Raw genomic sequence first — 115,343 nt, 5'->3', positions numbered from 1 at the left:
AACGGGCTGCGCCGCGTCACGTACGCGCACCGCACGGTCGACGGGGTCCGGCAGAAGCCGCGCCGCGTGGCCGAGGAGGTGCTGCGCGAGCCCGTGCGGCAGGTCGTGCGCGTCGGCACCAAGCCGCTCCCCGACAGCGTCGAGGGCGCCGATCACCTCAACTGGAAGGCCCTCGGCCAGTGCGAGGCGGGCGGCCGGCCGAACGCGGTGGACGCCTCCGGCACCTACGGCGGCCTCTACCAGTTCGACAAGCGCACCTGGCGCAACCTGGGCGGCCACGGCCGCCCCCAGGACGCCTCGGCCAAGGAGCAGACGTACCGCGCCAAGCGCCTGTACATCCAGCGCGGCGCCGGCCCCTGGCCGGTGTGCGGCCGCAAGCTCTACTCCTAGCCCGCCTCGTCGTGGCCGGTCCGGGGCGCCCCCGATCGCGGGGGTGCCCCCGGGCACGGAGGTGCCCGGGCGCGTACGTCCCGCGGGGCCGCGGCCATGGGCCTGGGCGAGCAGGGGCCGACGGGTACGGCGCCGGGTCGTCCGGGTCGGTGACCGCCCGGCGGCCGGGGACGCGAGGATCCCGGTGACGGCGCACGGCGAGGCCACCGTGCCGGAGCGGGGACGGCACCGACACGCGTCGACCCGTCCCAAGGCTCGCGAGGCACCGCCCCGGCCTTCCCCGCGTCAGCCGGGGGAAGTCGCTCCGGGGGCGAGGGCCGGTACGGGGGAGGGCCCGCCGGGCACGGATACCCTTGAGCGGTGAGCACCACCGACCACTCCGGTCCCGCCGACGACGCCCTGCTCGGCCCCGCCGACATCCGTGAGCTGGCCGCCGCGCTGGGCGTCCGCCCCACCAAGCAGCGCGGCCAGAACTTCGTCATCGACGCGAACACGGTGCGCCGCATCGTGCGCACCGCGGACGTCCGGCCCGACGACGTGGTCGTCGAGGTCGGCCCGGGGCTCGGTTCGCTCACGCTGGCGCTGCTGGAGGTGGCCGAGCGCGTCACCGCCGTCGAGATCGACGACGTCCTCGCGGCCGCTCTCCCCTCGACCGTCGCCGCCCGCCTGCCCGGCCGGGCCGGCCGCTTCGCGCTCGTGCACAGCGACGCGCTGCGCGTCGAGGAGCTGCCCGGGCCGCCGCCCACTGCGCTGGTGGCCAACCTGCCGTACAACGTGGCCGTCCCGGTGCTGCTGCACATGCTCGCGACCTTCCCGAGCATCGAGCGCACCCTGGTGATGGTGCAGTCCGAGGTGGCCGACCGGCTGGCCGCCGGTCCCGGCTCCAAGGTGTACGGGGTGCCCTCGGTGAAGGCGGCCTGGTACGCGGAGGTGAAGCGGGCCGGGGCCATCGGCCGCAGCGTCTTCTGGCCCGCCCCGAACGTCGACTCCGGGCTGGTCTCGCTGGTCCGCCGCAAGGAGCCGCTGGTCACCACCGCCTCCCGCGAGCAGGTCTTCGCCGTCGTGGACGCCGCCTTCGCGCAGCGCCGCAAGACGCTGCGCGCCGCGCTGTCCGGCTGGGCGGGCTCGGCCGCCGCGGCCGAGGAGGCGCTGGTCGCCGCCGGGGTCTCGCCGCAGGCCCGCGGGGAGTCGCTGACCGTCGAGGAGTTCGCGGCGATCGCCGAGCACGGCGGGCCCCCCGTTCCCCGGCGGTAGCAGGGGGCACAATGGGGGCGCCGCCGTGCCCCCGGACCGCGACGTCCCGTTCCCGCACGCGCCGCGCACCGCACGACCCACGCACCGAGGAGAACCGCGCCAGTGACCCGCCGCCCCGCGTCCGCGACCGTCCGCGTCCCCGCCAAGGTCAACGTCCAGCTCGCGGTGGGCGGGCCCCGCCCCGACGGCTTCCACGACCTGGCGAACGTCTTCCTCGCCGTCGGCCTGTACGACGAGGTCACCGTCGCCCACGCCGAGGAGCTGCGGATCACCGTCGCGGGCCCGGACGCCGACCAGGTCCCGGTGGACGGGAGCAACCTCGCCGCCCGCGCCGCCGTCGCGCTCGCCGCACGGCACGGCCTGGAGCCGCGCGTCCACATCCACATCGACAAGGACATCCCCGTCGCGGGCGGCATGGCCGGCGGCAGCGCCGACGCCGCGGGCGCCCTCGTCGCCTGCGACGCGCTGTGGGGCACCGGCGCGAGCCGTGAGGAGCTGCTGGAGATCTGCGCGGAGCTCGGCAGCGACGTCCCCTTCAGCCTGGTCGGCGGCGCAGCACTCGGCCGTGGCCGGGGAGAGCTGCTGGAGCCGCTGGAGACCGGCGGCACCTTCCACTGGGTCTTCGCCGTCGCCGACGGCGGCCTGTCCACCCCCGAGGTCTACCGCGAGTGCGACCGGCTGCGAGGCGACGCCGCGGTGCCCGAGCCGGAGGCGTCCGCCGCCCTGCTGGACGCCCTGCGCGGCGGTGACGCCGTCGCCCTCGCCGCCTCCCTGGCGAACGACCTGCAGCCGGCCGCGCTGTCCCTGCGGCCCTCGCTGGCCGCCACCCTCGCCGCGGGCACCGAGGCCGGTGCCCTGGCCGCCCTCGTCTCCGGCTCCGGTCCCACCACCGCCTTCCTCACCAAGGACGCCGAGACCGCGCACGCCGTCGCCGGCGCCCTCGCCGCCTCCGGCACCTGCCGCGCCGTCCGGGTCACCACCGGCCCCGCGCAGGGCGCCACCCTGCTCTGAGTACCCGTACTCACCTGTCCCCGGGGCGAGTTGAGTAGGACGGGCCTGACGCCGCGGCGCCCCGGCGCGGGATCGTGCCGCCATGGGGATGACAGCCGGAGAGACGGCCGCGGCCACGCCCGCGGCTCGGGACCGCTACGTCGACTTCCTGCGGGTGGCGTCGCTGCCACGGTCGTGCTGGGGCACTGGCTGATGGCGTCGGTGACCACCGGGGCCGGCGGGGGAGTCGAGGTCGGCAACCTGCTGGCGGTGCGCCCGGCGCTGCAACCGCTGACCTGGGTGCTCCAGGTCATGCCGGTGTTCTTCTTCGTCGGCGGCTTCTCGCACGCGCTCTCGTACCGCTCCGTCGCGCGATCCGGCGGCGGCTACGCGGACTTCCTGCGGGCCCGGCTGCGCCGGCTGCTGCGGCCGACGATGCTGTTCGTCGCGGTGTGGGGCGCGGGCGCGCCGCTGCTCCCGGTGCCGGACGTGGCGGCGCGGCTGGTGGCGCAACCGCTGTGGTTCATCGGGATCTACCTCGGCATGGTCGCCTTCACCCCGCCGCTGCTGCGGCTGCACGAGCGGTACGGCTGCGGGGCCTTCGCCGCGCTCGCGGCCGGGGCGGTCGTGGTGGACGTACTGCGCTTCGCCGCCGCCGTGCCCTACGTCCCGTTCCTGAACTTCGCGTTCGTGTGGCTCGCGGTGCACTCAGCTCGGCTTCCTGCGCGCGGACGGCCGGCTGCGGCGCCCCGCGGCCATGGCCGCCTGCGGGCTGGCCGGGGCGGTCGCGCTGGTCGCCCTCGGGCCGTACCCGCTGTCCATGGTGGGCATGCCGGGCGAGCGGATCTCCAACATGGCGCCGCCCACGCTCGCCCTGCTCTGCCACGGCGTGTGGCTCGTCGGCGCCGTCGAACTGCTGCGCCGCCCCGCCGCGCGCCTGCTGCGGCGGCCCCGCGTGTGGCACGGCGTGGTCGCCGCGAACGGCATCGCGATGACGGCGTTCCTCTGGCACCTCACCGCCATGCTCGCCGTGTACGGCGCGCTGATCTCGCTCGGCGGCACGCTGCCCGCCCCGGCCACCGCCGCCTGGTGGGCCCAGGCGCCCCTGCGCGTGGCGGCCGCGACCGCCCTCACCGCCGCCCTGGTCGCCGTCTTCCGCCGCGCCGAACGCCCCGCGGCCCCCTCCGCCCCGGCCGCCCGGCGGGGCACGCCCCTGTCCGGCCCCGGCGCGGCGCTCGGCGTCGCCCTCGCGCTCCTCGGCGTCCTCGGCCTGTCCGCCGTCGGCTTCGGCGGCCTCCTCGACGGCCACTCGGCCACCCTGATCGCCTTCCGCGTCACGGCCCCGGCCGCCGTCCTCATGGCCGCCGCCGGCTGGGCCCTGGTCGAACGCGCGGGCCGTGCCAGGGTCTGAGCCCGACCTCAGCCCACGCGACGTACCCCGGCCAAGTCCCGGACGGCAGCCGCGCACTCCTTGGCGCCCACCGGATCGAGGAGGCGCAGGCGACGGAATTCGTCCATGGCCTGGTGCTGCCGGACGACGGCGTGGGTCACGAGGCCGCAGCCTGACGGTCCCCGTCCTCCAAGCGGGCCATGAACTCGTCATGTGTCATCGCGGCACCGTACGGTCGCCGATCACTCGAAGGAGACGCGCGCCGGGCGCCGGGCGCGGGCCGGCCCGGCGCAGTGTGCGGGGCCTGAGCGCGAGGGGACGCCGGAAGCGGGCGGGCCCACCCGCACGGGTGCGCGCCGGGGACGGCCGGGCACGGGGGACGGGAGGGCCGCACTACCCTGGGAGGTCGTTCGTTCGTAGTGACAGGAGTCCCATGGCCGTCAACCTGGTCAACGTCGAGTCCGTCAGCAAGGTGTACGGAACGCGCACCCTGCTGGACGGGATCTCGCTCGGCGTATCGGAGGGCGACCGCATCGGTGTCGTCGGCCGCAACGGCGACGGGAAGACCACCCTGATCCGGATGCTGGCGAAGCTGGAGGGGCCGGACACCGGCCGCGTGACGCACACATCGGGCCTGCGGCTGGGCGTGCTGACGCAGCACGACAGCCTGGACCCGCAGGCCACCGTCCGGCACGAGGTGGTCGGCGACCGGGCGGACCACGAGTGGGCCGGCGACGCCAAGGTCCGGGACGTGCTCACCGGGCTCTTCGGGGGGCTGGACCTGCCCGGCTTCCCGCAGGGGCTGGACACCGTGATCGCGCCGCTGTCCGGAGGCGAGCGCCGGCGGATCGCGCTGGCGAAGCTGCTCATCGCCGAGCAGGACCTGCTCGTGCTCGACGAGCCCACCAACCACCTCGACGTCGAGGGCATCTCCTGGCTGGCGGGCCATCTGCGGGCGCGCCGCTCGGCCCTGGTGTGCGTGACCCACGACCGCTGGTTCCTGGACCAGGTCTGCACCCGCATGTGGGACGTGCAGCGCGGTGACGTCCACGAGTACGAGGGCGGCTACAGCGACTACGTCTTCGCCCGTGCCGAGCGGGAGCGCATCGCCGCGACCGAGGAGGTCAAGCGACAGAACCTGATGCGCAAGGAACTGGCCTGGCTGCGCCGCGGCGCCCCCGCCCGCACCAGCAAGCCGCGCTTCCGCATCGAGGCCGCCAACGAGCTGATCGCCGACGTGCCGCCGCCGCGCGACAACGCCGAGCTGATGAAGTTCGCCACGACCCGGCTCGGCAGGACCGTCTTCGACCTGGAGGACGTGACCGTCCAGGCCGGGCCCAAGGTGCTGCTGAAGCACCTGACCTGGCAGCTGGGCCCGGGCGACCGGATCGGCCTGGTCGGCGTCAACGGCGCCGGCAAGACCTCCCTGCTGCGGGCGCTCGCGGACGCCGCCGTCAGCGAGGGCGAGAAGCAGCCCGTGGCGGGCAAGGTGGTGGTCGGCAGGACCGTGCGGCTGGCCTACCTGTCGCAGGAGGTCGCCGAACTCGACCCGGCGCTGCGGGTGCTGCAGGCGGTGGAGTCGGTGCGCGGCCGCGTCGACCTCGGCAAGGGCCGGGAGATGACGGCCGGTCAGCTCTGCGAGAAGTTCGGCTTCACCAACGAGAAGCAGTGGACCCCGGTCGGCGACCTCTCCGGCGGTGAGCGCCGCAGGCTCCAGCTGCTGCGGCTGCTGATGGACGAGCCCAACGTGCTCTTCCTCGACGAGCCCACCAACGACCTGGACATCGAGACCTTGACCCAGCTGGAGGACCTGCTCGACGGCTGGCCCGGCTCGATGGTGGTCATCTCCCACGACCGGTACTTCCTGGAGCGCACCACCGACCGGGTCCTCGCCCTGCTCGGCGACGCGACGCTGCGCATGCTGCCGCGCGGCATCGACGAGTACCTGGAGCGCCGCCGTGCGGCCGTCGAGGCGGCCGCCCCCGCGCCCGCCCCGGCCAAGCCCAAGGGCGGCGGCGACAGCCGCGCGGCCAAGAAGGAACTGCAGCGCGTCGAGCGGCAGCTGGACAAGATCGCCGACAGGGAGTCGAAGCTGCACAACGCCATCGCCGACAACGCCACCGACTTCGAGAAGGTGGCCGAACTCGACCTGGAGCTGCGGTCGCTGGCCGCCGAGCGCGAGGAACTGGAGATGCGCTGGCTGGAGCTGGCGGACGAGGTCTGACGTCCTCCCCGGCCCGGAGGCCGGGGATCCCCGCCTGCTCCCGCACGGGCCGACACCGCCGGTCCGGCGGCCCTGGCAGCGTCCCGCCGCGTCGATGTCCCGGTCCAGGACGGCCCCGTACGCCCCGCAGGTCCACATGCGGACGTGCCGGGGCCCGGGGCCGTCGGCTCGAAGCGGCCGATCCGGATGAAGCCGGCGTCCCGGCCGCTTCGATCCGGGCTGAGGCGAACAGTTCGGCGGCCTGAGCCCGGTGCGTTGCGAACAGGTCGAGTAGCAGTGCCGTAACGGTCCTCGGGCGCGGGGCGGAACGGTGTGTGACCGGTGGTACAAAGAGGGTCACCGTCCGCCCCGAACGCCTGTGCCCGAAAGGTGCCCGCTGATGTCGCAGCCGCCGCCTCCCCCCGGCAACCAGCCCGGATTCGGGCCGCAGCCGCCTCAGTACGGTTACCCGCCGCAGCAGCCGAACCCGTACGCCCAGCCGCCGGCGCAGCCGCAGGACCGGCAGCCGCCGCCTCCGCCGCCGGGTCCGTACGGGCCCAACCCGTACGCCCAGGCGCCGACCCAGCCGCTGCCCGGGTACGGCTACCAGCCGTACCCGCAGTACCCGCAGCCGCCGAAGCGCGGCAACGGCAAGGTGGTCGGGATCGTGGCCGCGGCGATCGCGGCGGTCCTGGTCGTCGGCGCGGGTGTCTTCCTGGCGACCACGGGCGGGGACGACGACGGGCCCGCGGACACCCCGGCGAAGGGCGGCAGCAGCCGGCCGGCCGGTGACGGGCCGCTCAAGGCGCGGGCGTTGTGGGACAAGCGGGCGGTGCGGCCGCCCAAGTCCGAGATCACCGCCCCGGTGGCGGAGGCGTGGTTCACCGGCAACGCGGTCGTCAAGACGATGCCGGACGCGCTGCGTTCCTTCGACATCGACAGCGGCAAGGAGAACTGGTCGATCCCCCTGTCCGGCGACTCCTGCCCGGGTCCGGAGTCGCCGGCGAACGACCGCCTGGTGCTGCAGTACGGCACGGACTGCGACAGCGTGATCGCCGTCGACATCGCCAAGGGCCGGAAGCTGTGGGCGAAGAAGCTGCCCAGCCCGAACGGCCGGACCTCGCACAGCTACTCGGAGATCGCGCTCACGGGCGACACCGCGGCCGTCTCCTGGATCGGCGGTTCGGTCGCGTACCGGATCAGCACCGGTGCGGTGCTGTGGACGCCCAAGGCCGGTTCCGAGTGCACCGACAAGGGGTACCACGGCGGCACGGCGCTGATCGCGGTCGTCGAGTGCGGCGGCTTCGGCGGTGACGAGTACGTGCAGGGCCTCGGCGAGGGCGGCGCCAAGAAGTGGTCCTGGCAGGTGCCGAACGGCAGCGAGGTCTACAGCGTCATCTCCTCGGACCCGGTGGTCGTCGGGCTGTCGGCGGGCAGCCTGTCGCTGACCGACATCGTGTACCTGGACGGCGGCAAGATGAAGAGCCGCATCTCGCTGGGCGCGGGCGGCGCCGATGCGACGTACCGGATCCGGTGCGAGGACAACCGGTGCACCAACGTCGCCGTCGACGGCACGACCATCTACCTCCCCACCAAGACCCATTCGGGCAGCGGCGCCTCCTACTCGCAGACCAACGAGATCGCCGCGCTCGACCTCGTCACCGGCAAGCCGAAGTGGCTGGCCAAGCCCGACGAGGAGCGCGAGCTCAAGATCGTCGGCATGAGCGGCGGCAAGGTCGTGGCCTACCAGAAGAACACCTACGACAAGCCGGGCCGCCTGGTGCGGCTCGACCCGGCGACCCGTGCGTTCAGCCTGTTCATGGAACTGCCGGAGAACGGCAAGGACATGGAGAACGACTTCCTCGACAGCGACTCGGGCCGGTGGCTGTACAAGGACCACTTCTTCCTGACCTCCGACCACATCTCCGCCTCGGCCAACCTGACGGACCGCTCCATCGCCGCCTTCGGCTGACCGGGAACCCGCCGCCGGCGTGCCGCCGCCCGTCCCCGACGCGCGCCGACGCGCGCCGCCAACTCAAACACGCACAGCCGGTCGCAAGTCGGCCATGTTTGGAGATAATGCGGATTTAGGGAGGCTTCTGCCGAGTAGGGGGCGCAAAGCGTCGAACAAGCGTGTACCTTCCCGGGCATGGCCCGGGCCCGCCGCGGGGGCACAGGCGGTATGCCGGACGGGCTTCGCCACGGCATGTGAAAGGGGACCGGCTTGGACTCGGTGGGCAGGTCCGCACCAGTCCATGGGGGGATGAGGGGGACGCCCATGGGCGTACGGCTCGTCGTCGTCGACGACCATCGTCTGCTGGCCGAGGCGCTCGCCTCGGCGCTGAAGCTGCGCGGGCACCGGGTGCTCGCGGCGGCCGCGCCCGCGTCGGGCGCGGCGGATCTCGTGCTGAGCCGCTCGCCCGAGGTGTGCCTGATCGGGACGGCCGCGCCGGCCGAGCCGGGTGCCTTCGACGCGGTCGTCCGCATCAAGCGGGAGCGGCCGGGCGTCGCGGTGCTGGTCCTCGGGCCGGTGCCCAACCCGCGGGGCATAGCCGCCGCGTTCGCCGCCGGGGCCTCCGGCTACGTACGGCACGACGAGCGGATCGAGGGCGTCGAGCGGGCGATGGCCAAGGCGCGCGCCGGCGAGGTGGCCGTGGCGCCCGCGCTGCTGCAGGGTGCCTTCGCCGACCTGCTCAACCCGGTGGCCGAGCCGGACGACGAGGGCACCCGGCTGCTGCAGATGCTCACCCCGCGCGAGGTCGAGGTGCTGCTGCGGGTCGCGGAGGGCGAGGACACCCGGCTGATCGCGGCCGGCATGCGGATCGCGCCGAGCACCGCCCGTACGCACGTGCAGCGGGTGCTGATGAAGCTGGGGGTGGGCTCCCGGCTGGAGGCCGCCGCGCTGGCGGCCCGCACGGGTCTGCTGGACCGGGTCAGCCACCACCTCCCGGGCGGTGCGATCCCTGCTCAGGCGTCTCCTCAGGAGCGGGCGGGGGAGGAGGGGGGCTGAGCTTCATCCACAGGAGGAAGAGCAGCCCCAGCACCAGCATGCCGATCCCGGTCCAGAGGTTGATGTTGATGCCCTGGGCCTTGGCGATGTCCGCGTCGGAGGCCGTGATCCCGGCCACGGTCACGATCACCCCGTAGACCACGAAGAGGCCGCCGATGACACGGCGCACGTCGAACAGGCGTGCCGCCGAGGCCGACTTGTGCTCCAGGTCCTGGATGCGGTGCTGGAAGTCCGACTCGTTGCCGTACTCGCTCACGACGGGTCACCTCACAGGGAGAAGGGGATGTAGCACAGCACGGCGAGGAGGACGGCGCCCCAGCCGAGCAGTGCGGGCCTGCGGTACCAGGCGTCGTCGCCCCTGGCGGGCGGTTCGGCCATGCCGGGTGCGGTGGTCCCGTAGACCAGTCCGGCCAGCGACTCGACGGGCTTGGGCCGGGTGAACCAGGAGACGAGGACCATCACCACCGCGCCGACGACGAAGGCGGCGATGGCGGAGACGAAGTTGGCGCCCTGGTCGCTGGGGATGGAGATCAGGCCGCCCTTGTAGAACCAGAAGTAGTTGACCATCGCGGCGACCGTGCCGCTCAGCAGTCCCCAGAAGCCGGCCGCGGCGGTGGAGCGCTTCCAGAACATGCCGAGGATGAAGACGCAGAACAGCGGCACGTTGAAGAACGAGAACAGCGTCTGCAGGTAGTTCATGATGTTGCTGAAGGACGAGGCGATGAAGGCCGTGCCCATGCCGATGAGCACGCCGATCGCGGTCACCACGCGGCCGGCGGTGACGTAGTACCGGTCGGGGCGGCCGGGCCGTACGTAGGCGCTCCAGATGTCGTACGTGAAGACGGTGTTGAAGGACGAGACGTTGGCCGCCATGCCGGCCATGAAGGCGGCGAGCAGGCCGGTGATCGCGATGCCGAGGACGCCGTTGGGCAGCAGGTCGCGCATGAGCACCGGGATCGCGTCGTTGTACTGGAGCCCGCTGCCCGGCTTGCCGATGCCGGGCTCCATGACGAGCGCGATCAGCCCCGGCAGGACCACGATCAGCGGGATGAAGAGCTTGGGGTACGCGGCGATGAGCGGGGTGCGCTGGGCGGCCGAGAGGTTCTTCGCGGACAGGGCGCGCTGCACCTCGGCGAAGTTGGTCGTCCAGTAGCCGAAGCTGAGGACGAAGCCGAGACCGAGCACGATGGTCAGCCAGTTGGCGCCCAGCGGGTTGGGCGAACCGATGCCCGTGCCGTCCCAGGCGGAGAGGAAGGCCGTGCCGTGGGAGTCGGTGAGCGAGTCCGTCAGCCCGGACCAGCCGCCGACCCGCTTGAGGCCGACGACGGTGAGCGGGATCAGCGCCGCGAGGATCACGAAGAACTGCAGCACCTCGTTGTAGATGGCCGAGGAGAGGCCGCCGAGGGTGATGTAGAAGAGCACGAAGAAGCCCGAGACGACGATCGCCACCCACTGCGGCCAGCCGATCAGCGCCTCCAGCACGATCGCCATGGCGTAGAGGTTGACGCCCGCGATGAGCAGCGCGGAGACCGCGAAGATGATCGAGCTGAGCAGGTGCGAGGCCGGTCCGAAGCGGTGCAGCAGGAACTCGGGCACGGAGCGGACCTTGGAGCCGTAGTAGAACGGCATCATCACCAGGCCGAGGAAGACCATGGCCGGGATGGCGCCGATCCAGTACCAGTGCACCGTGTAGGCGCCGTACTGTGCGCCGTTGGCGGCCATGCCCAGGATCTCGGTGGCACCCAGGTTGGCGGCGATGAACGCGAGACCGGTGACCCAGGCGGGCAGCGAGCGGCCGGACAGGAAGAAGTCGAGGCTGGTCCGGACGGCGCGGCGGGCGGCGAAGCCGATGCCGAGGACGACCACGAAGTAGATCGCGAGGATCGAGTAGTCGAGCGCGTTGGTCGGGAGCCGTAGCCCTTCTGCCAGGTTTTGCATGGTTCGATCACTCCCCGCAACGGGGTCTCCGTTGACGTTGCTGTTGCGTTGTGGTTCATTGTGTTTAGTTCTGTTTGTTGGCGTGGCGTGAGGAGCCCGCAGGGTGAAGAAGACATCGACCCGGCTCGCCGACGGGCGCGAGCTGATCTACTACGACCTGCGCGACGGCGAGCCCCGCGACGCCGTCGACCGCCGCCCGCTGGACCCGGTGACCAGCGCCTCGGAGATCCGCCACGACCCGCTGCTCGGTGACTTCGTCGCCATCGCCTCCCACCGCCAGACCCGCACCTACCACCCGCCCGCCGACGAGTGCCCGCTCTGCCCGTCCCGGGAGGGGCGGTTGAGTGAGATCCCAGAAGACCACTACGACGTGGCCGTGTTCGAGAACCGCTTTCCCTCACTCACCGGAAAACATGGCCGCTGCGAGGTCGTGTGCTTCACCGACCGGCACGACAGGTCGTTCGCCGACCTGACGCCCGAGCAGGCGCGCCTGGTGCTCGACGCCTGGACCGACCGCACCGCCGAACTCTCCCGGCTGCCCGGCGTCGAGCAGGTCTACTGCTTCGAGAACCGCGGCGAGGAGATCGGCGTCACCCTCGGTCACCCGCACGGCCAGATCTACGGCTACCCGCACGCCACCCCGCGCACCGAGCTCATGCTGGGTTCGCTGGAGCGGCACCACGAGGCCACCGGCGGCCGCAACCTCTTCGACGACCTCGTCGCGCGCGAGCGCGAGGACGGCAGCCGCATCGTCCTCGAGGGCGAGCACTGGACGGCGTTCGTGCCGTACTCCGCGCACTGGCCGTACGAGGTGCACCTCTACCCCCGCCGCAGGGTGCCGGACCTGACCGGCCTGGACGAGGCGGCCCGCGCCGAGTTCCCGGGGATCTACCTCGAACTGCTGCGCCGCTTCGACCGGATCTTCGGCCCCGAGGGCCCGTACCGGCCCGAGGCCCCGGCGGAGCCGCCCACCCCGTACATCTCCGGCTGGCACCAGGCGCCGTTCGGCAGCGAGTGGCGCGAGGAGTTCGCCCTCCACCTGGAGCTGTTCACGATCCGCCGCACCAAGGGAAAGCTCAAGTACCTGGCGGGCTCGGAGTCCGGCATGAGCGTCTTCATCAACGACGTGCCGCCGGAGGCCGCCGCGAGCCGCCTCAGGGAGGTCGCCACCCCGTGAGCCCCGCCCCCGCCCCCGGCACCCCCGTCACCGGCACCCCCGCCATCGGCATCCCGGTGAGCGTCACCCCCGTGGCCGCCGCCGTGCCGTACTCCCGGCACGTGTTCATCCGGCGCCACTACCGTGGCCCCGAGTCGAACCCGAGAAAGGCAGTGACCCCGTGAGCGACCCTCGCACGAAGAAGGTTCTGGTCACCGGAGGCGCCGGCTACGTCGGCAGCGTCGTGGCGGCCCATCTGCTGGAGGCGGGGCACCGGGTCACCGTCCTGGACGACCTGTCCACCGGCTTCCGGGACGGCGTCCCCGAGGGCGCCGACTTCGTCGAGGGACGCGTCCAGGACGCGGCGAAGGTGCTCGACCCCACCTACGACGCCGTACTGCACTTCGCCGCCAGCTCCCAGGTCGGCGAGTCCGTCGTCCACCCCGAGAAGTACTGGCGCAACAACGTCGTCGGCACGCTGGACCTGCTCACCGCCATGCGGGACGCCGGAGTGCGGCGCCTGGTCTTCTCCTCCACGGCGGCCACCTACGGCGAGCCGAAGTCCGTCCCGATCACCGAGGACGACCCGACCCTGCCGACCAGCCCCTACGGCGCGTCCAAGCTCGCCGTCGACCACATGATCACCAGTGAGGCCGTCGCCCATGGCCTGGCCGCGGTCTCCCTGCGCTACTTCAACGTCGCCGGCGCCTACGGGGCGTTCGGCGAGCGGCACGCCCCCGAGTCGCACCTCATCCCGCTCGTGCTGCAGGTCGCCCAGGGCCGCCGGGAGGCCATCTCGGTCTTCGGCGACGACTACCCCACCCCCGACGGCACGTGCGTCCGCGACTACATCCACGTCGCCGACCTGGCCGAGGCGCACCTGCTGGCCGTCGACGCGCCGGCCGCCGGCGAGCACCTGATCTGCAACCTCGGCAACGGCAACGGCTTCTCGGTGCGCGAGGTCGTCGAGACCGTCCGCCGGGTCACCGGACACCCCGTCCCCGAGGTCGTCGCCGCGCGCCGCGGCGGCGACCCGGCCGTCCTGGTCGCGTCCGCCGAGCGGGCCAAGGAGCGCCTGGGCTGGCGCCCCTCGCGCACCGACCTGGACGGGATCGTCCGCGACGCCTGGACCTTCGCGCAGGACCTGCAGAACCGGGAGGGCGGCAAGTGAGCGAGGACGGCTTCCGCGCCACGTACGGCACCGGCCCCGAGGGCGTCTGGGCCGCCCCCGGCCGGGTGAACCTGATCGGCGAGCACACCGACTACAACGACGGCTTCGTGATGCCGTTCGCGCTGCCGCACGCCACCGTCGCCGCGGTCGCCCGCCGCGCCGACGGACGGCTGCGGCTGCACAGCGGCTCGCCGGACGTCCCCGCCGGCGTCGTCGAACTCCACGTCGACGAACTCGAACCCGGCGGCGGTGCCGGCTGGGCCGACTACCCCGCGGGCGTCATCTGGGCGCTGCGCGACGCCGGGCACGAGATCACCGGCGCCGACGTCCACTTCGAGAGCACCGTCCCCACCGGCGCCGGGCTGTCCTCCTCGGCCGCCCTGGAGGTCGTCACGGCCGTCGCCCTGAACGACCTCTACGGCCTCGGCCTGGAGCGCTGGCGGATCGCCCGGCTCTGCCAGCGCGCCGAGAACGTCTACGTGGGCGCCCCCACCGGGATCATGGACCAGACCGCCTCGGCGTGCTGCACCGAGGGGCACGCCCTGTGGCTCGACACCCGCGACCTGTCGCAGCGCCAGATCCCCTTCGACATGGCCGCCCAGGGCCTGCGGCTGCTCGTCGTCGACACCCGGGTCACCCACGCCCACAGCGAGGGCGAGTACGGCAAGCGGCGCGAGGGCTGCGAGGAGGCGGCGGCGCTGCTCGGCGTGGAGGCCCTGCGGGACATCCCGTACGAGGGGCTCGACGAGGCGCTCGCCCGCCTCGAGGACCCCGCCCTGCGGCCACTCGTACGGCACGTGGTCACCGAGGACCGCAGGGTCGAGCGGGTCGTGGGACTGCTGGAGGCCGGCGACGCCCGCGCCATCGGGCCGGTGCTGACCGAGGGCCACGCCTCGCTGCGCGACGACTTCAAGGTCTCCTGCCCGGAACTGGACCTGGTGGTGTCGGCCGGCGTGGAGGCGGGCGCCCTCGGCGCGCGCATGACCGGCGGCGGCTTCGGCGGTTCGGCGATCGTGCTGGTGGAGGAGTCCGCCGCGGAGAAGACCGCCGAGGCGATCGCCGGCGCCTTCGCCACCGCCGGCCACCGTGAACCGCGCGTCTTCAACGCGGTGCCGTCCGCGGGGGCCCGCCGGCTGGTGTAGGCGCGCTACCGGGCCGACAGGGTGCGGTGCGGTGCGGCTGCCGGTTCTTCGGCTGCCGCGCCGTCTCGCGCCCTTCGTGCGCAAAGATGCTGGCTGCGGGTGGGAGGGTGGCGGTCCGGGGCCGGTCGGCGGTCTGCGGCCCGGTGGTCGGCGGGGGTTCAGGCGCCGGAGCGGGGCCGGTTGTTCGTCTGGCTCGGGTCTCGTTGCCGTCCGCGGGTGCAGATGGCCGGTGACCACGCCCACTGTTGGTGGGTGGCGCGCCCGCCGTAACCGGCGTCTGCGGGTGCTTCCCCGATCCGAGATCGGGCTCTGTTTCGACGTCCATACCGTCGAAAGCGGGCCCGATCTCCTCCCGACCCCCGGTAGCACCCCGAAATATCCGCAGTCGCGGGTTACGGCGGGCGCGCCCACCCCCGGCAGTAGGCGTGGAAGCGGCCATCTATACCCGCGGACGGCAACGAGACCGACACCGCCGGAGAGGCAACCCGCTCCGGCGCCTGAACCCGCACCCCCCACCCACCCGCACACTGCACACAAGGGACGCCCCCACCCTCCCCTCCGCAGCCCGCCGCAGTGCGCCCGCAGGGCGCGAGACGAACCCGCACCCACCCATCCACCCGCCGTGCGCGGCGCCGGGCCGAAGCCCTGAGCGCCGCTATTCGTCCACCGCTGTGGAAAACCGCACCACGGGCCACACCAGGCGGGTCCCGGCGGAAGTCCGTCCCGCAAGTTTTTCCATTCGGGCGCCTTTGTCTGCTCCTGCCCCTACGCTTTTTGGCAGCGCCGGTGGGGGCCGGCGGCATCAGGGGGCGAGACACAAGGGTTCGGCACCTGGTTGGGGACGGCTGCTAGCCCGGCGGCGTGCGGCGTCCGCTCCAGGTGCCGGCCCTCCGTGCACATCGACCTCGTCCGTGGGGGGAAGTGCCGAATGCCGGGAGTGGGGCCCGTGGGACGAATCCGCGTTCTCGTCGTCGACGACCACCGCATCTTCGCCGAGTCGCTCGCGGCCGCTCTCGCGGCCGAACCCGACGTCGACGTCTCGGCGGCCGGGAGCGGCGCGGCCGCCCAGCGCTGCCTGGAACGCGCGGCCTCCGACGGCCGCCGCTACGACGTGCTGCTGGTCGACGCCGACCTCGGGGCGACGTCCGCCGCCGGGGTCCGGGTGCTGGGCGCGCCCAAGGCCGCCCCGCAGGCCGGGGCCGACAGCGGCGGGCAGGCCGGGCTCGACGGCATCGCCCTGGTGGAACGCGTACGGTCCGAGCATCCCGCCACCCGGACGGTCGTGCTGGCCGAGCGGGACGACGCGCGCCGCGCCGCCCGGGCCCTGCAGGCCGGGGCCTCCGGCTGGGTCGCCAAGGACTGCTCGCTGTCCCGGCTGCTGGCCGTGATGCGCGGCGTCCTGCGCGACGAGACGCATCTCCCGCCCGCGCTGCTCACCGGTGTGCTGCGGGAACTGACCGCCGCCCGCCGGCACCGGACGGAGAGCGAGCGCCTGGTGGAGTCACTCACCCCGCGCGAGCAGGAGGTGCTGCGCTGCATGGTGGCCGGTCTCGGCCGCAAGGCGGTCGCCGAACGGCTGTACCTGTCGCCGCACACCGTCCGCACCCACATGCAGAACGTGCTCGGCAAGCTGGGAGTGCACTCGACGCTGGCCGCCGTGGCGCTGGCCCGGCGGGCCGGGGTACCCCCGGTCGACGGCGACGGTGGCCGGGTCGGTTCAGCGGCCCCCGTCCAGCACGCCTGACGCCATCGCGCACGGCGGATCGCCCTCCCCGTTGCCGGGGAGAGCGACCCGCCGGGTCACCGCGGATACCCGCGGTCATTCACCGCCGACGCCGGTTGCCGGCGCCGGGCGGTCACCGCCGACGCCGGTGGTCGGCGCCGAGCGGCTGGTGTCACGGTCGTTGGAACGGTCACGGTGCTGACCGTTCTCCTGACCGCGGTCATTGAGGCCGTCGAACGGGTCGCGGCCGCCGTCACCACGCTGGCTGTCACCGGCCTCGTCGAACGGGTCGCGGTTGTTGTCGCCGCGGTTGCCGCCGTTGCCGCCGTTGCCGCCATGGCCGCCGTTGCCGCCGCGGCCGTTGTCGCCCCGGTTGTCACCGCGGCCGTTGCCGCCGTGGCCGCCGTTGCCACCACGGCCGTTGTCACGGCAGTTGAAGCCGCCGTTGAAGCCGGGGACGCCCACACCCACCAGGCCGGGACTGCCGATGAAGCCGGGGCCGCCGATCCCGCCGACGCCACCGACACCGCCGACGAAGCCGGGGCCGCCCACGCCGCCGATCCCACCGACACCACCGGGGCCGCCGACGAAGCCGGGGCCACCCACGCCACCGACACCGCCCACGCCACCGATCCCGCCGACCCCACCGGGGCCGCCGACGAAGCCGGGGCCGGCGATCCCGCCGACACCCCCCACGCCACCGACACCGCCCACGCCACCGATCCCACCGACGCCACCGCGGCCGCCGCCCGGGCCGTCGCTGCGCTGGGCGAGGGCGACGCTGTCCAGGGGCTCCTCGGTACGGCTGTCCTCGCGGAACGGGTCCTCCACGCCGTTGAAGCGCTGGTCGCCGCGGTTGTGCTGGCGGCCACCGTGCCCGTTGTTGCGGCAGTTGACGCCGCCGATCCCGCCGATGACGCCGGGGACGGCGATCCCGCCGACGCCACCGATGCCGCCGACACCGCCGACGCCACCGATGCCGCCGACGCCACCGATGCCGCCGACGCCACCGACACCGCCGACGCCACCGACACCGCCGAAGCCGGGACCGCCGACCCCGCCCACGCCGCCGACTCCGCCGGCACCCGGGGGGCACCAGGCCGGCGCCGGGCCGACGTTGGCGACGAAGCGCGCCGAGGACCAGGCCCAGTAGTTGCCGCTGAGCTGGTACCAGCGCGAGTTGCCGGCGATGGGGCTGCCCACGGACTTGCAGACGATGGCCACCAGGGCGTTGAAGGGGATGACGCCGACGCTGGAGAACTGGACGCCCGGTCCGCTGCGGACGCGCAGACCCGTACGGGCGACGACGCGGCCCTGGAACAGGGCCGCGTTGGGGGAGCGTGCGGACTTCACCGCCACTTCACGGGACAGGTCCCGGAGACGCTCCGAAGGGGAAACGAGTTCACTTTGGCCGTCCGGTCCAGGAGCGGCAGGCACCCCTGCGGCAGGCCGGCCGTCGGTGGCGAAGGCGGTGCCCATGGTGCCGATGGCGAGGGTGCCGGCCAAGGCGCCGGTCACCGCGGTTGCGGCTATCTTGCTTGCGCGGGTGTGCAGAGTCATCTGCATCTCCAAGGTGGAGCGGGACCCGGCGGGGTCCAGGGAAAATGGAAGCCGGACGCGCCCCGACCGCCTTCCACTTGACGTTGTCGGAATGTGGTGCGCCGGCAGCCGCAAAAGTGGCCATTTGAGCCTTTAAGCGGCGTTCACGGACATCACGCTAAGTGCGCCACTATGTGTGCGCAACCGGTGGCGGAGCGTGGTCGTTTGTGATCATTCCCTGGCGGTTGTGCCGGGCAATCGGCGTCAACCGGGGATGTTGTCGAAGGGTGCGGTCAACTGTCGGAGCAGGTTCGCGAGTTCCCCGCGCTGGCGGTCGGAGAGCTCTCCGAGGATGGCCCTCTCCTGGGCCAGCAGGCCCGCCAGGGCCTGGTCCGCCCGGTCCCGCCCCTCCGGGGTGAGCCGTACGAGGACGCCGCGCCGGTCCGAGGGGTCGGGCAGCCGCTCGACGAGCCCCTTCTTGGTGAGCCGGTCGATCCGGTTGGTCATCGTCCCGGAGGTGACGAGCGTCTGGGTCAGCAGTTGCCCGGGGGAGAGCTGGTAGGGCGCCCCCGCGCGGCGCAGGGAGGTGAGCACGTCGAACTCCCAGGGCTCGAGTCCGTGCTCGGAGAACGCCAGCCGGCGGGCCCGGTCCAGGTGCCTGGCGAGCCTGCTGACCCGGCTGAGCACCTCGAGCGGTTCGACGTCGAGGTCAGGGCGCTCCCTGCGCCACGCAGCGACCAGCCGATCGACCTCGTCCTCCATGGAGATCAGTGTAGTGGTTGTGTCGACATGAAGTCTCTTGACATCAAGAGATTAGCTCTGGAACCTTGTGGGCAATGTCGGCGGCAGGAAGAGATCCATCTCTCGCCAGGGAGTTCGAAACATGCCCGCAGCAGCCTGGGATCCCCAGCAGTATCTCCGCCATTCCACCCACCGCACCCGCCCCTTCCACGACCTGCTGGCCCGGATACCCGAGCTGCCCGGTGCCAGCCCGCGGATCGCCGACGTGGGCTGCGGCCCCGGCAACGTGACCGCGCTGCTCGCGCAGCGCTGGCCCGGCGCCCGGATCACCGGCTTCGACAGCTCCGCCGAGATGCTGGAGGCCGCCCGGGCCTATGAGGGACCCACCCCCGGGGGCGGCAGCCTCACCTTCCGCGCCGCCGACGCCGCCCACTGGGTGCCCGACGGCACCTACGACCTGATCGTCTCCAACGCCGCCCTGCAGTGGGTCGAGGGCCACGCCGACCGCTTCCCGCTCTGGGTCGAGCACCTCGCCCCCGGCGGCGTCCTCGCCTTCCAGGTCCCCGGCAACTTCACCTCGCCCAGCCACGCCCTGCTCGGCGACCTCTGCGACTCCCCGGCCTGGCGGGACCGCCTCGGCGACGGACACGGCCGCCGCTACGTCCACATCCTCCAGCCCCCCGGCTACCTGGAGCGGCTCATCGAGATCCCCGAGGTCGAGGTGGACGTCGACGTCTGGGAGACCACCTACGTGCAGCTCCTGCAGGGCGAGGACGCGGTGCTCGAATGGACCAAGGGGACGGCGCTGCGCCCGGTGCTGACCGCGCTGGAGGACGACCCCGAGGCCGCCAGGGAGTTCCTCGGCCAGTACCGCGACCTGCTGCGCAAGGCGTACCCGGCCGGGCCGCACGGCACTGTCTTCCCCTTCCGGCGGATCTTCGCCGTGGCGAGGAAAGCGGGGTGACCCCGGTGATCACCGGCCTCGACCACGTCCAGCTCGCCGCCCCGCCGGGCTCCGAGGAGATCCTGCGCGCCTTCTACTCGGGCGTCCTGGGGATGAGCGAGGTCCCCAAGCCGCCGGTGCTCGCCGCCCGGGGCGGCTGCTGGTTCGCCGCCGGCCAGGTCGAGCTGCACATCGGCGTCGAGGAGGACTTCCGCCCCGCCCGCAAGGCCCATCCGGGCTTACGGGTCAGCGGCATCGAGGCCTTCGCGGAACGGCTGGAGTCCCGCGGCACCGCGGTCGTCTGGGACGGTGACCTCCCGGGCCACCGCCGCTTCCACACCGCCGACCCGTTCGGCAACCGTCTGGAGTTCCTGGAATCCGTGGACGCCGCGTGACACCCCGGCGGCGCCGGCCCCCTTCTTGCGGGGGGCCGGCGCCGCCGGTCGGTGCCGGCCCCCGGTCAGTGCTGTCCGGCGCCCTTGCGGCGGCGCGTCACCAGCACGGCACCTGCGCCCACCAGCAGCAGCGCGCCCAGGGCGATGCCGCCGACCTGCGCGCCGGTCTCGGCGAGCCCGCCGCTGTCCGAGCCGGAGGAGCCGCCGGAGCCCGTGGCGGACGGGGCCGCGGTCGCGGAGGCCGAGCCGCCCGGCTGCTCACCGCTCCCGGGGGTGGAGGCGGAGGCGGACGGTGACGCGGAGCCGGAGGGGGACTGCGAGGCGGACGGGGAACCGGAGCCGGGCGTCTGCGTCCCCGTGCCGCCGTTCCCGCCGCCGCTGTCCGCGCAGTCGACCCAGAAGACCTTGTGCTTGGCCCGGCCGTGCTCCTCGTCGAAGTTCCAGAAGAGCTTGTAGTGGCCGTCCGGGAGCGCGAGGTCCTCCGTGCGCTCGTGGCCGGAACCGTCGAGCGTCAGCGAGCCGGACTTCACCGTCTCGCCCTTTTCGCCGTCGGTCGGGGACCACCGTTCGATGTGCCAGTCGGCCTTCTGGGCACCGTCGAAGCGGAAGCCGTCGAGGTAGAAGGTGCAGACGTGCGGCTCGTTCCTGTGGAGCTCCTCGCCGGTCTTCGCGTCGTGGATCTTCACATTGCCGTTGTCGCCGGGGGCGTTGTGCGCGAGGGCGGCGGGGGCGAACAGCACGGACGCTGCCAGGGCCACCGTCGCCGCGCACGCCGGAATGTTGGCGCGCATGGGCATACCACCTGAGGGTGTGAAAGACGGAATGCGGGGGGAGGTGGCCAGATTCCACCGGTGCTTCACCCGGCGTCAAGCAAACTCCGGCCCCGTTGGTCCCGCGACATCACGAATGCCCCATAGATCCGGGGTAACGATCGAGCCACGCACCTTCAAAGGGTGAGGAAGGCCGCCCCCAGGAGTGCGGCGCCGGCTGCGGCGGCGGTCCAGGCGGTGCGCGGCCAGCGCAGGCCCCCGGCGAGGACCAGGGCGGAGAGGAGGAGGGCGCCGCCCAGCGGGACCCAGGCGTGCAGCACGCCGGCGAGCCCGCTGCGCACCACGTCGTCGGTGCCGGGCTTCACCGCGACCGGAATCCGCTCACCGGTACGGCGGGTGACCGCCTTGTCGATCGTCACCTTGCCGCGGACGGAGCCGAGGCCGGTGGGCACGAAGGGCCCGGTGCAGGTGTCGGCGCCGCAGCGGGAGACCGTCATCGTGCCCTGCTCGCGGCCCTTGGTGAGCATGACGTGCTGGGCCGTCTTCCACGAGGTCCACACCCCTGCCGCCAGCATGAACAGGACCAGTGCGCTCAGCAGGACGATGCGGCCGACCAGCACCAGCCCCCAGGCGCTCTCGGCGGTGCGGCGGGTGAGACTCCGTTTGACCATGCGGGCGATCCTTGGCCATGGCGTGGCACTCGGTCAACCTTTCGATGGTCAACCGTTGTAGGTGCCCTGCGCCCTCTCCAGCCCGTCACAGATGAGGGACTCGACCGCGTCGGCCGCCCGGTCCACGAACCACTCGAGCTCCTTGCGCTCGGCCGAGGAGAAGTCCTTGAGGACGAAGTCCGCGACCTGCATCCGCCCCGGCGGGCGGCCGATGCCGCAGCGGACGCGCAGGTAGTCCGGGCCGAGGGACTTGGTGATCGACTTCAGGCCGTTGTGGCCGTTGTCGCCGCCGCCCTGCTTCAGGCGCAGGGTGGCGTAGTCGATGTCCAACTCGTCGTGCACCGCGACGAGGTTGCCGAGCGGCACCTTGTAGAAGTCGCGCAGCGCCGTCACCGGGCCGCCGGAGAGGTTCATGTACGTCATCGGCTTCGCCAGCACGACACGGCGCCCGGCGACACGCCCCTCGACGACCTGGGACCGGCTCTTGTGGGTCTTGAAGCGCCCGCCGATCCGCTCGGCGAGCAGGTCCGCGACCATGAAGCCGATGTTGTGCCGGTTGCCGGCGTACTCCGGACCGGGGTTGCCGAGGCCGGCCACCAGCCAGGGCCCCTCGGGGGCGCTTTCCGCTGCGCTCATGCTCATGACGTCCATTCAACAGGACCGCCGCCCCGCTCCTGACGGAGCGGGGCGGCGGACGGGAAGAGCGTGCTGCCGTGACTACTCGGCAGCGGCCTCGGCGCCCTCGCCCTCGGCCGCCTCGCCCTCGCCCTCGGCGGGAGCCTCGGCCTGGGCGGCGACGACCTGGAGCACGACGGCGTCCTCGTCGACGGCCAGCGTGGTGCCCTTGGGCAGGACGATGTCCTTGGCGAGCACGGAGGCGCCGGCCTCCAGGCCCTCGACGGAGACGGTGACGCCCTCGGGGATGTGGGTCGCCTCGGCCTCGACCGGCAGCGCGTTGAGCACGTGCTCCAGCAGGTTGCCGCCCGGGGCGAGCTCGCCCTCGGTGACGACCGGGACCTCTACGGTGATCTTCTCGCCGCGCTTGACCGAGAGCAGGTCGACGTGCTCCAGGAAGCCCTTCAGCGGGTCGCGCTGCACGGCCTTGGGGATGACCAGCTCGGTGCCGTCACCGTCGATGGCCAGGCTGATCAGCACGTTGGGGGTGCGCAGCGCGAGCAGCAGGTCGTGACCCGGCAGGGTGACGTGCTTGGGGTCCTGGCCGTGGCCGTAGATGACGCCGGGGACCAGGTGGGCGCGGCGGACGCGACGGGCGGCGCCCTTGCCGAACTCGGTGCGCAGCTGCGCGGTGATCTTGACCTCGGACATGGGGATCACACTCCTCGTGGAGAGACGACGGGACTTCTGTCGGTCGCCCAGCCCACGACGGGCCGTTCCACTTACGAGGAGCGCGTCGATAACGGAGTGGCCCGCGTGAACGCGGACGGCCTCCCTCGCCGAGCAACTCGCAGAGTCTACCCGGCGGGGAGGCCGCCCCGGAAATCGATCAGTGCGCGGAGCGCGTGATCAGTGCGCGTCCTCGAAGAGGCTCGTCACGGAGCCGTCCTCGAAGACCTCGCGGACCGCGTTGGCGAGCGTCGGCGCGATGGAGAGCACCGTGATCTTGTCGAGGTCCAGCTCACCCGGCGTCGGCAGGGTGTCGGTGAACACGAACTCGCTCACCTGGGAGTTCTTCAGCCGGTCCGCGGCCGGGCCGGACAGGACGCCGTGGGTGGCGGTCACGATGACGTCCTCGGCGCCGTTGGCGAACAGGGCGTCCGCCGCGGCGCAGATGGTGCCACCGGTGTCGATCATGTCGTCCACCAGGACGCAGATGCGGCCGCGCACGTCACCGACGACCTCGTGAACGGTGACCTGGTTGGCGACGTCCGGGTCGCGGCGCTTGTGGACGATGGCCAGCGGCGCGCCCAGGCGGTCGCACCAGCGGTCGGCCACGCGGACCCGGCCGGCGTCAGGGGAGACGACGGTCAGCTTCGAGCGGTCGACCTTGGCGCCCACGTAGTCCGCCAGCAGCGGCAGCGCGAACAGGTGGTCCACCGGGCCGTCGAAGAAGCCCTGGATCTGGTCGGTGTGCAGGTCGACCGTGAGGATGCGGTCGGCGCCCGCGGTCTTCAGCAGGTCCGCGACGAGGCGGGCCGAGATCGGCTCGCGGCCGCGGTGCTTCTTGTCCTGGCGGGCGTACCCGTAGAACGGCACGACCACGGTGATGCGCTTGGCGGAAGCCCGCTTCAGCGCGTCGATCATGATCAGCTGCTCCATGATCCACTTGTTGATGGGAGCGGTGTGGCTCTGGATGACGAATGCGTCCGAGCCGCGCGCCGACTCCTCGAAACGGACGTAGATCTCACCGTTCGCGAAGTCGAAGGCCTTCGTCGGCACAAGGTTGACGCCCAGCTCACGTGCCACCTCCTCCGCGAGCTCGGGGTGTGCGCGGCCGGAGAAGAGCATCAGCTTCTTCTCACCGGTCGTCTTGATCCCGGTCACTGCACCGTCTCCTTGGTGTTCAACGCAGCTTCGCCTTCGGTCAGGGGAGCTGGCGGAATTGTGTGCACCTCACACGGTACGCGTTGCCCGGCGCGACCGCGCACGTGGGGAAGGCCACTGCATCCGCGGCTCCCCCGGCGGCGTCCCGCCGGTCAGGCCTCCGGGGCGGTCTGCTGGGCCTGTTCGGCGGCGTGGGCCGCGGCGCTGCCGGGACGCTTCCTGGCCACCCAGCCTTCGATGTTGCGCTGCTGGCCGCGGGCGACGGCGAGCGAACCGGCCGGTACGTCCTTGGTGATCACGGAGCCCGCGGCGGTGTAGGCGCCGTCCCCGACTGTGACGGGCGCCACGAACATGTTGTCCGAGCCGGTGCGGCAGTGGGAGCCGATCGTGGTGTGGTGCTTGGCCTGCCCGTCGTAGTTGACGAAGACGCTGGCGGCGCCGATGTTCGTGTACTCGCCGATCGTCGCGTCGCCGACGTACGACAGGTGCGGCACCTTGGTGCCCTCGCCGACGGTGGCGTTCTTCATCTCGACGTAGGTGCCCGCCTTCGACTTCGGGCCGAGCCGGGTGCCCGGACGCAGGTAGGCGTACGGGCCCACCGTGGCCGCCTCGCCGATCTCCGCGCCCTGCGCCACGGTGTTGCTCACCGTGGCCCCGGCACCGACCAGGGTGTCGGTCAGCGTGCAGTTGGGGCCGACCTCGGCGCCCGAGGCGAGCCGGGTCGCGCCGTACAGCTGGGTGTTCGGCAGCACGAGGGTGTCGGGCTCGAACTCGACCGTGACGTCCAGCCAGGTCGACGTCGGGTCCATGATCGTCGCGCCCTCCAGCATCGCCCGGTGCAGCAGCCGGTCGTTGAGGATGCGGCGGGCCTCGGCGAGCTGCACGCGGTTGTTGATGCCGGCGATCTCGCGGTGGTCCTCGGCGACCGAGGCGCCGACGCGGTGGCCGGCCTCGCGCAGGATGCCGAGGGTGTCGGTGAGGTACTCCTCGCCCTGGGCGTTGTCGGTGGTCACCTTGGCCAGCGCCTCGGCCAGCAACCGGGCGTCGAAGGCGAACACCCCGGAGTTGATCTCGCGCAGCGCCCGCTGCTCGTCGGTGGCGTCCTTCTGCTCGACGATCGCGAGCACCGAGCCGTCGGCGCCGCGCACGATGCGGCCGTAGCCGGTGGGGTCGGGCACCTCGGCGGTCAGCACGGTGACGGCGTTGCCGTCGGCGGCGTGCGCCGCGACCAGCGCGCGCAGGGTGTCCGGGGTGAGCAGCGGGGTGTCGCCGGCGGTGATCACCACCGTGCCGGTCAGCTCCGGGAGTTCCGCGAGGCCGGCCCGGACCGCGTGGCCGGTGCCGTTCTGCTCGTACTGGACGGCGGTGCGCACCGCGGCGTCGGTCCCGGCCAGGTGGGCGGTCACCTGCTCACGGGCGTGACCGACGACGACCAGCAGGTGCTCCGGCTCCAGGGCGCGGGCCGCGGCCACGACGTGCCCGACCAGGGACCGGCCACTGATGGCGTGCAGGACTTTGGGGGTTGCCGACTTCATGCGGGTGCCCTCACCCGCGGCGAGAACGATGACGGCAGCCGGGCGGTGGGCGCTCACGGAACGGGCTCCTCGGCGTGGGGTGAAGGTCACCCGAAGGATACCGGGGCGTTTCGGGCGGTGAACGCGGAAGGGTCGCGACGGTTGCCGCGACCCTGCGTTCCGCGCTCCGCTGCCAGGATTCGAACCCGGACTTAAGGGACCAAAACCCTCAGTGCTGCCGTTACACCACAGCGGATGGAAACACCGGCCGAACAGGACATCCCGTCAGGGTGCCCGGCGGGCCCCCACCACTATGCCGCACCGACCGCCTCCAATGCGACGAGAAAGATCGGTACTTCCCCTCCCCGTGGAGTGGGTACATGTGCCAAGAGCCGTATTCCGGCCGACACGCGTGCTCTGTTCGGCCTTCACTCGGCGCTGCCATACTTACGAAGCCGTAAGTTACGGTGGCGTAGCCCCCCGACCTTCATTGAGGGACCACCATGACCACACAGACCGACGTGATCACCGAGTCCCCGGAACCCGGGGCCGGCGACGGGGACCGGACGCCCCGTGCCACCCTCGGTGCTGACAGGAAGCAGTCGCTCGAGCAGATCACCCTCGGACTCTTCATCGGCATCCCCTTCCTCGCCCTCGTCGCGGCGATCCCGTTCGCGTGGGGATGGGGCCTGAGCTGGCTCGACCTCGGCCTGATGGTGGGGATGTACTTCCTCGGCTGTCACGGCATCACCATCGGCTTCCACCGCCACTTCACCCACGGCTCGTTCAAGGCCAAGCGCCCGCTGAAGATCGCCCTGGCCGTCGCCGGGTCGATGGCCGTCGAGGGACCGGTCGTGCGCTGGGTCGCCGACCACCGCAAGCACCACAAGTTCTCCGACGCCGACGGCGACCCGCACAGCCCCTGGCGGTACGGCGAGAGCGTCCCCGCCCTGCTCAAGGGCCTGTGGTGGGCCCACATGGGGTGGCTGTTCGACGAGGAGCAGACCCCCCAGCACAAGTACGCCCCCGACCTGATCAAGGACCCCGCGATCCGCCGGATCAGCCGTGACTTCTGGCTGTGGACGACGGTCTCCCTGCTGCTCCCGCCGCTGGTCGGCGGCCTGGCGACGATGTCCTGGACCGGCGCCGCCACCGCGTTCTTCTGGGGCTCCCTGGTCCGCGTGGCCCTGCTGCACCACGTCACCTGGTCGATCAACTCGATCTGCCACGCGATCGGCAAGCGCCCCTTCCGCTCCCGCGACAAGTCCGGCAACGTCTGGTGGCTGGCCGTGCTGTCCTGCGGCGAGTCCTGGCACAACCTGCACCACGCCGACCCCACCTCCGCCCGGCACGGCGTCCTGCGCGGCCAGATCGACTCCAGCGCCCGCATCATCCGCTGGTTCGAACTCCTGGGCTGGGCCAGTGACGTACGGTGGCCGACCGCTGACCGGATCGCGGCCCGCCGTAAGGAGAGCGTCAGCGAAGCGGCATGATTGACGGGTGAGCGACGGCAGAAGCAGCAGCAGGGGCAGCGAGGGTACGACGTCGCGGCGCACCCGGCGGGTCCGCATGACGGGCAAGGAGCGCCGCGAGCAGCTCCTCGACGTGGGGCGCACGCTCTTCGCCGAACGCGGTTTCGAGGGCACCTCCGTCGAGGAGATCGCGCACAAGGCGGGCGTGTCCAAGCCCGTGGTGTACGAGCACTTCGGCGGCAAGGAAGGGCTCTACGCCGTCGTCGTGGACCGCGAGATGCGCCAGCTGCTGGACATGGTCACCGGTGCCCTCACCGGTGGCCACCCCCGCGAACTGCTGGAACAGGCGGCCTTCGCACTGCTGGACTACATCGAGCAGTACACCGACGGCTTCCGGATCCTCGTCCGGGACTCGCCCGTCGCCCAGTCGACCGGCACCTTCGCCTCGCTGATCAGCGACATCGCCACCCAGGTGGAGGACATCCTGGGCATGGAGTTCAAGCAGCGCGGCTTCGACGCCAAGCTCGCCCCGCTCTACGCGCAGGCGCTGGTCGGGATGGTCGCGCTCACCGGGCAGTGGTGGCTGGACGCCCAGAAGCCCAAGAAGGCGGAGGTCGCCGCCCACCTGGTGAACCTCTCCTGGAACGGGCTGTCCGGGCTGGAGCCCAGGCCCCGGCTGATCGGCCACCGCAAGAACTGACACCGGCCACCCGCTCCGCGCACACATGACGAGGGCGGTGCACCCCGCTTCCGGGGTGCACCGCCCTCGTCATGTCGTGCGACGGGCGCGTCAGCCGGTGTTGCGCAGGCCGGCCGCCACACCGTTGACCGTCAGCAGCAACGCGCGGGCGAGCAGCGGGTCGGGCTCCTCCCCGCGGGCCGCGGCCTCGCGCTGCCGGTGCAGCAGCGCCACCTGCAGGTACGAGATCGGGTCCAGGTAGGCGTCCCGGATCCGGAAGGTCTGCTGGAGCACCGGCTGCGCGTCCAGCAGCCCCGCCTCACCGGTGATCCGCAGCACCTCGGCGACCGTCAGCTCGTGCTCGGTCTTGATGAGGTCGAAGACGTGCTTGAGCTCGTCGGGCACCAGGGTGCCGACGTAGTGCCCGGCGATCCGCAGGTCCGTCTTGGCCAGCGTCATCTCGACGTTGGACAGGAAGTTGCGGAAGAAGTGCCACTGCTCGTACGCCTCGGCGATGTCCGCCTCCCGGCCCGCCTCCCGGGCCGCCTTCAGGCCGGAGCCCACACCGAACCAGCCGGGCACGATCTGCCGCGACTGCGTCCAGCCGAACACCCACGGGATGGCCCGCAGCCCGTCCAGGCCCGCCCCGCTGTCCGGGCGGCGCGAGGGGCGCGAGCCCAGGTGCAGCTCGGCCAGCTGGTCCACCGGCGTGGAGGCGAAGAAGTACGCCGGCAGGTCCGGGTCCTCCACCAGCCGCCGGTACGCGGAGTGCGCGGCCTCGGACACCACGTCCATGGCCGCGTCCCAGCGGGACAGCGCCTCCTCCGACTGGCGGGGCGCGGTGTGCAGGGCCGAGGCCTGCAGCGTGGCCGCGACCGTCAGCTCCAGGTTCTCCCTCGCCAGGGACGGGATCAGGTACTTGTCGGAGATGACCTCGCCCTGCTCGGTCACCTTGATCTCGCCCTCCAGCGTGCCCCACGGCTGCGCCAGGATCGCGTCGTGCGTCGGGCCGCCGCCCCGGCCGACGGTGCCGCCGCGGCCGTGGAAGAGCCGCAGCCGCACCCCGTGACGGTGGGCCACGTCGCGCAGGCTCCGCTGCGCCCGGTGGATCTCCCACTGCGAGGTGGTGATGCCGCCGAACTTGGAGCTGTCGCTGTAGCCGAGCATGACCTCCTGCACGTCCCCGCGGAGCGAGACGAGCTTGCGGTAGGAGGGGTCGGAGAGCATCTCGTCGAGCAGCTTGTCGGCGACCCTCAGCTCGTCGGTGGTCTCCAGCAGCGGCACGATGCCGATCCTGGCGATCCCCGCGTGCAGGTCGACCAGCCCGGCCTCACGGGCCAGCACCGCCGCGGCGAAGACGTCGTCGGAGCCCAGGCACATCGAGATGATGTACGACTCGACGACCTCCGGCCCGAACCGCTCGAACGCCTCCCGCACCGTGTGGAAGACGCCCAGCGTCTTCGCCCCGGCCTCGTCCAGCGGCGCCGGGGACGGCGCCAGCGGACGCCGCGAGCGCAGCTCCTTGGCGAGCAGCCTGCGCCGGTAGTCCCGCGGCATGTCCGCGTACCGCCAGGACTCCTCGCCCAGCCGGTCGAAGAGCTGGCCGAGCGCGTGGTGGTGGGCGTCGGCGTGCTCGCGGACGTCCATCGTGGCGAGCTGCAGGCCGAAGGCGGCCAGTGTGCGGATGGTGCGGTCCAGCCGGCCGTCGGCGATCAGCTCGCCGCGGTTGGCGCGCAGCGAGTCCTGCAGCAGACGCAGGTCGGCCAGGAGGCCCCCGGTGCCCAGGTAGTCCCGGCCGGGCGCGTGCGGCGTGCCGCCAGCCAGCCGGTCCCGGGTGTTGAGCAGCTTCTGCCGGATGCAGGTGGCCTTGAGGCGGTACGGCTCCTCCGCGTTCAGCCGCTTGTAGCGGGGGCTGATCTCCGGGAGGCGCTTCAGGTCCTGCTCCAGGTCGGCCAGCAGCTCGGGCGAGGCACCTGAGTTGCGGATCGAGTTGGACAACGCCGCGCGCAGGTCGTCGACCAGCTCCAGGGCGTCGGTGATGCCGTGCTCGTGCTGCAGGATCAGGACGTCCCACGTGACCTGCGGGGTCACGTTGGGGTTGCCGTCCCGGTCACCGCCGATCCAGGTGCCGAAGGTCAGCGGCCGGGTCTCCGCGGGCAGCGGCACACCGACCCGCTCCAGCTCGACCGCCAGGTCCTCCAGCACGTCGCCGACCGCGCCGGCGTGCAGCTCGTCCAGGTAGTAGATGGCGTTGCGCGCCTCGTCGGCCGGCTCGGGGCGCACGACCCGCAGCTCGTCGGTCTGCCAGAGCAGGTCGATGTTCTCCGCCAGCCGCAGGTCGCTGCGGCGGCGGTCGCCGCCCGCCGTACCGGACTCGTCCAGCAGGGCGGCGATCACCCGCAGCTTGTTCAGCACGCTGCGGCGGGCCGCCTCGGTCGGGTGGGCGGTGAAGACCGGACGCACGTTCAGGTTGCGCACGGTCTGGCGCAGGTGCTCCGGGTCGGCGTCCTTGAGCAGGTCGGCCGTACGGGCCAGCAGCCCGCCGTCGGCCGCCCGGCGGGACCGCAGCTCACGGCCGCGGTGCACCTGCTCGGTGACGTTCGCGAGGTGGAAGTAGGTGGAGAACGCCCGTACCAGCTTGGCCGCGGTCTCCAGATCGGTCTCGCCGAGGAGGGCGGCGGCGGCCTCGCCGTCGCTGCGGGTCAGCGCCCGCACCCTCTCGACCAGGTCGAGGAGCTCCGGGCCCTCCTGCCGGACGAGCGTCCCGCCGAGGAGATCTCCCAGGCGGCGGATGTCCGCGCGGAGGGGGGCGCTGCCGGTGGTGTTGTCGGCGCTGCTCACAGGTGCGGCTCCTAGTGCAGTGGAATGGTCGGCGGCATTGTCCGGACCGCGCTGTCCGACGGCACAAGGATAGGTCGGGGCCGCCTCCCCGTACGGGGCTGACCGCCAGGCGGACACCGTCGCGTCTAGGCTGGTCCGTATGAGTACGACGGGGGAGTACGTACCGGACGGGGCCGGCGGACGAAGCCGGGGGGCCGCCGGGCCGTGGTGGTGGCCCAGGCGGCGCAGCATGGTGCTCGACGTCTCCCTGGCCTTCGTCTCGGCCGTGGAATGCCTCCTGGAGGGCGCGGCCTTCGCGGAGAAGACCGGGATCTCGCCGGTCGTCACGGGACTGTTCGGCCTGCTGGTCGGATCGGTGCTGGTGCTCCGCAGGCGCTGGCCGGTCCTGGTCGTCCTGGTCTCCATCGCCGTCACGCCCGCCCAGATGGGGATCCTGCTCAGCATCGTCGGCCTCTACACCCTGGCGGCCTCCGACGTGCCGCGGCGGATCATCGCGGTGCTGTCCGGGATGACCATGCTCGGCATGCTGATCGTCACCTTCCTGGAGATGCACGGTGACCTCGGCGCCGCCGCCTACCACGCCCCGCTGGCCGTGGTCGCCCTCACCTCCGTGCTCGCCGCCGTCGGCGTCACCGCCCCGCCGGTGCTGCTCGGCCTGTACGTCGGCGCCCGGCGCCGCCTCGTGGAGAGCCTGCGGGAGCGGGCGGACGGCCTGGAGCGGGAGCTCTCGCTGCTCGCCGAGACGGCCACGAGTTCCGCGGAGCGCGCCCGCATGGAGGAGCGCACCCGCATCGCGCGCGAGATGCACGACGTCGTCGCGCACCGGGTGAGCCTCATGGTCGTGCACGCGGCCGCGCTCCAGGCCATCGCCGTCAAGGACCCCGAGAAGGCCTCGGCCAGCGCCCAGCTCCTCGGGGACATGGGGCGCCAGGCGCTCAACGAACTGCGCGAGATGCTGGGCGTCCTGCGGACGGAGCCCACGACGGCGGCGCGGGTGGCCGCTTCGGCGGCGGCGTCCCTTTCCGCGGCGTCGGTGGTCCGTGTGGCCGCTGCGGAAACGATTGCGCCCGCGGCGCCGGTCGCGGCGGCCGAGGCGGGGGAGGACGAGCAGGGGCCGTGCCTGGCCGAGCTCAGGGGGCTGCTCGACGAGTCGCGGGCCGCCGGGATGGACGTCGAGCTCACCGTGGAGGGGGAGGAACGGCCGCTGGCGGCGCGGGTCGAGGCCACGGTCTACCGCGTCGTGCAGGAGGCGCTCACCAATGTGCACAAGCACGCGCCCGGTGCGCGGGCCCGCATCCGCCTCGCCTACCGCGAGGCCGAGGTCGCGGTCCTGGTGCAGAACGGGCCCTCCGGAGGGGCGCCCGCGCTGGTGCTTCCCAGCGGGGGCAACGGGCTGGTCGGCATGAAGGAGCGCGTCACCGCGCTGGGCGGGGGGTTCGCCGCCGGCACGACGCACGAGGGCGGGTTCCGCGTCTCCGCGATGCTTCCCGCGTGAGTGCCGCGCCGGGGGCGCATCGGGTGGGCGGCGGGTGGGGCCTGTTGTCGGGTGCGGGTTCGTCTCGCGCCCTTCGGGCGCACAGCGGCCGGCTGCGGCAGGGAGGGGGGGCCTGCCTTGTCCGCAGCGTGCGGGTGGGTGGGGGTGTGGGTTCAGGCGCCTGAGCGGGGTGCGTTTCCGGTGGCATCGGGTCTCGTTGCCGTCCGCGGGTATAGATGGCCGCTTCCACGCCACCCGTGGGTGGTGGGCGCGCCCGCCGTTACCTGCGTCTGCGGATATTTCGAGGTGCTGCCCGCGCGGTCGGCGGGAGATCGGGCCCGCTTTCAGCGGTATATCCGGCGGAACAGAGGCCGATCTTTGAGCGGACGGAGATCGGGCTCGCTTTCAGCGTCATAGACGTCGAAACAGAGCCCGATGTCGGATCGGGGAATTACCCGCAGGCGCCGGTTACGGCGGGCGCGCCACCCGCCAAGGGTGGGCGTGGTCACCGGCCATCTGTACCCGCGGACGGCGACGAGACCCGAGCCGGACGAACAACCAGCCCCGCTCCGGCGCCTGAACCCCAACCGAGCACCGGGCCGCACACTGCCGAAGAGAGCACCCCAGCCCTCCCATCCGCAGCCCGCATCTGTGCGCCCGCAGGGCGCGAGACGCCGGGGCGGCCGAAGACCGGCAGCACCCCGGCGGTCACGTCGTGAGGCGGTGGGGGCGCGCGCCCGTCGTGAGGGTGCCGAGGGCCACGTCGATGCTGGCGCCCAGGTAGTAGTCACCGGTGTGGTCGACGCAGTAGACGCGTCCCTCCGCGTCGATCGCGAGCTGCCCGTGCCCCGCGGACTCCTCCCCCAGGGGCGCGACCTCCGTCTCGAGCGCACTGCCCAGGTCGCCGAGCGTGCGCGCGAGGTGCAGCCCGTGGAGCGGGTCGATGTGGACCGCGCTGGGTGCGACGTGGCGGCCGGGGGAGCCCACGGCGGGCACGGTGAGACCGCCGAACTCGGCCCAGGCCTCGACGGCGGCGGGGAAGACGCTGTGCCGGTGGCCGCCGGGGGAGGCGTAGGCGCGGAGGGTGTCGGCCCAGACCTCGGCCTGGCGGATGTCCCAGCGGCCGGGCTGCCAGCCGGCGGAGCGCAGGGCCACGTCGACGCCGACGGGGAAGCGGGTCGAGTTCATTCGGCGCCGGCTCCCGGGTCGAAGGCGCGGACGCCGAAGTGTGCGAGCAGCGCCTGGCAGGAGCGGCAGGGCGGGACGTAGGCGCCGTGTGCGGGGTCGCCGTCCTCGCGTATGTGGCGGGCGGTGAGCTTGGCGCCCTTGAGGGCCTTGCGGGCCTCGCCGCTCGTGAGCGGCTTGCGCGCGGCGCGCTTGCTGCGGGCGCCGTCGACGGTGGTGAGGTGGCGGGAGAGCAGCACCGGCTCGGGACATCGCCCCGTGAAGCGCTCACGCTGCGCGACGGGGAGGGCGTCGAGGACGTCCTGGACGAGCGGGTGGAGCGGGGGCGGTTGGTCGGCCTTGACGCCGGTGCAGGTGAGGACCTCGTCCTTGACGGACAGCGCGGCGGCGACCGCGGGCAGGATCCCGTCGCGCCGGTGGCGCAGCACGGGTGGCGGCGGCGCTTCGTCGGCTCCCCAGTTGAGCCGCGGGTCCGCGGCGTCTCTCGTCAGCATCTTCGTACGGCCCTCCGATCCGTCCTCGCGGGGAGGACGTCCCCCTATGTGCGTAAGACTGCCAAACGGACAAGGCGTTACGGAAGTCGGTTGTGAGGTGAGAGGTTTATTTTGTGCCGGATGTCACGGCACTGTGGGGAGATGCGCAACGCAGTCCGATGTGTTACCCGCAGTACCGCTCCTTGCGTTGGCCAGTGGTTCTACGGATAGTAGCGCCGACCTGGAGGGAAAGGGCGCCAAGCCCCCTGAGAACGGCCGGGATTCGACCACCTTCCCTACGGAAGGGATGCGACGGACGTTCACCGGAACCAGCTTGCGGACGACGCCCACCACGTGTGAAAGGCGGTGCGGCGGGGGTCGCTGCGACGGGTCCGAAGCGCCCTTTCGGGCGGGCGCGCAACCCGCCCGGGCCGCCGCGCACCCGTGACCGGAACCAGCCGAAGCGCCTATTGCCACACCCCATAGGCTGTGCCCAACACCAGATCCAGCATGGGGGCATCGGCAATGACGACAGGTCGGCCCGGGCACCGGGTCGCGCCACCGAACGCGGCCTACGCCGGTCAGATCGTGCACTTCCCGGACCCGGTGCGGCGCGCCCGCCACCCGCAGGGCGTACGCGTGGACGAGCGCGGCTTCCCCGACTTCTCGCCGTACGCGCGCGCGGCGGCGGAGATCGCCGAGCCGCCGGACGGCTTCGGCATCGACGAACTCCGGCTCACCGACTACGTGTCGGCCAACGCCGCCGTGCACGCCACCGGTCACGAGCTGTGGGGCAGCCTGTCCTCCGTCGCCACGCCGCACGGGTGGACCTGGCACCACGTCGCCGGCAGCCGCCGTCTGGAACTGGTCCCCGCCGAGGTCAAGTCGCTGCTGCGGCACCACGGCGGCCTGGCCACCACCGCCTCCGCCGACCACGACAAGCGCGGCACCCGGCCGCTGCAGGAGACCCGGCCGGTCCACTTCGGCCTGCGCAAGGACGGGGTCGCCGTCACCGAACAGCAGGTGCGGGACGTCGAGGAGGAGCTCGGCTACCGGCTGCCCGGCGCCTACCGCACCTTCCTGAAGGCGGCGGGCGGCAGCGCGCCGCGCGGCGTCGCCCTGCTCCCCATGCTGGGACTCCTCGTCGACCAGCCCTTCTTCACCGTGCGGGACGAGGCGGCGGCCAACGACCTCGTCTACGTCAACAAGTGCCTGCGGGACCACCTCACCAAGGACTACCTGGCGATCTCCTACGTCCAGGGCGGTGTGCTCGCCGTGAAGTCGCGCGGTGCCGACCTCGGTTCGATGTGGCTGTGCCCGTACGACGACGTGCGGGACGCCGACGGCGCGTTCGGTTCCACCGAGGAGCGGACCGCCGGACTGCTGCTGCCCTGCGGCGAGGACTTCGACGCCTTCCTGGCCGCGCTCGCCGGTGACCCGCCGGAGCTGGAGACCGTGGCGAACCTGATGGTGGACGGCGGCTTCGCCCGCGCCGTCCCGGTGGAGGGGTGAGGCAGGACATGGTCACGTTCGCGCAGGCGCAGGAGCGCGCCGAGCGGTGGATCAACGCCGACGTCCCCGCCTACCTCGCACGCGCGGTGCAGGTGCGGGAGTTCGACCGGGGCTTCGTGGTGTGGTCCGAGCCCAGGGACGGCGGTCCGACCTCCGACGACGGGGAGACCCGCATCGTCATCGCCCGGGACAGCGGCGAGGCCACGCTCTGGCCCGCGCTGCCGGTGGGCGAGGTCATCCGCCGCTGGGAGGAGGTCTACGGCGCCTCGGCCGGCGCGGTCGCGGACGCCGTGCCGGAGCGGCCCCGGCGGGTCGACCTGGAGGCGACGTCCTTCCTGCTGAGCCCGCCGCAGTGGCTGCAGGACGCCGCCGACCGGCTCGGCATCCCCGACCGCCGCGAGGCGCCGGACGCAGCCCCGGCGCCGGTCACGGTCCAGCCGGTCACGACCCAGCCGCCCGCGCCCGCCCCGGTGACGACCCCGCCGCCCGCCCCGGCCCCCGTCACCACGCCCGGGCCGGCGACGCCCACCCAGCCGTACATCCCGACCCCGACCCCGCCGATGCCGGCCTCGTACGGCGGTGCGCCGACCCCGCCGCCCGCGGCCTGGCGGGAGGCCAACGACAGCCATGGCGCGGGGGCTTCCGTGCCGCCGCCCGCGACCGTGTACGCGCCGCCCATCAGCGACTCGGACGACGCCCACACCCCGCCGCCGATGACGAGCGCCGACGCCAGCACCGAGCGGCTGCCCGGCGTGCCCGAGACCGGGACGCCGCTGCCGCAGCCCGACGCGCGGGGCGGTTACGGCTACCCCGGCGCCGGTGCGGGCGCGCCTCCGCCGCCCCCGCCGGCCCCCGGGCCCGGTGCCTACGGCTACCCGGGCGGTTCGGCCACGCCCCCGCCGCCGGGCCCGCCGCCCTCGCCGTTCGGGGGGCCGGCCGCGGCCCGGCCCGGCCCGCCCCCGCCGCCCCCGGCGCCGGCCACGCCCGCCCGGCCGGCCTCCGGCGACGTGCACCACGCCGCGACGATGCTGTCCCGCCCGGACGGACCGCCCCCGCCGCCCCCGCCGCCGCCCGGACCGGGCCGCGGCGCCGCCGACGTGGCCGCCGCCGAGACCTCCAAGGCGGCCCCTCCCGGGCCGCCCGCGCCCCCGCCCGGACCGGGAGTGCCCGGCACCCCGGCCGCCGGGTACGTGCCCACGCAACTCGTGCAGGCGCTCCCCGCGAACGACCGGCCCGGCCCGCCCGCACCGCCCGATGCGGGGGCCGGCGACGTGCACCGGGCCGCGACGATGCTGTCCCGCCCGGACGGCGGCGCCGGGGCCGCCGCACCGCCGCCCCCTCCGCCGCCCGGACCGGTGGCGGCGGCGCCGCAGCCCGCGGCGTACGGCTACCCCCAGCCGCCGCAGCCCCACGCCCCGGCCCCGCCCACCGGGGCGCCCACGGTCGGCCCCGGCTACATGGCCGTGCTCCGCTACCGCGCGCAGGACGGCTCCGAGCAGCAGCTGATCCGCCGCTCCGCACCCGGCACCCCGCACCCGGAGTGGCAGATCCTGCACGAGCTCCGCGCCCTCGGGGTGCCGCCGCAGGCGGTGCTGGAGCTGCACACGGAACTGGAGTCCTGCGACCTGCCGGGCGGCTACTGCGCCCGCATGATCCGCGAAACCTGGCCGCAGGTGCGGATCAGCAGCACCGCCCCGTACGGCAAGGACCACACGAGCCGTCGCGCGGGCGTCCAGCACCTGCTGACCCACCTCGGCGAGCTGCACCAGGTGGCGAGCGCCCCGGCGCACGCCCACCCGCACCGGGTGCCGATGCCCGACCCGCAGCACGTCCAGCGGGTCCCCCCGATCCCGCTGGACGCGATCGGGCACGAACTGGCGCAGTCCTTCGGGCCGCAGGGCGTGTTCCGTTTCGACCAGCGGGCGGTCGCCCGCCAGGGCGTGCCGGACCTGGTCGCGCAGACGCTCACCTGGTCCGGGCTGCCGGTGGACTTCGGCCCGTTCTTCTGGGCCCAGGCCCAGCCCGGCCGGCCGGTGCCGACCCTGGCGGAGCTCGCCGCCGAGCGGGGCGTGCAGCCGGCCCCGGACGCGGGTTCGTACCTGGTGATGGGCAATGACTTCGGCCGCCAGCTGTGCGTGCAGTACGGCACGGCGCACATCGTGGCGGTGCCGCTGGAGGCCGGGCCGGGCGGGACGGCGGCGACGCCGCAGTTCGCCAACACCAGCCTGCCGGAGTTCGTCCGCTGCCTGGCGCTGCTCGGGAAGATGTGGCGCTGGCGGCTGGGCCTGACGCCGGAGCAGGCCGGCCGCTGGACGGTCGACTTCCAGAACCAGCTGGCCGCGCTCGACCCGGCGGCCGTCGCTTCGCCCGAGCACTGGTGGCCGGTCCTCATCGAGCAGATGTGGGACGGGATGCTCTAGGCCCTGCCCGTCCCAGCGGCTCCGACCGGCCGGCCACCGGTCGGAGTGTCGCGATATGGGTAAATCGGGCAAATCCCCGAGAATGGGGGTATGAGTACGGCACAGCCCCGCGGCGGCCACGGCCTCGCCACCGTCCGTGGCCGCGGGTACCGCACCGAACAGGTCGACCGCTTCCTGGAGGAGCTGTCCGAGGACCGCGACGCCGCCTGGGAGCGGGCCGCGCGGCTCACCGTCCTGGCCGGCGAGATGAGCGCGGAGTGCGCGGCGCTGCGCGACGTGGTCTCCACGCTCTCCCCGCCCACCTACGAGTCCCTCGGGAAGGGCGCGCTGGACCTGCTGCGGCTGGTCGAGGAGGAGGCCACCTCCGTCCGCGAGCAGGCCGAGGAGGAGGCCCGGCACGCGCACGACGCGGCCGAGGCCGCCCGCCGCACCCTCATGGACGAGGCCCGCGCGGCCGCCCACGCCCGGCGCGTCGGCGGGGACGAGCACGCCGAGCAGCTGCTGGAGCGCTCCCGCACCGATGCCGGGCGGGTGCTCGGCGAGGCCCGGGAAGAGGCCGGCCGGGTCCGCGACGAGGCCGCCCGCGAACTCGACGCCGCCCGGCGGGAGAGCGAACACACGCTCGCCGAACTGGAGAAGGACCACCGCGAGCGCTTCGACACCCAGGAGCACGAACTCGCCGAGGGCGAGGCCGGGGTCGACTCCCGTACGGCCGAACTCACCTCCTACGCCGAGGCCATGGTCGACGACGCCCGCCGGGCCCTGGCGGAGACCGAGGAGGCCGCCCGGCGCCGCCAGGAGGAGGCCGACGCCACCGCCGCGGAACTCCTCGCCCAGGCCCGGGTACGGGAGGAGCGCATCCGGCTCGCCGCCGAACGCGAACTGCGCGAGCACGAGGTCCGCCGGGAGGAGATCCGCGAGCACCTCGCCCACGTCCGCAGCAGCCTCGCCGCCCTGACCGGCCGGGAGGTCCCCGAAACCGGGACCGAGGACGAACCGGGGCCCACCGCCCCCGACCTGCCCGCCCCCGCACCCGGGGACGATCAGGAACCGTCGTAGGCGGGGAACTCCCCGCTGTCCACGACCCACGGCCCCACGGTGACGGCGTCCCCGAAGGCGTAGTCGTGGCGGGCCCGGTACCGGGGGCCGTCGTCGCCGGGCGACGGTCCTGGATCGAAGAGCACGGCCAGCGTCTTGTCGCGCGGGTCGATGATCAGGTACAGCGGGATCCCCATGGCGGGGTAGTCCCGGGTCTTCTCGCGGTAGTCGTTCTCCGGGTTGGACGTGGACACGACCTCGGCGACCAGGGCGACGTCGGCGGGGTCGAGGAACCCGGGGGTGTCGAGGGCCTGTTCGGCCCCGACGACGAGGTCGGGGCGGCGCATGCGCCCTATGGCGGGCGCCTCGATCTCGGGACCGCTGTGGGCCACGTGACCGGACCAGTCCGGATCGCCGGCCATCTGCCGCTCGATCTGCCGTCGCAACCGGAGGGCGATCAGCTCGTGCCGGTTGACCGGCGACATCATCAGCGTGATGACACCCTCACCGATCTCCACGGCCCAGACGTCCTCGCGCCCCATCAGCTCGCCGGCGACGGCCCGCATGCGCGCGTAGGTCTTCGCGTCCACGGCGTCACCGTACCGCCGGGTCCTCCTCCAGGACCGGGAAGCGGCGGGGGGCCACCAGGAGGACGGCGGCCAGGGACAGGACCGCCGCGACGGCCGCGCCCGCGTAGACGTGGTTGACCGCCGCCGCGACGGCGCGGCGCACGTGGTCGTCGAGGTGGGCGGCCCCGGCGATCGAGTCGAGGTCGGTGCCGGAGCCGTGCAGCCGGGAGGCGAGGGTGGCGTTGGCGACGGCGCCGAAGACGGCCGCGCCCACGCTCTGGCCGACCTGACGGCAGAAGAGGATCGACGAGGTGGCGGTGGCGCGTTCGCTCCACGGGACGGTGGACTGGACGCCGACGATCAGCGGGAGCTGGAAGAGGCCGAGGGCCGCGCCGAGGGCCAGCATCACCAGGGTGGGCTGCCAGGCCGGACCGGCGTACGGGAGCATCACCAGCACGACGAGGACGACGGTCGCGGCCGCCATGCCCAGGGCGGCGGTGTTGCGGAAGCCGATGCGCAGGTAGACGCGGTTGCTGAGGGCCGCGGACAGCGGCCAGCTGAGCGTCATCACCGACAGCACGAAGCCCGCCGCGATCGGCCCGAGTCCGAGCACGGTCTGGGCGTACGTCGGGAGGAAGACCGTCGGGGCCACCATCAGGACGCCGAGCATGCCCAGGGCCAGGTTGACGGCGACGATCACCCGGCGCCGCCAGACCCAGCCGGGGATGATCGGCTCGGCGGCCCGGCGCTCCGCCCACACGGTCAGGGCGCCCGTCACGAGGCTGCCGCCGAGCAGCCACCACCGGGCCGCCCCGCCCTGCACGAGGCCGGTGATCAGCAGTCCGCCGGAGAGGAAGAGCAGCACCGCGCCGGGCCAGTCGACCCGGTGCCGGGTCCGCTCGGCGACCCGTTCGCGCAGGTGACGGGTGATGAGCAGCAGCGCGACCGCGCCGATGGGCAGGTTGATCAGGAAGATCCAGCGCCAGCTGGCGTACCCGGCGAACAGCCCGCCGCACAGCGGTCCGAGGACGGCGGAGACCGCCCAGACCGTGGAGATCGCCGCCTGGATGCGACCGCGCTCCTTCAACGGGTACAGGTCGGCGGCGATCGTCTGCACCGTCCCCTGGATGGCGCCGCCGCCGAGCCCCTGCACGATGCGGAAGGCGATCAGGCCGGCCATGTTCCAGGCCCCGGCGCACAGCAGGGAGCCCAGCAGGAAGATCCCGATGCCGGCCAGCAGCACGGGCTTGCGCCCGAAGGTGTCGGCGAGCTTGCCGTAGACCGGGAGGGTCACCGTGACCGCGAGCAGGTAGCCGGAGAAGAGCCAGGAGAAGACGGAGAAGCCGCCCAGCTCGCCGACGATCTGCGGCACCGCGGTGGAGATGATCGTGGAGTCCATCGCCGCCAGCGCCATGGCCAGCATCAGTGCGGCGACGACGGGGCCGCGCCGCGGCGGCCCGTCGGCGGACGCCGCGGCGGCGGCGGTCGCGGTCTGCTCGGTGCGTTCCACGGGACCCCCCTGGTGTGTGTACGACACACGATTTCATGCCCGTCCCCAGCGCGGACAGGGGGTTCCCGCAGGCCGGACGGCGGGGCTTGAACCTCCCGCGACCGGAGGGTGCAGTCTCGACCCCGAGCCGGGGTCCGCCGAAAGGTGCAGACCCCCTAGGGGTCCCACCCGACTTTCTCCTACCCCCGGTTCGTACCGGCGGAGGACGAGGGGGCCCTCCTGGGCTCCCTAGCCTTCTGGTGGGGCTAACCCCCGGGCCGATACGGAGACCCGCACCATCGTTCCGGCCCCCTCCCCGAAGCCAGTCTTGGTACACGACGAAGCCCGCCCGGCGACGGCGGCGACCACCACCCGAACAGGAGCAGACCAGTGACAACGGCAGTATCGATTCCCAAGTCCGGGGGCAGCGGAGAACGTACGGCCGTGGCCGCCCGGGCCCGTCAGGTCACCAAGGCGTACGGCTCGGGCGAGACCCGGGTCGTGGCCCTCGACGCGGTCGACGTCGACATCGACCGCGGCCGCTTCACCGCGATCATGGGGCCGTCCGGTTCCGGCAAGTCGACCCTGATGCACTGCCTCGCCGGTCTCGACACGGTGACCGACGGAAGGATCTGGGTCGGTGAGACCGAGATCACCAAGCTGAAGGACAAGAAGCTCACCCAGCTGCGGCGGGACAAGATCGGCTTCATCTTCCAGGCCTTCAACCTGCTGCCGACCCTCAACGCGGCCGAGAACATCACGCTGCCCATGGACATCGCCGGCCGCAAGGCCGACCCCCAGTGGCTGCAGCGCGTCGTGGAGACCGTCGGTCTGGCCGGCCGTCTCAAGCACCGGCCCGGACAGCTCTCCGGCGGCCAGCAGCAGCGCGTCGCCGTGGCCCGCGCCCTGGCCGCCCGCCCGGAGATCATCTTCGGCGACGAGCCGACCGGCAACCTCGACTCGCGCGCCGGCGCCGAGATCCTCGGCTTCCTGCGCCGCTCGGTCGACGAACTCGGCCAGACCATCGTCATGGTGACGCACGACCCGGTCGCCGCCTCCTACGCCGACCGCGTCCTCTACCTCGCCGACGGCCGGATCGTCGACGAGATGCGGGACCCGACCGCCGACTCCGTCCTGGAGCGCATGAAGGACTTCGACGCGCGCGGGAGGACGTCGTGACCGTCGTCAAGACCTCGATGCGCAACTTCGTCGCGCACAAGGGACGTATGGCGCTGTCCGCCATCGCCGTCCTGCTGTCGGTGGGCTTCGTCTGCGGCACCCTTGTCTTCACCGACACCATGACCTCCACCTTCGACAAGCTCTTCGCCGCCACCGCGTCGGACGTCACGGTCACGCCCAAGGGCGCGCCCAGCGACGACCAGATGCAGATGACCACCAAGGCGGCCACCGTGCCCGCCGCCACGGTCGAGCGGCTGAAGGAGGTCGAGGGCGTCGAGTCCGCGACCGGAGAGGCCGGCAGCCAGACGCTCACCGTCACCGACGCCGCCGGCGACAACCTCGGCCCGACCTCCGGCGCCCCCACCATCGCCACCAACTGGGACTCCACCGAGCTGCGTTCGGTCGACGTCACCTCCGGCCACGCCCCGCGCGGCCCCACCGAGGTGATGGTCGACGCCGACACCGCCGACAAGAAGCACCTCGAACTGGGCGACGAGCTGCGGGTCATCGCCATCCCCGGCGAGTTCCACGCCCGGATCACCGGCATCGCCACCTTCAAGGTCACCAACCCCGGTGCGGCGATCTTCTACTTCGACACCGCCACCACCCAGACCAAACTGCTCGGCGCCAAGGACGTCTTCACCAGCGTCGGCGTGACCGCGAAGCCCGGCGTCACCGACGAGCAGCTGAAGAAGGTCGTCACCGCCGCCCTCGGCTCCACCGCCGGCTACAAGGTGCAGACCCAGGCCGAGTGGACCGCCGAGAACCAGAAGGACATCGCCGGCTTCCTCGACGTCATCAAGTACGCGATGCTCGGCTTCGCCGGGATCGCCGTCCTCGTCGGGATCTTCCTGATCGTCAACACCTTCTCGATGCTGGTCGCCCAGCGCACCCGCGAGATCGGCCTGATGCGGGCCATCGGCGCGAGCCGCCGCCAGGTCAACCGCTCGGTGCTGGTCGAGGCGCTGCTGCTCGGCGTGGTGGGTTCCGTCCTCGGCATCGGGGGCGGCGTCGGGCTCGCCGTCCTGCTCATGAACCTCATGGGCAGCGCGGGTATGAACCTCGACACCTCGTCCCTGACGGTCAAGGCCTCCACCCCGGTCATCGGGCTCGTCCTCGGCGTCGTGGTGACCGTCCTCGCCGCCTACCTGCCCGCCCGGCGGGCCGGCAAGGTCTCCCCGATGGCCGCGCTGCGCGACGCCGGGACCCCCGCCGACGCCCGGGCAGGGAAGGTGCGCGCCGCGATCGGCCTGGTCCTCACCCTCACCGGTGCCGCCGCCCTGCTCGCCGCCGTCCAGGCCACCAAGGCCGCGGAGGGCTCGATGTTCCTCGGTCTCGGCATCCTGCTCACCCTGGTCGGCTTCGTGGTCGTCGGCCCGCTGCTGGCCGGCGTCGTCGTCCGGATGATCAGCGCGGGCGTCCTGCGGGTCTTCGGCCCGGTCGGCCGCCTCGCCGAGCGCAACGCGCTGCGCAACCCGCGGCGCACCGGCGCCACCGCCGCCGCCCTCATGATCGGCCTCGCGCTCGTCGCCGCCCTCTCCGTGGTCGGCTCCTCCATGGTGGCCTCGGCGACCGACCAACTCGACAAGTCGGTCGGCGCGGACTTCATCATCGCCTCCGACAGCGGCCAGCCGATCACCCCGCAGATCGAGCAGGCGATCAAGGCCGCGCCGGACCTCGCCCACGTCACCGACTACAAGTCCCTCGACGTGAAGCTCACCGCCCCCGACGGGTCGGTGTCCGACACCTCCCTGTCCGCCGCGGACCCGACGTACGCCCAGGACCTCCAGGTCAAGACGGTCGCCGGCGAGCTGTCGGCCGCGTACGGGGCCAACGCGATGTCGGTCGGCGAGGGCTACGCCGACAAGCACAAGGTCAAGCTCGGCGACAAGCTCTCCGTCCGCTTCGAGCACGGCGACACCGCCACGCTGACGGTCGCCGCCATCACTTCCGCGGACACCGTCTTCGACCAGGGCGCGATGTACACCAACATCACGACCGCGGCGCGCTACGTCCCGGCCGACCGGATGCCGATCAACGACATCATGTTCGCCGCCGCCAAGGACGGGCGGCAGGACGCGGCCTACGCGGGCCTGAAGAAGGCGCTGCACGACTTCCCGCAGGTCCAGGTCCGCAACCAGGCCGACTACAAGGACATGCTCAAGGACCAGATCGGCCAGCTGCTCAACCTGATCTACGGCCTGCTGGCCCTGGCGATCATCGTCGCGATCCTCGGCGTCGTGAACACCCTCGCCCTGTCGGTGGTCGAGCGCACCCGGGAGATCGGCCTCATGCGGGCGATCGGCATGTCGCGGCGGCAGCTGCGGCGCATGATCCGCCTGGAGTCGATCGTCATCGCCCTCTTCGGCGCGGTGCTCGGCCTCGGGCTCGGCATGGGCTGGGGCGCCTCCGCCCAGCAGCTCCTGGCGCTCCAGGGGCTCGGGATCCTGGAGATCCCCTGGCCGACGATCATCACGGTCTTCATCGGCTCCGCCTTCGTCGGACTCGTCGCGGCCCTGGTGCCGGCGTTCCGGGCGGGCCGGATGAACGTGCTGGGCGCGATCGCCACGGAGTAGGCCTGACGGCCTGGCCCCGGGTCCGCCTCGCGCGTGCCCGGGGCCGCTGTCGTGTGCGGCGCCGTTGTGGTTGCTGTTGGGTTTCTCCCCCACCCTCCCGCCCGATTGCCCGGCATGGTTGGTGCGGGGCTCGCTCTGTTGGTTGGTGGGCCGGGGGCGGGGCCTCCGGGGTGGGCATTCTGTACCGCATATTTATGTGCATGGCGGGCACCACTCGTCGGTGCCGTCGCTGCCGCACATCAAATACACGTCAGCGTCCAGAACGCCCACCCTCCCCCAGCCTTCGGCCGGGGGTGCCCCCACCTCCCCCACCCCCTCCGTATCCGTGGCGACCAACGGCCGGTGGGTGGTCAGAAGGCGGTCCGGGGCAACCCGGTTGCCTCACTGACCCCCCACCGGCCGTTGTGCGCCCATACGACGGGAGGGGGTGTGTCGGGGTGCGCCCATGGGGGTCCCCCCGGCCGAAGGCTGGGGGAGACGAGCGGCGGACGCGGTGCCGAATGATGTGGACGCAAACCGCGAGCGTTCTGGGGGTCCCCCCGGCCGAAGGTTGGGGGAGTGCGCCGGCGCGGCCACGACCCCCGACGAACTTGCGCAGGCCCGCACCAATCGCGCCGGATGGGGGTCCCCCCGGCCGAAGGCTGGGGGAGGGCGGGAGGCTGGGAGACGGCCCGCCGCAGGCGCAACGGACCCGCACTGTCCGCGCCGGGCAATCGGGAGGGGGTGGGGGAACAGCCCGCCGCAGGCGCAACGGACCCCCACATGAGACTCGGGCCCCGCAAGGCGCGGCCCCCGTGGGAGGCAGGGCGGGGCAGCACGGGGCACGACCCCGGGAAGGATGCGGCACCGGGTGTCCGCGGAGCGTCGTACGCTGGGACACCCCGGCCCGTTCCACGCGTCGGGCTGTTCGCGTTGCCCCGCCTGTCTGCCTCTGGGACGGAAAGCCACATGAGCCTCAACGGTCTGCTCGACGTCGTCGTGGACGACCCCGCGCTCGCGGAGGCGGTCCGCGGCGCAGCGGACGGCAACCGCCCGCACGTCGACCTGGTGGGTCCGCCCGCCGCCCGCCCGCTGGCCCTGGCCGCGCTCGCGGCCCGCACCGGCCGCACGCTGCTGGCGGTGACGGCCACCGGCCGCGAGGCCGAGGACCTGGTCGCGGCCCTGCGGTCGCTGCTGCCCGAGGACTCCGTCGTGGAGTACCCGGCCTGGGAGACGCTGCCGCACGAGCGGCTGTCCCCGCGTTCTGACACCGTCGGCCGGCGCCTGGCCGTGCTGCGCCGGCTGGCGCACCCCAGCGCGGACGACCCGACCGCCGGCCCCGTGCGGGTTGTGGTCGCCCCGATCCGCTCGGTGCTCCAGCCGCAGGTCAAGGGCCTGGGCGAGCTGGTCCCGGTGGCACTGCGGACCGGGCAGACCGCCGATCTGAACGCGGTCGTGGACGGCCTCGCGGCGGCCGCGTACGCCCGGGTGGAGCTGGTGGAGAAGCGCGGCGAGTTCGCCGTGCGCGGCGGCATCCTGGACGTCTTCCCGCCGACCGAGGAGCACCCGCTCCGGATCGAGTTCTGGGGCGACGACGTCGAGGAGATCCGCTACTTCAAGGTGGCCGACCAGCGCTCGCTGGAGGTCGCCGAGCACGGTCTGTGGGCGCCGCCCTGCCGGGAGCTGCTGCTCACCGACGAGGTGCGGGCCCGTGCCGCGGAGCTGGCGGAGGAGCACCCGCAGCTGCGCGAGCTGCTGGACAAGATCGCCCAGGGCATCGCGGTGGAGGGCATGGAGTCGCTCGCCCCGGTGCTGGTGGACGACATGGAGCTGCTGCTGGACGTGCTGCCGGCCGGGTCGCTGACCGTGGTCTGCGACCCGGAGCGGGTGCGTACCCGGGCCGCCGACCTCGTGGCGACGAGCAGGGAGTTCCTGGAGGCGTCGTGGGCCGCCTCGGCCGGGGGCGGGGAGGCGCCGATCGACCTGGGCGCGGCCTCGCTGTGGAGCATCGCGGACGTGCGCGACCGGGCCCGTGAGCTGGGCGTGCCGTGGTGGTCGGTGAGCCCGTTCGCGGCCGATGACGAGCTGGACGCCGACACCCTCAAGCTCGGCATGCACGCCCCCGAGCTCTACCGGGGCGACACCGCCCGGGCGCTCGCGGACACCAAGGGCTGGCTGGCCGAGGGCTGGCGCGCGGTCTTCGTCACCGAGGGCCACGGCCCGGCCGCCCGCATCGTGGAGGTGCTGGGCAACGAGGGGATCGCCGCCCGCCTCGACACGGGCCTGGAGGGCCCGGTCGAGCCGTCCGTGGTCCACGTGGCGTGCGGTTCGCTGGAGAGCGGCTTCGTCGACCCGGCCCTGAGGATCGCGGTCCTCACCGAGACCGACCTGTCCGGCCAGAAGTCCTCCACCAAGGACATGGGCCGCATGCCGTCCCGGCGCCGCAAGACCATCGACCCGCTGACGCTGCAGGCGGGCGACTTCATCGTGCACGAGCAGCACGGCGTCGGACGCTACGTGGAGATGGTGCAGCGCACCGTGCAGGGCGCCACCCGCGAGTACCTGGTGGTCGAGTACGCCCCGGCGAAGAAGGGCCAGCCGGGCGACCGGCTCTTCGTGCCCACCGACCAGCTGGAGCAGATCACCAAGTACGTCGGCGGCGAGGCGCCCTCGCTGCACCGCCTCGGCGGCGCGGACTGGACGAAGACCAAGGCGCGCGCCAAGAAGGCGGTCAAGGAGATCGCCGCGGACCTGATCCGGCTGTACTCCGCCCGCATGGCGGCCCCCGGCCACACCTTCGCGCCGGACACCCCCTGGCAGCGGGAGCTGGAGGACGCGTTCCCGTACGCGGAGACCCCGGACCAGCTCACCACGATCGCCGAGGTCAAGGAGGACATGGAGAAGTCGGTCCCGATGGACCGGCTGATCTGCGGCGACGTCGGCTACGGCAAGACCGAGATCGCGGTGCGGGCGGCCTTCAAGGCGGTGCAGGACGGCAAGCAGGTGGCCGTCCTGGTGCCCACCACCCTGCTGGTGCAGCAGCACTTCGGCACCTTCTCCGAGCGCTACTCGCAGTTCCCCGTGGTGGTGAAGGCGCTCTCCCGCTTCCAGAGCGACTCCGAGGCCAAGGCCGTCCTGGAGGGCCTGCGCGAGGGCTCGGTGGACGTCGTCATCGGCACCCACCGGCTGTTCTCCTCGGAGACGAAGTTCAAGGACCTGGGCCTGGTCATCGTCGACGAGGAGCAGCGCTTCGGCGTGGAGCACAAGGAGCAGCTGAAGAAGCTCCGTGCCAACGTCGACGTGCTGACGATGTCCGCGACGCCGATCCCGCGCACCCTGGAGATGGCGGTCACCGGCATCCGCGAGATGTCGACGATCACCACCCCGCCGGAGGAGCGGCACCCGGTGCTGACCTTCGTCGGCCCGTACGAGGAGAAGCAGATCGCCGCCGCGGTCCGCCGTGAGCTGCTGCGCGAGGGCCAGGCCTTCTACATCCACAACCGGGTGGAGAGCATCGACAAGGCGGCGGCGCGGCTGCGCGACCTGGTGCCGGAGGCGCGGGTCGCCACCGCGCACGGGCAGATGGGCGAGTCGCAGCTGGAGCAGGTCGTCGTCGACTTCTGGGAGAAGAAGTTCGACGTGCTGGTCTCCACGACGATCGTCGAGTCCGGCATCGACATCTCCAACGCCAACACCCTGATCGTGGAGCGCGGCGACACCTTCGGCCTCTCCCAGCTGCACCAGCTGCGCGGCCGGGTCGGCCGCAGCCGTGAGCGCGGTTACGCGTACTTCCTGTACCCGCCGGAGAAGCCGCTCACCGAGACCGCGCACGAGCGGCTGGCGACGATCGCCCAGCACACCGAGATGGGCGCCGGCATGTACGTCGCGATGAAGGACCTGGAGATCCGCGGCGCGGGCAACCTGCTCGGCGGCGAGCAGTCCGGCCACATCGCAGGCGTGGGCTTCGACCTGTACATCCGCATGGTGGGCGAGGCCGTCGCCGACTACCGGTCGGCCCTGGAGGCGGGCGGCGGCGAGGCCGAGGAGGCCCCGCTGGAGGTCAAGATCGAGCTGCCGGTCGACGCCCACGTCCCGCACGACTACGCGCCCGGCGAGCGGCTGCGCCTGCAGGCATACCGGGCGATCGCCTCGGTCAACTCCGAAGAGGACATCAAGGCCGTCCGCGAGGAACTCACCGACCGCTACGGCAAGCTCCCGGAGCCGGTGGAGAACCTGCTGCTGGTGGCCGGGCTGCGGCTGCTGGCCCGCCGTCTCGGGGTCGGCGACATCACCCTGCAGGGCAACAACGTCCGCTTCTCGCCGGTGGAGTTGCGCGAGTCGCAGGAGCTGCGGCTCAACCGCCTCTACCCGCGCACGGTGGTGAAGCAGGCGGCCAGGCAGATCCTGGTGCCGCGCCCCACCACGGCGCGGATCGGCGGCAAGCCCGTGGTCGGCCGGGAACTGCTGGCGTGGACGGCGGAGTTGCTGACCGCGGTGCTGGACGGCTGAGGCGGCCGCCGCCTCCGGGGACGCGACAGGGCCCCGTCCGCGCGAGGTCGAGGTGCGCGGACGGGGCCCTGTCGTTCTGGGGGCGCCGCGGGGTTCAGCCCAGCAGGCGCCGGAGGTTCAGCCGGCCCCACAGCAGGCTGGTGGCGAACGACAGCACCATCACCGCCAGGACGAGTCCGACCAGCATCACACCGGCCACCGGCCCGCTCAGGTCGGGCGAGACCACGCGGTGCACCAGCTCCTCGACGAAGAGCACGTGCACCATGTACGCGCCAAGCGCCGCGCCGGCCAGCTGCTTCAGGCGCGGCCGGAACCGCTCCGGGATGTCGACCCGGCTGACCAGCAGCAGGACGCAGACGCTCATCGCGGCCACGAACGCGTGGGCGTTGGGGATCACGTAGTGGACCCGCGTGTTGTACCAGAGGCACGCGGCCATGGTGAGCGGCAGCAGCACGATCAGCCACCGGCGCCACGGGACGGCGCCGGCCGGCAGGGCGAAGAGCATGGCGCCGCCCACCGCGTACACCAGGGAGTAGGTGCCGAAGCCCCAGGCCACGGGGGGCAGGTCGGTGTGGGTCAGGTCCCCGACCAGGGAGAGGACGCTCGGCAGGACCGCGATGCCCAGCAGCGCCGCCCCCAGCCCCCAGGGCCGCTTGCCGTCCTTGATCAGCATCGCGAAGGCGAGCAGCACGATGATGGGGATGTAGTTGTACATGAACCACAGGTGGTAGGCGGGCTGCACGGAGCCGATGAGGGAGTCCCTCGCGAGCTCGGTCATGGGCCGCTCGTTGCGGTCCCGGAGCCACGCCCACACCAGGTAGATCGCCGTCCACGCGAACAGCGGCACGGTGTTGCGGACGATGCGCTTCCACATCCGGGCGCTGTCCCGCGGCGGCGCGCCGACCAGCACCGCCCAGCCGGCGATCGCGAAGTACATGGGCACCGCGAAGGGGTTGACCGCCTCGGCCACGTGTCCGGCCCAGTAGGAGCCGGCCCCGTGGGACGCGTCGTTCCCGGTCGAGCGGATGAACTGGGAGCCCACGTGGCCCAGCATGACGGTCGCGGAGCACAGCAGCCGCATCAGGTCGATGTCGTAGCGGTGTTCCCGCGCGTCGGCGGAGTGTCCGGAGGAAGCGGAACTGCGCTGCAACGGCAGGCGCACGGCTGTTTCATTCGACACCGCGTGATGATCGGGCACGCGGGTGTCGCGGAGCCCAACGGATGCCCAACTCTCCGGGTCCCGGCGGTATCGGATGGGTCTCGGTCCGGGACGGCGGGGACGGTTGTCCCCACCTGTCCGCGGTTGTCCGGGTGCCGGTGGCGCCCGGCCCGCCGGTGGGCCCGTTCACCGTCGGTTCGCCCGGACGTGACGGGCGGTTGGTCCTGGGTCATCCCGACGGCCCGTCTCTCACTCCTTCGAGTGCCGTTGCCCGGCGGCCGGGAGGTGTGTGCGGCGCCGGGTCCCCCCTGGCCGCCTGGGGTTTCCGTCCCGGCCGGGTGTTCGGGGGTGTCCCCGGCCGGTTTGCCCGGCGCGGGGCACCGGGCTAGCGTCCGGCATCGCTGGACGGATCGTCCGGCGTGAATGGACGGTGCCGGGTCCGCCGGCGCCGCGCCGCGCCGGGGTGGTCCGTCCCGCGCGCCGATGACTCCGGGCCCGGGGATCCGCCGCCCCATCCCCCTTTCCGAGGACGGATCCCCGGGACCCGGGCCCACGACCGAGCCCCGGAGGAAGACGTGCCAGGACCCCACCCGCCCGCCCGGTGCCGCGCATGACGCACGGACCCTGGGACCTGCTCGCCCGCGGGGGACTGGACGTCCTGGCCCTGCTGGCGCTGGTGGGCCCGCTCTACCGGCGCGGCTGCCCGGCCCCGCAGATGCCGCTGGTGCTGACGTCCCTCAACGTCGGCCTGTTCGCGGCGATGAGCGCGATGGGCGCGGGCGCGTTCCCGGCCGGCGTGGGCTTCGGGCTGTTCGGGATGCTCTCCCTGGTCCGGCTGCGCAGCACCGCCTTCACCGCCCGGGACGTCGCCTACACCTTCACGGCGCTGGTGATCGCCCTGTGCGGGGGCCTGCCGCAGCGGGAGATCTGGCTGGTCGTGGTGCTGGACGTGCTGGTGCTCGCGGCCGTCCTGGTCGTCGACGACCCGCACGCCCACCGGCCGACCCGGGTGGTGCGCCTCACCCTGGACCGCCTGTACGCCGACCCCGGGGCGATCCACCGGGAGGTCGTGCTGCGGTTCGGCCAGGAACCGCTGGCGGTGCTGGTGGACGAGGTCGACTTCGTGCGCGAGACGACCCGGGTGTCGGTCCGCTACCGCGACTCGCCCCTGGGCTGGGGCCTGCCGGACGACGGGACGGTGCCCTCCGCCGGGCGGAGCGGCCAGGACGGCCTGCTCGAGAGCAGGCTCGTGTGACCGGCCCGGGGCCCTTCGCCGAGGAGCTCGGGCTGGCCCGGCTGCGCGGAGCGGGCCTCGCCGAGGTCGACGCCGCCGCGGCCCTGCAGCACCGGGTCGACCGCAAGTACCTGCTGCCGGTCCTGTCGGCGCGCTGCCTGGTCGCCGCCCTGGCGCCGACGCACCACGTGCTGGACCTCGGCGGCCGGCGCACCACCGGCTACCGCAGCACCTACTTCGACACCGCCGGGCTCGGCGCCTGGCACGCCCATGTGCAGGGGCGCAGGCGCCGCTGGAAGGTCCGCACCCGGCTCTACGTCGAGGACGGGCTGTGCCGCGTCGAGGTCAAGACCAAGGACGGCCGCGGTGCCACGGTCAAGCACGCCCGCACCCTCGCCGCCCGGGAGTACGGGCTGATCGGCGCCGGCGCCGCCGCCTTCGTGGACGACGTGCTCGGCGGCGCCGGGGTCCCGGTCCGGGCCGGGCTGCTCGCCCCCGCGGGGGAGATCCGCTACGTCCGCGCGGCCCTCGCCGACCTGGCGGCCGGCAGCCGGGTCACCCTCGACGGCCGGCTGACCTGCCACCGCGGCCGGGCGACGGCCGCCCTCGACCACGGCTTCGTCCTCGTCGAGACCAAGGGCGGCCCCCGGCCGGGCACCGCCGACCGGTTGCTGATGGGCCTGGGGGTCCGGCCGCTGCCGCTCAGCAAGTACGTCGTGGGACAGGTCCTGCTCGTCCCCGGCCTCCCCGGCAACGACGTGCGCCGCCTGGTGCGGCACTGCTTCCACGCACCCGCGCGCCCCGAACCGGCCGGGCCCGCCCGGTGAGCACGGCCCGCCGCAGGGCCCCCGGCCGCCCACGGGCCTCTCGTACGGGCCGGCGCTACCCGGCCGTCACCGTCGCCGCGGCGGCGGCCGTCGTCCTCGGCCTGATCGGCACCCACGCCACCGCGCCGGCGGCCCCCGGGGCGGCCGGCGCGGTGCGGCGGATCGGGCAGGACCCGCCGCCCCCGCTGTTCCCCGACGCCGAGCTGCGCGGCTGGACCGCACGGCTGGACGGGCAGCGGAAGGCCGCCGACGCGCTCTACGCCCGGTGGCGGGCGGAACACGGCACCGCCCGCGACGACCCGGCCTTCGTCCGGTGGGCGGCGAGCCAGGTGCCCGGGCCGTCCCCGGAGGCCGTACGTGCCGCCGGGCTCGGGCAGGTCCGCGGCCTCGCCCGTACGCGGACCGCCGCCGGACGGAAGGCAGCCGGCTGGCTCGCCGCCCACGGGGAGCGCGACATCTGGCTCCTGTACCTGGAGGACCAGCGCGCACTGATGCCCCGCGCCGAGGGCGAGGCCGCCCGGGCCCGGCTCGACGCCGCGCTGCGGCTGGCGGGGACGATCAACGACCGGCTCGCCGGGCACTACCGACGGGAGCGCCCCACCGTCCTCGACCCGGCCCTGCGCCCGGACCGGACGGCCGCCCCGGCCGCCGACTGCGCCTGCGCCTACCCGGCGGCGCCCACCGCGCTCTCCGCCGCGGCCGTCGCCGTGCTCACCGCCCTCGCCCCGCGGCGCGCCGCCGAGTTCCGCTGGATGCAGGCCCAGGTGGCGCACGGCCGGCTCTACACCGCCGACCACCTCCAGGCCGACCTCCTCGCCGGTGCCCTGCTCGGCTCACTGACCGGCGACTACATCCGGGCGGCGGACAGCGCGGGGAGGAGTCGCGCCTGAGCGACGGCACCCCCTGTGACCTGCGGCGGGACCGCGTCTCCACGCCGGATTCACCTGGACGCCACCCGCCGGCAGCCGGTCTTCACCAGGTTCGCACCCCCCGCCCCCCGTGGTGTCCCATAGTCTGCCGGGGCAGGTGAAATCGGACAGCGACCGGAACGGATCCATGCACATCGCCGTCTTCGCCGAGGCGCCGGAGGCTGCGGGCCTCGCCACCACGCTGCGCGGCGCCGACCCCCGCGACGAGCACGACGCGGGCCGCCGGGCGGACACCCCCGGGGCAGCGCTCCTCCACGGCGAGGCCGGCGCCCACGAGATCCCCCGCGGCGAAATCGCGGAAACGGGGTACACGGAGGTCCAGGAACTGTTCGGCACCACCCGGTTCGGAGAGCTGATGAACCTCGCGTCGAGGCCGGCGGGCACGGACGGCCCGGCTGCCCGGCCCGCCGGTCCGCGGCTCTCCGTGCCCGCGACGGCGGACCGGACCGCGGACACACCTGCCCGCGGTGCCCGCGCACCGCACGACCATCCGACCCCCGAGCCCGGCCGGACCCCGGCCGAACTCCGCGAGCGCACCCGGGAGTGACCGCCGATCTCCGCCCAGACGACCACCGCCGCCCCCGTCCTCACCACCGGTCCCGCGACCGGGACGAGCGAGGCGTCCACCGCGCCCGCCTCCCGGCCGCGTGAGCACAGACACGACATCGACCTGCTGCGCGTCCTGTGCTCCATCGGTGTCATCGTCTGCCACGCCGCCGGCCAGCTGCTCAACGCCGTGGGCCGGGAGCCCTCCGGCGGCCGGCCCGTCTACTGGACCGGGCTCGTCGCGGACGGGCTGACCCGGTGCGCCGTGCCGCTGTTCTTCGCGATCGCCGGCTGGGTCGTCCTGGTCGGCGCGACCCCCCGGGACGGTACGCAGGTCCGCAGACGGCTGACCCGCATCGTGGTGCCGATGGGCGTGTGGACGGCCGCGTACCTCGTCTGGGACTGGATCCGGGACACCAACTCCCGGCCCACGCAACGGCTGGCCTTCGAATCGCTGTTCGGCTCGATCCAGCCCGCCTACCACCTCTGGTACCTGTACGCGTACGTGCCGGTGATCCTGCTGCTCTCGCTCGCCGCGCTGATCAAGGCGGGGAAGCGGCCCTGGGCCCTGGGCGGCCTGCTCGTGGTGCTGGCCATCGCGCCGACCTTCCTGGGCGACGTCGGCAAGCTCCTCCACGTGGGCCTGCCCGACTTCGAGTGGAACCTCTCCCCGTACCAGGTCGCCTACGCCGCCGCCGGCTCAGCGCTGCTCGCGTTGCCGCTCGCGGCCACCACCGGGCGCCGCCGGCGCCTGAAGTGGCTGGCGTGCGGGATCTGCGCGTGGGCCGCGGTCGTCGCGTACGAGCACTGGGTGCACTACCCCTCGTCCTATGCGGGTCTGGCCGTGCCGTTCCTGGCGGGCGCCCTGGTGATGGCCCTCAACCGGATCAGCATCCCCGAGCGCCTGCGGCCGCTGGTGTCCCGGCTCGGCGGCGCGGCCTTCGGCGCCTACCTGGTGCACCTGATGTTCCTGCGGGCGCTCGCCCCGCACCTGGTCTCCGCCGACGCCGGCTGGCCGGGCGCCGTCGTCATGATCACGCTGCTGGTGACCGGGACCGTGGTGCTCTCCTTCGCCGCCAGCCTGCTGTGGGCACGCCTGCGGCTCACCCGCTGGCTGGGCTGACGGCCGTACGGCGTGCCGCCCCGGGGGGCGGGTGCGAACGAAGGGGCGCCGTGTCGGTGACACGGCGCCCCTCACCGAAGGACCGGGTTCCAGCGGAGGTTCAGCCGAGGAGGGTCTTCAGCTTCGCCACGTTGTCCTGCGTCACCTTCCACAGCGCCTCCTGGCGCCCGTGGACGTCGGCGACCGCGGCCGACAGGTTGTCCAGGATGCCGATGGAGCGCTCCGCGAGGACCGCGCCGAGGTCCCGGTCGTGGACCGAGACGCCCCACTCGGGGCGCTCGATGTCGGACAGGAAGTACGCCATCTTCGGGTGCGAGATCAGGCTGATGATGGGCGTGCCGCAGCCGAACGGGATCATGCCCGCGTGGCCGCGCATGCCGATCACCAGCTTGGTGCGCGCGAAGGCGGTGCGCAGCTGGTCGGTGTCGAAGTCGTACATCGGCTCGACCGGCATCGAGATGCCGTACTCACGCCGCAGGTCGAAGACGAAGCGCTCGTCGTCCAGGGCGTGGGCGGCGTAGCGGACCTCGGCGTGCTTGCCGATGGCGCGGACCGCGGTGGCCATCTCCCGCAGGAAGTGGTCGTAGTCGTGGCCGAAGCGCAGCCCGGCGCGGTCGTAGGCGCAGTTGATCAGCACCGTGTCGTCGCGCCGCACCGGGTCCTGCCAGCCGGGCACCAGCTGGCGGGAGACGGTGGTCGGGCAGGGCTGGAAGAGCACCCGGTCCTGCAGCTCCGCGGGCAGCAGCGCGCGGACCTTCTCCACCGAGCCGTGGTTGCGCAGGCCGAAGAACGCCGACTTGGAGACCAGCAGCCGCAGGCTCTCCTCGAAGCGGCGGCGGGTGTACGACTGGCCGTCGAAGGCGTTGTAGCCGACCGCGAAGACCGCCAGCGGGACGTCGATCTTCTCCAGCAGCCGGTCCGGCACGTTCCACTGCCAGGCGCTGTTGCCGTTCGGCGAGGTGTCCGGGATGAACAGGCCGCCACCGCCGATGACCAGGCCGCGGCGGGAGTTCACCCGCTCCAGGGCCGCCTCGTCGAAGAGCTTGTGCGCGTGGATGGAGTGCCAGCTGCGGTCGCCGGTGTCCGGTCCGAAGCACAGCCGGACGGTCTCGGGCAGGATCTTGTCGCCCGCGTTGCCCTGCCGCTCCATGTAGAACGCCACGTGCGCCAGCTGCTCGGAGGGCGTGCCGGTCTCGGCCGGGCGGGCGGCGATCGCCTCCGCGCGCTCGTACGAGATCCGGCAGGCGCGGTCGCTGACGTCCGCGTTGAGGCCGGCCAGGGCGTACTCGCGGGAGGCCGCGTTGTCCCCCAGGATCCACGCCATGTTCGCCAGCCGGCCGAAGGGGCGGGCGGCGGCGGGGGCGTGGGACGTGGAGAGCAGCAGGTGGGCCGTGGCCTCCTCGTAGCGGGAGGTGGCCATCAGGGCCTGGCCGAGCAGCTCGTGGGAGCGGCTCGCGTCGGCGGGGATGGGGGAGCGGCTGAGGATCTCCACCGCGTCCTCGTACCGGCCCTTGGACAGGTAGGCCTCGGCGACCTGGCGGACGCCCTCGTGCAGGCCCTCGCTCGCGACGAGGTGGCGGCCGAAGTGGATCAGCAGGTCCGGGTGCTTCTCGTCGGGCAGGGCCAGGAAGCGCTCGACGAACTCCGCGTGCGAGAGCTCGTACTCCTGCCACGCCGCCTCGGCGCCCGAGTAGCCCTGCTCGCCGCCGTTCCACGGCTTGTGACGGCCGGTGAAGTGGAGGATGACGACGTCCTCGTCGCTGGGGGAGCGGTCCCCGGACAGCCGTCGCTTCACGAAGTTGTAGCGCGGGTCGATCTTGACGAACTTGCCGACGAGCAGGGCGTTGAGGATGCCCTGGTCGTGCTTGTCCAGCTCGTACGTGCCGGCGGTCCCGACCGCGTCGATCTGCGCGCAGAACTCGTCGGTGAGGTACTCCTTCTGGATCACCAGGAGGCCGCTGTTGAGCTTGGACCGGTCCATGAAGAACTGCGCCACCGCGCCGACGCCGTGCCGCATCCGCAGCAGTTCGCTGATGTCACCGAGGACGACCATGTCGGTGTCGAGGGTGACGATCGTGTCGTAGTCGCGGATCCGGAAGACGTCGAGGATGAAGTACGCCTTGCGGACCAGGTAGTTCTCCGGGTCGCCCTTGACGAAGTCGTCGTAGCGCTCGGGGACCACGCGGCGCATGACGACGCGCGGGTGCAGCTTGCGGATCTCGGTGATCGAGGACGGCTGCAGGTCGTCGTAGAGGACGATGAAGTCCTCGCAGAGACCGGGGTTGGTCAGTGCCAGGCTGCGCAGCAGGGTGAGGAAGCCGGGCAGGTAGTTCTCGTCGACGTACGACGCGAAGGCGACGCGGCGCTTGCCGGTCAGCGTCTCGCTCCGGGGCGCCGGAACCGGGACAGAGGCGGTCATCGGAGCGATATCCTCATTTCAGTGACGTCCTGGGCGCGGGCCATGACCCAGTCCTTCTCGTCCGAGTAGCCGTGCGCGCTGGCGATCGGGAGCTTCATCGCTTCCTGGAGGCGGTAGGCACCGGTGTCGTAGAAGTCGAACCCGATGAGGTCGATCTTCGGGTTGACGTCCAGGAAGTCCAGCAGCCACAGCATGTTGAAGCCGCTGGTGGGGATGGACGGCATCGCGTCCTCGTCGATCCTGCCGATCTCGCGCACCGGCCAGCGCAGCGTCCGGTCGCCCACGTAGCGCTGGGCGCCGGGGACGAGGCGGCGGCGGAGCGAGTTGCGCCACTGGTGGTGGATGCCACCGAAGACCAGCCGCGTCTCGACCTTCTTGTCCCAGTTGAAGTTGTGCATGTGGATCGTCGCGTGGATGTCGGTCCTGGCGCCGGTGGCCGGCGCCTCGATCCGGTAGGAGTTGAAGCGGACGACGAGGTCGTAGGCGTCGATCTCCTGGCCCATCGTGCCGTTGGCCACGCGCTGCGAGTTGGCGACCAGGCAGATCGTCTTCCCGGCGATCAGGTTGCGGAAGTCGCTGAGGCCGACCATCTCCGAACCGGTCAGCCCGGGGTCCGCGATCGGGTCCAGGTCGCGCAGCCGGCGGTCGTCGGCGTACAGCTTGAGCAGCTGGGTCGAACCGGCCAGCCGGCCGCGGTCCCGCTCCAGACGCAGACTCACGTAGTCCGTCAGCGCCGCGCGCACGGAGGGCGCGGGACGCTCCTGCTCGGCCATCGCGACCAGCGCGGCCACGAGCCGGGGCTCGGCGCGCTCCCAGTCACCCGCGTCCTTGAGGGCCAGGCCCTCCGCCCACAGGTCCGTGTCCGGGACGCCCGTGAACTCGCCGGCGCCGGGGGTCTCCTGCTGGAGCAGGTCCAGCGTCTCCGCCAGGCGCTCACCGCTCTCCCGGAGCTTGGTGATGCGGCCCGCGATGTTGAGGTCGTCCTTGGGGGTGAGCGCCAGGAAGCGCTCGTACGCCGCGATGGTGGCGGCGTCGTCGCCGAGCGCGTCCATCAGGCGCGCCCGCAGCCGCCAGCCGGCCCGGGACTGCTTGCGGACACCGAGGACCACCTCGGTGATGCGCGTCGCGAGCCGCAGCTCGTCGGCGCCACGCACGTCCACGGCCTTGTTGCCCACCTCGAGCAGGGCGTCGAAGAGCTCGGGGTTCGACTTCGGCCAGGTGCTCTTGCCGCCTGTGATCGCCGCGGCGTCACCGGGATCGGTCATCGCGGCCGCGTACTGGGCCAGCAGTTCCCGGATCGCCTCGGCGAGCTGGCCCTTCTTCGGGTCCAGGTTCTTGACGAGCTTGCCGCCGTGGACCGCGCAGGACCGGACGCACTCGGCAACGGAAACCGAAGCGATCGGAATATCCGCCGCCGCGGCGCTGTCCAATCTTTTCTCGAGCCATCCAGCCCGGAACTTGACCATGCTGCTCCCAACAATGACACGGCCGCTGGGGAGAACTGCATGGGTTTCCCGCGCGGATCAACAGACTCCGCCCGGGCGCCTCGACGCACATGGACACGCGCACGGCACATGGGGCGGAGGCGATCACGATAGGGAGCGGATGTGACGCCCGGGTGAACGAGGGCCCAATCCGATGCGAACGGCACCGGCAGTGGGCGGGGAGCGCGTGGGGAGCACTGCGGGCGACGTGCGGAAAAGCGGGAGTTCGCATTCCGTATTCCCTGCGTTCACCTTGCGGAAGCATTTCCGACGCCCGGTCTGGATCTAGTCCGATACGCTTGTCCCCCGGCGCCGTCCGGGGGGCCGGAGTCCGTGGCCCGCATCGAGATCGTCTGGATTCCCAGGTGCCCAAACTTTCGGTAATCGTTCCCTTCCGCAATATTCAGGCATACGCACCCGACATGTTGTGCGGGCTTGCGAACAACGCGGGACCGGAAACCGAGTTCATCCTCGTCGACGACCAGTCGACGGACGGCACCCCGGAGGTCCTGGAGCACTGGGAGGGCCGGCTGCCGGGGCTGAGGGTGATCCGGCACGAGGTGAACAAGGGCGTCGCCCAGTCGCGCAACACCGGACTGGACGCGGCCCGCGGGCAGTACGTGACCTTCCTGGACGGCGACGACTGGTACTCCCGCGGCTACCTCGACGAGCTCGTCGCCGGCATCGAGCGGCTGGGCTGCGACTTCGTGCGCACCGGGCACGTCAAGGCCACCGGCACCGAACGGGTCGTGCACCGCCCGCCGGCCAGGCGCTGGGACGCCGTGCTCGACCCGCGCGACGCGATCACGCCCGCGCACGTGTCGACCATGGTCGACTACCCCTTCGTGTGGGCCGGGATCTACCACCGCCGGCTCTTCGAGGACGGCGGCATGCGCTACAGCACCGCCCTGCGGACCGCGGAGGACCGCGAGTGGGTCTGGCGGCTGCACCTGACGGCCGAGTCCTTCGCCGTGATCCGCCCGCTCGGGGTCTTCTACCGGCGCGGGGTCAGCGACTCGCTCACCCAGATCAGCGACGGCCGGCAGCTGGACTTCATACCCGCCCACGACGCGATACTCGAGGACGTCCTCGCCGACCGCGAGGCCGACCGCTTCCTGCCCAAGATCGTCCGTACCTACTGCGCGCTGATCGCCTTCCACATGTCCAACGCGCGGCGCTACGACCCCGAGACCGGCCGGCAGCTCAAACGGCAGTCCGCCGCGGCCCTGGCCCGCATGCCGCAGGAGGTGCTGGACCGGACCCTCGCCGAGATGGACATCGAGCGCGCCGGCGTGCTCATGCGGCTGCGCGCCGACGCGCGGAAGGCGGCGTGACGATGACCCTGCCCATGGCCGAACGGGCCGAGGAGAGCATGAACCACGACCGGGCCCAGATCTTCGAGGTCTCGACCCTCTACGGCGCCGCGACGCTCGCCGCCGCCCTGGACGCCGGCGCCTTCGGGCCCCGTACCGGCACCCGGCGCGTCCTGCTGGTGAGCAACAACGCCCCGATCCCCGAGACGGTCGTCCAGCTCTCCGACATGCACGGGTACCAGCGGATCGTCACCCGCTTCGACGAGGTCGTCTCGTGGAACGAGGTGATCCACCCGCACCGCCCCTCGAAGTGGGAGCCGGTGGAGGAGGAGAGCTCCATCTGGCAGCGGCTGTTCCGGCAGTCCTGGGGCCTCGGCGACGTGCCCGTCGAGCTCGTGGTGGAGTCGATCCAGGTCAACCCGGCGCGCGCGCTCGCCACGATCTTCGCCGAGAGCGCCGTCCACGTGTACGCGGACGGCCTGATGAGCTACGGGCCCACCCGTGAGAAGCTGCCCGGCCCCCTCGGCAACCGCGTCCAGCGGGTCCTCCACCTCGACCTGGTGCCCGGACTGCGCCCGCTGCTGCTGGCGGAGACCGGGGCGGAGCCCGGACTCGTCCCCGACGACGCCTTCAGGGCCGTGCTCAAGGAGATCGCCGTCGAGGCGGCCGACGACCCCCGGCTCACCGGGCTCGCCGAGGACCCGCCGACCGCGGTGCTGCTCGGCCAGTACCTCGCCGCCCTGCGCATCCTCACCCCGCAGGAGGAAGAGGAGCTGCACGTCACCATGGTGCGCGGCGCCATCGCCGCGGGGCACCGCTCGATCCTCTTCAAGCCCCACCCCACGGCGCCGGCCGGCTACTCCAGGGCGATGGAGGAGGCCGCGGCGGCGGGCGGCGCGCGGTTGCGCGTCCTCGACGGCCCGCTGCTGGCCGAGACGCTGTACGAGGTCTGCCGGCCGCGACTGGTCGTCGGCTGCTTCTCGACCGCGATGCTCACCGCGAGCGCCTACTACGACGTCGAGATCGCACGGGCCGGGACCCGTCTGGTGCTGGACCGGCTCACGCCCTACCAGAACAGCAACCGCGTCCCGCTGACCATCGTCGACCACCTCGTGCCCGACGTCTCCGTCCCGGACGCCCAGGGCGGCGCCCCCGGGGAACTCCCCGCGCTCGTCCGGGCCGTGGGCTTCTGCATGCAGCCCAAGATGCACCCGGCGCTGCGCGAGGAGGCCACGGAGTGGCTGCGGGAGAACCTGGGCCCGGACACCGACCACTACTTCCGGCGCCGTCGCCTCACCGCGCTCGGGCTGCCCGGTGGCGGGCCGCTCAGCGCCGGCCAGCGGCTGCGCGGCAACACCACCGTGCGCCGCATGGTGCGCGTGGCTCGCCGCCTCCGCTCCCGCGCCGGACGGTAGGCCCCGGGCCCTGCCGCGCGCCGGCTCCCCCGGCTCTCGGGCGGGGGAGCGGTGCCAGGTTCGGGGCCCGACACGAGGACGACTCCCGCCCTGCAAGGCACCCCCGGCGTGCGGCAGTGCACCGCGCGGACGGACCCGTACAGGCCCCGCGGCGCCGCTTGTCGCCCACGTGCGCGGCAAGCGCTTACGGCCGTGGAACGAAACCGCGCACCGTATCGTGACGTACTGACCTCGTCGCCGAGTCGGCCGTTTCTGGAACCGCACGCAAAGCGTGACGACACGGTGCCCCGTCTTCTCCGGTGAGGAAACGGGCCCCCTTTCTTCATTTCCTCTTTCTTCGCTGTTCGGTCGGTGTTCCCGTGCGCATCCCGCGACGGCACGACGCGCACCACAGGATCACGCGCCATTCTGCAAAGAACTGGACAAAGAAAAATAGTGTGCACTGGGGAGTAATCGGTCGGATTTGGTAACGACGGGTCAAGGTGAACCCAAGATCGTTCCGTAGATCTGTCCAAAGGATGTTCACAGCGGGCACTGTCGAGCCGTTTGCGTCCCTCTGACTCCTGGAGTCGAGCCGTGCGTTCCCGGCCTGCCCGCCGCTTCCGCTCGTCACACCGCACCCACCGGGCTCGCCGCCCTGTGGCGCTGCTCGTACTTACCGCCCTCGCGCTGGTTCTGACGACCCAGCAGGCAATGGCCGACGGCGTCACGTTGGGCGCTGTCGCAATGCCCGATCTCTCGTCGGTGCTGTCTTGGTTCAAGGACCCTCACTGGGGCCGACTGCCCCACCAGCAGTCGGGCAGCGCAGCGGGACGCGAGCACCGGGTTCCGGCATCGGCCACCGCCGCGCATCGAGGCGCCGGGCACAAGCCGGGCAAGGGGCGCGGCGAGCTCGCTGCCTATCGTCCGCACGCAAAAAAGGTGACGTCGGGCCCGAGCCGTACGGTGACTGGGTTCTCCGCCAAGACGAGTCGGCGGGACGCCGCGAGGTCGAACGAGACCTCGACCGTGTACGACAACGCGGACGGGTCCTTCACCCGCTCCATCTCCCAGGGGCGGATCAACTACCGGGATCCATCAGGCGCTTGGCGTCCCATCGACACCCGGTTGCGGGCCGGCGCGGACGGGCGCTGGCACGAGAAGGCCAACTCCCTGGCCGTGGACTTCGCACCGAGTGCGGCTGACCCCGTGCTGGCCACCTTCGCCGTGGACGGCGAGCACGGTCTGTCCTACGAACTGCGCGGCGCCGCGAAGGTGCCGGCCACCGTGAGCGGTTCGAGGACGACCTACAAGAACATCCTGCCGGACACCGATGTGAGCCTGGCGCCGCTGGCCACGGGGCTGAAGGAAGCCATCGTGCTGCACTCGGCGAAGGTCGCCAACTCCTGGGTCTTCCCCATGCGGCTGAAGGGGCTCCGGCCGGTCCTCGCCAAGGACGGCGGAATCGCGCTGGTGAACTCGGCCGGCAGGACGGTCGAGCAGATTCCCCCGGCCTACGCCTACGACTCCAAGGTGGATCCTCGCTCGGGTGATCCGGCTACCACTCACGCGGTGACCTACCGCCTTTCCAAAGTCGCTGGCGAGTCCGAGCTGACCGTGACGCTGGACCCGGCATGGCTGCATTCCCCGGACCGCGTCTTCCCGGTGACCGTGGACCCCACGATCTACCAGTGGTCGAACACCACCTACGCCGAGACGAACAACGCGGGTGACCACTCCAACGAGCAGACCATCAAGGTCGGCTCCTACGACTCGGGCACGCACTCGGCGAACAGCTTCGAGGCGACCTGGTACAAGCCGTTCGACGGCTCCGATGTCACGGTCACCGCGGCGTCCATGTCGCTGTTCGACACATGGGCCTCCACCTGTACCGCGGAACGGTTCGACGTCGCCCAGATAACCCAGTCCTGGTCGGCTTCCGCGGTGACCACCTACCCGGGCCCCAGCTACGGGGCGTCGATCGGCAACCTGACCCCGAGCGTCCCCCACGCCTGCGCCAACACCGCCGCAGACCGCACCGTCGGCGACTGGGTGACCGTGCCGCTGAGCGCGAGCGCGATCCAGAAGTGGGCCAACGGCACCCAGGCGGACTACGGCGTCGCCTTGTACGCCTCGACCACGGACAACCTGCACTGGAAGCAGTTCGGCTCCGTCAACGACTCCGGCTACGAACCGACCCTCAGCTACACCTACACCGGCAACGTCGCGCCGGAGATGCGCACCCAATTCCCGAACGACAATGCCACCGCTTCGACGCTGACCCCCGAACTGGAGGCGGCGGCGACTGACGACGGCGCCCCCAACGCCGCCCTGAAGTACGACTTCAAGGTCTACGACACGGCGGGAACCCTGGTCTGCGACTCGGGTCTGGTCACCTCCGCCGACTGGACGGTCCCGGCCGGCAAGCTCAAGTGGGGCCAGACCTATGAGTGGGCGGTCCAGGCGTACGACGGCGCGCTCTACTCGGACGTCGACTCCTGGTCCGCGCTCACCGTGCAGGTGCCCCAGCCCCTCATCACCTCGTCACTGTCGCAGAACAGCAGTGACCACGGATTCGATGCCTCGATCGGGAACTACACCACGTCGGACACCGACGCCGACATCTCGACCGTCGGCCCGAGTCTGGACGTCGAACGCGACTACAACTCCCGCGACCCGCGCTGGACGGGTGCCTTCGGCGCCGGCTGGTCCTCCATATTCGATGCCCGTGCGACCGAGGTGACGACCGGGTCCACCGTGACCAGTGTCAACGTCACCTACCCCGACGGCTCCCAAGTCGGTTACGGCAAGAACAGCGACGGCACCTTTTCGCCGCCGACGGGACGCTTCGCCACCTTCAAGACCATCACCGGCGGCGGGTACACGCTGACGGACAAGGACGACACCACCTACACCTTCACGCAGAACCTGGGCGCCGGCGCCTACGGCATCACCTCCGTCACCGACGCCAACGGCAGGGCGGTCACCTTCTCCTGGTCCGGCGGCCATGTCACCACGATGACCTCGGCCGTCTCCACCCGCGCCCTGCACCTGAACTGGTCCACCCCCAGCGGTGCGAGCGCCGCCCACGTGTCGACCGTCTTCACCGACCCGGTGAAGGGCACCGACCAGAACACCGACCTGACCTGGAAGTACGGGTACAGCGGCGACCAGCTCACGTCTGTGTGCGCGCCGAACTCCTACACCGCCTGCACCACCTACGGCTACACCGCCGGATCGCAGTTCCAGAACGCCGCCATGGACCTGGACCCGCACTCTCTGTGGCCGCTGTCCGAGGCGTCCGGTACCACCGCGAAGGACGCGGTACTGGCCAACCAGGGCACGACGAACGCCACCTACAAGAACGTCACGTACGGTCAGCCGGGTCCGCTGGCCGGGGGTTCCGCCGCCGCGGCCGGGTTCAACGGCACTTCCTCGTCGGTGCAACTGCCCAGCGATCTGGCGTCCGCCGCCACCTCGGTCTCCGTTTCCCTGTGGTTCAAGACCGCGACCGCACCGGGTGTGCTGTACTCCTACTCCGACTCGTCGATGGACAACGCCACCACCTCGGGGCAGTACACGCCCTCGATGTACGTCGGCTCCGACGGCAAGCTCAACGCGGAGTTCTGGTACGCGGGCGGCGTCGCCCCGATCGTCACGACGGCCTCGGTGGCCGACGGGAAGTGGCACCACGCGGTTCTCTCCGGTGCCGGCAACTCCCAGACCCTGTACCTCGACGGAGCGGCCGTCGGCAGCAAGTCCGGGTCCATCTCGGTGGGCGGCGGCTTCTCCACCTTCCTCCAGTCCCACGACTACCTGGGCGCGGGCTTCCTCGGCGGCGGCTGGCCCGACGAGCCGCACGCCAGCACGACCAGCAACACCGGGTACGCGACCTTCTTCAACGGTTCGATTGCCGACGCCGCGGTGTACGACCAGGCGCTGGGCTTGTCGGACGTGAACGCCCTCTACAAGTCGGGCACGCGCACCGCGAGCCTGCTCAGCTCCATCACCCGCCCGTCCGGCAAGGCCTACGCGGCCATGGCGTACGACCCCGGCACCACCACCCTCACCCAGCTCACCGACGAGAACGGCGGTATTTGGAAGCTCGGCGCCCCGACCGTCACCGGTTCGAGCCAGACCTACCGGGGTGCGGTCCTCGGTGCGGCGCCTTCCGGCTACTTCCGGCTGGGCGAGGCCGCGGGCGCGGGCACCGCGTTCGACGAGGTCCGCGGGGGTAACGGCACCTACAACGCGGTCACCCTCGGTGCCGCCGGTCCCTTCAGCGACCAGAAGGCCGCGACGTTCAACGGCACCTCCTCCTACGTGGAGGTGCCCGCCGGCACACTGCACGCCACCGCCAACCGCAGCATCGAACTGTGGTTCAAGACAGCGGGTCAGGGCGTTCTGATCGGCGACCAGTCCGTGCCCGTAGCGGGCGCCACCGTCGCGTCGGGCAGTTGGACGCCGCTCTTGTACGTCGGCACCGACAACAAACTGCACGGCCACTTCTATGCCGGGAGCGGCTCGGGAAGCGCCGTCTTCGGCTCGACCGGCACGGTCACGAACAACGCCTGGCACCACGTGGCGCTCACCGCGGCCGGCAGTACCCAGACGCTGTACCTGGACGGCGTCAAGCAGGCTACGTACACCGGGGTCCCCAACGACCAGTCCAACTCCCACCTCTACATAGGCGCCGGCTTCGCCAAGAGCTGGGTGAACGCACCGGCGGAGGTCAGTCACTTCACCGGTTCCATCGCCGACGTCGCCTTCTACCACGCGGCGCTCACCGCGCAGGACGTCAGCGCCCATATGGAGGCCGCGAAGAACTCGACCGGCTTGCTGCCCGTGGAGACGGTCAAGGTGACGTCTCCGACGAAGTCGACGCTCACGTACACCTACGACGTCACCAACGGCAACCGGGCCCTGACCGAGACCGACGGGCTGGGGCACAAGACCAGCTTCGGTTACGACACCAGCGGCTTCGAGCACACCGTTACCGATCCCAACGGGGTGCTGACGGTGACCGGGCACGACGTACGCGGCAACGTCGTCTCCTCCACCACCTGCCAGGACCAGGCGGCCAACCACTGCTCGACCGAGTACTACACGTACTACCCCGACGACACCACCGCGCAGCTGACCACCGCCGACCCGCGCAACGACCAGTTGCTCACCGAGCGGGACGGCCGGTCCTCCTCCGCCACCGACACCCGGTACTTGACGTCCTACGGGTACGACACGGCCGGCAATCAGACCAGCATCACCGGCCCCGCCGTGGCGGGCTTCCCCGATGGCCGCACCACGCAGACCGTCTTCAGCGACGGCACCACCACCTACCCGTCCGCCGACGGGGGTGTGGTGCCCAAGGGCCTGCCGGTCAGGACGATCAGTCCCGGCGGCGCGGTCAACTCGGTCTCCTACTTCAAGAACGGCGACGTCGCCTCGACCACCGACGCCGCCGGGCTGGTGACCTCGTACACCTACGACGGAATCGGCCAGGTACTCAGCCAGAAGGTCGTCTCCGACACCTACCCGGCGGGCTTGGCCACCACCTACAAGTACGACGGTGACGGGCAGGTTGTGGAGGAGCACGACCCGCAGCTCACCGACCGGGTCACCGGTGCCACGCATTCCGCGGTCTCCACCACCGTCTACGACGAGGACGGCAACGTCACCTCGCAGACCGTCTCCGACGCGAGCGGCGGAGACCACGCCCGTACCGAGACGCAGACCTACGACGCGTACAACCGTGTCCTGACCCAGTCGGACGCCAACGCCGCCGAGGGCGCGGCGAACGGGAACACCACGACCTATTCGTACGACACCTCCGGCAACAAGACCAAGGAGGTGACCTCGGCGGGAATCGAGACCCGCTACACGTACGACGACAACGGCAACCTGCTCACGCAGGGCGTGATGTACGCCGGTGACCCGGTGAACCCGCAGACGCCCGGCCTGCTCATCGAGTCCTCGCGCGCCTACGACCCGTCCGACCGGCTCGCGTCGGTGACCGACGCCATGGGCAACACGACCTCCTACACGTACACGGACGACGGTCTGACCGCCTCGGTGAAGCGCACCAGCGCCGACGGCAAGAGCACCTACGTCCTGGAGACGGACTCGTACGACGCGGCCGGCAACCTGCTGTCGTCCACCACCGACAACGGTGAGACGGTCAGCAACTACTCCGTGGACGCGGCCTCCCGGACGACCTCCACCACCGTCGACCCGACCGGGGTCGACCGGGTCACCACGGTCTCGTACACCCCGGACGACGAGATCGCCTCGGAGAACGACCACGACTCCTCGGGCTGGGACCGCACCACCACCACGACCTACGACGACATGGGCAACGTGCTCAGCGAGACGCTCTACGGGGACGCCTCCGGGCACCCGGCCGGCTGGTGGAAGCTGAACCAGACCTCCGGAACCCGGGTCACCGACGCCTCCGGCACCGGGAACACGGCGACCGCGGGAACGGGTGTGACCTGGGCCGACGACGCCGCGAAGTTCACCGGCGCAGGCGGTGTCATCGCCACCAACGGTCCGGTCCTGGACACCACCGCGTCCTACACGGTGTCCGCGTGGGTCAACCTGACGGACACCTCCACCTTCCGGACCTTCGTCGCGCAGGGCGGCACCAACCGGGCCTCCTTCTACCTCCAGTACAACAAGACTTCGAACGTCTACCGTTTTCACGTCGCCAGCGAGGACGCCGCTACGCCGTCGGCGTTCCACGACGCCTCCGCGACCGCGGCCCCGGCGCTCAACACCTGGACCCACCTGGTCGGCGTGTTCGACGCCACCACCGGTGCGATGCGGCTCTACGTGAACGGCGCCCTCGCGGGCTCGGACACCAACCCCACGCCGTGGACCGGGAACGGGCCGCTGTCGATCGGCGGCACGAAGACGGCCGGCGGCACGATCAGCGACATGGTGGCCGGCTCCGTCGGCGACGTGCAGACCTACCAGCGCGCGCTGTCGGCCACCGAGATCAGCTCCCTGTACGGCAAGGGCCGTACTGGTGGCACGGTTGGCTCCTCCGACGAGCAGACCACCGCCTACACGTACGACAAACGCGGCCTGCCGACGTCGATGACCGACTCCGAGCACCACACGACCACATACGCCTACGACGAGGCCGGCAACCTCGCGGTCACCACCATGCCCGCGGTCCAGGCCGAGGCGGAGGGCACCGACCCGGTCACCGTGCACCCGGTGACCACCAGCGGCTTCAACACCTTCGGTGAGGGCGTGGAGGAGCAGGACCCCAACGGCCTGACCACCACCACGGTGTACGACGCCGACGGCAACAAGGTCTCCGAGACCCTGCCGCCGTACACCCCGGCGGGCGCCTCCACACCGAACGCGGGCACCACGGTGTGGGCGTACGACAGCGAGGGCAACCAGACCTCGGTCACCACCCCTGGCGGCAAGCAGACCTCGTACCTGTACGACCAGCTCGGCAACGTCGCCCAGATCACGGAGCCCGACGGCACCAAGACGCACGCCACCTACGACACCAACGGCGAGCAGCTCTCGGCCACCGACGGCACCGGCGCGAGCACCCAGGCGACGTACGACTTCCTGGGGCGGCAGCTGACTTCCACCACGCTGGAGCGCTTGCCGTCGACCAAGGCGCTGACCACCGTCAACTCCTACGCCGTCACCGCAGGCAACCCGTATGGCGCCCACACCGCGTCGACCACGACGCCGGGCGGCGTGACCACCTCTTACGGCTACAACCGGGCCGGCGACGTCGCATCGGTCACCGACGGAGCGGGCAACACCACGCGCTTCACCTACGACTTCCAGGGCAACCAGCAGAAGACGATCCTGCCGGACGGCACCTGGACCGAGACCGACTACAACGCCTCGGGCGACCCGTCGTACTCCAAGCAGTACGACGCCAACAACGTCCTGCTGGCCCAGACCTCGCAGACTTACGACGGCGTCGGCAACGTGGTCTCCGCGACAGACGCCAACAACCACACCACCCGTTTCACCTACGACGCCGCCGGCACCGTCACCCAGCAGATCGAGCCGGTCGACGCCTCCACCTCGATCACCACGACCTTCGGCTACGACGCCGCGGGCAACCGCACCCGCTTCACCGACGGCCGCGGCAACTCCTGGCGCTACACGTACACCCCATGGGGCCAGCAGCAGTCGGTGATCGAGCCGACCACCGAGCGCTACACCTCGGCGGCGGACTCGACGACGACCTTCGCGTACGACGCCGACGGGCAGATGACGACGGCGACCCTGCCGGGCGGCGTCACCACGTCGATGACGTACGACGAGGCCGGACAGCTCAAGACGATGTCCGGTCAGGGCGCGGACGCGGCGACCGCGAAGCGGAGCTTCGGCTACGACGCGGACGGCCGGGTGCTGTCCGCGGACACCGATGCCGCCGGGATCGCCGGCCAGGACGACCACCAGAACGCGACGCACGACGCGTTCACCTACGACGACCGTGGCGACCTGCTGACGACGTCGGGTTCGGCGGGCGCGTCGGACTTCACCTACAACGACGACGCCGCGATGCTCTCCCGGACCGACGCGGCCGGCACCACCTCGTACGGCTACGACACCGCCGGCCGGCTCTCCTCGCTGGACGACGCGGCGACCGGCAACCACCTGACGTACACCTACGACCAGCTGAACGCGCTGAAGACGGTCAAGTACGGGACGTCCGGCCAGACCCGCACCTTCAGCTACAACAGCGCGCACCAGCTCACCAACGACGTCATGGTGCAGGGCGCCTCGACGGTGGCGAGCTTCGCCTACGGGTACGACAAGAACGGCAATCTGACGTCGAAGACGACGGCAGGTGTGGCGGGCGCGTCGGCGAACGCCTACACCTACGACTGGTCGGACCGCCTGACCTCGTGGACCAGTGGGAGCACCACCACCCAGTACGGTTACGACGCCTCGGGGAACCGCATCCGGTCGGGCGCCGACGTCTACACCTACGACGCGCGTGACGAGCTGACCTCCGACGGCACGCACAGCTACACCTACTCCGCGCGCGGCACGATGACCTCCGAGTCGTCGACCGCAGGCAGCACCGTGTCCTACCGGACGGACGCCTTCGGCGGCCAGATCGCGGCCGGCTCGCAGGCCTACACGCTGGACGCGATCGGCCGGAACATCACGGACACCGACACCTCGATCCAGGACGTCCGCACCTTCGCCTACTCCGGCGCCGGCAACACGATCGCCTCCGACGGCGACGACACCTACACCTTCGACCCGGGCGGCGGCCTGGTCGGCGTCAAACCGGCCGCGGGCGCCGGGGCACTTGCCCTGACCGACCTGCACAACGACGTGGTCGGCACCTTCGCCTCGGGCGCGACCACGCTCGCCGGCTCGGTCTCCTACGACCCGCTGGGCAAGGTGATCTCCCCGAACACGATCGTGGGCCACCTCGGCTTCCAGTCGGGCTGGACGGAACCGGGCTCGGGCGACGTCGGCACGGCGTCCCGCTGGTACAACCCGGACACCGGCGTCTTCCTCAACAAGGACAGCGTCTCGCTGGACGCGGTACCGAACTCGGTCGCGGCGAACCCCTTCGCCTACGTCGACGACAACCCGCTTGCGGGAACCGACGAGTCGGGCAACTGCTCCTGGTACGACGTGGTCTGCGGGGCGAAGAAGGCCGCGCACACGGTCAAGCACACCGTCAAGCACGTGGCGCACAAGGTCTACCACGCGGCCAAGCACGTCGCGAAGAAGGTCGTCCACGCCGTCAAGCACGCGGCTCACAAGGTGGTCCACCAGGTCCGGGACGTCTACCACGCCACGGTCCGGGTCACCCGGCGCGTTTACCACTACACCGCACGGAAGGTCAAACGAGTCTACCACGCGACGGTCCATGCCGTGCATACGGCGTACCACAAGGCCTCACACGTGGCACACCGCGTGGTCCACGCGGCGAAGAAGACGGTGAAGAAGGCCGCGAAGGCGGTCGCGCACGCCACACGCACCGCGTACCACGCCACGGTCAAGGCGACGAAGACGGCGACGAAGTTCGCCAAGAACCACGCCGCCGCGATCACGTCCTTCGTCGTCTCCACCGCCGTCTTCGCCGGTTGTGAGGCACTGACCGCGGGCGTCGGCTCCATCGGCTGCGCCGCGGCCGCGGGGGCCGCCGGCTCCCTGGTCGAGCAGGGCTTCGCCTGCGCCGAAAAGGGCGGCGACGAGTGCAGCGCCGGCGCCTTCGCGGGCTCGGCCCTCACCGGCGCGGCCGCCGGCGCCCTGGGCGGCGTCCTCGGCAAGATCGGCGGCTCGCTGCTGGCCAAGGCGGCCCCGAAGGCGATGAAGGTCGTCGGCGGCCTGTTCGGCAAGGGCGCGACGGAGGCGGAGGAGAGCGCCGTCACGGATGCGACGGAGGCCGCGACTTCGCGGGCGGAGTCGGAGGGCGCGGGGACGCGGTCTCAGCCTGAGTGCCACAGCTTCACGGCGGGCACGCGAGTTGTGATGGCGAATGGCACCACCAAGGCCATCGACCGCATCAAGGTCGGCGACGTGGTCGAGAACTCCGTGCCCGGTGTGGCGGGTACGGAAGCACACGCGGTCACCGCGGTCATCGTCACCCGTACCGACCACGACTTCGTCGACGTGGCCATCAAGAAGACGGGTGCCGCCAAGGCCAAGGCCGGGGCGAAGTCGCTGGCCAAGAAGGCCGCCCGCAAGGTGGCGTTCGGCCTGGCAGCCTCGGCCGCGATCCTGGGCGCCTTCTCCGGCGGCAACGGCCACCACGGTCAGGAGCCGGCCACGGCACCCGTCGCCGCGGTCAGCGATGTGCAAGTCGAGGCTTCCAGCGCCAGCGACAGCGCACACCTGACCACCACGTTCCATCACCCCTTCTACGACCAGACCCAGTCCGCTTTCGTCGAGGCCAAGGACCTCCACGCCAGCGACGTCCTCCAGACCCCGACCGGCACAGCCGAGGTCACCGGTGTCCGTCTGTACCACGCGGACACCACGACGTACGACCTCACGATCGGCACTCTCCACACGTATTATGTGGAGGCCGGGAATACGCCGGTCCTGGTCCACAATTGCAACAAGGCGATTGCTGCACAGCTCAAGTCTCGTGTGGACGAGCTTCATGGGCTGCTTCCCAAGGGGGCGCAAGGACGGAGGTCAACGGCCATAATTCGAGCCATCGACACCGAGGGAAACCCAGTGGATGTGGTTGGTTGGAGCACTAGCGAGCGTGAACCCAACCGTATCCTCGACAGGCTGATCCGTGAGGGCTTGCAGGACGGAGAAGTGATGGCTGATCGGGTGGCAGGAGACGCTGAGACAAGCGCTCTTGCTCATATCAAGGACAAGGGGTGGACGCCTGTGGCAGGGGCAGCCAACCGTCCAATCTGTCCGTGGTGTCAGAACAGCTTGTTTAAACCCTTCAGTGAGAAGGTCGGAGCTGCTCGATTGGTTGGCCCTAGTGACCCAACCAGAATACTCAATAAGTATGCGTCAACACCTGCTGGAAGCCAGCTAACTGGCCGGAGCCAGTTTGTCTGGGGCGATTAGATAGGCGAAGCTGTGTTCAACCGTAATCTTGCGCAGGGTTTGCTCGCTGAGCTGTCAGACCGACAGTGCGGAGCAGTCGTTACCGCGATGCTCTCCAGGCTTTGTCGGATGGTCCTGGTTGACCAGCGCGAAGAGATTACCTCGCCATCAACACGGCAGGTCATCGAGGACGCCTACGGATACTGCATGCGGAGGGTTGTGGGTGAGGATGTTGACAGCCATGCCCTTCGTTCCCGGTTCGAGGAGCTCCTGGGGCCAGACGATTTTCCGTTCGAAGACCCAGAGAACGTCGAGCCCTGGTTCATCGATGTTGTTTCCACGGCTGATTATGCAGTGCGAACCTGGGAGCATCCTGACGTTAGTGCATCGACATGTTTCAATGCACTGTTGGGGGCCTACTCCATTGTGGGGGGGTTGGAAGATGATCCTGATCTTCCAGCCACCTCGCCATTGGGGCAGATGGAATTCGATCGCCAGATCGACGATATGCGCGCGATTCGTTCAGGGGTGTCCGTCGAAGCGCTGATCGATAGTGGTGACATTTTGGCGCAGATGTATGCAGAGCGATTCTTGGAATACATCCGTCACTACCGGGGCTGATGGCAGTTTTGAAGTGCGGAGTATGGCTGCCTGTCGAACTTGAATGTAATTGATTCAAGGCCTGGCCACTCTTCTCCGATCTTGCCTCGATGAGCTTAGTGGGGATGCGATCGACATATCTCGGAAATTCGGCAATTTGGTTCTCAGAGGCGCCGAAGGCCGAGGTGGGGCACACCGCGGGATTCGCTGCATGCATGGCACATCGCCGACGGCGAGGTCCCTGGGCTCCGCATCCGAAGCCCGCTGTTCCACGCATCGTTGATTCACATCCGGCTGGGCGCCCGCCAACTCGGCGGCGAGCCCCCACACATGGACGGTTTATGAACCTCTTCATAGGTACGGCCGGCGCAGGCGTCCTCGTCTACGCCGCCGTCACGATTCCCCGCAACGCCATCAAGGCACGCGCCAAGCGGGCCGAGGCGAAAGCCAAGGCGCCGCTGACCATCGATCCGGCGCAGTACGGGTTGGTGCCGGCGTCGAAGCTGGACACCGGGCGGGCGCAGCCCGACCCGGAGGCGGACGCCGTGGTCGCGGCGGCGCTGTCGGGTGACTGGCGGCGGGCCGCCGCGTACCTGGCGGATGCGGGGCGCGACTGGGACCTGCGCTGGTACCGGCTGGGGCACATCGTGGACGCGGCCGCGGAGGACGACACGTGGCTCCGTGTCTGGCACGCCGAGCGCCCGGGCGACCCCGACGCCGCGCTCGTATACGCCGACACCCTCGTCGCCCTGGCCGGCAAGGCGCGCGGCGCCAAGCGGGCCAAGTACACGAGCGACGAGCAGTTCCAGGGCTTCCACCAGCTCCTGGCCGAGGCACTGCCGGCTTGCCGTGAGGCGGCGCGGCTGGCGGTGCCGGAGGACCCGACCCCGTGGGTCTCCCAGATCACCATCGCGTTGGGTCAGGGCTGGTCGCACGAGGACTTCCGGGTCCTGTGGGCGCAGATCATCCTGCGCGATCCGCATCACTTCGGCGCCCACGTCGGCGCCCTGCAGTACTGGTGCGCGAAGTGGCGGGGCTCCAAGGAGTTGATGTTCGGCTTCGCGGAGGAGGCGGCTGCCTCGGCGCCGCGGGGCAGCTTGCTGCCCGCCCTGCGCCTGTACGCGATTTTCGAGCATGCCCACCAGGAGCCGGAGTCGAAGGTCTACGCCGAGCCCTTCGTGGCCGCCGCCGTGGACGCCACCCTCGACGCGGTGGCCCACGTTCCCGCCGGCCACCACCGGCTGCCGACCGCGCGTCACCTCCTCGCGGACACGTTGTTCCAGACGAAGCGCCACGCGGAGGCGGTCGAGCAGTTCCGGGCGATCGGGGGTCATATCGGCAACGTGCCGTGGACGTATTTCGGCGACCCCGTCAAGGAGTTCGTGCACGCCCGCACCAACACATTCGTCGCCTGGGAACGGGCGGGCCGACCTGCGCCGCCGCCGCGTCTCGGGACGTCGTCCGGGACCCTCGGCTGAAGCAGCCTCGGGAAGTTTTGCCGCCGCTTGGGCGAGTCTTGCGACGACCTCGGTATCCGCTTTCCCGGGCTTGGAGGACGCACGGATACCGTGCCAGGGCCCCCATACGGAAGCCCGCGACCCCGCGACCCCGCGTCACTGCGGATCGAGGTGCGCGGCTGGTGGGGGTATCGGAACGACTGTGCCCAGCACGCTACCTGTGCTGTTTGCGTCATGAATGGGGTGGGGATGTTCGGTCACCGGCTGACAGGCGGCGAGCGGTGAACAAGGAGACCGGACCGGGCGGCGGGCTGACGCGGCGGCCTGGCGGGCGGCTCGCCGCCCGGTTGGGGGCCGCGGCGGTCCCGGTCGTGAGCCTGGGACTGCTGAGCCCGCTTCCCGCGCTCCTGATCGCCCTGCGCCGGGGGCGGCGCGCCGACTGGACCGCCTTCGGCGTCTTCTGCCTCGTGCTGGTGGCGTGGGCGCTGGACCTCGCACTGACGCCGGAGTCGACCCATGGGCCGGAGTTCGCCGTCGACGTCCTGCTGATCCTGTTGTCGATGGTGGTGGCCCCGGTGCACGCCTGGAAGTTCTGGCCCGTCGCCGGGGCGGCGGACACAGACGGTCGCACCGACCAGGGCCAGTGAACGGTACAGAGGAAGCGAGCGGAGACAGGTGGCGAAGAGGGTTCGGCAGGTGGCCCCGGCACAGCGGGTGAAGGCGGCGCGTGTCACCGGCGCGGAAGGGCGCTTGAGCAGGCTCACGCGTGCCGTCGTGGGGTGGCTGCGCGCCCTGACGGGCCGGCGGATCATGTCGGCCGCGGTCGCCGCCGCAGTGGTGGTAGCGGCAGCCGTGGTGTGGTTCGTCCTGGCCCAGGACGACGCCAGGCCCCTGCCCGACACCCGGGCCCGGCACTACGAGGATGTCGACGCGTGTCTGCTCACCGGGGAGAAGGGCATCGCCACGGGGACGCCCGCGGCCACCGTGTGGCAGGGCATGCAGGACGCGTCGGTCAGCACCCGCGCAAGGGTGAGCTACTCGTCCGTGACAGGTGAGCAGTCCGCCGCCAACGCGGTGCCGTTCCTCAACGGACTGCTTCAGCGCTCGTGCGACGTGGTGGTGGCCGCCGGCGAGCCCGAGGTGGCCGCCGCCGAGCAGACGGCATCCCAGTACGGCAAGGTTCGTTTCGTCCTGGTAGGTGCGGATGACCATGGCAAGCAGCGGGCCAATGTGTCCGTCACCAGCACTGGGGACGGGCTCCGCTCCGAGGTCGCCGGTGCGGTGGCGCGCGCGGTGAACGCCCGGAGCTGACGTACCCCTGACGGTTCCCGCCCCTGTCCCCGGCAGCGCCGAGGTGGGCACGACCCGGCGGGAGCGGCAGCGGCGGGGCAAGGAGGGGGCCGAGACCACCACCGCCTACGTGGCCGAGGAAGGCAAGCCGTACGTGCTGTCGTCGGCTGAGCCACCGGCTACGATCCCCGGGCCCTGGCGCACGCCGCGCCAGGGCCGTCCTCTCCCGTCCCCTCCCCGAGAACGGCGGAACGCACCATGGAAGACCGGATACCCGACGACGTCGCGGCCGCCGCCTCGGCCGAGGGTCTCGGCCGGCACCGCCTCACGATCCTGCCGAAGCGGCACGGCTTCCTGATGACGTGCAACTTCGTGTTCATGATCCTCGTGGGGCTGGCCTGTTTCGTCCTGCCCGGCCTGTGGTTCCTCCACCACGCCCTGCGCACCCCGAACTTCTCCCGCAAGGCCGCCGCCCGGCGCCTGCACTTCTACGAGTTCGGGCTGGTCGAGATCGACCACGCCGGCGTCCCCGCCGCCTTCCGCTGGGATTCGATGACGGTGCTGCAGGAGATCACCGAGTCCTACGTCAACGGCATCCACGTCGCCACCGGTTACCGCTACACCCTGCACAAGGGCGACGGCACGGTCCGGAAGATCCTCAACTTCTACGCGGAGCCCGAGCGCTGGGGGCCGTTCATCCAGCAGGAGGTCGCCGGGTTCCAGCTGCCGGGCATGCTGCGCATGCTGGCCGAGGGAGGGACGCTGACCTTCGGGGACATCGCGGTCAACCGCACCGGTGTCGCGACGCCCAGGCGCGGGGCCGTCACCTGGCAGGAGATCGAGGGCGTGCGGGTCTCGGACGGCGTGCTCGTGCTGAAGAAGGCCGGCAAGTCCCTGTCCTGGTCGTCCAAGAAGGTCAAGGACATCCCGAACTTCCCCCTCTTCCTCTCCCTTGTGGACGAGCTGCGCCGAACCGCCCCCGTACGGTGACCGTTCGGCCGCCGGACGCCCCCTGCCGGGCCGCACCCCCCACCCCCTAGAGTGCCAAGGTGCTTACAACCAGGGCGGGAACGGCAGCGGCAGCGGCGGCCGCCGCCGTGCTGCTCGGCGCGGGTCTGGCCGGTTGCACCGGCGAGGGCCTCGGCGGCGGCACGGGCAGCGGCGCCGGGAACGACGGGGCGCCGAAGGGCAGCGCGCTCAAGGCGGTCGGCGACCTGGCGGTGAAGGGCAGAGCCCCCAAGACGGGCTACGCGCGGGACGAGTTCGGCGCGGCTTGGGCGGACACCGACCACAACGGCTGCGACACCCGCGACGACATACTCCGCCGGGACCTCACCGGCACCTCCTACCGCGCCGACCGGGGCGGGGACTGCGTCGTCGCCTCGGGCACCCTCGCCGACCCGTACACCGGCAGGCGGATCGACTTCACGCGCGGCCGCAGCACGGTCGACATCGACCACGTCGTGGCCCTCAGCGACGCCTGGCAGAAGGGCGCCAAGTACTGGTCCCGCGACAAGCGCACGCAGATCGCCAACGACCCGCTGAACCTCCTCGCCGTCGACGGCCCGACCAACCGCGGCAAGGGCGACGGCGACGCGGCGACCTGGCTGCCGCCGGACAAGGGCTTCCGCTGCCCGTATGTGGCCCGCCAAGTCGCGGTGAAGAAGAAGTACGGGCTGTGGGTCACCGAGGCCGAGAAGGCCGCCATGGTGAAGGTGCTGGACACCTGCCCCGACGAACCCCTGCCGGACGACGGCAAGCCGGTGGCGTCCGGCGGGGACGGCGGGTCCGGCGGCGGGAACGGGGACGGGGACGGCAAGCAGGGCACCGCCCCCTCGCCGGACGCCACGTACGCGAACTGCGCCGCGGCCCGCGAGGCGGGCGCCGCCCCGCTGCACCGCGGGGACCCCGGCTACTCGCGCTCGCTGGACCGGGACGGCGACGGCGTCGCCTGCGACACCTGAGGTCCGGCGGATCGTTTGCGCAGTGTGTTGTGCAGAGTGCTGGATATCCCGGCGCCCCGCTCAATATCCTCGATCACTGCATCACTGCCAGGTCGTGCACCGTCGCTCGATCCCTTGCCGGGAGGCAAAAATGCTCCGCCGCAGGACTGCTCTCGCCGCCACCGCCGCCGCAGCCGTGCTGCTCGCGGCGCCACTGCTGACCTCCTGCGGCACACCGCACGCGGGCGCCGCGGCCGTCGTGGGCGGCGAGCAGATCACCGTGGAGTCGGTCCAGTCGAAGGTCGCCGCGGTCCGCGCCGCGCAGGAGAAGACCCCGCAGGCCGCCCAGCTCATCGAGGCCAGCAGCGATCTCCAGCGCAACGTGGTGCACCGGCTGGTGCAGAACGAGGTCATCGAGCGGGCGGCCGACGACATCGGCGCCTCCGTCACCCGGCGCGAGCTGCAGAAGGCCCGGACGGACAGCGAGCTGCAGGCCGGCGGCAAAGAGGCCCTGGAGGCCCAGCTGCTGCAGACCTACGCGATGGTGCCCGCCGACATCGACGAGAGCATCCGCACCGACCTGCTGATGCAGAAGGTCGCCGCCCACTACGGCGCCGACGTGCAGACCCCCGAGGGTCAGACGGCGCTGATCAAGGTGCTGCGGGACACGTCGAAGAAGCTGGAGATCGACGTCAACCCGCGCTTCGGCACGTGGAACTCGGACAAGCTCGACCTGGACGCCACCAAGGACCCGTGGCTGAGCGAGGTCAGCCGCCGCGCCGCCCAGGCGTAGGGCGCCGCGCGACCGGGGCCGCAGCCGGGGCCGGGTCCGACCCTCGGGCCCGGCCCCGGTGCCGTCCGGCGGCGAGGTAGTTTCGTCGGGTGGACCACTCCGATGACTCCGCCCGCCCGGGCCGCCTGGTACTGCTGACCACCACCCACCGGGTCGCGCCCGGCCTGCTCTCCTGGCCCGCCTGGGAGCTGCTGCGCGCCGCCGACCTGGTCGTCTGCCCCGACCCGGGGAACCCGCAGCTGCCGTACCTGCGCGAGGCCGGGGTCCGTGTCGAGCCGTCCGCGCCCACCGGGCGGGAGCTGGTCGACCTCACCGGGGACGGCCGCACCGTGGTCTACCTGGCGGGCGGAGAGGGCGACCGCGCCGTCACCGACGAGCTGGCCCGGCTCGGCGGCTCCGGCCGGGTCCACATGCCGGACCTGGAGCTGCTGCCCGCCTCCTACGACCTGCCGGGCGCGCGCCTGCTCGACCTGGTGCAGGTGATGGACCGGATCCGCCGCGAGTGCCCCTGGAGCAGCGTCCGTACCACCGAGGAACTGGTGAAGTACGGCATCGAGGAGGTCTACGAGCTCGCCGAGGCCGCCGAGGAGGGCGACCGGGACGCCCTGCGCGAGGAGCTCGGCGACGTGCTGCTGCAGGTCGTCTTCCACGCGCGGATCGCGCAGGACGACCCGGAGGAGCCGTTCTCGATCGACGACGTCGCCGCCACCATCGTGGACAAGCTGATCCACCGGCACCCGCACGTCTTCGGGGACGCCGTCGCCGAGACCCCGGAGGACGTCCGCGAGCACTGGCTGCGCACCAAGGCGGAGGAGAAGCGGCGCGGCTCGGTCACCGAGGGCATCCCCCTCGGCCAGCCCGCGCTCGCCCTCGCCGCCAAGCTCGGCTCCCGGGCCCGCCAGGCGGGGCTGTCCGTGGCCGTCCCGGACCAGGACGCCGCGGACACCGGTGACCGCCTGCTGGCGCTCGCGCTCGCCGCCCAGGCGGCCGGCATCGACCCGGAGTCCGCCCTGCGGGCCGCCGCGCGCCGCTACCGGGACGCGATCCTGGAGGCCGAGAAGACCGGCTGACCAGCCGCGCGGCCCGGTTGCGGAAGATCTCCTTCCGGCGATGTGGGTCAGTCCGGGGCGCAGCGGGTAAATGGGACGTATGCGAGCACTGGAACAGATCCAGCTGGCCGTGCCGCACGACTATCTCGTCGGCATCGCGCCGCTGGTGGTGGGCATCTTCCTCGTCGGCATCCTCGTCGGCGCCGTCTCCATCGGTGTGTGGGCACGGAGCAAGGAGCCCCCACCGGAACAGAAACCGCAGCCCCGCGGCGGGGCGTGGCACACCCGCCAGGAGCACGGGAGGGAGACGTCGGCCGACCACGGCCCCGGCCACCAGGACGGCGAGCGGCACACGCTCACCGAATGGCGGGAACCGGACGAGTGGCCGCAGGACGGCATCCGGCACCTGCCGCACTCCCTCAAGGGCTTCGGCAACTGGGGCTCCCACGGGGTGAGCAGCCCGGAGGGCGGCACCCGCGGCCCCGCGGCCGGCACCCGAAGTCCCGGGGACGTCCGCGCCACCGGGGACACCGGAACCCCCGGGGACACCCGGAGCGCCGCGGAGCGCCGCACACCGGCGGGCGCCGCGGGCGGTGCTCCGGGCGGCGCCCCCAGGGGCGGGCCGACGCGTTCCGGCCCGGGCCAGGAGGAGAGCGGCAAGGAAGAGCACTGAGTCCCGCCCGGGCTCGGGCCCGGCCGGGGTCGTGTCGTCACCCCACCCCCTGCCCTCGGCCGGGGGTGGGCGCCGTGCGCCGTCGAATCGTCCGAGCAGCCGGCTGCGCGGACGATCGTGCGCCTGCCGATGCGGCGCGCCTAGGCTCACCGCCATGCGCATCGACGTACCGCACGCGTGGCCGCGTGACGAGGCCGAGGCACTGGCCCTGCAGGACCGGCTCCGCCCGCTGGCGGACCACCGGGGACCCGGTCCGCGGCATCCGCGGTACGTGGCCGGACTGGACGTCGCCTACCGCGGCGGCCACGGTGCCGAGGGCGACGCCGTGGCCGCCGCCGTCGTCGTGCTCGACACCGGGACGCTGGCCCCGGTCGAGCAGGTCACGGCGACCGCCCTGGCCGGTTTCCCGTACGTGCCGGGGCTCTTCGCCTTCCGTGAGCTGCCCGTGCTGATCGACGCGCTGGAGAAGCTCTCCGTCACCCCCGATCTGCTGCTCTGCGACGGCCAGGGGCTGGCGCACCCGCGCCGCTTCGGCCTCGCCTGCCATCTGGGGGTGCTCACAGGGCTGCCCACCGCGGGGGTGGCCAAGACGCCGTTCGTCGGCACCTGGGACCCGGCGGCGCTCGGTGACGCCCGGGGATCGACCGCGCCGCTGGTGGACGCGGGGGAGACGGTGGGCCGGGTGCTGCGCACCCAGCGGGGCGTGAAGCCGGTCTACGTCTCGACCGGTCACGGCGTCGACCTGGACACCGCCTGCCGCCATGTGCTGGCCCTCGCCCCCTCCTACCGCCTGCCGGAGACGACCAGGCTGGCCGACCGGCTCAGCCGCGACCGGCTAACGTCATGGGGTGCATGACAGCGTGACCCCCGACCCCGGCATCCCGCCCGCCCCCGAGCTGTTCGGCTGGCAGTTCGCGACCGATCCCTACCCCGCGTACGCGTGGCTGCGCGAGCACTCGCCGGTGCACCGCACGACCCTGCCCAGCGGGGTGGAGGCGTGGCTGGTCACCCGGTACGCGGACGCCAAGCAGGCGCTCGCCGACGCCCGGCTCAGCAAGAACCCCGTCCACCACTCCGAACGCGCCCACGCCAAGGGCAAGGTGGGCATCCCGGGTGAGCGCAGTGCGGACCTGATGACGCACCTGCTCAACATCGACCCACCGGACCACACCCGGTTGCGGCGACTGGTCTCGAAGGCCTTCACCCCGCGCCGGGTGGCGGAGTTCGCGCCGCGGGTGCAGGAGCTCACCGACCGCCTGATCGACGGTTTCGCCGCCAAGGGCGAGGCGGATCTCATCCATGAGTTCGCGTTCCCGTTGCCGATCTACGCCATCTGCGACCTGCTGGGCGTCCCTTCCGAGGACCAGGACGACTTCCGCGACTGGGCGGGCATGATGATCCGGCACGGCGGCGGTCCGCGCGGGGGAGTGGCGCGCTCGGTGAAGAAGATGCGCGCCTACCTGCTGGAACTGATCCACCGCAAGCGCTCGGACCTCGGCGACGACCTGATCTCCGGGCTGATCCGGGCGAGCGACCACGGTGAGCACCTCACCGAGAACGAGGCCGCCGCGATGGCCTTCATCCTGCTCTTCGCGGGCTTCGAGACGACCGTCAACCTCATCGGCAACGGCACCTACACGCTGCTGCGCCACCCGGAGCAGCGGCGGTGGCTGCAGGACTCCCTCGCCCGCGGCGAGCGCGAGCCGCTCGGTACCGCCGTGGAGGAACTGCTGCGCTACGACGGCCCGGTGGAGTTGGCGACCTGGCGCTTCGCCACCGAACCGCTCACCGTGGGCGGGCAGTCCGTCGCCGCCGGCGACCCGGTGCTCGTCGTCCTGGCGGCCGCCGACCGCGATCCGGCCCGCTTCGCCGACCCCGACGCCCTGGACCTGACGCGCCGCGACAACCAGCACCTCGGCTACGGCCACGGCATCCACTACTGCCTCGGCGCCCCGCTCGCCCGGCTGGAGGCGCAGGCCGCGCTGGCGACCCTGCTGACCCGGCTTCCGGACCTCCGACTGGCCGCGGATCCGGCCGATCTGAGGTGGCGTGGCGGCCTGATCATGCGCGGTCTGCGGACCCTGCCGGTCGCGTTCACACCGCAAAGTGACTGACGTAGCGTCAGAACGTGATCTTGGCGTGATCCGTGAGACATCGACTTGTGATGCATGGGCCAAGGCGGCTACGGTCTGGCGCCATCGCAATGTTCGAACGTGAAAGGCGATGGCGCATGCTGAAGTCCGGGAACGGCCGACACCGCAAGCCGCGTCAGGCCCCGACCGCCATGGTCGCGGTCGCGGCGACCGGGGCGGGCCTCACGCTCCCCCTCTTCGCAGCGAGCGGCGCCAGCGCCGCCGACGCCAACAGCACCTGGAACGCGGTCGCCATGTGCGAGAGCGGCGGCCTGTGGAGCTCCAACACGGGCAACGGCTTCTTCGGCGGTCTGCAGATCACCGAGGAGACCTGGCAGCAGTACGGCGGCGACCAGTACGCCGAGCGCCCCGACCTCGCCAGCCGCAACGAGCAGATATCCGTGGCCGAGAAGATCCTCGCGGAACTCGGCCCCGACGCCTGGTCCGGCTGCGCCGACTCCTCCGGGCTCACCGACGCCCTCGACGGCCTGCTGCACGGCGGCCACGACCACGACGGCCAGGGGGGCGACTCCACCGGCTCGGGCGACCAGGACACCGACGGTGACGGTGACGGCGCCACCTCCGGCGACGACACCACCGGCACCACCGCCCCGGGCACCGGCGACGACACCACCGCCGTGCCGGACGCCGACCCGACCGAGGGCGCCGACGCCTCCGCGACCCCCACCGCCGGCGACAAGGGCAAGGGCGCCGGCAAGCACCGCAAGCCGGACGCGGGCACCGCCGCCGACGCACCCGCCGCCGGGAACGGCACGGCTTCCACCGGGACCCAGGAGCACGGCCCCAGCGGCCTGCCGGCCCACTTCGTCGAGGGCGAGGCCGCCTGGGGCGTCATCCCGCTCACGCCCGACACGCGCACCGAGACCAAGAAGGCCGACACCGGCCGGGCCAACGACGCGAGCGCCAAGACCACCACCGGCGGCCGCTACCTGGTGCAGGAGGGCGACTCGCTCTGCGAGATCGCGATGGAACAGCACGTGACGGGCGGCTGGCGCGGCCTGTACGACGCGAACCGCGACGTCATCGGCGACGACCCGAACGCGATCAGCGCCGGCTCGTACCTGAACCTCGGCCGCTGACCCCCGCACGCCGCCGGGTGGGGGTCCACCCCCGCTCGGCGGACGCCTGCTGACATCGGGCTGAACTTTCTCCTCCGTTCCGAGTGCGCGCATGTCCATCCCCCGAGCGTGCCCGGCCGTGGCTTTTCGGGTCGGTTAGGCTCATGCCGAAACGAAGAGACATCCAGAAGGAGACTCACGTGCCGTCCATCGACGTCGTCGTAGCCCGGGAAATCCTCGACTCGCGAGGCAACCCCACCGTCGAGGTCGAGGTCGGCCTCGACGACGGCAGCACGGGCCGTGCAGCCGTCCCCTCCGGTGCGTCCACCGGTGCGTTCGAGGCCCTCGAGCTCCGCGACGGCGACAAGAGCCGTTACCTGGGCAAGGGCGTGGAGAAGGCCGTGCTGGCGGTCATCGAGCAGATCGGCCCCGAGCTGGTCGGCTACGACGCGACCGAGCAGCGCCTGATCGACCAGGCGATGTTCGACCTGGACGCCACCCCGGACAAGTCCTCGCTCGGCGCCAACGCCATCCTCGGCGTCTCGCTCGCCGTGGCCCACGCCGCCTCCGAGGCCTCCGACCTGCCGCTCTTCCGCTACCTGGGCGGCCCGAACGCCCACGTGCTGCCGGTCCCGATGATGAACATCCTGAACGGCGGCTCGCACGCCGACTCCAACGTGGACATCCAGGAGTTCATGATCGCGCCCGTGGGCGCGGAGTCCTTCTCCGAGGCCCTGCGCTGGGGCGCCGAGGTCTACCACACCCTCAAGGCGGTCCTGAAGGAGCGCGGCCTGTCCACCGGCCTCGGCGACGAGGGCGGCTTCGCCCCGAACCTGCCGAGCAACCGCGACGCCCTCGACCTGATCGTCGAGGCCATCAAGAAGGCCGGCTACCAGCCCGGCCAGGACATCGCGCTCGCGCTCGACGTCGCCGCCTCCGAGTTCTACAAGGACGGCAGCTACTCCTTCGAGGGCAAGTCCCTGTCGGCGGCCGAGATGACCGCGTACTACGCCGAGCTGGTCGACGCGTACCCGCTGGTCTCCATCGAGGACCCGCTGAACGAGGAGGACTGGGACGGCTGGAAGACGATCACCGACCAGCTCGGTGACAAGGTCCAGCTGGTCGGCGACGACCTGTTCGTCACCAACCCCGAGCGCCTGCAGCGCGGCATCGACAGCAACACGGCGAACGCGCTCCTGGTCAAGGTCAACCAGATCGGTTCGCTGACCGAGACCCTGGACGCGGTCGAGCTGGCCCAGCGCAACGGCTACAAGTGCATGATGTCGCACCGTTCCGGCGAGACCGAGGACGTCACCATCGCCGACCTCGCCGTCGCCACGAACTGCGGCCAGATCAAGACCGGCGCCCCCGCGCGCAGCGAGCGCGTGGCCAAGTACAACCAGCTGCTGCGCATCGAGGAGATCCTCGACGACGCCGCGGTGTACGCCGGCCGCTCCGCGTTCCCGCGCTTCAAGGGCTGACGTCGTCCGGTGCCGCCCGCCGCGCCCGCGGCGGGCGGCACCGTGCGCAGCAAGGGCCATCCGAACCCCACCGGAGGTGCACGTGCCGGATCGCTTCTCCACCGCGACGCGCATCCGTGCCCTCGGGGCACAGGCGCAGGCCCGCGTCTACCGCGCGGCCGGCCGTCCGCGGCCCTCGCTGCCGCGCGGCCGCAGCCGGCTGACCGGCCGGGCCGCGCTGCTGGCGCTGGTGGTCTGCGCCCTGGTGGTCGCCCTGGCCTACCCGATGCGCCAGTACGTCGCGCAGCGCTCGCAGATCGCCGACCAGCGCAAGCAGGCCGAGCAGGCGCGCAAGCGGGTCGACGAGCTGCGCGAGGAGAAGGCCCGCTGGCAGGACCCGGAGTACGTCAAGGCGCAGGCCCGGGCCCGGCTGCACTACGTACTGCCGGGCGAGACGGCGTATACGGTGGTGGAGCCCAGCGGAGCCGCGGCCCCCGACGGGTCCGGCGCCCGCCACAGCGACAGCGCCGCCCGCCGCCCCTGGTACTCCAACCTGTGGGACGGCGTGGACCACGCGGACGCCGCCGCAGCACACCGTTGACGCACGCCCCGAAAGAGACACGCCCAGGCATGGAAAAGCCCCCGCCGCAGACCGAGCACGCCCCGCCCACCGAGGCGGACATCGCCGCCTTCAAGGAGCAGCTCGGCCGCCCGCCGCGCGGCCTGCGGGCCATCGCGCACCGCTGCCCCTGCGGCAACCCCGACGTGGTGGAGACCGCGCCGCGCCTGGAGGACGGGACGCCGTTCCCGACGCTGTACTACCTGACCTGCCCGCGCGCCGCCTCGGCGATCGGCACCCTCGAGGCCGAGGGCGTCATGAAGGAGATGACGGCCCGGCTCGCCGAGGACGAGGAACTGGCCGCCGCCTACCGCGCCGCGCACGAGGACTACATCGCCCGCCGGGACGCCGTCGAGGTCCTGGAGGGCTTCCCCAGCGCCGGCGGCATGCCGGACCGGGTCAAGTGCCTGCACGTCCTGGTCGGCCACTCCCTGGCGGCCGGCCCCGGGGTGAACCCGCTGGGCGACGAGACGATCGCGATGCTGCCCGAGTGGTGGCGCAAGGGCCCGTGCGTGAGCCCCTGCGGCGGCGCCGGCCGGGAGGAGGGCGAGGACTCGTGACCCGCGTCGCCGCCGTGGACTGCGGCACCAACTCCATCCGCCTGCTCGTCGCGGACGCGGACCCCGCGACCGGCGAGATCAAGGACCTGGACCGCCGGATGACCATCGTCCGGCTCGGTCAGGACGTGGACCGCACCGGCCGGCTGGCCCCCGAGGCCCTGGAGCGCACCTTCGCGGCTTGCCGCGAGTACGCGGGCGTGATCGGGGAGCTGGGGGCGCAGCGGCTCCGGTTCGTGGCCACCTCCGCCTCGCGGGACGCCGCCAACCGGGACGACTTCGTGCGCGGGGTGGTGGACATCCTCGGCGTCGAGCCCGAGGTGATCACCGGCGACCAGGAGGCGGAGTTCTCCTTCACCGGCGCCACCAAGGAGCTCGCCGGGCGGGCGGACCTCGAACGCCCCTTCCTGGTCGTGGACATCGGCGGCGGCTCCACCGAGTTCGTCGTCGGCGACGACCGCGTCACGGCCGCACGGTCGGTCGACGTCGGCTGTGTGCGGATGACCGAGCGCCACCTGGTCCGCGACGGCGTGGCCGTCGACCCGCCCACGGCCGATCTGATCGCCGCCATGACGCGGGGCATCGACGCCGCCCTCGACCTCGCCGAGCGGACCGTCCCGCTGCGCGAGGCCCGTACCCTCGTCGGGCTGGCGGGCTCCGTCACCACGGTCGCCGCGATCGCGCTGGGCCTGCCCGAGTACGACTGGGCCGCCATCCACCACTCCCGCATCCCGGTCGGGACGGTGCGCGAGATCAGCGCCCGCCTGCTGGCGGCCACGCACGCCGAGCGCGCCGCGATCCCGGTGATGCACCCGGGCCGGGTCGACGTGATCGGCGCCGGGGCCCTGGTACTGCTGAGGATCATGGAGCGGACGGGTGCCCGGGAGGTCGTGGTCTCCGAGCACGACATCCTCGACGGCATCGCCTGGAGCATCGCCTGAGCAGGGCCTTTTCCATCTGAGCGGGGTCCGGGGGCGGGCGTGACACGCCCGCCCCGCGAAGTTCGTGAATTTCTTCACATGAAAGTTCCCGCCGGACGGCCCAACTCCCCGCGGCCGGGTCCCCCAGGAGCCCCAAGAACCCTTGCTGCCCACGCGTTTCGGCTGTGTTGCGGGACCGTGAAGAGGTGCCCCCGGATGCCGATCGCCGCTGGTCGGAGGGGGCGCTCAACGCCCGCGCGGCCCGCCGGGTTCCCCCTGGGCGCTGTGGTCCTGATCACGAAGCGGCGCAGTGTAGCAGAGGGCACCGGAAACCTTGTGAAGGGGCTCACGAGGTACCCCCTGGGGCGTGGTGAATACTCGAAGCATGAGCACCACGGAGCGTCCCAGGATCCTCGTAGTAGGCGGAGGGTACGTCGGCCTGTACGCGGCGCGGCGCATCCTCAAGAAGATGCGTTACGCGGAAGCGACGGTCACCGTCGTCGACCCGCGCTCGTACATGACGTACCAGCCCTTCCTGCCGGAGGCCGCCGCCGGCAGCATCTCCCCCCGCCACGTCGTGGTGCCGCTGCGCCGCGTGCTCCCCACGGCGGAGGTCCTCACCGGCCGGGTCACCACCATCGACCAGGACCGCAAGGTCGCGGTCGTCGAGCCGCTCGTGGGCGAGACCTACGAGCTGCCCTTCGACTACCTGGTGGTCGCTCTGGGCGCGGTCTCCCGCACCTTCCCGATCCCGGGCCTCGCGGAGCACGGCATCGGCATGAAGGGCGTCGAGGAGGCCATCGGGCTGCGCAACCACGTGCTGGAGCAGCTCGACAAGGCCGACTCCACCACCGACGAGGACGTCCGCCGCAAGGCGCTCACCTTCGTCTTCGTCGGCGGCGGCTTCGCCGGCGCCGAGACCATCGGCGAGGTGGAGGACATGGCCCGCGACGCGGCCAAGTACTACACCAACGTCAAGCGCGAGGACATGCGCTTCATCCTCGTCGACGCCGCCGACAAGATCCTCCCCGAGGTCGGTCCCGAGCTGGGCACCTGGGGTCTGGAGCACCTGCGCGAGCGCGGCATCGAGGTCTACCTCAGCACCTCCATGACCTCCTGCGTCGACAAGCACGTGGTGCTGGCCAACGGCCTGGAGGTCGACGCCTCCACCATCGTGTGGACGGCCGGCGTCAAGCCCAACCCGGTGCTCGCCAAGTACGGCCTCCCGCTCGGCCCGCGCGGCCACGTGGACACCGCCGCGACGCTCCAGGTCCAGGGCACCGACTACATCTGGTCGGCGGGCGACAACGCCCAGGTCCCCGACCTGGCCTCCGGCCCCGGCGCCTGGTGCCCGCCGAACGCCCAGCACGCGCTGCGCCAGGCCAAGGTGCTCGGCGACAACGTGGTGTCGGGCATGCGCGGCTTCCCGCAGAAGCCGTACAAGCACGCCAACAAGGGCGCCGTGGCCGGCCTCGGCCTGCACAAGGGCGTCGCCCTGGTCCGCTTCGGCAAGATGAAGCTGAAGTTCAAGGGCCGCCTGGCCTGGTACATGCACCGTGGCTACCACGGCATGGCGGTACCGACCTTCAACCGCAAGATCCGGGTGCTCGCCGACTGGACGCTGGCGATGTTCCTCAAGCGCGAGGTCGTCTCGCTCGGCGCCATCGAGAACCCGCGCGAGGAGTTCTACGAGGCCGCCAAGCCGGTCCCGGCCGTGGCGGTCCCCGCCGAGGCCGCGAAGGCCAAGGCCTGAGCAGGTAGCAGTACGGCCGAAGGGCGTCCGCCATCCGTGGGGCGGGCGCCCTTCGTCGTGCCCGTGTCCCTGGCTCCGGGGCACAGGACATGAGATGGGTAGAGGTAAAGAAGCGGTAGCGCGGGAATGTCGGTGTATCCCGCATCCGTTTCCCAGCCCAGTGGACCCGTCTTCATGGAGGCACGGAGGTACGCGCCATGGCCGATGCGGCCGGACGACTGACCGCCCTCGCCGAGCAGGCGCTCGGCGTTCCCATCCCGCTGCGCGTCCGCGCGTGGGACGGCAGCGAGACCGGACCCCCCGACGCCCCGGTCCTGGTCGTACGGCACCGGCGGGCGTTGCGCCGGCTGCTCTACAAGCCCGGCGAACTCGGCCTGGTCCGCGCCTGGGTGGCCGGTGAACTCGACGTCGAGGGCGATCTGTACGAGGCCCTGGACCGGCTCTCCGGGCTCGTCTGGGAGCGCCCCACCGAGGGCGGCGGGACCTCGCCGCGCCGGCTGCTCGGCATCGCGCGCGACCCCGCCACCTACCGGCTGGCCCGCGAGGCCCTCGCCCTGGCCGGCCCCGGTCTGCCGCCGCCCCCGCCGCCGGAGGAGGTCCGCCGGCGTTCCGGCGTGCTGCACAGCCCGGTCCGCGACCGGCAGGCGATCAGCCATCACTACAACGTCGGCAACGACTTCTACGAGCGGGTGCTCGGCCCGTCCATGGTCTACTCGTGCGCCTACTGGGAGGGGCCCGACGCGACCCTGGAGGACGCCCAGCGCGCCAAGCTGGACCTGATCTGCCGCAAGCTGCAACTGCAGCCCGGGCAGCGGCTGCTGGACGTCGGCTGCGGCTGGGGCTCGATGGTGATGCACGCCGCGGAGCACTACGGCGTCCGCGCCACCGGCGTCACGCTCTCCACCGAGCAGGCGTCCTACGCCCGCAAGCGGGTCGCCGACGCCGGTCTGGCCGACCGGATCGAGATCCGCGTGCAGGACTACCGGGCGGTCGACGACGGGCCCTACGACGCCATCTCCTCGATCGGCATGGCCGAGCACGTGGGCCGGGAGCGCTACCGGCAGTACGCCGGGGTGCTGTACGGGCTGCTGCGGCCCGGCGGGCGGCTGCTCAACCACCAGATCGGCCGCCGCCCCTGGGCGGACGAGGAGGCCTACCACGTCGACGAGTTCATCGACCGGTACGTCTTCCCCGACGGCGAGCTGGCCCCGGTCGGCTCCACCGTCGCCCGGCTGGAGGAGGCCGGGCTCGAGGTACGGGACGTGGAGGCGATCCGCGAGCACTACGCCCTGACGCTGCGGCAGTGGGTGGCCAACCTGGAGGCCCACTGGCCGGAGGCCGTCCGGCTCGCCGGGGCCGGCCGCGCCCGCGTCTGGCGGCTCTACATGGCGGCCTCCGCGCTCTCCTTCGAGCAGAACCGCATCGGCGTCAACCAGGTCCTCGCCGTCCGCCCGACGAAGGACGGCGGCTCGGGGATGCCCCGCACCCGGGCCGACTGGCTGGGCACGGGCCGGCAGGCCTGAACGCGCCGGGGGCGGGGGCCGCACACGGCCCCCGCCCCCGGCATGTCCCGCCGTACCGCTACTCGGCCTTGATGGCCTCCAGCATGTTCAGCCGGGCCGCCCGCCGGGCCGGCCACAGCGCGGCCAGGACACCCACCACGGCGGCGATCGCCACGAAGACCGCGATCCGGTCCCAGGGCAGCACCATCGCGTAGCTCGGCAGCTCGGGCCGGATCAGCCCGCCGACCGCCCAGGCGAGGAACACCCCGAGGCCCAGGCCGAGCACCGCGCCGAAGAGCGAGATCACCAGGGACTCCAGCCGGATCATCCGCTTGACCGCGGCACGGTCCAGTCCGATCGCCCGCAGCATGCCGATCTCGTGCTGCCGTTCGAAGACCGACATGGCCAGCGTGTTGATCACGCCCAGCACCGCCACCAGCACGGCCATCGCGAGCAGCCCGTAGAGGATGTTCAGCATCAGGTCGATCGTGGAGCTGAGCGCGCGGGAGATGTCCGCCTTGTCCTGCACCTTGACGACCGGGTTGTCGCCGAGGGCCTTCACCAGCGCGTCCTGGTGGGCCTCGGAGGGGCCGTCGGCCATCTTCACCAGCACCCGCATGTCCCCGGCCTTCGGGGTGTGCGGGGTCACCGTGGCGTTGTCCATGATCACGCCGTTGATGAGGTCGCCGCCCACGAAGACGCCGCCGATCGTCAACCGCCCCTTGGTGCCGTCGTCGTAGCGCACCGGCAGGCTCTCCCCGAGGTGCCAGCCGCGCCGCTTCGCGGTGTCGGAGTCCACGACCACGGAGTCGCCGCGCGCCGCGGCCAGGGATCCGTGGGTGAAGTCCAGGGCCAGCAGCCGTTCGATCTGCGGCGCGTCGACGCCGGTGACCCACTCGTCCTCGCCGTCCAGCTCGGTGTGCGCGTCGCGCACGGCGCTGGAGTCGCTGACGCCGTCGGTGCCGGCGACCTGCTTCGCCACCTCGGGGGACAGGTTCTGGCCGGTGGCCATGGTGATCTGGTAGTCGGCCCTCAGATGGGCGGCCGCCAGCTCGTCCACGGTGGTCTTCACCGAGATGGCCACCACCGTGAGGGCGGTGATCAGGGTGAGGCCGATCATCAGGGCGGAGGCCGTGGCGGCGGTGCGCCGCGGGTTGCGCACCGAGTTCTGCCGGGCGAGCTTGCCCGTGACCCCGAAGGGCCGCAGCAGCGGCGCGGCCGCGGCGACCACCGGCCGGGACAGCAGCGGGGTGAGGACGAAGACGCCGATCAGCAGCAGCCCGGCGCCGCCGCCGAGGACCATGTTGCCGCCGTCCTTCATCCCCGAGCCGGCCACCACCAGGACGATGCCGGCCGCCGACAGCAGCGCGCCGAGCGTGTTGCGCAGCAGCAGGCCCTTGACGGTGGCCGGGGCGTGCACGCTGCTCATCGCCGCGACCGGCGGGATCTTCGCGGCCCGGCGGGCCGGCAGCCACGCGGCGAGCACGGTGACGCCCACACCGACCGCGAGCGCCACGCCCGCCGTGCCGGGCTGCACGGCCAGGGCGCCGTCGGGCAGTTCCGCGCCCGCCGAGCCGAGCACCGCCCGCATGACGGCCGCGATGCCGATGCCCAGCAGGAAGCCGGTCACGCCCGCCACCGTGCCCACGACGAGGGCCTCGCCCAGCACCGAACGCGTCACCTGCCGGCGGCTGGCGCCGACCGCGCGCAGCAGCGCCAGCTCCTTGGTGCGCTGGGCGACCAGCATCGTGAAGGTGTTGGCGATGATGAAGATGCCCACGAAGAGCGCGATGCCGGCGAAGCTGAGCAGGGTGGTGTTGAACTGGCTGAGGTCGGAGGCGATCTGCCGTGCCTCGTCGTCCGCCAGTCGCTGTCCGGTGGTCGCGGTGGCGTCCTTGGCGTAGCGCGGCAGGAGCTTCTCGATCCCCGCCTTCAGCGTGGCCTGCGCGGTGCCCGGGGCCGCCTTGACGTCGATCTCCTCGTACGTGCCCGGCTTGCCGAAGAGCTTCTGGGCAGTGGCGGTGTCGAAGAGCACCAGGCTGCCGCCCGCGGCGACGTTGCCGTCGTCCGTGCGGAAGACGCCGGTGACCTTCTGCCGCATCACCGGGCCGTCGATGGACATCCGGACGGTGTCGCCGACGCCGTAGCCCGTCCGCTCGGCGGTCTTGGAGTCCAGCGCGATCTCGGCGGAGGTACGCGGGGCGCGTCCCTCGCTCATCGGGTAGCGGCCCGCACCGGCGTAGTTGCCGCCGCGGGTGGACCAGCCGTCGCCGACCAGCCGGCCCTTCTTGTCGGCGATGGCGGTGAAGCCCGTCACGGTCGCGGTGGTGGACTCGGCGCCGGGCAGCCGGCCGATCTCGTCCACCAGCCGCTGGGGGAGCGGGTGGTCGACGTCGCCGTAGGTGACGGCGACCGAGACGTCGGAGTAGCTCCGGGCGGAGGCCTTGCGGAGGGCGTTGCCGATGGTGTCGGTGAACACCAGGGTGCCGGAGACGAAGGAGACGCCGAGCATCACGGCGAGCACGGTCATCAGCAGTCTGGCCTTGTGCGCGAGGACGTTGCGCAGGGCGGTACGGAACATGTCAGGGCTTGTCTCTCGGTCGTGGCTCGTGGTCGGCGGCGGGGATCAGCTGGTGCGGCCCTTGGCGTCGAAGCGCTTCATGCGCTCCAGCACCGTGTCCGCGGTCGGGCCGTGCAGCTCGTCGACGATCCGGCCGTCGGCGAGGAAGACCACGCGGTCCGCGTAGGAGGCGGCGACCGGGTCGTGGGTGACCATGACGACCGTCTGGCCGAGCTCCTTCACGGAGTTGCGGAGGAAGCCGAGGATCTCCGCGCCGGAACGGGAGTCGAGGTTGCCGGTCGGCTCGTCGGCGAAGATGATCTCGGGCCGGCTCGCCAGCGCCCTGGCGACGGCGACGCGCTGCTGCTGACCGCCGGAGAGCTGGGACGGCCGGTGCGACAGCCGCTCGGACAGCCCGACGGTCTCCACGACGCGGTCCAGCCACTGCTTGTCGGCCTTGCGGCCGGCGATGTCCATCGGGAGCGTGATGTTCTCCGCGGCGGTGAGCGTCGGCAGCAGGTTGAACGCCTGGAAGACGAAGCCGATCTTGTCCCGGCGGAGCTGGGTGAGCTGCTTGTCCTTCAGCGCGGACAGCTCGGTGTCACCGATCCGCGCGGAGCCGGAGGAGACCGTGTCCAGGCCCGCCATGCAGTGCATCAGCGTGGACTTGCCCGAGCCCGAGGGACCCATGATCGCGGTGAACTCGCCGGCGCGGAACTCGACCGACACCGCGTCGAGCGCGACGACCCGGGTCTCGCCCTCTCCGTAGACCTTGCTGAGGTCGACGGCACGGGCGGCCGTGGCCGTGGCGGTGGGGTGTGCGGTGGTGGTGGTCACGGCACGCTGCTCCTGTCGGGACGGGGGAGTCGATCGGACCCGTCCATCGTCCCGACGGGAGACGTCGTCGGGATCCGTCCACATCGTGGTTCTGCAGGCAGTCCCGAGAGGTACGCGCGGACCCCCGCGTACTACTTGGGTATGACGGGGACCCCGAGATCCCGCCTCCGGGTGGAAGCGATTTCGCGTCATCTGCGGGGAGCCGGGTCCGCCGCCCGGACCGCCCCGGGCCTGTGCTTTCCTCCGGACCGGTCGTATCTGATGGCTCGTCAGGCAGCCTTAAAATCAGACAACATGACGATTCCGGGGCCCTGTTCCACCCGCCCCGCCGGATAGGCTCGTACTGCGCTCCGGCGTCGCCCTGCCCGGATGGTGGAATGCAGACACGGCGAGCTTAAACCTCGCTGCCCCTTGCGGGCGTACCGGTTCAAATCCGGTTCCGGGCACCACCTCTCCCGCCGACGCCGCGGGGCCGCGCCGGTGCGTAGTGTGTCGGCGGACCGGCCACGAGGAGGAGCGCGTCATCCTCCCGGCGTACGGCGGAGCCACACATTCCCCGTCGGCGTCGGGTGCGGAGGTCCCGTCGGGGAGGAGCAGGCCCACCTGCTGCATGGCCGGCACCAGCCGGCCCGGGTCGTCGCCGCCGAGCTGAGCGGCCTCGACACCGGGCTCGAAGTCGCCGACGACCCGGCCGTCCTCGGCGTACAGGAACCACCGGGGCGAGGTGCCGCTGTTGAGGTACACGACCGCAGGACGAGATCCTGGAGATGGGCGAACGCCACTTCGGCCTCACCCTGCCGCGCGACACCGTGGAACACGGCACCCTGGCCGCGGTCTGCTTCGCGCCCTTCTGACCACCCTGCCCCGGCCCGTGAGGGCGCCCGGCACACCACAACTGGAGGAGACATGACCGTGCTGCGTGTGAAGGCCTTCGACCACCTGGTCCTCAACGTCGCCGACGTCGAGCGGTCCCTGGCCTTCTACACCGGGCCGCTCGGCCTGGAGCCGGTGCGCGTGGAGGAATGGCGCGCCGGGAAGGCCCCGTTCCCGTCGGTGCGGATCACCCCGGAGACCATCATCGACCTGGTCGCGGGCCCCCGCGGCGAGTCCAACGTCGACCACATCTGCCTCACCGTGGAGCCGCTGGACTGGGAAGAGGTCGTCGCCTCGGGGGTGTTCACGGTCCTGGAGGCCGGTGTGCGGCGGTTCGGCGCGCGCGGCGAGGCGCTGTCGACGTACGTCTCGGACCCGGACGGCAACACGGTGGAACTGCGCTGGTACCCGCAGGACGCCCAGGACTGAGGGGAGTCGCGGGCGCCGGGGGCGGTGTCCGGGCCGGTTGCTACAGTGCGCCCGTGTCCGACTCCTCGCGTGAATCCCTGGCCGGCGCCGGCTGGGAGAGCCAGCAGCCCGGCGCCTACCGTGAGTTGATGCCGGCCCGGGTGGTCAACCTCTCGTGGCTGGACCCGGTGACCCTGTGGAAGGCCCGCAACGGGCCGCTCGCCTCCCTGTTCGGCGACCCGACCGGCCGGGACCGGCAGCGCTGGGTGGACGGCCAGCGGCAGCGGGGGGCGGCCGGCACGGACCTGGTGATCGAGCGCGACGACCCCGACGCGTTCTCCTTCCTCCTCCTCGGCGACACCGGCGAGGGCGACGACCCGCAGTACGCCGTCGTCCCCGGGATGCTCAAGGCGGGCGCCGGCACCCGCTACGCCGTGATCTGCAGCGACGTCCTCTACCCGGTCGGCAGCGCCGACGAGTACGACACCAAGTTCTTCCGGCCCTACCGGGACTACGACGCCCCCGTGTACGCGATCCCCGGGAACCACGACTGGTACGACGGACTGACCGGCTTCATGCGGGTGTTCTGCCGCGCCCCCGCCCTGCCGCCCGTGCCACGCCCCCGTCCGCTGTCCCGGGCCTGGTGGCGCACCCTGCTGTGGGCGAAGCCCGACGTGCCGGACGACGCCCGGCTCGACGCGGCCCGCCTGATGCGCTCGGCGCCCTCCCAGACGGCCTCCCAGCCCGGCCCGTACTGGGCGATCGACTCGGGGCCGATACGGATCATAGGCATCGACACCGGCCTGCTCGGCGACATCGACCGGGAGCAGGGCGAGTGGCTGCGCCGGGTCTCGCTCGGCCCCCGCCCCAAGATCCTCGTCACCGGTTCCCCGATCTACGTGGACGGCGAGCACCACCCCTGCGCCGTCGAGGGCGGCGGCACGGTGGACGAGGTCGTCCGCGACCCGGAGCGCAACTTCGTCGCCGTGATCGGCGGCGACATCCACAACTACCAGCGCTACCCGGTCGACGTGGACGGCCGCAGGGTCGAGTACGTCGTCTCCGGCGGCGGGGGCGCCTTCATGCACGCCACCCACACGATCCCCCGGGTGGAGGTCGGCGGCGTCACCGAGGACCGCTTCCGCTGCTACCCGATGCGCGGCGACTCCCTCGCCTTCTACAGCCGGCTCTACGGCCGCCGCCTCCACCTGCGGCGGCTGTTCGACCTGACCCCCGACGAGGCGTCAGCGGTCCTCGCCCGGCGGCTCGGCGTCCCGGCCACCCGGGCCACCGGCGCCCGGGTGACCCTGCGGACCCGCTTCGTCGCGAGCGTCCTGGGCGCCCCGCCCCGCCCGGACCGCAGGCGCCGGCTGCGCCTGCCCGTCCGCCGGATGCTCACCCGGCTGCTCTCCCCGGGCTCGGCGACGTACAGCCCGCCGTTCTTCAAGAGCTTCCTGCGGCTGGACGTCAGCCCCTCCGCCGTGCGCGTGCGCTGCTTCGCCGCCACGGGCCTGCTCGCGCACGAGCTGGACCCGCCGGTCGAGGACGACTTCACCATCGCCCTGCCGGGCGCGAAAGCGGTGTGAGCGGGCCGCGGGGCCGTCCAGGACCCCTCCGCGCTGCGCGCATCGCGGGCCCGCGCGACCGAGGTGATCTGCGCGAACGGGCCGGAAACAGGGGGGTGTGCGGCCATGTGCGGCGTGGCGCCCGGGCTACCTGTACGGACAAGTACGGGCCTAGGCTTTTACCGTCACCTGAAGCTTCCGTTGCGTTCTGGACATCTGCGCTTAGTCAACCTTCCCCCTAAGGCTCCTAAGTTCACGACCAAGCAATGGCAAGCAGTGAGCAACGGAGGTCGTTGTGTCCGAGGGTGTTCGCAGGGCCCGACGGTTCGCCGCGCCGGTGGCGGCCGCCGCCGCTGCCGCGGTGGTGACCATGGTGATCAACCCGACGCTGGGTGCGTCGGCCACGGCTCCCCAGACCGCAGGCAAGGGCAAGGCCCCGGCCGCGAAGAACGTCATCTTCATCAACGGCGACGGCATGGGTGCCGCCGCCCGGCAGGCCGCGCGCCTGCACCTGACCGGCCTCAACGGTCAGCTCGCGATGGACAAGCTCCCCTACTCGGGCCAGCTGACCACCGAGCCCGACGACCCGAAGGCCGTCGTCACCGACTCCGCCGCGGCCGCGACCGCGTGGGCCACCGGTGAGAAGACCTACAACGGCGCGATCAGCGTCGACGTGGACGGCAACCCGCTGGCCACCCTGGGCCAGCAGGCCAAGGCCGCCGGCAAGGCCACCGGTCTCGTCACGACCGCGCAGGTCACCGACGCGTCCCCGGCCGCCTTCTTCTCCAGCACCGCCAACCGGTCGGCGCAGGACGAGATCGCGCGCCAGTACATCGAGGTCAGCAAGCCCGACGTCATCCTGGGCGGTGGCGAGGACTGGTGGCTGCCCGCGGGCGACGCCGGCGCCTTCCAGGACAAGCCCGCCGAGGACACGTCCGAGGCGAGCAAGGGCACCAAGGGCGACCTGATCAAGAAGGCCCAGAAGGCCGGTTACTCCTACGTCCACAGCGCGGACCAGCTGGACCGCGCCAAGGGCGGCAAGCTCCTCGGCCTTTTCGCCAACGAGGAGATGTTCCAGCAGCGCCCCGAGGGCCAGGGCGACGTCTACAACCCGGTGGTCGGCCTGTCCACCATGACCAGCAAGGCCCTGAGCACGCTGGACAAGAACAAGAAGGGCTTCTTCCTCATGGTCGAGGAGGAGGGCACCGACGAGTTCGCGCACTCCAACAACGGCACCCGCACCCTGCAGTCCATGCAGGAGCTGGAGAAGGCCGTGGCCGTGGCCCGCGCCTACGTCGCCACCCACCCCGACACCCTGCTGGTCGTCACGGGTGACCACGAGACCGGCGGCCTGGCCGTCGAGGAGGCCGACGCGGCCGACGAGTCCGGCGACGGCATCTCCGCCGAGGACGGTCCGTTCAGCATCCGCGGCAGCGACAAGACCTTCTACATGGACTGGACCACCTCGGGTCACACCGGCGTGGACGTCCCGGTCACCGCGGCCGGCCCGCTGGCGGACCGCTTCACCGGCAAGCACGCCAACACCTACGTGCACGACGTGCTGAGCGAGATCCTGGCGACGCGTCGCTGATCGAGGATCCGACGTCCGGCGGGTGCCGGGGAGGGGGCTTCCCCTCCCCGGCACCCGCCGTCCGTCCCCGGGCGGTGTGGCGCCGCTGAGACGGGGAAAAGGCGTGGTGGCAGGCATGGCGGGTGGCGCAAAAGATCCTCCTTGAGGCGTAGGCGACCCGCTTTGCCATACCATTACTCTTGGTGCGAAGCCGTATCGCGCGGCCATGGAGGAGTGACAGATGAGGAGCAGCAACCCGGTCTTCTCGCGGCGTGGGTTCTCCCGCGGGGAGGGCTACGCGGGCTTCGGCGGTCAGCCGCAGGCGCAGGGCGGGCCCGGCACGGGCGCGAACCCCTACGCGGGCACGAACCCGTACGCGGGAAACCCCTACGACACCACGTACCAGGCCCCGCCGGCCGCCCCCGCGCAGACCGGCCGGATGACGATGGACGACGTCGTCATGCGCACCGCCATGACCCTGGGCACCGTGGTGCTCGGCGCGCTCGTGGCATGGTTCGTGCTGCCGGTCTCGGAGAAGAGCTACGGCCTGGCGATCGGCGCCTCGCTCGTCGCCCTGGTCCTGGGCCTGATCCAGTCGTTCAAGCGTGAGGCCTCGCCCGCGCTGATCCTCGGCTACGCGGTCTTCGAGGGCGTCTTCCTCGGGATCTGGAGCAAGATCCTCAACTTCATGTGGCCGGGCATCCCGCTGCAGGCCGTGCTGGGGACCATGGCGGTCTTCGTCGGCATGCTGGTGGCGTACCGCACGCGCCTCATCCGGGTCACCGCGCGCTACACCCGCATCGGCATGGCGATCGCCATCGGCTTCGTCATCCTGATGTTCGTCAACCTGATCGCCGCCATGATCGGCGGCGGTGACGGCCTGGGCCTGCGCAGCGGTGCGCTGGGCATCGTGGTCGGCGTCATCGGGATCGCGCTGGGCGCGTTCTTCCTGTCGCTGGACTTCAAGCAGATCGAGGACGGCATCCAGTACGGCGCTCCGCGCCAGGAGTCCTGGCTGGCGGCCTTCGGCCTGACGCTCTCCCTGGTCTGGATCTACCTGGAGATGCTGCGGCTGATCGCGATCCTGCGGGGCGACGACTGAGGGCGCTGACCCGCGAGGGACAGTCAACGGGCCCCGGAGGCAGTGCCTTTCGGGGCCCGTTCGCATGCGCGGTGGGGGAGGCGCGTCAGCCGAACCTCCGCGCGGCCCGCCTCAGGTCGTATTCGTGGACGATCGCCTTGGCGTGTCCGTAGGACAGGTCGTGCTCGCTGCGGAGCCAGCTGACTTTCTCATCGAAGCGGAGGAATGCGGGCCCGTCGTCGACCGTGCGAAGCCATTCGCCGATCTCGCGGCCGGTGCATTGCGGGATGTGGGAGAGCAGGTTCCGGTGGGTCTCTTCCGAGAAGGTCTGTGACATCGGCGCCTCCGGTATGCGTTCCGGTCACCCCACCGTGCCTGAGCCGTCGACCGTTGGCAACAGTGCGACGCGCTCGGTTGTGTGTACGCACCGGTAGGCTCGCCGGGTGCTCGACTGTACGACGCTCCGCGACGCCGCCGGTCTCCTGGCGTCCCGTTACCGTTCCCTGCCGCAGAGCCGGCTCCGCGGCGAGGTGGCCCGCGAGGGCCTGGAGCTCGCCCGTGAACTGGCCGTCCGCGCACAGCGGATCGAGTCCCCCGGGCGGGAACCGCTGACGATGCCGGACGAGGGGGTCTTCGCGATCGGCGACCAGCTCTCGGTGGCCGCCCACGACCTGGCCGCCGCGCTGGAACCCCACCCCGAGCTGGCGGACGTACGCGACGCGGCCGTGTCCCGGATCCGGGACACGGCCGCGCGCTGCGGTCTCTAGGGGCCGGCTACAGCGAGGCGACCACCCGGTCGGCGAGCACGTAGACGGACTCCTCGCCGTAGGTGAAGGTCAGCGCGTAGCCGCCGGCGACGGCGGAGCCGCCCAGCAGGACCGGGGACTCGCCGCGGTCCAGGGCCTCGCAGAGGCGGTCGGCGGTGTCCCGGTCGCCCGGGGTCATGCAGAGCGTGGTGCCGTCGGCGAAGACGTACACGTCGAGCGTGCCGAGCGGGCCGGGCCGGACGTCGGCGAGCGGCATCCGCAGGTCGGCGAGTTCGGAGAGGCGCTCGGCGGTCTGCTCCTGGTTGGCCACGACCGGCGCGGGGACGCCGAAGTCGGGGTCGGAGGGGTGCCGCAGGGGCACCGGGCCGCCGGGCTCCAGGCCCGCGAGGTCGGCCTGTCGGGGCAGGAACGGGCCGTACGGGAGCACCTCGTAGTCGGTCCCCGCGATGCCGGGCACGGGACCTGCGCCTTGGCCGCCGAAGAGCTGGGCGTCGAACTGCGGGTCGACGAGGGCCTCGCCGGCCTCGCCCGTCCCGTAGCCCAGGGGGGCCTCCTGCGCGGCCCAGAAGGCGCGTGCCTCGGCCAGCTCGCGCTCCCGCTCGTCGGCGAGCGCGTCGGCGACGGCCGTGCGGATGGCCTCGGCGTCCGGAGTGCTGCGCGCCGCGGGCACCGCGGTCGCCCGTGCGGCACGGGCCTCGGCCAGGTCCGCGCGCAGAGCCGCGACGTCACGACGTACGCCGCGGGTGGCGAGCAGCGCGGCGGCGCCGGCGGTCACGGCGGTTGCCGCACCCGTCAGCAGGACGAGGAACATGGCGCTCACTGGCGTACTCCCGACTGTGCTTTCCCGAGTCTGGCCCCCTGTACACCACCACTCTGCACCGGAATCCATGGCCTCTGCAGTGCGGAACGTCACGAAATGGGAGGGTCGAAAGTCTCGGACCGCAGGGGTGGCACACCCCTGACCTGCATAAACGACCGCCCCCGGGATTAGGTCACATCCCGGGGGCGGTTCGATTGCGACTTGTGCCTCGAACGTACGTCCTAGGACCCCGCAGGGGGCCGTAGGGGGTCCGTTACGACAGGCGCTCGATGACCATGGCCATGCCCTGGCCACCGCCGACGCACATGGTCTCCAGGCCGAACTGCTTGTCGTGCCACTGGAGGGAGTTGATGAGCGTGGTGGTGATGCGGGCACCCGTCATGCCGAAGGGGTGGCCGACCGCGATCGCGCCGCCGTTGACGTTGAGCTTGTCGAGGTCGACGCCCAGCTCCCGGTAGGAGGGGATGACCTGCGCCGCGAAGGCCTCGTTGATCTCGACCAGGTCGATGTCGCCGATGGTCAGCCCGGCCCGCCGCAGCGCCTGGCGGGAGGCCTCGACCGGGCCGAGGCCCATGATCTCCGGGGACAGGCCGGAGACGCCGGTGGAGACGACCCGGGCGAGCGGCGTGATGCCGAGCTCGCGCGCCTTGGTGTCGCTCATGACGACCAGCGCCGCGGCGCCGTCGTTCAGCGGGCAGCAGTTGCCGGCGGTCACGGTGCCGTCGGGGCGGAAGACCGGCTTCAGGCCCTGCACGGCCTCCAGGGTGACGCCGGCGCGCGGGCCGTCGTCCTTCGCGACGACCGTGCCGTCGGGCAGGGTCACCGGGGTGATCTCCCGCTCCCAGAAGCCCTTCTCGATGGCCTCCTCGGCCAGGTTCTGCGAGCGGACGCCGAACTCGTCCTGGTCGGCCCGGGTGACGCCCTTGAGGGCGGCCAGGTTCTCCGCGGTCTGGCCCATCGCGATGTAGGCGTCCGGGACCAGGCCGTCCTCGCGCGGGTCGTGCCACTCGCCGCCGCCCTGCGCGGCGCGGGCCGCGGTGCGGGCCTCGGCCTCCGCGAAGAGCGGGTTGTGGGTGCCGGGCATGCCGTCGGAGCTGCCGTTGACGAACCGGGACACGGTCTCGACGCCGGCCGAGACGAAGACGTCGCCCTCGCCCGCCTTGATCGCGTGCAGCGCCATCCGGGTCGTCTGCAGCGAGGAGGAGCAGTAGCGCGTGACCGTGCAGCCCGGGAGGTGGTCCATGCCCATCTGCACGGCCACGATCCGGCCCAGGTTGTGGCCCTGCTCGCCGCCGGGCAGGCCGCAGCCCAGCATCAGGTCGTCGATCTCGCGCGGGTCCAGCTGCGGCACCTTGGCGAGGGCCGCCTGGATGATCGTGGCGGTCAGGTCGTCGGGACGCAGGTCCTTCAGGGACCCCTTGACGGCCCGGCCGATGGGCGAACGGGCGGCAGAGACGATCACGGCTTCGGGCATCGCGACTCCTCGACGAGGCGGCGGGGGTACGGCTGGGACTCTCTGGGAAGTTACCTGTACGTAGCGGAGCGAGTCACGGCTTGGGCGCTGTGACGCGGACCTCTTTCTGAGCGCTTGCTTAGTCCATGATGGCGCATCCTCGTGGCGAACGCGCCCCCCGTGCGATGCTGGGCCGGTGAATCCGGACGACCTGGTACGGCTGCGGCGCGCCCGCGACGCGATGGACCGCGACTACGCGGACCCCCTCGACGTCACCGCGCTGGCCCGCACGGCACTGATGTCCCCCGGCCACTTCTCGCGCAGCTTCCGTGCCGCGTACGGCGAGAGCCCGTACAGCTACCTCATGACGCGCCGGATCGAGCGCGCCAAGGCTCTGCTCCGGCGCGGCGACCTCACGGTCACGGAGGTCTGCTTCGCGGTGGGCTGCACCTCGCTCGGCTCCTTCAGCTCGCGCTTCACCGAGCTCGTGGGGGAGACCCCGAGCGCCTACCGCGCCCGCGACCACGGGCCGGGCGCGCCGATCCCCGCGTGCGTCGCGAAGCGGTACACGAGGCCGGTCAGGAACAAGGAAGCGAAGCCGGCCGCGCGGGCCTAGCGTGGTCCGCATGGACATCACGCTGTCGCAGTGCTTCATCGCCGTCGACGACCACGACAAGGCGCTTCCCTTCTACCGCGACGTCCTCGGCCTGGAGGTCCGCAACGACGTGGGGTTCGAGGGCATGCGCTGGGTGACGGTCGGCTCTCCCGACCAGCCAGGCGTGGAGATCGTCCTCGAACCGCCCCTGGCGGACCCCAGCGCCTCCGACGCGGACAAGCGGGCCATGAGCGAACTGCTGGCCAAGGGGATGCTGCGCGGGGTCATCTTCGCCACCAGCGACGTCGACGCCACCTTCGAGCGCATCCGCGACGCGGGCGGCGAGGTCCTCCAGGAGCCCATGGACCAGCCCTACGGCGTCCGCGACTGCGCCTTCCGCGACCCCTCCGGCAACCTGCTCCGCTTCAACCAGCGCAAGGCCGGCTGACGCCGGCGGCCGTCCTGTGGCGCTCGCCGGCGGGCTGGGTTGCCGTGTTCCGGGGCGGCCCTGCGGCGTGCTCTGCTTCGTGCTCGTGCCGCAAGGGTCCGGCTGACGCCGGCGGCCCGGGGATTCCCGGCCGCCCGGGGGCGGTTTCCGGCGGCTGTCTTGTGGTGGTCGCGGGGTGGCGGGCGGGCCTGGGTCGTCGTGCCGGTGGTCGTGTTCCGGGCGGTCTTGCGGCGTGGTCTGCTTCGTGGGTCGTCGCGTCCGCCACCGCGCTCGGGCCGGGCGCGCGGCCGCGGTGCGGCGGGCGCCGACAGGGCGGCCTTGTGCGTCCGTGACCGCGACTCGGCTGCGGGCGCAGCGGACGGCGGCAGGCTGCCGCTCCGGCGCCAGCCCAAGGGCGCCTTCCGCAGAGGGCGGCGGTGGGGGGACGATCTTGCGCGGGCGCAGCGGACCCCGGACGGTGGCGGTCGCCGGACGGAGGTCTCGCCGGGGCCCATGCCGCCTCCGGGAGGCGCCGGTTCCGGGCGGCGTTGCCGGCCCCGACGGCGCGCACCGCCTCCGTCGGAGGGCGGCGGTGCGCGACGGGTGCCCCTGCGGTGGCCGGTGGTCCGGGGTTCGGGTGGGTGGGAGACGGCCCGCCGCAGGCGCAGCGGACCCGCGGACGGCGGCGGCGCGTACCGCCGCCCGGGTGCCCGCGCCCCGCCGGAGGCGCTACTGGGCGGCCTCGGCCGCCGCCGTGGCGGCCGGTTCGGTCGCGTCGGGGAGGCGGCGCCGGCGGCGCCGCTTGAGCAGGGCCCAGCGGCCGCGGGGGCCGGAGACCGTGCCGGCGGCCGCGGTGACCTCCGTACCGGCCTCGCCCGCGGCTTCCGCGGCGGCCTGGGCCACCGGGAGGAAGCCCTCGCCGCGCCGGGCGTCGGGGCGCTCGTCCTCCTCGGGCCACAGCCCGACGGCGGAGCAGAGGGTCGGCAGCATCGCCATGGCCGCGGTCGCGTACCCCTCGGCCGAGGGGTGGTAGTTGTCCGGGCCGAACATCTCGCGGGGGCGGGACTCGAACTCGGGCCCGAGCAGGTCGCCCAGGGAGACGGTGCGGCCGCCGATGCCGACCACCGCGATGGTCTGCGCCGCCGCGAGCTGACGGCTCAGCCGGCGGGCGATCCAGCGCAGCGGCTGGTAGACCGGCTCGATCGTGCCCAGGTCGGGGCAGGTCCCGACGATCACCTCGCAGCCCGCCTCGCGCAGCCGCCGTACCGCGTCGGACAGCAGCCGCACCGAGACGGCCAGCGGCATCCGCCGGGTCACGTCGTTCGCCCCGATCATGATCACGCACAGGTCGGGCGCCGTACCGGGGCCGGACCCCAGCAGAAGATCGACCTGGCGGGCCAGGTCGTCGGACTGTGCGCCGGGATTGGCCACGTTGACCATCCGCACCGGCCGTTCCGCCACCGCCGCCACCCCGGACGCCAGCAGCGCACCGGGGGTCTGGCTCGCCCGGTGCACCCCCTGGCCCGCCGCCGTGGAGTCACCCGCGAGGGCCAGCACGATCGGCCGCTCGTCGGTGCTCAGCGCGAAGGCGGCGCCGTACACCCCGTCCGCGCGGGGCGGGACGGCGTCGGAGCCGCCCACGGCCCGGCGGGCGAGCGCGCCCTCGGTCAGCAGCAGGCCGACCGCGGCGCCGCCCAGCAGCCCGATGCCGCCTCCTCCGTACGCGGCGGCCGTAGCGATCCGCCGCGCCACCCTTGCCCTGGACAACGTCCACCTCCCGCGCCGGGTGTGCGGGCCCCCGTGGCCCGACCCGTACAACGATTTGTTGCCCCGTCCGATGCCCGCCGCAACCGCTGGGCGGCCCGGACTCAGGTCAGCCGCTGCTGCGCGACGAACCAGGCGAGCTGGGTGCGGTTGGCGGTTCCGGTGGACTCCATCAGGGACCGGATCCTGCGCTGCAGCGTGCGCAGGGATATCCCGAGCTGGGAGGCGATCGCCTTGTCGGGCAGCCCGGACATCAGCAGCGAGAGCAGTTGCTCGTCCAGTTCCGGGGAGCCGGGGAACTCCGGGTCCTCCTCGGTCTCGCCGGGCGAGGGCATCCGCAGCGGCGTGCCGCGCAGCCAGCGGTCCTCGAAGAGCTCCAGCAGCGCGTCCACCAGCACCGAGGGGTGGAGCAGCAGCAGTCCGGCGGAGGAGACCACGGACCGGTCGCGGCCGCCGGACAGCGGCAGCAGCGCCCGCTCGGCGTCGACGATCATCAGCTTCATCGGCACGCTCGGCGCCGCCCGGGCCAGCTCGCCCGGCTCGACGAAGCCCGGCATGTCCGCCGCCCCCGGGTAGACCAGGGCGGTGGTCTCGTACAGCGAGCGGTACTCCACCCCCGCGGTCAGCCGCTCCTTCTGCACCACGTTGCCCGCCGCGGCCACGTACGGCGGCCGGACGAAGGTCAGCACCTCCTTGCGGGCCTCGCGCTGCAGCTGCTCGATCATGTGCTGCTGCTCCGCCTCGCCGTGGATCACCTCGGCGATCCCGCCCGGCATCACCGGCTCGGCCGGCCGCGCAGGGCGCACGGCGGCCAATGCCGTCAGCCGTTCCCGCACCGCGGCGAGGCCGGACTCCACGGCCGCCAGACCGCTGAGGGCGGCGAGGTAGTCGGCGTTGCCCGGGCCCGCGCCGGCGGTGTCCGGGTGCTTCTCGTCAGGCATGGCCCACCCCCCGGTTGTACAAGCCCGGTGTCGTAAGTGCGACGTGTCGTGATCGCGCCACGGTGCGACTCTACAACCGGACCTTCCGGGGCGTACGTAACACCAATGTGAAGGGTGCGACGCCCGGTCCCCGAGGGGGCCGCCCCCCGCCGCAAAACCGCTTACCCTGGCCTCACAATCACGGAGAACCCGGAGACAATGGTGCAGTTCCACGACTCGATGATCAGTCTCGTCGGCAACACCCCGCTGGTGAGGCTCAACAGCGTGACGGCAGGGATCCAGGCGACCGTCCTGGCCAAGGTCGAGTACTTCAACCCCGGCGGTTCGGTCAAGGACCGCATCGCGCTGCGGATGATCGAGGCCGCGGAGAAGAGCGGCGAACTCAAGCCCGGCGGCACGATCGTGGAGCCCACCTCGGGCAACACGGGCGTGGGCCTGGCGATCGTGGCCCAGCAGAAGGGCTACCACTGCATCTTCGTCTGCCCGGACAAGGTCTCCGCGGACAAGATCAACGTCATGCGGGCCTACGGCGCCGAGGTCGTGGTCTGCCCCACCGCCGTGGACCCCGAGCACCCGGACTCGTACTACAACGTCTCCGACCGGCTGGTGCGCGAGACCCCGAACGCCTGGAAGCCCGACCAGTACAGCAACCCCAACAACCCGGCCTCGCACTACCACTCCACCGGCCCGGAGCTGTGGGAGCAGACCGAGGGCAAGATCACGCACTTCGTGGCGGGCGTCGGCACCGGCGGCACCATCTCCGGCACCGGCCGCTACCTGAAGGACGCCTCGGACGGCGGGGTGAAGGTCATCGGAGCCGACCCGGAGGGCTCCGTCTACAGCGGCGGCTCCGGCCGGCCGTACCTCGTCGAGGGCGTCGGTGAGGACTTCTGGCCCACCGCCTACGACCGCACCGTCGCGGACGAGATCGTCGCGGTCTCCGACAAGGACTCCTTCCAGATGACCCGGCGCCTCGCCAAGGAGGAGGGCCTGCTCGTCGGCGGCTCCTGCGGCATGGCGGTCGTCGCGGCGCTCCGCGTGGCCGAGCGGCTCGGCCCGGACGACGTGGTGGTCGTGCTGCTGCCGGACTCCGGCCGCGGCTACCTGTCGAAGATCTTCAACGACGAGTGGATGGCCGACTACGGCTTCCTGGAGGAGGGCACCGGCCAGGCCCGCGTCGCCGACGTCCTGGACCGCAAGGACGGCGGCCTGCCGCACCTGGTGCACATGCACCCCGAGGAGACCGTGGGCCAGGCCATCGAGGTGCTGCGCGAGTACGGCGTCTCGCAGATGCCGATCGTCAAGCCGGGCGCCGGCCACCCCGACGTCATGGCCGCCGAGGTCATCGGCTCCGTCGTGGAGCGGGAGCTGCTCGACGCGCTGTTCACCAAGCGCGCCACCCTCGACGACCCGCTGGAGCGGCACATGAGCGCGCCGCTGCCGCAGGTGGGCTCCGGCGAGCCGGTCGGCGACCTGATGGCCGTGCTGGGCTCGGCCGACGCGGCGATCGTGCTGGTCGAGGGCAAGCCGACGGGCGTGGTCAGCCGCCAGGACCTGCTCGCCTTCCTCGCCGAAGAGGCCAGGTAACGGCACCCCCCGGAGGATCCCGGGCGGTCCCGGGCGGTCCCGGGCGATCCCGGGAGGGTCCGCCGCGGGTTCGCGGAAGTGGTACACCGGCGTCACGTGTCCGCAGCACGCATTTAACACGGCTCCGGCACATTGGTGGATGTCGGCGGACGGCACACCGGTCGCCCGGCCGACACCACGGATGTGGCGCCAAGGACCTCCGGAGCGGCTCCCGGACCTCCATGGTGACCCCAAGGACGCGTGGCCCGGCCCTGATCCGGCCCGCGTCCCTCGCGGGGACCGCCGTCGTCCCGCCCCCCGGGTGACCGGGGGTGCGGCGGTTCCCGCGCTATCTGTGGAAGAGCGGTCCGCGCCCCCGCGCGGACCGCTCTTCTGGTTGAGTGGCCGCCGTGATCAGCGCGCAGACGTTCGCAGCCGTCGAGGAGTCCATACGCACCGCGGCCGACGAGGAGGCGCTCGCCCGCTTCGGCCGTCTCGCCGAGGGCGACGTCGACGAGAAGAAGGGCCCCCTGGACCTCGTCACGGTCGCCGACCGCCGCATCGAGGAACGCCTCACCCGCACGTTCACCCGCCTGCTGCCGGGCTCGGCCGTCATCGGCGAGGAGGCCGTGCACGCCGACCCCGCGCTGCTCGGGGCGCTGCTGGGCGACGATCCGGTCTGGATCGTCGACCCGGTCGACGGCACCTCCAACTTCGTCCGCGGCGACTCCTCGTTCGTCACCCAGGTCGCCCTCGCCGCCCGCGGTGAGCTGCTGGCCTCCTGGACGTACCGGCCGGTCGACGGGGTCCTCGCCACCGCCCGGCGCGGCGAGGGCGCGTACGCCGGGGGCCGGCCGCTGCGCCTGGCCGCGGGCGGCGCGCGGGACGCGGACGAGGTGCTGCTGGTGGCCGGCGCCCGGCCCGCGCACCTCACGGCCGACCAGCACCGGCGGCTGTACGAGACGGGGGCGGCACACGGGGTCAAGCCCTGGGCGAGCGGCTCCGCCGGCTGCGACTACCTCGACGTCGCCCTCGGGCGGCTCGACGCGGCCACCTACGCCTACGACAACCCCTGGGACCACTCCCCGGGGATCCTGCTGGTCGCCGAGGCGGGCGGTACGGTGCTCGGCGCGGACGGGCTGCCGTTCCGCATGGCCGCGGGGCCGCTGCCCTTCGCCGCGGCCCGCGACGAGAGCGCGGCCCGCCGCGTCGTCGCACTGCTCACGGCGTAGCGGCGGGCCGGCCGGGTTGTCGGGGCGGTCGTCCTGCCCGCTGTGACGTCTTTCGGGTGACGGGGTTGTCCACAACCTACGGGTCGTCCACAGGATTTGAGCAAGATCATCTTGTCGGCGGCGTTCCGCCTACCGTCCTTGGCATGGGATCGACCACCGCAACTCCTCACCGTCGCAGGTACCCGTCCGTATCCGCGGTCGCCGCGGTAACCGCGGCATCCGCGACCGCAGCCGCCCCTGCCACGCTCCTGGAACGGGCCGCCGCGCTCTTCGAACGTTCTCCCCCACGCCCCGAACGGCGGGGGAGCCGGGCGCGCGGGCGGCCACCCGTGTGTCGTGCCGTGCGCCCCCCACGCGTGCGGGGAGCGCTCGCCGCCGTCAGGCCGTCAGTCCTCCCAGGCGTCCTGGTCCTTGTCGCGGCGCGGGGAAGTGCCCCGCTCGTGGAGGAGCCACCCCAGCGAGTGGGCCGCGTTGACGGCGACGATGCCGACCCACGCGACGAGCAGCCCGGGCAGGTCGGCCTTGTCGGCCGCGATGGCGGACAGCGGGATGGCCATGATCAGGGAGAACGCGCCGAAGCCGTAGCGGGCGCCGAAACGGCTGCCGCCGTGGCCGCGCGCCTCCGGGCCGACCCGGCGTCCGGCTCGGGCGAACGCCGTCTGGTTCTCGGCCAGTTCACGACGCACCCGCCGCTCGACCTGGGAGTCGATGCGCCGGTCCATCTTCTCCAGGAAGGAGTCGATGAGGGCGGATTCGTACTCCTCCCCCAGGTCCTTGCGCGCCTGGAGGGTGGCGGCGAATTCCTTCTTGAGCTCAGGGTCACGGGCGTCCATGACGCCACCGTACGGACCCGGCGGCCCCGTGGCACTGGGGGAAACCCCCGAACCTTCCCGGGGATCGCCCCAGTAGGGTCGTCCCGTGACCGGACACGCGCCGCGCCTGCTGACCGCCCTCCACCACGCCCCGTCCGACCGCCCCGACGCGGTCACCGTCGACGGACGCCCCTGTTCACGCGAGGAACTGCTCGGCGCCGCGGGTGCCTTCGCGGCATGTGTCGCAGGTGCCCCGGCGGTCGCGGTGCACGCGACGCCGTCCCTGGAGACGGTCGCGGCGGTCGTCGGGGGCCTCCTCGCGGGCGTCCCCGTCGTCCCCGTGCCGCCCGACGCGGGTCCGGCCGAGCGCGACCACATCCTGCGCGACTCCGGAGCCGTGCAGGTACCCCCGGCCGTCCTCACCGAGCGCGGGTCCTGGGACGGCCCGGAGCCGGACCCGGACACCACGGCCCTCGTCCTGTACACCTCGGGCACCACCGGGGCGCCCAAGGGCGTGCTCGTGTCGCGCCGGGCGGTCGCCGCCGACCTGGACGCCCTCGCCGGGGCGTGGGGGTGGACCGCGGAGGACACCCTCGTCCACGGGCTCCCGCTGTTCCACGTGCACGGTCTGGTGCTCGGCGTGCTCGGCGCGCTGCGCACCGGGAGCCGCCTGGTCCACACCGGCCGGCCCACCCCGCAGGCGTACGCGGCGGCCGGCGGCAGCCTGTACTTCGGCGTGCCGACCGTCTGGGGCCGGGTCGCGGCGGACCCGGACTCCGCCAGGGCGCTGAGCGGCGCCCGGCTGCTGGTCTCCGGCAGCGCGCCGCTGCCCGCGCCGGTCTTCCGGGACCTGGCGGCGCTGACCGGGCAGCGGCCGGTCGAGCGCTACGGCATGACGGAGACCCTGATCACGGTGAGCACCCGGGCGGACGGTGAGCGGCGCCCCGGCTCGGTCGGGCTGCCGCTGCCGGGGATCCGCACCCGGATCGCGGCGGAGCCCGGCGCGGAGATCGGCGAGCTGCAGCTCACCGGCCCCACGCTCTTCGACGGCTACCTGGGGCGGCCGGAGGCGACCGCCGCCTCGTACACCGAGGACGGCTGGTTCCGCACCGGTGACATCGCGGCGATCGAGCCGGACGGCATGCACCGGATCGTCGGGCGGGCCTCCACCGACCTGATCAAGTCCGGCGGCTACCGCATCGGGGCGGGCGAGGTGGAGAACGCCCTGCTGGACCACCCCGCGGTGCGCGAGGCGGCCGTCGTGGGCGCCCCGCACGCCGACCTCGGCCAGGAGATCGTGGCCTACGTGGTGGCGGACGGGGTCGGCGAGCGCGAGCTGATCGACTTCGTGGCCGGGCACCTGTCGGTGCACAAGCGCCCCCGCAAGGTCCGCTTCCTGACCGAACTGCCGCGCAACGCGATGGGCAAACCGCAGAAGAAGCTGCTGCCGCCCGCGTGAGCGGGGCCGCCTTGCCGTCCTGCATAGAATCATGCAGAGTCATCGGCACATGAATAGCCGAGCGGAGAGGGCGTCATGGCCACCGACAACGCCACCGCGGCCGACGGGACCGACAGCGCGTCGGCGCGCCTGGTGAAGCTGTTCGAAGCGCACCGGCTCACGCCCACCCAGCGCCGCATCGCCCACTGCCTCGTGCGGCGGGCCGCCGACGCGCCGTTCCTGTCCAGCGTCGAGGTCGCCGAACTGGCCGGGGTCAGCCAGCCCTCCGTGACCCGCTTCGCGGTCGCGCTCGGCTTCGACGGCTACCCCGCGCTCCGCCGCCACCTGCGCGAGGTCGCCCCCGCCGCGGTGCCCCCGGGCCGGCCGGCCGGCGACACGTACAACGAGTACCAGGAAGCCGTGCAGGCCGAGATCGAGAACCTGCGGCACCTGGCCGCGCTGCTCGCCGACCCCGCGCCCGTCGCCCGCGCGGGCGCCCTGCTCGCCGCGTCCCGGCCGCTGCCCGTGCTGGGCCTGCGCGCCGCGGCCGCCCAGGCCAGGGGCTTCGGCTACTTCGCGGCCAAGGTGCACCCCGACGTCCGGCTCCTCGACGAGGGCGGCAGCATGCTCGCCGACCGCGTCGACGCGGCCGTACGGGCCGGGGCGAGCGCCCTGCTGTGCTTCGCGCTGCCCCGGCACCCGCGCGAGGTGGTCGAGGCCCTGGAGTACGCCCGCTCCGCCGGGCTCACCGTCGTCACCGTCGCCGACAGCGCCTTCGCGCCCGTCGCCGCCCACTCCGACGTCCTCCTCCCGGCGGCCGTCGGCACGGGGCTCGCCTTCGACACGGCGTGCGCGCCGATGCTGCTCGGGCGGGTCCTGCTGGAGGCCATGTGCGACGGGCTGCCGGACGCGCAGGCGCGGCTGGAGGAGTTCGACACCAAGGCCGCGGCGCAGGGCCTGTTCGTGGAGTGACCCGCCCCCGGCCCGTCCCCGGCCCCGGTGACGGGCCGCGGTCAGGCGCCCGTCCCGTCGTGCGCGACGAGGAGATGGCGGGGACCGCGCAGCACCGGGCTGCGCCGGTAGGGCGGCGGGTCCTCCACCAGCCGCAGGCCGTCCAGGTCGCGCAGCAGGGCCGTGAGGGCGATCTGCGCCTCCAGCCGGGCGAGCGGCGCCCCGAAGCAGCTGTGCACGCCGCTGCCGAAGCCCAGGTGCTGGTTGTCCGTGCGCCGCGGGTCGAACCGGTCGGGGTCGTGGAACCGCCGCGGATCGCGGCTGCCGGAGGCGAGCACCAGGACCAGGGGCGCCCCCTTGGGCACGGTGACCCCGGCGATCTCGACGTCGACCAGCGGGGTGCGCTGGGGCAGCATCTGCACGGGCGGTTCGAAGCGCAGCAGTTCCTCCACCGCCCGCGGCATCAGGGCTGGTTCGCCGCGCAGCAACTCCAGCTGGTCGGGCCGGCGCAGCAGGGTGAGCATGCCGTTGGTGATCAGGTTGACGGTGGTCTCGTGCCCGGCGACGAGCAGCAGCACCGAGGTGACCATCAGCTCGATCCGGTTCAGCCCGCCGGCCGGGTCCTGGTCGTTGACGAAGGCCGACAGCAGGTCGTCGGAGGGCTTGCCGCGCCGCTCCTCGGCCAGCCCGCCCAGGTAGACCCCCATCGCCCGGCGGGCCTCGGTGGCCGCCTGCGTGCGCTCGGTGGGGTCCTCGTCGGGGTTGAGGTCCAGTCCGCCGACGATCGCGTCGGACCAGCCGCGGAACTTCGGCTCGTCCTCCCGGGGCACCCCCAGCAGGCGGCAGATCACGGTGACGGGGAGCGGGTAGGCGAAGTCGTCGACGACGTCGATGCGCTCCTTGCCGCGGAGCCCGGCGACGAGTCCGTCGGCGATGCGGACGATCTCACCGTGCATGGCGTCGACCCGGCCGGGGGTGTGCGGCGGGCCGAAGGGCCGCATCGTGGTGCGGCGGAGCCGGTCGTGCTCGGGGTCGTCGAGGCCGATGAAGGACGGCGCCAGCTCGCCGGCCAGCCGGACCTCCTCCGGATCGCTGCGGTGGCGCCGGTCGGAGCTGATCCGCGGGTCGTGGAGCAGGGCCGTGATCTCGTGGTACGTGCCGACGAGGTAGCTGCCGTCGTCCTGCGGCGCCACCTTGCTCTCGCGGAGTTCGGCGTAGAGCGGGTACGGATCGGGCCGGCTGGCGTAGTCGGTGATCCTCCGGAACAGCGTGTCCGCAGCCATGCGCGGGGGCTCCTCGTCGTCGTGGGCCGCGGCGTCCTGCCACGGCCCGTCGGCCAGGCGGTGGGCGGCGGCCTCAGCCGCCGGGGCGCACCAGGGTCAGGCGCCGGTCCGGCAGATGACCGGTGAGGGCGACCGTCGGGCCGTGCGAGAGCACCGCGGGGTCGGGCACGTCGGACGGCAGGGGGATCATCGGGGCGGTCCGGTCGGCGGCCCCCGGCTCGGGCGGGAACGGCGCGGCCGTCTCGATCAGGTTCTGGTAGTAGTCCAGCCACTTGGCCCGGTTCACCGACACCGCGGCCGTGATGCGGCCCTTGTAGCCGTAGACGACGACCAGCCGCGCCTCGCGCAGCGAGCCCTGGGCGACGACGACCTGGTCGGAGTAGGTGGGCACGCCCACCGACTTGATGTTGTGGCCGAACTGGCTGGACCAGAAGGTCGGCACCGCCAGGTGCGGCCGCCGGAACGGCCCCGCGCTGACCATGTTGTGCGCCGCCACCTCGGCCTGCGCGACCGCGTTGCCCCAGTGCTCCAGGGCGATCAGCTGGTAGCCGAAGAGCGGGTGCGGGAAACGCGCCACGTCGCCGGCGACGAACACGTCGTCGGTGACGATGCCGTACATGTTGAAGGCGCGGCAGCCGGCGTCGCAGGTCACGCCGCGCGGGCCCGCGGCCAGGCCCGAATCGGCCAGCCACTCGGTGTTGCGCACGGCGCCGAGGGCCACCACCGCCACGTCCGCCTCGACGGTGCTCCCGTCGGAGAGCCGGGCGCCGGTCAGCCGGCCGTCACCCTCCAGAGAGGTGACCTGCACTCCGCAGCGGAGGTCCACCCCGTGCCTGTGGTGCATCTCCGCGGCGACCGCGCCGAGCGTCCCGCCGAGCGCGCCCACCAGGGGCGCGGGGCCGCGCTCGACCACGGTCACCGGGATGTCCCGCTCCCGGCAGGCGGAGGCGATCTCCGATCCGGTGAACCCGGCGCCGATCACCAGCACGCGCCGGGGCCCCGCGTCCAGCCGTTCCGCGAGTCCGGCCGCGTCGTCGCTGGTCCGCAGCGCGAACACCCCGTCCAGCGCGGCCTCGGCGGGGTTCGGCCAGGGGCGGGCACGGGTGCCGGTGGCGATCAGCAGGCGGTCGTACGGCAGTTCCTCGCCGTTCGCGAGGAAGACCCGCTTGCCGGCCCCGTCCACGCCCGTCGCGGCGACGCCCAGTTTCCACCGCGCGTCCACCGGGCGGCGCGCGGGGAGCCCGGTCCCCGTCGCCGGCACCCGGCCGAGCAGCACCTGCTTGGACAGCGGCGGCCGGTCGTACGGCGGGTGGGGTTCGTCGCCCACCAGGGTCAGCGAGCCCTCGAACCCCTCGTCGCGCAGCGTCTCGGCGGCCCGCAGACCGGCCAGGGACGCGCCGACGACGACGATGCGCCCGTCGCGCAGTTCATCGGACATCGGCACCAGCCGCCCCGCCCACGAGGATGGCCTGCACCGGGCACGCCACCGCGGCCCGGTGGACGCGCTCCTGCTGGTCCTCCGGGACGGCCGGGACGTACAGCAGCGCCTCCTCGCCGTGCAGTTCGAAGACCTCGGGAGCGAGGAACGCGCACTGCGCGTAGGCCTGGCAGCGATTGAGGTCGACCACGATGTTCATACGCACCACTCCAGCCCCTCTGGCCCCTGCTCTCAGTGGTAGCACCGCGCCCCGGGGGTCGCATGCGGTGCCGGTCCCGCGTCCTTTCTCACGGAATCTTGATGTTCCGTGAGTAACCTCCCTCCCCAGCACACTCGGAACGAGCCGT

General features: G+C 72.3%; 88 protein-coding genes, 2 tRNA genes and 2 pseudogenes (1 of these 92 cut by a window edge). 61 read left to right on the top strand and 31 right to left on the bottom strand.

Annotation, left to right across the window (positions count from 1 at the left end; genetic code table 11):
* The 7 genes and pseudogenes from ACFZAU_RS22165 to ACFZAU_RS22135 all read left to right on the top strand — a co-directional run.
* Window positions 1-390, top strand: the final stretch of a protein-coding gene (locus tag ACFZAU_RS22165) for a resuscitation-promoting factor (protein WP_500553615.1). 858 nt of this gene lie to the left of the window's left edge; the window shows 390 of its 1,248 coding nt (coding positions 859-1,248); its start codon lies off the left edge, out of view; its stop codon occupies window positions 388-390.
* 360 nt (window positions 391-750) lie between these two features.
* Window positions 751-1,644 (top strand): 16S rRNA (adenine(1518)-N(6)/adenine(1519)-N(6))-dimethyltransferase RsmA, encoded by an 894-nt coding sequence (rsmA, locus tag ACFZAU_RS22160; protein ID WP_500553614.1) that lies wholly within the window; start codon window positions 751-753, stop codon window positions 1,642-1,644.
* 102 nt (window positions 1,645-1,746) lie between these two features.
* Entirely contained in the window at window positions 1,747-2,655 is a 909-nt protein-coding gene (locus tag ACFZAU_RS22155; protein ID WP_500553613.1) for a 4-(cytidine 5'-diphospho)-2-C-methyl-D-erythritol kinase, read from the top strand.
* Window positions 2,656-2,737: 82 nt separating this feature from the next.
* Window positions 2,738-4,045 (top strand): annotated as a pseudogene (locus ACFZAU_RS22150) (acyltransferase family protein).
* 412 nt (window positions 4,046-4,457) lie between these two features.
* The gene (locus tag ACFZAU_RS22145) at window positions 4,458-6,248 is read left to right on the top strand and encodes an ABC-F family ATP-binding cassette domain-containing protein (protein ID WP_500553612.1); all 1,791 of its coding nucleotides are present in this window, start codon (window positions 4,458-4,460) and stop codon (window positions 6,246-6,248) included.
* Window positions 6,249-6,627: 379 nt separating this feature from the next.
* Window positions 6,628-8,199, top strand: coding sequence for an outer membrane protein assembly factor BamB family protein (locus ACFZAU_RS22140; protein ID WP_500553611.1), 1,572 nt, complete (start codon window positions 6,628-6,630; stop codon window positions 8,197-8,199).
* A gap of 306 nt (window positions 8,200-8,505) precedes the next feature.
* Window positions 8,506-9,237 carry a helix-turn-helix transcriptional regulator gene (locus ACFZAU_RS22135; protein ID WP_499600286.1) on the top strand — a complete coding sequence of 244 codons (732 nt, stop codon included), beginning with the start codon at window positions 8,506-8,508 and terminating at the stop codon, window positions 9,235-9,237.
* Here ACFZAU_RS22135 and ACFZAU_RS22130 read toward each other — a convergent pair.
* Both ACFZAU_RS22130 and ACFZAU_RS22125 read right to left on the bottom strand, forming a co-directional pair.
* On the bottom strand, window positions 9,161-9,493 hold the full coding sequence (locus ACFZAU_RS22130) for a hypothetical protein (protein WP_499600158.1): 333 nt from the start codon (window positions 9,491-9,493) through the stop codon (window positions 9,161-9,163). The two genes, ACFZAU_RS22135 and ACFZAU_RS22130, sit on opposite strands and share 77 nt — an antisense overlap.
* Window positions 9,494-9,504: 11 nt before the next feature.
* Window positions 9,505-11,175, bottom strand: a complete 1,671-nt coding sequence (locus ACFZAU_RS22125) for a sodium:solute symporter family protein (RefSeq protein WP_499600159.1) — start codon at window positions 11,173-11,175, stop codon at window positions 9,505-9,507.
* A 103-nt stretch (window positions 11,176-11,278) separates the two neighbouring features.
* Here ACFZAU_RS22125 and galT point away from each other — a divergent pair, with 103 nt between their 5' ends.
* From galT to ACFZAU_RS22100, 5 genes are all read left to right on the top strand, one after another.
* Window positions 11,279-12,352, top strand: coding sequence for a galactose-1-phosphate uridylyltransferase (galT, locus tag ACFZAU_RS22120; protein ID WP_500553610.1), 1,074 nt, complete (start codon window positions 11,279-11,281; stop codon window positions 12,350-12,352).
* On the top strand, window positions 12,349-12,516 hold the full coding sequence (locus tag ACFZAU_RS22115; protein WP_500553609.1) for a hypothetical protein: 168 nt from the start codon (window positions 12,349-12,351) through the stop codon (window positions 12,514-12,516). The genes galT and ACFZAU_RS22115 overlap by 4 nt, the downstream gene beginning before the upstream one ends.
* The gene (gene galE, locus ACFZAU_RS22110; protein WP_500553608.1) at window positions 12,513-13,502 is read left to right on the top strand and encodes a UDP-glucose 4-epimerase GalE; all 990 of its coding nucleotides are present in this window, start codon (window positions 12,513-12,515) and stop codon (window positions 13,500-13,502) included. Before ACFZAU_RS22115 ends, galE begins: the two co-directional genes overlap by 4 nt.
* A complete protein-coding gene (gene galK, locus ACFZAU_RS22105) occupies window positions 13,499-14,644 on the top strand; it encodes a galactokinase (protein WP_500553607.1) in 1,146 nt (381 codons plus the stop codon). The genes galE and galK overlap by 4 nt, the downstream gene beginning before the upstream one ends.
* A gap of 928 nt (window positions 14,645-15,572) precedes the next feature.
* Window positions 15,573-16,388: a LuxR C-terminal-related transcriptional regulator gene (locus ACFZAU_RS22100; protein ID WP_500553606.1), complete on the top strand. Its 816-nt coding sequence runs from the start codon at window positions 15,573-15,575 to the stop codon at window positions 16,386-16,388.
* A gap of 75 nt (window positions 16,389-16,463) precedes the next feature.
* Here ACFZAU_RS22100 and ACFZAU_RS22095 read toward each other — a convergent pair whose 3' ends face one another.
* Both ACFZAU_RS22095 and ACFZAU_RS22090 read right to left on the bottom strand, forming a co-directional pair.
* Entirely contained in the window at window positions 16,464-17,927 is a 1,464-nt protein-coding gene (locus ACFZAU_RS22095) for an SH3 domain-containing protein (RefSeq protein WP_500553605.1), read from the bottom strand.
* A 243-nt stretch (window positions 17,928-18,170) separates the two neighbouring features.
* The gene (locus ACFZAU_RS22090; protein ID WP_499600166.1) at window positions 18,171-18,668 is read right to left on the bottom strand and encodes a MarR family winged helix-turn-helix transcriptional regulator; all 498 of its coding nucleotides are present in this window, start codon (window positions 18,666-18,668) and stop codon (window positions 18,171-18,173) included.
* A gap of 121 nt (window positions 18,669-18,789) precedes the next feature.
* Here ACFZAU_RS22090 and ACFZAU_RS22085 point away from each other — a divergent pair, with 121 nt between their 5' ends.
* The gene (locus ACFZAU_RS22085; RefSeq protein WP_499600167.1) at window positions 18,790-19,611 is read left to right on the top strand and encodes a trans-aconitate 2-methyltransferase; all 822 of its coding nucleotides are present in this window, start codon (window positions 18,790-18,792) and stop codon (window positions 19,609-19,611) included.
* 5 nt (window positions 19,612-19,616) lie between these two features.
* Complete coding sequence (locus ACFZAU_RS22080) at window positions 19,617-19,985, top strand: VOC family protein (protein ID WP_500553673.1); 369 nt, start codon at window positions 19,617-19,619, stop codon at window positions 19,983-19,985.
* Between the two features lie 65 nt (window positions 19,986-20,050).
* Here ACFZAU_RS22080 and ACFZAU_RS22075 read toward each other — a convergent pair whose 3' ends face one another.
* The 7 genes from ACFZAU_RS22075 to ACFZAU_RS22045 form a co-directional block, all read right to left on the bottom strand.
* On the bottom strand, window positions 20,051-20,776 hold the full coding sequence (locus ACFZAU_RS22075) for a hypothetical protein (RefSeq protein WP_500553604.1): 726 nt from the start codon (window positions 20,774-20,776) through the stop codon (window positions 20,051-20,053).
* A 155-nt stretch (window positions 20,777-20,931) separates the two neighbouring features.
* Entirely contained in the window at window positions 20,932-21,426 is a 495-nt protein-coding gene (locus tag ACFZAU_RS22070) for a hypothetical protein (protein WP_499600168.1), read from the bottom strand.
* Window positions 21,427-21,474: 48 nt separating this feature from the next.
* A complete protein-coding gene (pth, locus tag ACFZAU_RS22065) occupies window positions 21,475-22,062 on the bottom strand; it encodes an aminoacyl-tRNA hydrolase (protein WP_500553603.1) in 588 nt (195 codons plus the stop codon).
* A gap of 81 nt (window positions 22,063-22,143) precedes the next feature.
* On the bottom strand, window positions 22,144-22,752 hold the full coding sequence (locus ACFZAU_RS22060) for a 50S ribosomal protein L25/general stress protein Ctc (protein WP_499600170.1): 609 nt from the start codon (window positions 22,750-22,752) through the stop codon (window positions 22,144-22,146).
* Window positions 22,753-22,950: 198 nt separating this feature from the next.
* A complete protein-coding gene (locus ACFZAU_RS22055; protein WP_499600171.1) occupies window positions 22,951-23,928 on the bottom strand; it encodes a ribose-phosphate diphosphokinase in 978 nt (325 codons plus the stop codon).
* 152 nt (window positions 23,929-24,080) lie between these two features.
* Entirely contained in the window at window positions 24,081-25,520 is a 1,440-nt protein-coding gene (gene glmU, locus ACFZAU_RS22050) for a bifunctional UDP-N-acetylglucosamine diphosphorylase/glucosamine-1-phosphate N-acetyltransferase GlmU (protein ID WP_500553602.1), read from the bottom strand.
* A 107-nt stretch (window positions 25,521-25,627) separates the two neighbouring features.
* Window positions 25,628-25,698, bottom strand: a tRNA-Gln gene (locus ACFZAU_RS22045).
* Between the two features lie 247 nt (window positions 25,699-25,945).
* On the opposite strand from ACFZAU_RS22045, the gene ACFZAU_RS22040 reads away from it, so the two are divergent.
* Together ACFZAU_RS22040 and ACFZAU_RS22035 are read left to right on the top strand one after the other, a co-directional pair.
* A complete protein-coding gene (locus ACFZAU_RS22040) occupies window positions 25,946-26,935 on the top strand; it encodes an acyl-CoA desaturase (RefSeq protein WP_499600173.1) in 990 nt (329 codons plus the stop codon).
* A 76-nt stretch (window positions 26,936-27,011) separates the two neighbouring features.
* Window positions 27,012-27,614: a TetR family transcriptional regulator gene (locus tag ACFZAU_RS22035; protein ID WP_499600288.1), complete on the top strand. Its 603-nt coding sequence runs from the start codon at window positions 27,012-27,014 to the stop codon at window positions 27,612-27,614.
* 90 nt (window positions 27,615-27,704) lie between these two features.
* Here the strand turns inward: ACFZAU_RS22035 and ppc are convergent, their stop codons facing one another.
* Window positions 27,705-30,434: a phosphoenolpyruvate carboxylase gene (gene ppc / locus ACFZAU_RS22030; protein ID WP_500553601.1), complete on the bottom strand. Its 2,730-nt coding sequence runs from the start codon at window positions 30,432-30,434 to the stop codon at window positions 27,705-27,707.
* A gap of 139 nt (window positions 30,435-30,573) precedes the next feature.
* On the opposite strand from ppc, the gene ACFZAU_RS22025 reads away from it, so the two are divergent.
* Complete coding sequence (locus tag ACFZAU_RS22025) at window positions 30,574-31,929, top strand: sensor histidine kinase (protein ID WP_500553600.1); 1,356 nt, start codon at window positions 30,574-30,576, stop codon at window positions 31,927-31,929.
* A gap of 687 nt (window positions 31,930-32,616) precedes the next feature.
* Here the strand turns inward: ACFZAU_RS22025 and ACFZAU_RS22020 are convergent.
* Window positions 32,617-33,096, bottom strand: a complete 480-nt coding sequence (locus tag ACFZAU_RS22020; RefSeq protein ID WP_500553599.1) for an SUKH-3 domain-containing protein — start codon at window positions 33,094-33,096, stop codon at window positions 32,617-32,619.
* The gene (locus tag ACFZAU_RS22015; RefSeq protein ID WP_499600177.1) at window positions 33,093-33,587 is read right to left on the bottom strand and encodes a YwqJ-related putative deaminase; all 495 of its coding nucleotides are present in this window, start codon (window positions 33,585-33,587) and stop codon (window positions 33,093-33,095) included. Before ACFZAU_RS22015 ends, ACFZAU_RS22020 begins: the two co-directional genes overlap by 4 nt.
* A 504-nt stretch (window positions 33,588-34,091) precedes the next feature.
* Between ACFZAU_RS22015 and ACFZAU_RS22010 the strand changes: the two genes are divergently transcribed.
* From ACFZAU_RS22010 to ACFZAU_RS22000, 3 genes are all read left to right on the top strand, one after another.
* Window positions 34,092-35,078 carry an HNH endonuclease gene (locus tag ACFZAU_RS22010; RefSeq protein WP_500461935.1) on the top strand — a complete coding sequence of 329 codons (987 nt, stop codon included), beginning with the start codon at window positions 34,092-34,094 and terminating at the stop codon, window positions 35,076-35,078.
* An 8-nt stretch (window positions 35,079-35,086) separates the two neighbouring features.
* The gene (locus ACFZAU_RS22005) at window positions 35,087-37,498 is read left to right on the top strand and encodes an SUKH-4 family immunity protein (RefSeq protein ID WP_500553598.1); all 2,412 of its coding nucleotides are present in this window, start codon (window positions 35,087-35,089) and stop codon (window positions 37,496-37,498) included.
* A gap of 90 nt (window positions 37,499-37,588) precedes the next feature.
* Window positions 37,589-38,557, top strand: coding sequence for a cellulose-binding protein (locus ACFZAU_RS22000; RefSeq protein ID WP_500553597.1), 969 nt, complete (start codon window positions 37,589-37,591; stop codon window positions 38,555-38,557).
* Here the strand turns inward: ACFZAU_RS22000 and ACFZAU_RS21995 are convergent.
* A complete protein-coding gene (locus tag ACFZAU_RS21995) occupies window positions 38,542-39,126 on the bottom strand; it encodes a Uma2 family endonuclease (RefSeq protein WP_500553596.1) in 585 nt (194 codons plus the stop codon). The two genes, ACFZAU_RS22000 and ACFZAU_RS21995, sit on opposite strands and share 16 nt — an antisense overlap.
* A 4-nt stretch (window positions 39,127-39,130) precedes the next feature.
* Window positions 39,131-40,615, bottom strand: a complete 1,485-nt coding sequence (locus ACFZAU_RS21990) for an MDR family MFS transporter (protein WP_500553595.1) — start codon at window positions 40,613-40,615, stop codon at window positions 39,131-39,133.
* Window positions 40,616-40,984: 369 nt separating this feature from the next.
* On the opposite strand from ACFZAU_RS21990, the gene ACFZAU_RS21985 reads away from it, so the two are divergent.
* From ACFZAU_RS21985 to mfd, 3 genes are all read left to right on the top strand, one after another.
* Complete coding sequence (locus tag ACFZAU_RS21985) at window positions 40,985-41,773, top strand: ABC transporter ATP-binding protein (protein ID WP_499512247.1); 789 nt, start codon at window positions 40,985-40,987, stop codon at window positions 41,771-41,773.
* Window positions 41,770-44,349, top strand: coding sequence for an ABC transporter permease (locus ACFZAU_RS21980; protein WP_500553594.1), 2,580 nt, complete (start codon window positions 41,770-41,772; stop codon window positions 44,347-44,349). The genes ACFZAU_RS21985 and ACFZAU_RS21980 overlap by 4 nt, the downstream gene beginning before the upstream one ends.
* 948 nt (window positions 44,350-45,297) lie before the next feature.
* Window positions 45,298-48,837 carry a transcription-repair coupling factor gene (mfd, locus tag ACFZAU_RS21975; protein WP_500553593.1) on the top strand — a complete coding sequence of 1,180 codons (3,540 nt, stop codon included), beginning with the start codon at window positions 45,298-45,300 and terminating at the stop codon, window positions 48,835-48,837.
* Window positions 48,838-48,931: 94 nt separating this feature from the next.
* On the opposite strand, the gene ACFZAU_RS21970 is transcribed toward mfd, so the two are convergent.
* Window positions 48,932-50,017 carry an acyltransferase gene (locus ACFZAU_RS21970; RefSeq protein WP_500553592.1) on the bottom strand — a complete coding sequence of 362 codons (1,086 nt, stop codon included), beginning with the start codon at window positions 50,015-50,017 and terminating at the stop codon, window positions 48,932-48,934.
* 589 nt (window positions 50,018-50,606) lie between these two features.
* On the opposite strand from ACFZAU_RS21970, the gene ACFZAU_RS21965 reads away from it, so the two are divergent.
* The 5 genes from ACFZAU_RS21965 (at window position 50,607) to ACFZAU_RS21945 (ending at window position 54,655) form a co-directional block, all read left to right on the top strand.
* The gene (locus tag ACFZAU_RS21965; RefSeq protein ID WP_500553591.1) at window positions 50,607-51,251 is read left to right on the top strand and encodes a DUF4956 domain-containing protein; all 645 of its coding nucleotides are present in this window, start codon (window positions 50,607-50,609) and stop codon (window positions 51,249-51,251) included.
* Window positions 51,248-52,057 (top strand): VTC domain-containing protein, encoded by an 810-nt coding sequence (locus tag ACFZAU_RS21960; protein ID WP_500553590.1) that lies wholly within the window; start codon window positions 51,248-51,250, stop codon window positions 52,055-52,057. Before ACFZAU_RS21965 ends, ACFZAU_RS21960 begins: the two co-directional genes overlap by 4 nt.
* On the top strand, window positions 52,054-52,947 hold the full coding sequence (locus tag ACFZAU_RS21955) for a hypothetical protein (protein WP_500553589.1): 894 nt from the start codon (window positions 52,054-52,056) through the stop codon (window positions 52,945-52,947). Before ACFZAU_RS21960 ends, ACFZAU_RS21955 begins: the two co-directional genes overlap by 4 nt.
* Before the next feature lie 166 nt (window positions 52,948-53,113).
* Window positions 53,114-53,533: a hypothetical protein gene (locus ACFZAU_RS21950; RefSeq protein WP_500553588.1), complete on the top strand. Its 420-nt coding sequence runs from the start codon at window positions 53,114-53,116 to the stop codon at window positions 53,531-53,533.
* 6 nt (window positions 53,534-53,539) lie between these two features.
* Window positions 53,540-54,655 carry an acyltransferase gene (locus tag ACFZAU_RS21945; protein ID WP_500553672.1) on the top strand — a complete coding sequence of 372 codons (1,116 nt, stop codon included), beginning with the start codon at window positions 53,540-53,542 and terminating at the stop codon, window positions 54,653-54,655.
* Window positions 54,656-54,755: 100 nt separating this feature from the next.
* Here ACFZAU_RS21945 and ACFZAU_RS21940 read toward each other — a convergent pair whose 3' ends face one another.
* A complete protein-coding gene (locus ACFZAU_RS21940; RefSeq protein WP_500553587.1) occupies window positions 54,756-57,074 on the bottom strand; it encodes a glycosyltransferase in 2,319 nt (772 codons plus the stop codon).
* The gene (locus tag ACFZAU_RS21935) at window positions 57,071-58,504 is read right to left on the bottom strand and encodes a glycosyltransferase family 29 protein (protein ID WP_500553586.1); all 1,434 of its coding nucleotides are present in this window, start codon (window positions 58,502-58,504) and stop codon (window positions 57,071-57,073) included. The genes ACFZAU_RS21940 and ACFZAU_RS21935 overlap by 4 nt, the downstream gene beginning before the upstream one ends.
* 419 nt (window positions 58,505-58,923) lie before the next feature.
* Between ACFZAU_RS21935 and ACFZAU_RS21930 the strand changes: the two genes are divergently transcribed.
* The 21 genes from ACFZAU_RS21930 to ACFZAU_RS21830 all read left to right on the top strand — a co-directional run bounded on the left by ACFZAU_RS21930 (window position 58,924) and on the right by ACFZAU_RS21830 (window position 90,636).
* Window positions 58,924-59,892: a glycosyltransferase family 2 protein gene (locus tag ACFZAU_RS21930; RefSeq protein ID WP_500553585.1), complete on the top strand. Its 969-nt coding sequence runs from the start codon at window positions 58,924-58,926 to the stop codon at window positions 59,890-59,892.
* Between the two features lie 2 nt (window positions 59,893-59,894).
* The gene (locus ACFZAU_RS21925; protein WP_500553671.1) at window positions 59,895-61,286 is read left to right on the top strand and encodes a polysialyltransferase family glycosyltransferase; all 1,392 of its coding nucleotides are present in this window, start codon (window positions 59,895-59,897) and stop codon (window positions 61,284-61,286) included.
* A 1,008-nt stretch (window positions 61,287-62,294) separates the two neighbouring features.
* Window positions 62,295-72,809 (top strand): LamG-like jellyroll fold domain-containing protein, encoded by a 10,515-nt coding sequence (locus tag ACFZAU_RS21920; RefSeq protein WP_500553584.1) that lies wholly within the window; start codon window positions 62,295-62,297, stop codon window positions 72,807-72,809.
* A 108-nt stretch (window positions 72,810-72,917) separates the two neighbouring features.
* On the top strand, window positions 72,918-73,409 hold the full coding sequence (locus ACFZAU_RS21915; RefSeq protein ID WP_500553583.1) for a hypothetical protein: 492 nt from the start codon (window positions 72,918-72,920) through the stop codon (window positions 73,407-73,409).
* A gap of 320 nt (window positions 73,410-73,729) precedes the next feature.
* A complete protein-coding gene (locus ACFZAU_RS21910; protein ID WP_500553582.1) occupies window positions 73,730-74,866 on the top strand; it encodes a hypothetical protein in 1,137 nt (378 codons plus the stop codon).
* A 260-nt stretch (window positions 74,867-75,126) separates the two neighbouring features.
* Entirely contained in the window at window positions 75,127-75,492 is a 366-nt protein-coding gene (locus tag ACFZAU_RS21905; protein WP_500553581.1) for a hypothetical protein, read from the top strand.
* Between the two features lie 103 nt (window positions 75,493-75,595).
* Window positions 75,596-76,156 carry a hypothetical protein gene (locus ACFZAU_RS21900; protein ID WP_500553580.1) on the top strand — a complete coding sequence of 187 codons (561 nt, stop codon included), beginning with the start codon at window positions 75,596-75,598 and terminating at the stop codon, window positions 76,154-76,156.
* Window positions 76,157-76,393: 237 nt separating this feature from the next.
* Window positions 76,394-77,125: a DUF6585 family protein gene (locus tag ACFZAU_RS21895; RefSeq protein WP_500553579.1), complete on the top strand. Its 732-nt coding sequence runs from the start codon at window positions 76,394-76,396 to the stop codon at window positions 77,123-77,125.
* A 59-nt stretch (window positions 77,126-77,184) separates the two neighbouring features.
* Window positions 77,185-78,099, top strand: coding sequence for a GmrSD restriction endonuclease domain-containing protein (locus tag ACFZAU_RS21890; RefSeq protein ID WP_500553578.1), 915 nt, complete (start codon window positions 77,185-77,187; stop codon window positions 78,097-78,099).
* A gap of 130 nt (window positions 78,100-78,229) precedes the next feature.
* Window positions 78,230-78,871 (top strand): SurA N-terminal domain-containing protein, encoded by a 642-nt coding sequence (locus tag ACFZAU_RS21885; protein WP_500553577.1) that lies wholly within the window; start codon window positions 78,230-78,232, stop codon window positions 78,869-78,871.
* 89 nt (window positions 78,872-78,960) lie between these two features.
* Window positions 78,961-79,941 carry a nucleoside triphosphate pyrophosphohydrolase gene (locus ACFZAU_RS21880; RefSeq protein ID WP_499600204.1) on the top strand — a complete coding sequence of 327 codons (981 nt, stop codon included), beginning with the start codon at window positions 78,961-78,963 and terminating at the stop codon, window positions 79,939-79,941.
* Window positions 79,942-80,020: 79 nt separating this feature from the next.
* Window positions 80,021-80,593, top strand: coding sequence for a DUF6479 family protein (locus ACFZAU_RS21875; protein ID WP_500553576.1), 573 nt, complete (start codon window positions 80,021-80,023; stop codon window positions 80,591-80,593).
* A 154-nt stretch (window positions 80,594-80,747) separates the two neighbouring features.
* Window positions 80,748-81,449, top strand: a complete 702-nt coding sequence (locus tag ACFZAU_RS21870; protein ID WP_500553575.1) for an endonuclease V — start codon at window positions 80,748-80,750, stop codon at window positions 81,447-81,449.
* Window positions 81,442-82,707: a cytochrome P450 family protein gene (locus tag ACFZAU_RS21865; RefSeq protein WP_500553574.1), complete on the top strand. Its 1,266-nt coding sequence runs from the start codon at window positions 81,442-81,444 to the stop codon at window positions 82,705-82,707. The genes ACFZAU_RS21870 and ACFZAU_RS21865 overlap by 8 nt, the downstream gene beginning before the upstream one ends.
* A gap of 116 nt (window positions 82,708-82,823) precedes the next feature.
* A complete protein-coding gene (locus ACFZAU_RS21860) occupies window positions 82,824-83,825 on the top strand; it encodes a transglycosylase family protein (protein WP_500553573.1) in 1,002 nt (333 codons plus the stop codon).
* A 179-nt stretch (window positions 83,826-84,004) separates the two neighbouring features.
* Window positions 84,005-85,285 carry a phosphopyruvate hydratase gene (gene eno / locus ACFZAU_RS21855; RefSeq protein WP_499600209.1) on the top strand — a complete coding sequence of 427 codons (1,281 nt, stop codon included), beginning with the start codon at window positions 84,005-84,007 and terminating at the stop codon, window positions 85,283-85,285.
* An 82-nt stretch (window positions 85,286-85,367) separates the two neighbouring features.
* On the top strand, window positions 85,368-85,865 hold the full coding sequence (locus ACFZAU_RS21850; protein ID WP_499600210.1) for an FtsB family cell division protein: 498 nt from the start codon (window positions 85,368-85,370) through the stop codon (window positions 85,863-85,865).
* A 29-nt stretch (window positions 85,866-85,894) separates the two neighbouring features.
* A complete protein-coding gene (locus tag ACFZAU_RS21845; protein WP_500553572.1) occupies window positions 85,895-86,443 on the top strand; it encodes a DUF501 domain-containing protein in 549 nt (182 codons plus the stop codon).
* Window positions 86,440-87,381 carry a Ppx/GppA phosphatase family protein gene (locus ACFZAU_RS21840; RefSeq protein ID WP_500553571.1) on the top strand — a complete coding sequence of 314 codons (942 nt, stop codon included), beginning with the start codon at window positions 86,440-86,442 and terminating at the stop codon, window positions 87,379-87,381. The genes ACFZAU_RS21845 and ACFZAU_RS21840 overlap by 4 nt, the downstream gene beginning before the upstream one ends.
* Window positions 87,382-87,745: 364 nt before the next feature.
* Window positions 87,746-89,113: an NAD(P)/FAD-dependent oxidoreductase gene (locus ACFZAU_RS21835; RefSeq protein WP_500553570.1), complete on the top strand. Its 1,368-nt coding sequence runs from the start codon at window positions 87,746-87,748 to the stop codon at window positions 89,111-89,113.
* Window positions 89,114-89,310: 197 nt separating this feature from the next.
* The gene (locus tag ACFZAU_RS21830) at window positions 89,311-90,636 is read left to right on the top strand and encodes a class I SAM-dependent methyltransferase (protein WP_500553569.1); all 1,326 of its coding nucleotides are present in this window, start codon (window positions 89,311-89,313) and stop codon (window positions 90,634-90,636) included.
* Between the two features lie 58 nt (window positions 90,637-90,694).
* Here ACFZAU_RS21830 and ACFZAU_RS21825 read toward each other — a convergent pair whose 3' ends face one another.
* Together ACFZAU_RS21825 and ACFZAU_RS21820 are read right to left on the bottom strand one after the other, a co-directional pair.
* Window positions 90,695-93,196, bottom strand: coding sequence for an ABC transporter permease (locus ACFZAU_RS21825; RefSeq protein ID WP_500553568.1), 2,502 nt, complete (start codon window positions 93,194-93,196; stop codon window positions 90,695-90,697).
* Window positions 93,197-93,241: 45 nt separating this feature from the next.
* Window positions 93,242-94,012, bottom strand: a complete 771-nt coding sequence (locus ACFZAU_RS21820) for an ABC transporter ATP-binding protein (RefSeq protein WP_500461967.1) — start codon at window positions 94,010-94,012, stop codon at window positions 93,242-93,244.
* Window positions 94,013-94,375: 363 nt separating this feature from the next.
* Between ACFZAU_RS21820 and ACFZAU_RS21815 the strand changes: the two genes are divergently transcribed.
* Window positions 94,376-94,461: transfer RNA gene (locus ACFZAU_RS21815), tRNA-Leu, on the top strand.
* A 139-nt stretch (window positions 94,462-94,600) separates the two neighbouring features.
* On the opposite strand, the pseudogene ACFZAU_RS21810 reads toward ACFZAU_RS21815, so the two are convergent.
* Window positions 94,601-94,756, bottom strand: a pseudogene (locus tag ACFZAU_RS21810) (DUF6461 domain-containing protein); the annotation flags it as partial.
* Window positions 94,757-94,918: 162 nt separating this feature from the next.
* Between ACFZAU_RS21810 and ACFZAU_RS21805 the strand changes: the two are divergent.
* The 4 genes from ACFZAU_RS21805 to ACFZAU_RS21790 all read left to right on the top strand — a co-directional run bounded on the left by ACFZAU_RS21805 (window position 94,919) and on the right by ACFZAU_RS21790 (window position 99,530).
* Window positions 94,919-95,314, top strand: a complete 396-nt coding sequence (locus ACFZAU_RS21805) for a VOC family protein (RefSeq protein ID WP_499600218.1) — start codon at window positions 94,919-94,921, stop codon at window positions 95,312-95,314.
* Window positions 95,315-95,367: 53 nt separating this feature from the next.
* Entirely contained in the window at window positions 95,368-96,879 is a 1,512-nt protein-coding gene (locus ACFZAU_RS21800) for a metallophosphoesterase family protein (protein ID WP_500553567.1), read from the top strand.
* A gap of 274 nt (window positions 96,880-97,153) precedes the next feature.
* Window positions 97,154-98,449: an alkaline phosphatase gene (locus ACFZAU_RS21795; RefSeq protein ID WP_500553566.1), complete on the top strand. Its 1,296-nt coding sequence runs from the start codon at window positions 97,154-97,156 to the stop codon at window positions 98,447-98,449.
* A 220-nt stretch (window positions 98,450-98,669) separates the two neighbouring features.
* On the top strand, window positions 98,670-99,530 hold the full coding sequence (locus ACFZAU_RS21790) for a Bax inhibitor-1/YccA family protein (protein WP_499600221.1): 861 nt from the start codon (window positions 98,670-98,672) through the stop codon (window positions 99,528-99,530).
* An 85-nt stretch (window positions 99,531-99,615) separates the two neighbouring features.
* On the opposite strand, the gene ACFZAU_RS21785 is transcribed toward ACFZAU_RS21790, so the two are convergent.
* Window positions 99,616-99,846, bottom strand: coding sequence for a DUF4287 domain-containing protein (locus ACFZAU_RS21785; protein WP_500461973.1), 231 nt, complete (start codon window positions 99,844-99,846; stop codon window positions 99,616-99,618).
* Between the two features lie 106 nt (window positions 99,847-99,952).
* Between ACFZAU_RS21785 and ACFZAU_RS21780 the strand changes: the two genes are divergently transcribed.
* Window positions 99,953-100,276, top strand: coding sequence for a hypothetical protein (locus tag ACFZAU_RS21780; protein WP_500553565.1), 324 nt, complete (start codon window positions 99,953-99,955; stop codon window positions 100,274-100,276).
* Window positions 100,277-100,283: 7 nt separating this feature from the next.
* On the opposite strand, the gene ACFZAU_RS21775 is transcribed toward ACFZAU_RS21780, so the two are convergent.
* Window positions 100,284-101,096 carry a hypothetical protein gene (locus ACFZAU_RS21775; protein ID WP_500553564.1) on the bottom strand — a complete coding sequence of 271 codons (813 nt, stop codon included), beginning with the start codon at window positions 101,094-101,096 and terminating at the stop codon, window positions 100,284-100,286.
* A 253-nt stretch (window positions 101,097-101,349) separates the two neighbouring features.
* A complete protein-coding gene (locus ACFZAU_RS21770; RefSeq protein ID WP_499600225.1) occupies window positions 101,350-102,570 on the bottom strand; it encodes an acetyl-CoA C-acetyltransferase in 1,221 nt (406 codons plus the stop codon).
* A 175-nt stretch (window positions 102,571-102,745) separates the two neighbouring features.
* On the opposite strand from ACFZAU_RS21770, the gene ACFZAU_RS21765 reads away from it, so the two are divergent.
* Both ACFZAU_RS21765 and ACFZAU_RS21760 read left to right on the top strand, forming a co-directional pair.
* Window positions 102,746-103,165, top strand: coding sequence for a helix-turn-helix transcriptional regulator (locus tag ACFZAU_RS21765; RefSeq protein WP_499600226.1), 420 nt, complete (start codon window positions 102,746-102,748; stop codon window positions 103,163-103,165).
* A 10-nt stretch (window positions 103,166-103,175) separates the two neighbouring features.
* Window positions 103,176-103,592, top strand: coding sequence for a VOC family protein (locus ACFZAU_RS21760; protein WP_499600227.1), 417 nt, complete (start codon window positions 103,176-103,178; stop codon window positions 103,590-103,592).
* A 708-nt stretch (window positions 103,593-104,300) separates the two neighbouring features.
* Here ACFZAU_RS21760 and ACFZAU_RS21755 read toward each other — a convergent pair.
* Together ACFZAU_RS21755 and ACFZAU_RS21750 are read right to left on the bottom strand one after the other, a co-directional pair.
* A complete protein-coding gene (locus tag ACFZAU_RS21755; RefSeq protein ID WP_499600291.1) occupies window positions 104,301-105,323 on the bottom strand; it encodes an SGNH/GDSL hydrolase family protein in 1,023 nt (340 codons plus the stop codon).
* A gap of 116 nt (window positions 105,324-105,439) precedes the next feature.
* Window positions 105,440-106,276: a helix-turn-helix transcriptional regulator gene (locus ACFZAU_RS21750; protein WP_499600228.1), complete on the bottom strand. Its 837-nt coding sequence runs from the start codon at window positions 106,274-106,276 to the stop codon at window positions 105,440-105,442.
* Between the two features lie 201 nt (window positions 106,277-106,477).
* Here ACFZAU_RS21750 and ACFZAU_RS21745 point away from each other — a divergent pair, with 201 nt between their 5' ends.
* The gene (locus ACFZAU_RS21745; protein ID WP_499600292.1) at window positions 106,478-107,863 is read left to right on the top strand and encodes a cystathionine beta-synthase; all 1,386 of its coding nucleotides are present in this window, start codon (window positions 106,478-106,480) and stop codon (window positions 107,861-107,863) included.
* 389 nt (window positions 107,864-108,252) lie between these two features.
* A complete protein-coding gene (locus tag ACFZAU_RS21740) occupies window positions 108,253-109,074 on the top strand; it encodes an inositol monophosphatase family protein (RefSeq protein ID WP_500461977.1) in 822 nt (273 codons plus the stop codon).
* A gap of 386 nt (window positions 109,075-109,460) precedes the next feature.
* Here the strand turns inward: ACFZAU_RS21740 and ACFZAU_RS21735 are convergent, their stop codons facing one another.
* A complete protein-coding gene (locus ACFZAU_RS21735; protein ID WP_500553563.1) occupies window positions 109,461-109,907 on the bottom strand; it encodes a hypothetical protein in 447 nt (148 codons plus the stop codon).
* An 85-nt stretch (window positions 109,908-109,992) separates the two neighbouring features.
* Between ACFZAU_RS21735 and ACFZAU_RS21730 the strand changes: the two genes are divergently transcribed.
* A complete protein-coding gene (locus ACFZAU_RS21730; RefSeq protein ID WP_500553562.1) occupies window positions 109,993-111,345 on the top strand; it encodes an acyl-CoA synthetase in 1,353 nt (450 codons plus the stop codon).
* Between the two features lie 75 nt (window positions 111,346-111,420).
* The gene (locus ACFZAU_RS21725) at window positions 111,421-112,296 is read left to right on the top strand and encodes a MurR/RpiR family transcriptional regulator (RefSeq protein ID WP_499600232.1); all 876 of its coding nucleotides are present in this window, start codon (window positions 111,421-111,423) and stop codon (window positions 112,294-112,296) included.
* Window positions 112,297-112,337: 41 nt separating this feature from the next.
* Here the strand turns inward: ACFZAU_RS21725 and ACFZAU_RS21720 are convergent, their stop codons facing one another.
* From ACFZAU_RS21720 to ACFZAU_RS21710, 3 genes are all read right to left on the bottom strand, one after another.
* Window positions 112,338-113,558: a cytochrome P450 gene (locus ACFZAU_RS21720; RefSeq protein WP_500553561.1), complete on the bottom strand. Its 1,221-nt coding sequence runs from the start codon at window positions 113,556-113,558 to the stop codon at window positions 112,338-112,340.
* A gap of 73 nt (window positions 113,559-113,631) precedes the next feature.
* On the bottom strand, window positions 113,632-114,996 hold the full coding sequence (locus ACFZAU_RS21715) for an NAD(P)/FAD-dependent oxidoreductase (protein ID WP_500553560.1): 1,365 nt from the start codon (window positions 114,994-114,996) through the stop codon (window positions 113,632-113,634).
* Window positions 114,986-115,195, bottom strand: a complete 210-nt coding sequence (locus tag ACFZAU_RS21710; protein WP_089222253.1) for a ferredoxin — start codon at window positions 115,193-115,195, stop codon at window positions 114,986-114,988. Before ACFZAU_RS21710 ends, ACFZAU_RS21715 begins: the two co-directional genes overlap by 11 nt.
* Between the last annotated feature and the right edge of the window lie 148 nt (window positions 115,196-115,343).

The organism is Streptomyces sp. NPDC008238 (genome assembly GCF_042956445.1).
Classification (GTDB): Bacteria; Actinomycetota; Actinomycetes; order Streptomycetales; family Streptomycetaceae; genus Actinacidiphila.
Note: the sequence above shows the minus strand (reverse complement) of the source record. Positions and strands in the feature narration are given on the sequence as shown.

Bases quoted from the DNA above. Each gene is read 5' to 3' on its own strand.
- ACFZAU_RS22145 (WP_500553612.1), top strand. From the start codon at position 4,458: ATGGCCGTCAACCTGGTCAACGTCGAGTCCGTCAGCAAGGTGTACGGA.
- ACFZAU_RS22140 (WP_500553611.1), top strand. From the start codon at position 6,628: ATGTCGCAGCCGCCGCCTCCCCCCGGCAACCAGCCCGGATTCGGGCCG.
- ACFZAU_RS22135 (WP_499600286.1), top strand. From the start codon at position 8,506: ATGGGCGTACGGCTCGTCGTCGTCGACGACCATCGTCTGCTGGCCGAG.
- ACFZAU_RS22125 (WP_499600159.1), bottom strand. From the start codon at position 11,175: ATGCAAAACCTGGCAGAAGGGCTACGGCTCCCGACCAACGCGCTCGAC.
- ACFZAU_RS22100 (WP_500553606.1), top strand. From the start codon at position 15,573: ATGCCGGGAGTGGGGCCCGTGGGACGAATCCGCGTTCTCGTCGTCGAC.
- ACFZAU_RS22095 (WP_500553605.1), bottom strand. From the start codon at position 17,927: ATGACTCTGCACACCCGCGCAAGCAAGATAGCCGCAACCGCGGTGACC.
- ACFZAU_RS22090 (WP_499600166.1), bottom strand. From the start codon at position 18,668: ATGGAGGACGAGGTCGATCGGCTGGTCGCTGCGTGGCGCAGGGAGCGC.
- ACFZAU_RS22085 (WP_499600167.1), top strand. From the start codon at position 18,790: ATGCCCGCAGCAGCCTGGGATCCCCAGCAGTATCTCCGCCATTCCACC.
- ACFZAU_RS22075 (WP_500553604.1), bottom strand. From the start codon at position 20,776: ATGCGCGCCAACATTCCGGCGTGCGCGGCGACGGTGGCCCTGGCAGCG.
- ACFZAU_RS22070 (WP_499600168.1), bottom strand. From the start codon at position 21,426: ATGGTCAAACGGAGTCTCACCCGCCGCACCGCCGAGAGCGCCTGGGGG.
- pth (WP_500553603.1), bottom strand. From the start codon at position 22,062: ATGAGCGCAGCGGAAAGCGCCCCCGAGGGGCCCTGGCTGGTGGCCGGC.
- ACFZAU_RS22060 (WP_499600170.1), bottom strand. From the start codon at position 22,752: ATGTCCGAGGTCAAGATCACCGCGCAGCTGCGCACCGAGTTCGGCAAG.
- ACFZAU_RS22040 (WP_499600173.1), top strand. From the start codon at position 25,946: ATGACCACACAGACCGACGTGATCACCGAGTCCCCGGAACCCGGGGCC.
- ACFZAU_RS22035 (WP_499600288.1), top strand. From the start codon at position 27,012: ATGACGGGCAAGGAGCGCCGCGAGCAGCTCCTCGACGTGGGGCGCACG.
- ACFZAU_RS22025 (WP_500553600.1), top strand. From the start codon at position 30,574: ATGAGTACGACGGGGGAGTACGTACCGGACGGGGCCGGCGGACGAAGC.
- ACFZAU_RS22020 (WP_500553599.1), bottom strand. From the start codon at position 33,096: ATGAACTCGACCCGCTTCCCCGTCGGCGTCGACGTGGCCCTGCGCTCC.
- ACFZAU_RS22015 (WP_499600177.1), bottom strand. From the start codon at position 33,587: ATGCTGACGAGAGACGCCGCGGACCCGCGGCTCAACTGGGGAGCCGAC.
- ACFZAU_RS22010 (WP_500461935.1), top strand. From the start codon at position 34,092: ATGACGACAGGTCGGCCCGGGCACCGGGTCGCGCCACCGAACGCGGCC.
- ACFZAU_RS22005 (WP_500553598.1), top strand. From the start codon at position 35,087: ATGGTCACGTTCGCGCAGGCGCAGGAGCGCGCCGAGCGGTGGATCAAC.
- ACFZAU_RS22000 (WP_500553597.1), top strand. From the start codon at position 37,589: ATGAGTACGGCACAGCCCCGCGGCGGCCACGGCCTCGCCACCGTCCGT.
- mfd (WP_500553593.1), top strand. From the start codon at position 45,298: ATGAGCCTCAACGGTCTGCTCGACGTCGTCGTGGACGACCCCGCGCTC.
- ACFZAU_RS21965 (WP_500553591.1), top strand. From the start codon at position 50,607: ATGACGCACGGACCCTGGGACCTGCTCGCCCGCGGGGGACTGGACGTC.
- ACFZAU_RS21950 (WP_500553588.1), top strand. From the start codon at position 53,114: ATGCACATCGCCGTCTTCGCCGAGGCGCCGGAGGCTGCGGGCCTCGCC.
- ACFZAU_RS21940 (WP_500553587.1), bottom strand. From the start codon at position 57,074: ATGACCGCCTCTGTCCCGGTTCCGGCGCCCCGGAGCGAGACGCTGACC.
- ACFZAU_RS21925 (WP_500553671.1), top strand. From the start codon at position 59,895: ATGACCCTGCCCATGGCCGAACGGGCCGAGGAGAGCATGAACCACGAC.
- ACFZAU_RS21915 (WP_500553583.1), top strand. From the start codon at position 72,918: ATGGTCCTGGTTGACCAGCGCGAAGAGATTACCTCGCCATCAACACGG.
- ACFZAU_RS21910 (WP_500553582.1), top strand. From the start codon at position 73,730: ATGAACCTCTTCATAGGTACGGCCGGCGCAGGCGTCCTCGTCTACGCC.
- ACFZAU_RS21895 (WP_500553579.1), top strand. From the start codon at position 76,394: ATGGAAGACCGGATACCCGACGACGTCGCGGCCGCCGCCTCGGCCGAG.
- ACFZAU_RS21885 (WP_500553577.1), top strand. From the start codon at position 78,230: ATGCTCCGCCGCAGGACTGCTCTCGCCGCCACCGCCGCCGCAGCCGTG.
- ACFZAU_RS21875 (WP_500553576.1), top strand. From the start codon at position 80,021: ATGCGAGCACTGGAACAGATCCAGCTGGCCGTGCCGCACGACTATCTC.
- ACFZAU_RS21870 (WP_500553575.1), top strand. From the start codon at position 80,748: ATGCGCATCGACGTACCGCACGCGTGGCCGCGTGACGAGGCCGAGGCA.
- ACFZAU_RS21860 (WP_500553573.1), top strand. From the start codon at position 82,824: ATGCTGAAGTCCGGGAACGGCCGACACCGCAAGCCGCGTCAGGCCCCG.
- ACFZAU_RS21845 (WP_500553572.1), top strand. From the start codon at position 85,895: ATGGAAAAGCCCCCGCCGCAGACCGAGCACGCCCCGCCCACCGAGGCG.
- ACFZAU_RS21835 (WP_500553570.1), top strand. From the start codon at position 87,746: ATGAGCACCACGGAGCGTCCCAGGATCCTCGTAGTAGGCGGAGGGTAC.
- ACFZAU_RS21830 (WP_500553569.1), top strand. From the start codon at position 89,311: ATGGCCGATGCGGCCGGACGACTGACCGCCCTCGCCGAGCAGGCGCTC.
- ACFZAU_RS21825 (WP_500553568.1), bottom strand. From the start codon at position 93,196: ATGTTCCGTACCGCCCTGCGCAACGTCCTCGCGCACAAGGCCAGACTG.
- ACFZAU_RS21805 (WP_499600218.1), top strand. From the start codon at position 94,919: ATGACCGTGCTGCGTGTGAAGGCCTTCGACCACCTGGTCCTCAACGTC.
- ACFZAU_RS21790 (WP_499600221.1), top strand. From the start codon at position 98,670: ATGAGGAGCAGCAACCCGGTCTTCTCGCGGCGTGGGTTCTCCCGCGGG.
- ACFZAU_RS21785 (WP_500461973.1), bottom strand. From the start codon at position 99,846: ATGTCACAGACCTTCTCGGAAGAGACCCACCGGAACCTGCTCTCCCAC.
- ACFZAU_RS21770 (WP_499600225.1), bottom strand. From the start codon at position 102,570: ATGCCCGAAGCCGTGATCGTCTCTGCCGCCCGTTCGCCCATCGGCCGG.
- ACFZAU_RS21760 (WP_499600227.1), top strand. From the start codon at position 103,176: ATGGACATCACGCTGTCGCAGTGCTTCATCGCCGTCGACGACCACGAC.
- ACFZAU_RS21750 (WP_499600228.1), bottom strand. From the start codon at position 106,276: ATGCCTGACGAGAAGCACCCGGACACCGCCGGCGCGGGCCCGGGCAAC.
- ACFZAU_RS21735 (WP_500553563.1), bottom strand. From the start codon at position 109,907: ATGGACGCCCGTGACCCTGAGCTCAAGAAGGAATTCGCCGCCACCCTC.
- ACFZAU_RS21725 (WP_499600232.1), top strand. From the start codon at position 111,421: ATGGCCACCGACAACGCCACCGCGGCCGACGGGACCGACAGCGCGTCG.
- ACFZAU_RS21720 (WP_500553561.1), bottom strand. From the start codon at position 113,558: ATGGCTGCGGACACGCTGTTCCGGAGGATCACCGACTACGCCAGCCGG.
- ACFZAU_RS21715 (WP_500553560.1), bottom strand. From the start codon at position 114,996: ATGTCCGATGAACTGCGCGACGGGCGCATCGTCGTCGTCGGCGCGTCC.
- ACFZAU_RS21710 (WP_089222253.1), bottom strand. From the start codon at position 115,195: ATGAACATCGTGGTCGACCTCAATCGCTGCCAGGCCTACGCGCAGTGC.